The sequence below is a fragment of the Klebsiella quasivariicola genome (assembly GCF_002269255.1).
GTDB classification, from domain to species: Bacteria; Pseudomonadota; Gammaproteobacteria; order Enterobacterales; family Enterobacteriaceae; genus Klebsiella; species Klebsiella quasivariicola.
Genome location: NZ_CP022823.1, coordinates 2,626,980 through 2,741,069 on the forward strand (window position 1 = coordinate 2,626,980; position 114,090 = coordinate 2,741,069).

Below are 114,090 nucleotides of genomic sequence, written 5' to 3' on the forward strand. Positions count from 1 at the left end.
GCAGCTCCTGAGCGGTCAGTTTTTCATAGCGCCACTGGCTGGCATGGTTGTAGAAATAAGAGGTACTGTTCATCTGCCGCGGCGGACGAGTCCAGTCCAGCGCGAACGCCAGCGGCAGCCAGCCGGTCTGCGGGCGCAGTTTCTCCTGGCCGACATAGTGCGACCAGCCGCCGCCGCTCTGGCCAACGCAGCCGCAGAACACCAGCATGTTGATCATCCCGCGGTAGTTCATATCCATGTGGTACCAGTGGTTCACACCGGCGCCGAGGATAATCATCGAACGGCCATGGGTTTTATGCGCCGTATCGGCGAATTCGCGGGCGATTTGTTCGATATGTTGACGCGGTACGCCGGTGATCTGCTCGGCCCATGCCGGGGTATAGGCTTTGACATCCGCGAAGTCGCGCGCGGCATTGGCATCGTCAAGACCGCGATCCAGACCGTAGTTAGCCAGAATCAGGTCATAGACGCTGACCACCAGGCCGCGTTCACCGCTGGCCAGCGTCAGCTGTTTCGCCGGTAGCAGGTGAAGGGTCACCGGTGACTGCGCTACGCTGCGAAAATGCGGGTTTTCGTTGCCGCCAAAGTAAGGGAAGCCCACCGACACCACGCTGTCGCGAATATCCAGCAGCGACAGCTTTAGCTCGACATCGTTGCCGTCTGCCCGTTGTTCAAGATTCCATTTGCCTTTTTCGCCCCAGCGAAAGCCGATGGAGCCGTTCGGCGCCACCAGTTCGCCGTCAGCGTTAAAGGCGACGGTTTTCCATTCCGGGTTATTCCTTTCCCCGAGACCATCAAGCAGGTCGGAAGCACGCAGCATACGGCCCGGCGTATAGCTGCCGTCGTCGCGCGGCTCGAGCATCACCAGCATCGGCATGTCGGTGTAGGTCCGGCAGTAGTTAAGAAAGTAATCGCTCGGGTTATCGAGGTGGAAGGCTTTAAGGATCACGTGGCCCATGGCCATCGCCAGCGCGCTGTCGGTGCCTTGCTTCGGCGCCAGCCACTGGTCGCAGAGCTTGGCGACTTCCGAATAGTCCGGCGTGATGGCGATGGTTTTGGTGCCCTTGTAGCGTACTTCGGTAAAGAAGTGGGCGTCCGGGGTTCGGGTCTGCGGGACGTTGGAGCCCCAGGCAATAATGTAGCTGGAGTTGTACCAGTCGGCGGATTCCGGCACGTCGGTCTGTTCGCCCCAGGTCATCGGCGAGGCGGGGGGGAGATCGCAGTACCAGTCATAAAAGCTCAGGCAGGTGCCGCCGATCAACGATAAATAGCGGGTACCTGCGGCGTAAGAGACCATCGACATCGCCGGGATCGGCGAGAAGCCGGCGACGCGGTCCGGGCCGTAGTGTTTGATGGTCCAGACGTTGGCGGCGGCGATCAGTTGATTTAACTCTTTCCAGCTGGAGCGAACAAAGCCGCCTTTGCCGCGCACTGCTTTATAGCTGCGGGTTTTGGCCGGATCCTGCATGATGCTATCCCAGGCCAGCACCGGGTCGGGATGCTGTGCCAGGGCTGCGCGCCACAGCTCAATCAGCCGTTTACGCGCCAGCGGGTACTTCAGCCGGTTGGCGCTGTAGAGATACCAGGAGTAGCTGGCGCCGCGCGGGCAGCCGCGCGGTTCGTGATTGGGCAGATCTGGCCGGGTGCGCGGATAATCGGTCTGCTGGGTTTCCCAGGTCACCAGGCCGTTTTTGACGTAAATTTTCCAGCTGCAGGAGCCGGTGCAGTTCACACCGTGCGTGGAGCGGACAATTTTGTCGAACTGCCAGCGTTGCCGGTAGCTATCTTCCCAGTCACGGTTGTTGTTGTAGACCTGGCCGTGGCCGTTGGCAAAGGTGTCGCCTTTCTGCTTAAAGTAGCGAAAGCGATCCAGAAGTTTACTCATGACATTTCTCCTGCTCCGATGATGTCCGGCAACGTGCCACCCGGCCGGATGAGCGAACGAAGGCGTAGGCCGGATAAGGCGTAAGCCGCCATCCGGCAGATAAATCGTTATGGTTATGCGGGTTTACGGCGGCCGTAGACCAGCCAGGTCACCAGCACGCAAACCACATAGAAGACAAAAAAGACTTTCATCGCGCCAACCGGCGAGCCGGTCATTGCCAGCGAGGTGCCGAAGGCTTTTGGAATAAAGAAACCGCCGATGGCGCCGATCGCCGAGATAAAGCCCAGCGCGGCAGCGGTATCGGTCACCGCCTCGTGCTGCGCTTCTTCATCGCTGCCGCCGCGCTGCTTTACGCTGTCGATGGTGAGCTGGCGGAAGATGACGGCGATCATCTGGAAAGTGGAGCCGCTTCCCAGACCGGCGGTTAGAAAGAGCCCCATAAACACCACGTAGAAGGCGAGAAAGCTGCCGGATCCGCTGCCTGGCAGGGTCAGAAACAGCAGGCCGGTAAACAGCGCCATCAGGACGAAGTTGACCAGCGTCACCCGCACGCCGCCCAGACGGTCGGAGATGATCCCGCCGAACGACCGCGCCAGCGCGCCAATGAACGGCCCGAAAAAAGCGAGTTTGAGGATATCGACGGCGGGGAACTGGGTTTTCGCCAGCATGGCGAAGCCAGCGGAGAAGCCGATAAACGAGCCAAACGTCGCCAGATAGAGCAGGCTTAACAGCCACATATGCGGTCGCTTGAGTACGGGAAGCTGATCGCGAATCGAGGCCTTCGAACCGGCGATATCGTTCATGCCGAACCAGGCGGCGACGGTGGCGAGCAGCAGCAGCGGTACCCAGACGAGCGCCGCATTACTCAGGGTCATTGTCGAACCATCGGGCTGGGTGACGCCGTGCACGCCGAGGAAGGTGAAGAGCGGCAGGAAGATCACCGCCGGGGCGACCATCTGCATCACGCTAACGCCGAGATTGCCAAGGCCGCCATTGACCCCCAGCGCGCTGCCCTGTTTGGCTTTGGGAAAAAAGAAACTGATATTTCCCATGCTGGAAGCAAAATTCGCGCCGGCAAAACCGCACAGCAGCGCAATAATAATAAATACCCAGAACGGAGTAGTAATATTCTGGATCGCCACCCCTAACCAAATACAAGGCACCACCAGGATCACCGTACTTAATACGGTCCAGTAGCGCCCGCCAAAGAGGGGTACCATAAAGGAGTAGGGGACCCGTAATATCGCGCCGGAAAGTGAAGGCAGGGCGGTTAATAAAAACAGCTGGTCGGTGGTGAAATGAAAACCGACCTTATTGAGATTGACCGCCACGGCGCTGAATAACATCCACACGCAGAAAGCAAGCAGCAGGCAGGCCACTGATATCCATAGATTTCTTCGCGCGATGGCTTGACCTTTATTTTCCCAGAACGCCTTATTTTCAGGTCGCCAGTTTGTCAAAAGGTAATGATTATCTTTCTCATTCTGTACCGACATATTGCCCTCTATTTGCCTGGAAAGGAGTCAATAAATAAGGTCAACAGCTGATTGCAAGGGGATGGTGAATAACGTTTACACTGCGTTATCTATGAAGCGTAGATAAAAAAAACGTGCTCACAGAGAGCACGTGGTAAGCGTAGCGGAATTAATTGTTACTAAATGTAAGTCTTAGCTAAAATAACTCCAGCGTAATCATCTTATTTACGTATCGGCTAAACGCCGCCTCATCCAGGGCCTGTGCCTCCAGCGCATAAATCCCGTCGAGGCCGCACACCAGGGCGATAAAGCGCCAGGCGATATCCGCCGCAGGCTCCGCCGATCGAAATTCGCCGCTGGCGAGGCCCTGGTCGATGATGGCGACGGTCTCGGCATGCCACATATTCATCGTCAGCAGGTAGGCCGCTTTGATCTGCGGATCGCTGTCGGCCAGCACCTGGCCTTCGCGCCACAGGCGGATATAGGGTTCCAGCCGGCCATCCTCGCTGCCGATCATCGAGAACAACCGCTCGCGCCAGCTGGCGTCTTCGGGGACCAGCGGCATATCGAGCATCTCGCGGATCAGACGGATGAAGACCTGTGATTTCAGCTCGCCAATAGACGCGAAGTGGTGGTGTAGTTGCCCGGCGGCCACCTGCGCCTCGCGGGCGATCTGCCGCACGGTCATGGCGGCAAAGCCGCCGCTCAACGCCAGGCGCATGGCGGCCTGCATTATCCCTTCCCGTCGCGCATCTCGTTGTAAATAGTGCATAGAACCCCACTGTCATCTGGCTTTGGCCGAGTGTAACAAAAAGTTGGACATGCGTTCAACATTCCGGCAGGATCGCCATCCTGGACATGTGTCCAATTTTCAATATTGATTGAGGTACACGCTATGTCACGGCAATGGATGACGCTGATGGCGATTTTGCTGGTTTATATTCCGGTGGCGATTGACGCCACGGTGTTGCATGTGGCCGCGCCGACCCTCAGCGTGGCGCTGGGTAGCAGTGGCAATGAGCTGCTGTGGATCATTGATATCTACTCATTAGTGATGGCCGGCATGGTGCTGCCGATGGGCGCCCTCGGCGATAAGATCGGTTTTAAGCGCCTGCTACTGCTCGGCAGCGCCATTTTTGGCGTCGCGTCGCTGTGCGCTGCGCTGTCGCCGACGGCTCTGACGCTGATTGCTTCCCGTGCCCTGCTGGCGGTGGGGGCGGCGATGATCGTCCCGGCGACGCTGGCCGGGATCCGCAGCACTTTTGCCGAGGCCAGCCAGCGCAACATGGCGCTGGGGCTGTGGGCGGCGGTCGGCTCCGGCGGCGCGGCCTTTGGCCCGCTGGTGGGCGGGCTCCTGCTGGAGCATTTCTACTGGGGGTCGGTGTTCCTGATCAACGTACCGATCGTGCTGGTGGTCATTGCCATTAACGCGAAAGTGGTCCCGCGCCAGCCCGCGCGCCGCGAGCAGCCCCTGAACCTGCTGCAGGCGCTCGTTTTGATTGCCGCGATCCTGATGCTGGTGTTTAGCGCGAAATCGGCGCTGAAGGGCCAGCTGGCGCTGTGGCTCACCGCGCTGGTGGCGATCGGCGGGGCGGCGATGCTGAGCTGGTTTATCCGCAAGCAGCTGTCGGCGGCCCGTCCCATGGTGGATATGCGACTGTTTACCCATCGTATTATTTTAAGCGGGGTGATGATGGCGATGACGGCCCTGATTACCCTGGTGGGCTTTGAGCTACTGATGGCTCAGGAGCTGCAGTTCGTGCATCAGAAAACACCGTTCGAGGCGGGGATGTTTATGCTGCCGGTGATGGTGGCCAGCGGCTTCAGCGGACCGATTGCCGGACTGCTGGTCTCCCGGCTCGGGCTGCGCGAGGTGGCGACCGGCGGGATGTTGCTCAGCGCCTTCAGCTTTCTCGGCCTGGCGCTGACCGATTTCAGCACCCAGCAGTGGCTGGCCTGGGGGCTGATGACGCTGCTGGGCTTTAGCGTGGCCAGCGCGCTGCTGGCTTCCAGCGCCGCCATCATGGCGGCAGCGCCGAAGGAGAAAGCCGCCGCCGCCGGGGCGATTGAAACCATGGCCTATGAGCTGGGCGCCGGTCTTGGCATTGCGCTGTTCGGCCTGATCCTGACCCGTAGCTACAGCGCTTCTATTGTGCTGCCGTCTGGCCTGAGTGACGCCATGGCGCAGCAGGCGGCGTCATCGATTGGCGAGGCGGTGAGTCTCACCCAGGCGCTGCCCGCCGGGGTGTCGCAGGCGCTGATGGCAGCGGCAAAGACAGCATTTATTCAGGCTCACAGTCTGGTGCTGGCGACGGCGGGTGTATTGCTTCTGCTGCTGGCCGCCGGGATCTGGCGCAGCCTTGCCACTGTGGCGAAACCGCGGGCGGCGCTATAGCTGCAGCGACAGGTCCATTGCCGCGCGGCGCAGCGGGGCGAGGGCCTTCTCTTTTAACGCCGCGGCGCTGACCGTCGCGGCGGGCACCCCCACATTCAGCGCGGCCACCACCTGGCCATGACGTGACAGCACCGGTACCGCCAGCGAGCACAAGCCCACCTCGATCTGCCGATCGGCGAGGGCATAGCCCTGCATCCGCACCCGGGCGATCTCAGCACGTAATCCGGCCAAATCGCACAGGGTATGCGGTGTGTAGCGGATAAGCGCCGCACGTGACAATGTCACTTCGAGCTGTTCCTCCGGCAGCGCGCTCAGTAACACCCGCCCCATTGACGTGGCCCACGCCGGCAGGCGACTGCCGCGCCCCAGATCGATGCTCAGTAAATTATTGACCGCCGCGCGGGCGATATAGAGCACGTTATCCCCGTCGAGCGTGGCTGCCGAACAGGATTCGCCGAGCGCTTTGCCCAGACCATCCAGCGCCGTCTGCGCCACTTTCGCCAGCGGCGTGCCGGCCAGATAAGCGTGGCCGACCGCCAGCACCCGGGGCAGCAGCTCATAGTGGCGGCCATCGGGGCTGTGCACCATCCCCAGCGCGGCAAGGGTATACAAACAGCGGCGTACCGCCGCGCGGGAGATTTGCGTTTTCTGGCTGAGCTGGGAAATGGTTAGCCGCTGGCGTTGGGGGGTAAAGGCGTTCAGGACCGCCAGCCCGCGGGCCAGAGACAGCATAAAGTTGGGGTCGTGCTCGGCCTGCCTGGCGCTTAGCGTAGTGGGGATATTGTCGCTCATTGCATCCTTCTCCGTTGCAACGTAAGGCTCACGGGAGATCACTATACCGTGCGTGAAATGGGGCGCGCTGAATTGTGCCGGTTTTACCACCACGATCACATTATTAACTGCCTTTTAACAAACGTGCCGATAATCGCACAACATTTCGATTATCGCCGTTGACCATCCGCCAGGCTGAACCCTATTGTCAATGGCACAGACCTCCCCGTTATGGATGTGGGTACAAAAAGTTATATATCTCATCAGGAACAGAAAATGACTGTCACCGTAGAACAAATCGAGAGCTGGATTGTGGATGTCCCGACCATCCGGCCGCATAAATTGTCGATGACCACCATGGGCTGCCAGTCGCTGGTGATCGTGCGCCTTACCCGCTCCGATGGCATCTGCGGCATCGGCGAGGCCACCACCATCGGTGGGCTGAGCTATGGCGTTGAAAGTCCGGAGGCCATTTCGTCGGCGATCGCCCATTATCTGACGCCGCTGTTGAAAGGGCAGCCAGCCGATAACCTGAATGCGCTAACCGCCCGCATGAACAGCGCCATTAAAGGCAACACCTTTGCGAAGTCCGCCATCGAAACCGCGCTGCTCGACGCCCAGGGCAAAGCCTTAGGTCTGCCGGTGTCGGCGCTGCTCGGCGGCGCGCTGCACACGACGCTACCGGTACTGTGGACCTTAGCCAGCGGCGATACCGCGAAAGATATCGCCGAAGGGGAAAAACTGTTGGCCGAAGGCCGCCACCGGGCGTTCAAACTGAAGATCGGCGCGCGTGAACTCGCCACCGACCTGCGTCATACCCGCGCCATCGTGGAAGCGTTAGGCGACCGCGCCAGCATTCGCGTCGACGTCAACCAGGCCTGGGACGCCGCCACCGGCGCGAAAGGCTGTCGCGAGCTGGCGGCGATGGGTGTCGATCTCATCGAACAGCCGGTCAGCGCCCACGATAACGCCGCCCTGGTGCGCTTAAGCCAGCAAATCGAAACCGCGATCCTCGCGGATGAAGCCGTCGCGACTGCCTACGATGGTTATCAACTGGCGCAACAGGGCTTTACCGGCGCTTACGCGCTGAAAATCGCCAAGGCGGGCGGGCCGAACAGCGTGCTGGCGCTGGCCCGCGTCGCCCAGGCGGCGGGGATTGGCCTGTACGGCGGCACCATGCTGGAAGGGACCGTGGGGACCGTTGCTTCTCTGCACGCGTGGTCGACATTGCCGCTGCAGTGGGGTACCGAGATGTTCGGCCCGCTGTTGCTGAAGGACGATATCGTCAGCGTGCCGCTGACCTTTGCCGACGGTCAGGTGCTGTTACCGCAAATGCCGGGTCTTGGCGTCGAGCTGGATGAAGACAAACTGCGTTTTTATACCCGCCAGCCATAGCGGGGACAGGAGAAAAAAATGTTATTTAAAGTGGATATGACCGTCAATATTCCGCCTGGCTTTCCCGCCGCCGAGGCGGAGGAAATTAAACAACGCGAAAAAGCCTATTCGCAACAATTACAGCGGGAAGGCAAATGGCGACATATCTGGCGCGTCGCCGGCCTTTACGCCAATGTCAGTATTTTCGATGTTAAAGATGCCGAAGAGTTGCATCAAATATTAATGGGATTACCGCTCTATCCCTTTATGGCGATAAAAGTGGAAGCTCTGTGTCGTCATCCGTCATCAATTCGCGATGACGATCGCTAATAATAACAATATCTGACCTCACGCCGGTATTCCCGGCGTATACCCTGAAAAATATAAGAGAGAACCAGTATGAGTAATGTATTCGTACAACAGCCTGCTATTCAGAAATTATTACGCGACAGTGCCGGATTAGATGTTGCCGGCGGCGATGAACGTTTTAAGGCGATTGTTCATCGTCTGCTGGAAAATATTTGCACCCTCATTGACGACTATAACGTCACGGAAGAAGAGTTCTGGCACGCGGTAAACTATCTGCATGAGCTGGGGGGACGTCAGGAGGCGGCGCTGCTGGCGGCGGGCCTGGGCCTGGAACATTTCCTCGACCTTCGCCAGGACGCCATCGACGCGGCGGCGCATCGGGAAACCGGCACTCCGCGCACCATTGAAGGGCCGCTGTACGTGGCCAATGCGCCGCTGGCCGACGGCCACGCCCGCATGGATGACGGTGCCGACGCCGGGGAAGTGATGTGGCTGCACGGTCAGGTTAAAGATAACCAGGGCCAGCCGATAGCCAATGCCATTGTTGATATCTGGCACGCCAACACCCTCGGCAATTACTCGTTCTTCGATCAAAGCCAGAGCGAGTACAACCTGCGGCGGCGGATCCGCACCGGCGCCGATGGCCGCTACAGTGTGCGCAGCATCATGCCCTCCGGCTACGGCTGTCCGCCGGATGGCCCAACCCAGAAGCTACTGGACCAGTTAGGCCGCCACGGCAACCGTCCGGCGCACATTCACTTCTTCGTCTCCGCCCCGGGGCATAAGCATCTGACCAGCCAGATTAACCTCAATGGCGATAAATACCTGTGGGACGATTTTGCCTTTGCCACCCGCGACGGCCTGATTGCTGACCCGGTAAAAGTGACCGACCGCGAGATCATCGCGCAGCGCCATCTTGAGGGAGAGCACACCGAGGTCTGTTTTGATTTCACTCTGTGTAAAGCGCTGAGCGCCGACGAAGAGCAGCGCGGCACCCGCCTGCGCGCTAAAGAGTAAGCGGCATTATCGGTCCGGGCACGCGACTGCCCGGGCCCGACATCGCACTCGAAAACGAAAAATTCACCCTGTTTCTTTCATCCTGAATTCTGCAGGAGGGACTGACTCATGCAAAAAACGCTCTCGACGCTCAAAGACAAAATCAATAATGCCTTAATTGTCGACCGGGAAAATCATATTTACCGCTGCCATCGCTCTATATTTACCGACCCGCAGCTGTTTGAATTTGAAATGAAGCATATTTTCGAAGGTAACTGGGTATTTCTTGCCCATGAAAGCCAAATTCCCGAGCCGGGTGATTATTATACCCTGACGCTGGGCCGTCAGCCGGTCATTATTACCCGCGATAAAAAGAATGAGCTGCATGCGTTAATTAACAGCTGTGCTCACCGCGGTGCCATGTTATGTCGCCGCAAAACCGGCAATAAAAATTCGTTCACCTGTCCGTTCCACGGCTGGACCTTTAGCAATAATGGCAAATTATTAAAAGCCAAAGACGAGAGCACTGGCGGTTATCCGCCGAGCTTTAAACAGGACGGTTCCCACGACCTGCAAAAGCTGCCGCGTTTTCAGTCCTATCGTGGTTTCTTATTTGGCAGCCTCAATGCCGACGTGCAGCCGCTGGAGGCCTATCTCGGAGAAACCAGCAAAATCATCGATCTGATCGTCGACCAGGCGCCGGAGGGGCTGGAAGTCCTCAAGGGCTCGTCGAGCTATGTGTATGAGGGCAACTGGAAACTGGGCGCGGAAAACGGTGCCGATGGCTATCACGTCAGCGTGGTGCACTGGAACTACGCCTCGACCATGTCACGCCGCAACTATGAAGCGGAAGGGACGCACGCGGTGGATGCCAACGGCTGGTCTAAAAGCCTCGGCGGGGGCTACGGATTCGATAATGGCCATATGCTGCTGTGGACCCGGGCGCTCAACCCGGAAGTGCGCCCGGTCTATGCCCACCGCGAGCGCCTGCTGGCGGAATTCGGCGAACTACGCGCCGACCAGATGGTCAACGAAACCCGCAACCTGTGTCTGTACCCCAATGTCTACCTGATGGATCAGTTCTCGACCCAAATCCGCGTGATCCGTCCCATTGCGGTGGATAAAACCGAAGTCACCATCTGGTGCTTCGGGCCGAAAGGGGAATCCGACCAGGCGCGGGCCCTGCGTATCCGCCAGTACGAGGATTTCTTTAACGTCAGCGGCATGGGGACGCCGGACGACCTCGAAGAGTTCAGCGCCTGCCAGCGCGGCTATCTCGGCGAAAATCTTCCGTGGAGCGATCTCAGCCGCGGCGCGCTGCACTGGGTCGACGGCGCGGATGAGCATGCGCAACATGCCGGCTTTTCGCCGCGGTTAAGCGGGGTGAAATCGGAGGACGAAGCGCTGTACATCGCCCATCACCACCACTGGCAGACGCTGATGCTGGCGGCCATTGAACAGGAACAGCAGCGTTATGAACAGTCGATTACTCAGCGCGTGGAGGTGGCCTGATGCTTAACCTCGAACAGGTTCGCCAGTTTCTCTACTACGAAGCCCGTCTGCTGGACGATCGTCAGTGGGACGAATGGCTCAGCTGCTACAGCCCGCAGGTAGTCTACTGGATGCCGGCGTGGGGCGACGACGACCAGCTGACCCGCGACCCGCAAAAAGAGATTTCGCTTATCTACTATCCCAACCGCGAAGGGCTGGAGGATCGCGTCTACCGCATTAAAACCGAGCGCTCCGGGGCCAGCACGCCGGAGCCGCGGACCACCCACATTATCAGCAACGTTGAGCTACTGGGGGAAAATGACGAGGGGCTGGAGGTGCGTTACAGCTGGGTCACCTGGAGCTATCGCTATCAGCACACGGATGCTTATTTCGGCTCAACCTGCTGCACACTGACCGAGCAGGACGGCAGACCGCAGATCGTGCGCAAAACCGTGCGCCTGAACAACGACTATATCCGTCAGGTGATTGACGTTTACCACATTTAAGAGGCGCTTATGACCTTTTCTATTGCTCTTAATTTTGAGGACGGCGTAACCCGCTTTATTCAGTGCAACGCCGGAGAGAAAGTCCTGGATGCGGCCTATCGTCAGAAGGTGAATCTGCCGATGGACTGCTCGGACGGCGTGTGCGGCACCTGCAAATGCCACTGCGCCAGCGGGGAATATACCCTCGGCGAGGAGTATCTCGACGAGGCGTTAAACGACGAGGAAGCGCAGGCCCGCTAGGTGCTGACCTGTCAGATGGTGCCCACCAGCGACTGCGTGATTGATGTGCCGGTGGCCGCTGCCCAGTGCAAAACCGCCCTGGCGACGCTCGGGGCGCAGGTGCAGCAGGTCAATTTGCTGTCGGACTCCGCCATCGAGCTGGTGGTTGCTCTCGATGAGCCGCTGGCCTTCCTGCCGGGACAGTACGTCAATATCCAGGTGCCGGGTACGCCCCACGTCCGCGCCTATTCCTTTAGCTCGCTTGCCGGCGCGCGGGAGGGACGTTTTCTGATCCGCAATGTGCCCGGGGGGATGATGAGCCAGTGGCTGACGCAGCGGGCGCAGCCCGGCGATCGCCTGACCCTCAGCGGACCCATGGGCAGCTTCTATCTGCGCCACGGCGATCGTCCGCTGCTGATGCTGGCCGGCGGCACCGGCCTGGCGCCGTTGCTCTCCATGCTCCACACCCTGCAGACACAAGGTAGCCAGCGTCCGGTAACGTTACTGTACGGGGTAACCCGCGATGGCGATCTGGTGAAAACCGACGCGCTGGACACCTTTACTCAACAGCTGACGAGGTATCGCTGGCTGCCGGTGGTGGCGGATGAAAACAGCCCCTGTCCGCAGCGCGGCTTCGTCACCAACCATCTCGACGACGCGATGCTGAATAACGGCGACGTCGACATCTATCTTTGCGGCCCGCCGCCGATGGTCAATGCGGTCGCCACGGCGCTGCGCGACCGCGGCATCACCCCGGCGGGATTCTGGTATGAGAAATTTATCGCCAGCCAGAGCGCGGCGGCATAAGGAGGCAGTATGCGTTTTAGCGATAAAGTGGTCGCCATCACCGGCGCGGCCCAGGGCATTGGCCGCCAGACGGCGGAGCAGGCGGCCGCAGAAGGCGCGGCCCTGCTGCTCATCGATCGCTCGTCCTATGTCCATGAGCTGGCGGCGACGCTGGCGCAATCCGGCTGTCCGGTGCTGGCGCTGGAGGCGGATCTGGAAGCGTGGGAAAGTACCGAGCAGGCGTTTGCCGCGGGCGTCGCGCATTTTGGCCGCCTCGACGTGCTGATCAACAACGTTGGGGGCACCATCTGGGCGCGGCCCTTTGCCGAATACCAACCGGAGCAGATTGAGAAAGAGATCCGCCGCTCGCTGTTTCCTACCCTGTGGGGCTGCCGCGCGGCGCTGCCGTGGATGCTGAAGCAGGGCAAAGGCAGCATTGTCAATATCTCGTCGGTGGCGACGGCAGGGGTGAACCGGGTGCCTTACTCGGCGGCGAAAGGCGGCGTTAACGCGCTGACCCGGTCGATTGCCATGGAGTACAGCGGCAGCGGTATTCGGATTAACGCCGTGGCGCCGGGCGGGACCGAGGCGCCGCCGCGCCTGACGCCGCGTAACGAAGAGCAGCCGAGCGAGCAGGAGAAGGCGTGGTATCAACAGGTGGTCGATCAGACGGTGGCGAGCAGCCTGCAGCACCGCTACGGCACGCTGGCGGAACAGGCGAACGCGATCCTGTTTCTCGCCAGCGATGAGGCCAGCTATATCACCGGCGTCACGCTGCCGGTGGCCGGGGGCGATCTCGGCTAACGCCGGGTAGCATACCAGCAGAGCAGGGAGCCGAGACACACCATCCCGGCGCCCTGCCAGAATGACCACGACAGGGCCGCACTCAGCAGGATCGCCGCCAGCGCAGAGGAGAGTACCGGCGTAAAGTACGACGCCGCCGCCAGCAGGCTGACGTTGCCGTGCAGGATCCCCACGTTCCACGCCGCGTAGGCCAGGCCAAGGGCCACCGAAACGGTCAGCAGCTTGATGCTTACCGGCCAGCTAAAGATCATGGGTGGCTGCGGTGTGGCGAGAAACTTCAGCCACAGCGTCAGGGCGGTTAACAGGACGAACAGCGTAATGGCGTTTTTACCGCGGGCATATTTGGCCGTCACCGTGCAGTAGGCAGCCCAGATAAACGCCCCGACAAAGGCCAGCAGATAGCTGAGCGGGCTGGAGATGACGTTGCTGATAATCTCGTCCAACTGCAGGCCGTGCTCACCGCCCAACACCCAGCCCACGCCGAGCAGGGCGAGAAGCAGGCCGGGGATCACCAGCCAGCTGCTTTTCTGGCCGTTAAACAGGATGGCGAACAAAATCGTCAGGCTGGGCCACAGGTAATTGACCATCCCCACCTCAATGGCCTGCTGGCGGCTGGCGGCATAGCCCAGCGACAGCGCGAGGCAGATTTCATAGCTGACGAACAGCACGCTGCCGGCCAGCAGATAGCGCCGCGGGATCTGGCGCAGATTGGGAAAACCGACGGTAAAAATCAGCAGCAGGCCGCTGAGGCTATAAATCATCGCCGCGCCGCCAACCGGTCCCAGTCCTTCGCTGACGCCGCGGATCAACCCGACCATCGTGCTCCATAAGATAATGGCGGCGAAGCCGATCGTCGTGGCTCTCTTTTTCTCCATGCTTTTCCTGATGGTTACGCAAATGCAGCCGGCATATATATCATTTTTTTATCGGCGAGGGGTGAAATTTTCCGCCGTCGCTAACCCTTAGGGATTAACGAAAATGACCCTGGCTGGCGATTAAGGGGGCGTTGGTTTTCCTCCTTGATTTGACGCAAATTTTCCCGGCATTTTGCTGTTAGTTTCCTCCGCGCGATGAATCAACATCCTGCATGGAGGAATGCAATGGACGTCAGCCGCAGAAAATTCTTTAAGATCTGCGCAGGCGGTATGGCCGGAACCACAGCCGCCGCTCTGGGTTTTGCCCCCAAAATGGCGCTGGCTCAGGCACGCAACTATAAACTGCTGCGAGCGAAAGAGATCCGCAACACCTGCACCTACTGCTCCGTGGGCTGCGGGCTATTAATGTATAGCCTCGGCGACGGCGCGAAAAACGCCAAAGAAGCGATTTACCATATCGAAGGGGACCCGGACCATCCGGTGAGCCGGGGCGCACTGTGCCCGAAAGGCGCCGGCCTGCTGGACTATGTCCACAGCGAAAACCGTCTGCGTTATCCGCAATACCGCGCGCCGGGCTCGGATAAATGGCAGCGCATCTCCTGGGATGAAGCCTTTAGCCGTATCGCCCGACTGATGAAAGCCGACCGTGACGCTAACTTTATTGAAAAGAACGAGCAGGGCGTCACGGTTAACCGCTGGCTTTCCACCGGGATGCTGTGCGCCTCGGCGGCAAGCAATGAGACCGGCATGCTGACGCAAAAATTCGTGCGCTCGCTGGGTATGCTGGCGGTAGACAACCAGGCGCGCGTCTGACACGGACCAACGGTAGCAAGTCTTGCTCCAACATTTGGTCGCGGTGCGATGACCAACCACTGGGTTGATATCAAAAACGCCAACGTCGTGGTGGTGATGGGCGGTAACGCCGCCGAAGCCCATCCGGTGGGTTTCCGCTGGGCGATGGAAGCGAAAAATAATAACGATGCTACGCTTATCGTCGTTGACCCGCGCTTTACGCGCACGGCCTCGGTGGCCGATATCTATGCGCCGATTCGTTCCGGTACCGACATTACCTTCCTGTCGGGCGTGCTGCTGTACCTGATCGAAAATAATAAGATCAATGCCGAGTACGTGAAGCATTACACCAATGCCAGCCTGCTGGTGCGGGATGATTTTGCCTTCGAAGAGGGCCTGTTCAGCGGCTACGATGCGCAAAAACGCCAGTACGATAAATCGTCCTGGAACTACCAGTTCGATGAAAACGGCTACGCCAAACGCGATGAAACGCTCAGCCACCCGCGCTGCGTGTGGAATCTGCTCAGGCAGCATGTTTCCCGCTACACGCCGGAAGTGGTCGAAAACATCTGCGGTACGCCGAAAGCGGACTTCCTTAAAGTGTGTGAGGTGCTGGCGTCAACCAGCGCTGCAGACCGCACCACCACCTTCCTGTATGCCCTGGGCTGGACGCAGCACACCGTCGGCGCGCAGAACATCCGCACCATGGCGATGATTCAGCTGCTGCTCGGCAACATGGGCATGGCCGGCGGCGGCGTCAATGCCCTGCGCGGCCACTCCAACATTCAGGGGCTGACCGATTTGGGCCTGCTGTCGACCAGCCTGCCGGGCTATTTGACGCTGCCATCGGACAAACAGGCCGACCTGCAAAGCTACCTCAGCGCCAACACGCCAAAGGCGACGCTACCCGGGCAGGTGAACTACTGGAGCAATTACCCGAAATTTTTCGTCAGCCTGATGAAGTCGTTCTACGGTGAGGCGGCGCAGAAAGAGAACGACTGGGGCTTCAACTGGCTGCCGAAATGGGATCAGGCCTACGACGTTATCAAGTATTTCAATATGATGGATAACGGCAACGTCACCGGCTACATCTGCCAGGGCTTCAACCCGGTGGCGTCCTTCCCGGACAAAAACAAAGTGGTGCGTAGTCTCAGTAAGCTGAAATATATGGTGGTTATCGATCCGCTGGTGACCGAGACCTCCACCTTCTGGCAGAACCACGGCGAGTCTAATGATGTCGACCCGGCTGCGATTCAGACCGAAGTCTTCCGTCTGCCGTCGACCTGCTTTGCCGAAGAAGATGGTTCGATCGCCAACTCCGGCCGCTGGCTGCAGTGGCACTGGAAAGGCCAGGACGCGCCGGGGGAAGCGCGCAACGATGGCGAAATCCTGGCCGGGATCTATCACTGTTTGCGCGAGCTGTACCGTCGCGAAGGTGGCAAGGGCGCGGAACCGTTGCTGAAAATGAGCTGGAGTTATAAGCAGCCAGATCATCCGGAATCGGAAGAGGTTGCAAAAGAGAACAACGGCTACGCGCTGGCGGATCTCTACGATGGCAATGGGGTGCTGCTGGCGAAAAAAGGGCAACTGCTCAATAGCTTCGCGCTGCTGCGCGATGACGGCAGCACCGCGTCATCTTGCTGGATCTACACCGGCTGCTGGACCGAGCAGGGTAACCAGATGGCGAATCGCGATAACGCCGATCCTTCGGGCCTGGGCAATACGCTCGGCTGGGCCTGGGCGTGGCCGCTCAATCGCCGGGTGTTGTATAACCGCGCCTCAGCCGATATCAACGGCAAGCCGTGGGATGCGAAGCGGATGCTGATCCAGTGGAACGGCAGTAAGTGGGTCGGGAATGATATTCCGGACTTCAATACCGCGCCGCCGGGGAGCAACACCGGGCCGTTTATCATGCAGCAGGAGGGCCTGGGGCGCCTGTTTGCGCTCGATAAACTGGCGGAGGGGCCATTCCCGGAACACTACGAGCCGATGGAAACGCCGCTTGGCACCAACCCGCTGCACCCGAAGGTGGTCTCCAGCCCGGTGGTGCGGTTGTATGAAGAGGACGCCATTCGCTTAGGTAAGAAGGATACGTTCCCGTATGTCGGGACCACCTATCGCCTGACCGAACACTTCCATACCTGGACCAAGCATGCGCTGCTTAATGCGATTGCGCAGCCGGAACAGTTTGTCGAAATCAGCGAAGGGCTGGCGAAAAGCAAAGGTATCGCTAACGGCGACTGGGTGAAAGTCAGCAGCAAACGCGGCTTTATTCGCGCGGTTGCCGTGGTGACCCGCCGACTGCGCACGCTGAACGTCAACGGCCAGCCGGTGGAGACCGTCGGGATCCCGCTGCACTGGGGGTTTGAAGGTGTGGCCCGCAAAGGCTATATCGCCAACACCCTGACGCCTAACGTCGGCGATTCCAACTCGCAAACGCCGGAGTATAAGGCGTTTTTGGTCAACATCGAGAAAGCGTAAGGAGCGATTCAATGGCGATGGAAACACAAGACATTATTAAACGCTCCGCGACCAACCCGATCACCCCCGCGCCGCGCGCGCGGGACTATAAGGCGGAAGTCGCCAAGCTTATCGATGTCTCCTCCTGCGTGGGCTGTAAAGCCTGCCAGGTGGCCTGTTCCGAGTGGAATGATATCCGCGATGAAGTGGGGCACTGCGTCGGCGTGTACGACAACCCGGCGGATCTCAGCGCCAAATCCTGGACGGTAATGCGCTTTAGCGAGACCGAACAGAACGGCAAGCTGGAGTGGCTTATCCGCAAGGATGGCTGTATGCACTGCGAAGATCCGGGCTGCCTGAAGGCCTGTCCGTCCGCCGGGGCGATTATTCAGTACGCCAACGGCATCGTCGATTTCCAGCAGGAAAACTGCATCGGCTGCGGCTACTGCATTGCCGGGTGTCCGTTTAACGTCCCGCGTCTTAATAAAGAGGATAACCGGGTCTATAAATGCACCTTGTGCGTGGACAGGGTCAGCGTTGGTCAGGAGCCGGCCTGCGTGAAAACCTGTCCTACCGGCGCTATCCACTTTGGCACGAAAAAAGAGATGCTGGAGGTGGCGCAGGAGCGGGTGGATAAGCTTAAAAAACGCGGTTATGCCAACGCCGGGATTTACAACCCGCCGGGCGTCGGCGGCACCCACGTGATGTACGTCCTGCATCATGCCGACCAGCCGGAGCTGTATCACAAGCTGCCGAAGGAACCGCAGATCGATACCAGTATCAGTCTGTGGAAGGGGGCGCTTAAACCGCTGGCGGCCGCGGGCTTTATCGCCACCTTTGCCGGACTGATTTACCACTACATCGGTATCGGTCCGAACAAGGAAGTTGACGATGACGAGGAGGAGCATGATGAGTAAATCGAAGATGATTGTGCGCACAACGTTTATCGACCGCGCCTGTCACTGGACGGTAGTGATCGGTTTCTTCCTCGTGGCGCTGTCGGGAATTTCGTTCTTCTTCCCGACGCTGCAGTGGCTAACGGAAACCTTCGGCACGCCGCAGATGGGGCGTATCCTGCACCCGTTTTTCGGGGTGCTGATTTTTGTCGCGCTGATGTTTATGTTTGTGCGTTTTGTGCACCACAATATTCCGGATAAGCAGGATATTCCCTGGCTGAAGGGCATTGTGGAGGTGCTGAAAGGCAACGAACATAAGGTTGCGCGGGTCGGTAAATATAACGCCGGGCAGAAGATGATGTTCTGGACCATCATGAGCATGATTTTCGTGCTGCTGGTGACCGGAGTGATTATCTGGCGGCCGTATTTTGCGCCGTATTTTCCGATTCAGGTCATTCGTTACAGCCTGCTGATCCATGCCACCTCGGCGATTATCCTGATCCACGCCATCCTTATCCATATGTATATGGCATTCTGGGTCAAAGGGTCGATTAAGGGGATGATTGAGGGTAAGGTCAGCCGCCGCTGGGCGAAGAAACACCACCCGCGCTGGTATCGTGATGTCGAACGCCTGGAAGCGATGAAAGAGAGTCGCGAAGGGATGAAGTAAGCCTTCACGGCGCGAAACCCGCTCCGGAGATGTCGGAGCGGGTTACCGACAGTCAGGAGTTCGTGATAAGTGTATCGATTGAATCGATAACGCCCTGGCGCGCATGATTCAGATTGCAGACGAAATCCTGTGGCTGGATCCGTTTATTATTTAAGTTACTAATCATTGGCGTACAAAGTAAAAAGCTGTCAAATTCTATATTTATCCTTGGTACGACATGCTGATGCCAGCGTGGTAACTGTTGTGGTCGCATTAAAGGAATAATGACTCTCGTGGCCAGGTCTGCATAATAATCATTCTGCACGATCATATAATACGGCAGGGTTTTATTTGTCTGAGCAGAACAATTCCGATAAACATTGAATTGTTCAAGCATCATAGTACCCTGAAAAATTCATCATCAGTAAGAGTGCCTCCTTTTGCAATAAATTCATTCATTGCGGCAATGAATTCCTTGTGCTGTCGCTGTTTATCTGCTTCTCGTAAATCCTTACCTGGCTGTGCTGACGCCTTCTGGACGGGTACGTCAGTGGGTCTTTTACGTAGCGTATTACTTTTCATCATAGGCTCCTTGCGGTTGGTTCTGTGATTATTCACTTTACTCACTAAAAAATAAATCCCAGCAGGAACTTTAATATTTATTTTGCGAAGCAGCTTCCAGAGGAAAGTAACAGCCTGAAATAGTCATGGTTATTGTAATAAACCTGGCGCTGGTATTAACCAGCGCTGCAGGAAATAATCAAAACTTCTCTGGAATAAAGCGGAAGGGGAAATTGGTCTGTTTCATTTTGCCAATTTTGCGCTTCGGCAGCGTCACATGCTCCACCGGTAACGCTTCATACGGGATCTGCGACAGCAGATGGGTAATGATATTCAGACGCACGCGCTTTTTATCTTCTGAACGGGCGACGAACCACGGCGCCCAGGCGGTGTCGGTGGCGGCGAACATGGCGTCGCGGGCGGCGGTATATTCATCCCAGCGGTTGAAAGATTTGATGTCCATCGGCGAGAGCTTCCAGATTTTACGCCCGTCGTCGATGCGATCCCGCAGGCGGCGCTCCTGCTCCTGCGGCGAGACCTCCAGCCAGTACTTGAGCAGAATAATGCCCGATTCGACCATACCTCGCTCCACCATCGGCGCGCCGTCGAGAAACTTCTGTACCTCTTCCGGCGTACAAAAGCCCATCACCCGCTCAACGCCGGCGCGGTTGTACCAGCTGCGATCGAAAATCACGATCTCGCCGGCCGCCGGGAGATGCTTGATATAGCGCTGAAAATAGAGCTGGCTTTTTTCGCGCTCGGTGGGCGAGGGTAAGGCCACGACCCGGAAGATACGCGGGCTGACGCGCTCGGTGATCGCCTTAATGGTGCCGCCTTTCCCGGCGCCGTCCCGGCCTTCAAAGACAATGCATACTTTCAGTCCCTTATGCACCACCCAGCGCTGCAGTTTCACCAGCTCAACGTGGAGTTTGCGCAGCGCTTTCTCATACGCTTTGTTGTCGAGCGGCGCGATTTTTGCCGCCGTGTCGACCGGATTACCGCTTTTCTTGTTGCCCATCGCCATGCTCCGTGTTGCCGGGGTATCCCTTTGAAGTGTAATCCTCCTCCGGCGAGGCGATGGAAAATTATTCGCCGGGTTTTGCCGTCTGGATGACTTCCAGACCCACCCGCTGTCCCCACGACAGCTCCAGGGTGTTGCCGTCCGGGTCGGCAAAGAAGGCGAAATAACCCACCGGATCGCCCAGCTGCTCCGGTTCCCGGCGTAAAACACCTTCCCGCCGTGCGAGGGCTACTTTCTCATCGATCTCGGCCTGGGTAGCACAGGCGACGCCGAGATGGCCGAACGGTCCCAGCGGCGTATCGGCCGGATCGTCACTTTGCACCAGCACCAGGGCGAAAGGCCGGGTGCGGTCGCTGAGCCATGCCACTTTCCGCGCCGAGGGGAGATCGGGTTCGCGTTGGTGAATAACGGTCATCGCCGTATAGCGGGTATAAAAATCGATGCTGCTGGCCAGACAGCGGACGGTAAAGGCAACATGGGTAAAGCCGACATCAACAGTTTGCATGGATAATTCTCCCGAGATGAACGATGTTTTGACTTTACAACCTCAAGTTAACTTGTGATCAATTAGGCGTTTATCCCTTTGAGCCCACTGATTTTGATAGGGGATTGTCACTGCGAAACCACGCTGCCGGTATGCCACGCTGCTGGGGGGCATGAACGAATCAGGCCGTTGTATGGAGGAAACTGCCGTCGGGCGTTTTTAGCTGGTGTGTCGGGGCAGGATGGTCAATAATGCCGGCCGTCTCTCAATACCCCTAACAGATGTATGAAAAAAACGATTTTTTCATTGGCGCTGGGCACCTTCGGACTCGGCATGGCGGAATTTGGCATTATGGGCGTGCTGCCGGAGCTGGCGCACGATGTCGGGATATCTATCCCCGCCGCCGGCAATATGATTGCCTGGTACGCTTTCGGCGTGGTGATTGGCGCGCCGATCATGGCGCTGCTGTCCAGCCGGTATTCCCTGAAATCGGTGATGCTGTTTCTTGCCGCGCTGTGCCTTCTCGGTAACACCCTGTTTACCGTCTCCAGCAGCTACCCCATGCTGGCGCTTGGCCGGCTGGTTTCCGGTTTCCCTCATGGGGCGTTCTTTGGCGTGGGGGCGATTATCCTGTCGAAAATCGCGCCGCCGGGGAAAGTGACCGCCGCGGTGGCGGGGATGATTGGCGGCATGACGCTGGCTAACCTGGTGGGCGTGCCGGGTGGCACCTGGCTCGGGCATCACTTTAGCTGGCGCTATACCTTTGCGCTTATCGCGGTGTTTAACGTGGCGGTATTCCTGGCGATCTTCTGCTGGGTGCCCACGCTTTATGACCGGGCCTCCACCCGGTTGCGCGAGCAGTTTCGTTTTCTGGCGTCGCCGGCGCCGTGGCTGATTTTCGCCGCCACCATGTTCGGTAACGCCGGCGTGTTTGCCTGGTTCAGCTATATCAAACCCTTTATGATCCATGTCTCGGGCTTTGCCGAAAGCCGGATGATGCTGATTATGATGCTGGCGGGGCTGGGAATGGTGGTCGGCAATTTGCTCAGCGGCAAAATTTCCGGGCGCTACAGCCCGCTGCGTATCGCGGCGATAACCGACGGGGCGATTGCGGTGACGCTGCTGCTGATCTTTGCCTTCGGTGAGCACAAAGTCGCTTCGCTGGCGCTGGCGTTTCTCTGCTGTGCCGGGCTGTTTGCCCTGTCGGCGCCGCTGCAGATCCTGTTGCTGCAGAACGCCAAAGGCGGCGAGATGCTGGGGGCGGCAGGGGGACAGATCGCCTTTAACCTCGGCAGCGCTATCGGCGCCTTCTGCGGCGGGATGATGATCGCCCAGGGCTTCGGCTGGAACAGCGTGGCGCTCCCCGCCGCCGCGCTGTCGTTTCTGGCGATGAGCGCCTTGCTCATCTATGGCTGTCACCAGCGGCGGCAGGCCGTCTGACGCCGCTTACTCGCGCCAGGGCTCCCCAAGCGTCAGCATCAGGCGGTTGGCCCAGGCGAAAAAGGCCGCCGACTGTAGCAGATCCAGCTGGGCCAGGGTCTCTAAACCCTGCGCATCAAGCGCCGCCAGATGGCCGGCGTTTAACGCGGGTGGCGTCACCGACAGCGCGGCGGCGGCGTCGATCTCCGCCTGCCAGCGCGGCGACTGCCCGTCGCGCAGATTCTCTCCCGGCGTGACCGCCAGCAGCGTGTCCACGGCGGTCTCGTCCTTCGCCAGCTGCGCCGCTTTGCGGGCATGCACCGAGGCGCAATAGATACAACCGTTGATTTTGCTGGTCACCGTGGCCGCCAGCTCGCGCTCGGCGCGCGGCAATCCTCCCGGGGTATAGAAAATGCCTTTATCGGTCAGGGTCCGCTGCTCCAGCACCGGCTGATTGCGCGCCAGCAGGCGAAAGTAGGGGGAGTCGCTATGGCCATATTTGGCCAGAGTCGCCTGCTCTTCAGCGCTGAATTCCGCCAGCGGTTTATCGGCCAGCCAGGGTTCCCAGTGCAGCTCGTCGCGGGTGAAGCGAACCGGGGCCGCTTTGCCGCTCTGGGTATGCGGTGTGGTGTGCCAGTACCCGGCGACCACCGGCGAATCGGCGATGACGATCGGTTTATGGTTGAGCGCCCGCAGGCCCAGCAGCAGTCGGCTCTGGAAGCTGACAAAGGCCACCAGCTGCGCCAGGGTGACGATGCCGCGCAGGCTCCAGCCCGCGCTGGTCAAGGTGTGCAGCGCGCCGGGAGTCGCTTCGACAGGAGTGAAGGTCAACAGGCGGGCGAACGCCAGCGCCGGGACCAGACGATCGGTGGTCGGGTCGGCTAGGCCAAAGCCGGCATAGTGCGCCGCCAGCGCGTCTGCCTGGTGTAATTTCGCTACCTTCGCGGCCACCGCGAAGCGTTCATCAAGAGGAAAGTCAGCGTCCTGCTGGCTGAACAGCACTTCATAACTTCCCTGGGCGTGACGGGTAGCGGCGTCGCGTACTGCGCGCGCCTGGTCGAGCGGGGAACCGGCGGCGATCTCCGCCAGTTCGGCCAGAATATCCTGACTCAGCGTCATGGTGACTCCTTATCTGATGTGGGGGGCAATATGCTGAGCGATCAGCTCAATGGAACGCAGCGTATCCCGGTGCGAAGGCTCGACAGAGTGCACCTGAAACGAAATATCGGTGGCGCGGGCCAGCACGCTGTCCTTAGCGAGGGAGGCAATAACATGCTCAGGATCGCCGACGTGGGCATCCAGTTGTTGCAAAAAGTCAGTGACACTGTCACCTTCGATCGTATGACCCGCCGCCCGGTGCTGTGTCGCCTGTTTGCGCAGACCGGGCTCGGCCACCTGCAGGGCGTGGGCGTGACTGTCGGCGACGAAGGCGGTGCGCGAGGCGAGGATCCGCGGCGCAACGCCGTCCGGCAGCGCCGCCAGGTAGGCGTCGATGATCGGGTTCTGAATGGCGTCCAGCGGCAGCCGTGGTTCTCCGGACGGCCGTGGCTGAGTGCGCGACAGCATCAGCCCGTGCCCCGCCTGACCGGCGCGGATGGCGCCCTCCACCGAGAAGGTGGCGATCCAGATCCGCTCCGCCAGCTGCGGCGCCGGCGGGTAGAGATGGTTGTCCGGGTGGCTCAGCGTGTCGCCGCGCCAGGCGCTGTGGATCAGGTGAAGATGGTCGGCAAATACCGCCCCGCGCTGCTCGCTGGTCAGGCCGAAGGGCAGAAACGAGGTTGGCGTGCCGCCGGAGCCAAACCCCACCTCCAGTCGCCCGTCGGTGAGTAAATCCAGTACCGCCGCGTCTTCGGCGACGCGCAGCGGATTTTCCATTGGCAGAGTGATAATCGCCGTGCCGAGACGGATCCGGTCGGTCTGCGCCGCGACGTGGGCGAGAAACACCAGCGGCGAAGGCAGGCCGCCTTCCTGTTCATGAAAATGGTGCTGGGCAATCCAGGCGCTGTCGAAGCCCAAGCGCTCCGCGTGGCGGATCTGTTCGGCCGCCAGCCGGTAGCGCGTTTGCGCGGAGCCCTGATCGAGCAGACGGGTAAAAAAGCCGAGGCGTTTAGGCATTATGCATTCTCCGTGTGGGCCTGTACTAAGCGGGGGGAAACCTGGGGGATGGCGGCGATCAGCTCGCGGGTGTAGGCCTGCTGCGGGGTGGCGAACAGGCGGTCAACGTCGCCATGCTCCACCACCTGGCCGGCACGCAGCACCGTGACGCTGTCGGCGATGCGCCGGACCGTCGCCAGATCGTGGGTAATAAACAGGTAGCTCAGACCCAGCTGCTGCTGTAACTGTTGCAGCAGGGCGAGGATCTGTGCCTGAACGGTGACGTCGAGCGCCGAGGTCGCTTCGTCAAGCACCAGAATGGCCGGCTCGAGGATCAGCGCCCGGGCAATCGCCACCCGCTGCCGCTGGCCGCCGGAGAGCTCCCGCGGCGTACGCGACAGCAGCTCCGGAGCCAGCGCCACCCGCGCGGCGACGTTCTCCACGCGCAGGCGACGCGCCGGGGCGCTGAGGCGTTCGAAGTTTTTTAACGGCTCTTCGATAATCGCAAACAGCGTCTGACGCGGGTCGAGTGAGGCGAAGGGGTTCTGGTAGACAAACTGGATTTTGCGTCGCAGCTGCCGCTGCGCCTCGCGGCTGAGATGCCCGGCGTCGATACCGTCGATGGTCACCTGTCCGGCATCGGCGTGCTCAAAACCCAGCAGGATCCGCGCCAGGGTGGTTTTCCCGGAGCCGGATTCCCCCACCAGCGCGTGCGTGCTGCCGCGTTTGACCTCAAAGCTGACGCTGTCGAGCGCCTGCAGCGCCTGTTTGCCCAGCGAGAAGCGTTTGCTGATCCCCGCCACGCGAATGGCCGGTGTGGCCAGCGGCCGGTGACGCGCCGCTGTCAGTCTCAGCGGCGCATCCTGCAGATCGTGGAGCAGCTGGCGGGTATAAGGGTGCTGCGGACGCTGGACAATCACCTCGGTGGCACCCTGTTCCTGAATCTCTCCCTGACGAAATACCATGATCCGATCGGCGCGTTCGGCGGCCAGCGCCAGATCGTGGGTGACAAACAGCACGGCGGTCCCCGATTCGTGACGCAGGATATCAAGCAGATCGAGAATGCGCTTCTGCACCGTGACGTCGAGAGCGCTGGTGGGCTCGTCGGCAATAATGAGATCCGGCTGCAGGGCAATGGCGATGGCGATCAGCACTCGCTGTTTCATCCCGCCAGACAGCTGATGTGGGTACTGGTCAAGACGCTGTTCCGGGTGGCTGAGACCGACTTTAGTGAGCAGGTTAAGGACCTGCTGTCGGCGTTCAGCGGCGGAGAGGGACTGATGCAGGCGCAGGATCTCTTCCACCTGCTGACCAATGGTTTTTACCGGGTTGAGCGAATTGCCGGGGTCCTGCGGCACCAGGCTGATGCTCACTCCGCGCAGGCGGTTCAGGCGTTTTGCCGACCAGTCGCTAATCACTTCGCCATTGAGGACAATCCGCCCGGCGTCGCGGCGGGCGTTATCCGCCAGCAGGCCGATTATGGCCTGCGCGGTGGTGGTTTTCCCCGAGCCGGACTCTCCGACGAAGGCCAGCATTTCGCCTCGCTGGATGGAAAAACTGACGTTGTGCACCACTTCGCGCCATTCGCCCCGTGAGCGGTAGCTGATGCGCAGATCTTCAACGGACAGAACGGTCATGGGCGTACTCCACTCCACTGGCGGCTAAGACGATTGGCGGCAAGGACCACGGCGACCACGGCGAGGCCGGGGAAGGTGGTTAGCCACCAGGCGGTTGACAGGTAATTGCGGCCTTCGGCGATCAGTAATCCCCACTCCGGCACCGGCGGCGGGGTGCCGTAGCCGAGGAAGCTGAGGGTGGCCAGGGCCAGCATCGCCTGACCGAACTGCAGCGTCGCGAAAGCAAACACCGCGGTGAGCGAGTTGGGCAGAATATGGCGCCAGAAGACGGCGAGAAAGGTGCCCCCGCTGCCCTGGGCTGCTTCGACGTAATCGCTGTGGCGCACGCGCACCACCTCCGCCCGCGCCAGGCGCGCGAAGCTGGCGATAGCCGCCACGCCGACCGCCACCGCCGCATTCACCGTACCGAAACCGAGCAGAATAATCACCGTCAGCTGCAGCAGCAGGGAGGGGATGGCCAGCAGGACATCGACCAGGCGCATGATGGTGGATTCCACGCGACCGGCCAGCGCCCCGGCGAGGGTGCCAAGGGCGGTGCCGAACGCCAGGCCGATGGCGACGGCGATCAGCGCCGCCGAGAGAGAATGTACCGCGCCGTACACCACCCGCGTCCACAGATCGCGCCCCAGCTGGTCGGTACCCAGCCAGTAGTGCGCCTGCGGCGCCAGGCGCTGAGCGCCGGGGATCCCTTCCAGCGGGTTCGCGGCGGTAAACCACTGCGGGGCGAGGGCCATTAACAGCGCAGTGATCATCACCGCCCACGCCAGCCACAGGCCAGGCTGCAGGCGCACCCTGCGCCATTCCGGGCGGCGGCGAACCGCGATGGCATAATCGACCAGGCTCATTTCGCACCTCCGGTCTGTAAATGGAGCCGGGGATCCAGTCGCGGCATGACCAGGTCGACCAGCAGGTTGATCAGGACGAAACCGAGGGCGGAGATCATCACCACCGCCTGCAGCACGGCGATATCCTGGTTATTCACCGCCTGCTGGGTCAGCTGGCCGAGGCCGCTGCGGCCGAAGACGGTCTCGGTGATCAGCGCCCCGGCAATAAGCTCCCCGAGCAGCAGCCCGGCAATATTCAGCGCTGGCAGCAGGGCGTTACCCATGACATGGTGCCAGAGGACGCCAGTCTCGCTCATGCCCTTGGCGCGGGCGACCGCGACGAAGGGCTGAACCGCCACCTGATCCATGCTGCGCATCAGGATCTGCGCCAGCGGCGCGGAAATGGGCAGCGCGACGGCGATAACCGGTAAAATCAGTCCCTCCAGCGGACCAGGGTTAATTACCGGGATCCAGCGCAGCTGAAAGGAAAACAGCTGGATCAGGGCGATACCCAGCCAGAAGGTAGGCAGAGAGATAAACAGCACCGGTAGCGACTGCAGAAAATTGCTCAGCCAGCGCAGCCCCGGCAGCCGCGAGGCGAAAGCGAGGGCGAACGCCAGCGCCACCGCCAGCAGAAAGGCCGGCAGGGCGAGGCTTAAGGTATCCGGCAGGTTGCTGGCAATCAGACTACTGACCGCCAGACCCGCCTGCAGGGAATAGCCAAAGTCGCCGTGCAGCATCGCCAGCAACGTATGCAGATACTGGCGCCACAGCGGGCTGTCGGCGCCGTAGGCCAGCCGCATCTCGGCGATTTGCGCCGGGCTGAGGCCGAGGTCCGGGTTCTGAAACTTGATCAGCACCGCATCCCCCGGCAGCACCTGCAGCAGGAAAAAGGTGAGGGTAAATGCCGCCCACAGGACCAGCAGCCCCTGGCCGAACCGTCGCAGAAGATAAGCGCTCATATCCGGCCTCTTAGTGCTTGTCCAGCCACGCGCCGTAGAACGACGGGCGACCGACGGCCTCGAAGCTGACGCCTTTGACCCATGGCGCGCCGGCGAACACCTGCGGCTCTTCGAAAATAGGGATCACATAGGCGTTGTCGATCAGATAGCGCTGGGCGTCCCCGGTTAACTGCAGGCGTTGCTGCGGCTCTACCGCCGCGGAGATGCCGGTCAGCAGGTCATTTAGCTTATCATCGCGAAAGTGCTGGACTTTATCGCTGGAGCCGCCTTTCTGCAGCAGCGCATCGCGGTTGTTGGGGAAGAACATACTTTTCACCACATCCGGGTCGGCGCGGCCCACTTCTGAGACGGTGAGCGGGGTTTTCTGCGGGTCAAGATTGTCCAGCGTACGGCTACCGGCATCCCCGGCTTTGACGGTTAACGCCACACCCACCTGGCGCCACTGCTGGGCGATCAGCTGCAGCACTTCTTTATTCTGCGGCTGCGGCAGCGACTCATATACCGTTAGCGCCAGCCGCTGTCCGTCTTTGCTGCGAATACCGTCGGCGGCGGGCTTCCAGCCGGCCTCATCCAGCAACTGCCGGGCTTTGGCCTGGTCGAAGGTCAGCTTATCGCTCAGATTGACATAGCCGGCGGCAGAGCTGGCCAGTACGGAGGTGGCTTGCGGGTAGTTAGCGGAGAACAGCGTCTCCACCACCTGCCTGGCGTTGGTGGCATGGAGCAGGGCCTGACGCACCCGCAGGTCGGCGACCAGAGGGTTATCCGGGCGGAAGCTCAGGCTGTCATTGACCCCGCGGGTAGGGGCCGCGTAGACCTTAAACCCCTGATCGGTCGCCTGCTTCTCATCGTAGGCCTGCACCTGGCGAATAAAGCCCGCCTGGCCCGCCAGCAACGCGCCGATGCGCACGCTATCTTCCGGCGTCACAATATAGGTGATGCCGTCGAGGTTAGCCGGTCCCTGCTGGGCACTGTTTTTCGGCCCCCACTGATAATCCTTGCGCGCCACCAGCGTCAGCTCGCGGCCTGGCTTTTCATCCTGCACCACAAAGGGCCCGGAGCCGATAATATGCCGGGCATCGCCCAGCGCTTCAAAATTGCGCTGCAGGGTGCTGAGGGACACCAGACCGGAGCCGATGGTGGCGGTGCCCTGCAGGAAGCCCGGCGACGGTTTGTTGAAGTAAAATTTTACCGTCAGCGGGTCGATCACTTCGCTGCGCTGGTAGTTATTGATCACCTCCGAGACGGGCAGGCGATGGGCTTTATCTCCCAGACCATAGGTGTCGAAGTTTTTAGCCACGGCGGCGGCGTCCAGCGGGGTGCCGTCTGAGAAGGTGACGCCTTTGCGCAAGTGGAAGGTGTATTCGGTTTTATCGGCATTGCTGGTCCAGCTCTCGGCGATCCACGGCTCAATCTCCAGCGTTTTCGGGTTCTGCCAGGTAAGCTTATCGGTTATCTGATTGAGAATTCCGCCATTTGGATAAAAGCCGCCGGCGGGCGGATAGAGATTGGTGTGCGGTTGCTGCTCCAGATAAATCAAGGTGCCGCCTTTAACCGGCGTGTCGGCAGCCCAGACGGAAAAGGCGCCAGAGAGAAACAGCGCGGCCAGCGCGGGCAGGCGAAAATGACGATGCATGGTGAATTCCTTTGTTATCTATTGTGTTGCCATCATCGGGCGCGGCTAAAAACAAAGGAAGCAAGGAATTGCGCTAAGCATTTGCGGAAATTGCATTTACTTCCCGGGGCGGGAAGCGAGGGAAAAGCGCCTCTCCCGGACGGGAGAGGCGTCGGCGATTAGCTGCGCAGATCGATAACCATACGGCCGCGGATCTGACCCTGCTCCATCTCTTTAAAGATGGCGTTGATATCTTCCAGCGGGCGCAGGGTGACTTTTGGCACCACTTTACCTTCGGCGGCAAACTGGAAAGCTTCCACCAGATCCTGACGGGTGCCGACCAGCGAACCGACCACCTCGATGCCGTCGAGCACCAGACGTGGAATATCGAGGCTCATCGCCTCCGGCGGCAGGCCTACCGCGACCACGCGGCCACCGGCGCGAACGGCATCCACCGCCGAGTTAAAGGCCGCTTTAGCCACCGCGGTCACCACGGCAGCATGCGCGCCGCCGGTTTTTTCCTGAATCACTTTCGCTGCATCTTCATTACGGGAGTTGATGGTCAGGTCGGCGCCCATCGAAGCCGCCAGCTCCAGCTGCCCGTCGTTAACGTCGATAGCGATCACTTTGGCGTTAAAAACATTCTTCGCATACTGCAGCGCCAGGTTGCCCAGCCCGCCGAGGCCGTAGATAGCGATCCACTGACCCGGTTTGATGTGGGAAACTTTGACCGCTTTGTAGGTGGTGACGCCGGCGCAGGTGATGCTGCTGGCGGCGGCGGAGTCGAGGCCGTCCGGCACTTTTACCGCATAGTTAGCGGTGACGATACACTCTTCCGCCATGCCGCCATCGACGGTATAACCGGCGTTTTTCACCGAACGGCACAGCGTCTCGTTGCCGCTGTTACAGTAATCGCAGTGGCCACAGCCTTCGAAGAACCACGCTACGCTGGCACGATCGCCCGGTTTCAGGGACGTGACGCCCGGGCCGACTTTTTGTACCACCCCGATCCCTTCATGGCCGAGAATGACGCCGGTTTTATCGCCAAAATCGCCGTTTTTCACGTGCAGGTCTGTATGACACACGCCGCAGCATTCCATTTTTAACAGCGCTTCGCCGTATTCCAGCGGGCGCAGCGTTTTTTCCGTGACGTTAACCTGATGGTCGTGGGTAACAACAGCTGCCTTCATGCCTGTCTCCTTGTGGGGGATTGATTAATTTAATTAATGCAATAGCACCCAATAAGGATTAGACGCTGAGCGGGGAAATACAAGCTGCTTAGTACAGAATGTGGTTTTTTGCTACAGAGGTAGCACAAAATTCATACGATATCGCTATATTTGGTAGGTAATAATATTGACACCGAATGGTCATGTTTTTGTCATCACTCAAATCTATCGTTTTGCGCATCAATTTCTTATAACAACAGAGTGAATCGACAATGCATCTGGTAAAAATCGTCCTCACCGCCGGTCTGTTTATGTCCGCCGCCGCCCAGGCGCAGAATGTGCTGGAATTTCCCCAGCCGGAAAATAACCCGGAAGAGTTTTACGCCGTCACCGAGATCCCGGCAGGAGGCATCATTAAGTATGAAACCGACGCCAAAACGGGGTTTATCATCGCCGACCGCTTTCAGTCGATGCCGGTGGCTTACCCGGCGAACTACGGCTCGCTGACCCAGTCGCTGGCCGGGGATGGCGATCCGCTGGACGTGGTGTTTTATACCCGCGCGCCAATGGCGCCGGGCACGCTGATTAAGCTGCGGCCAATTGGAGTGCTGAAGATGATAGACGGCGGAGAAAAAGACGACAAAATCATCGCCGTGCCGGCCAGTAAAATTGACCCCACCTACGACGACATCAAGACCATCACCGATCTGCCAAAAATAGAGCAGCAGCGACTGGAGGCCTTCTTCCGGGTCTATAAAGCGCTGCCGGAGGGGCGTAAAAAGGTCGAGCTGGCCGGCTTTAATGACGCCGCCGCCGCGAAGCAGGAGATCAAATCGGCCTGGGAGGCCTGGAAGGCGAAGAACCCGCAATAATATTCATCGCGGGTGCTGTCCGACGCCCGCGGCATTCGCTCTCACGACCCCTGCGGCGGTGAAATCACACGTCACATGGCAACGCTTATCCCACCATATTGCATCTTGGCGCAGGATAAAGATAATGGTTGTATTATACAACTATTTCATTTTCTGGACCCGCCGCCATGCCTGATACCCCCTTAATCCAACAGATTCGTACCGCCTCGCGGTTAATGGTGCGCGAGCTGGGCTTTATGAGCACCACGCTGGCCGCCACCCATTATTCACCTTCGGCGGTGCACACCCTGCTTGAGGTCTCGATGAGAGGGGAGATGACGGCCGCGCAGCTGGTCACGTTGCTGGGACTGGAAAAATCAAGCGTCAGCCGGATGGTTTCTCGTCTGCTGGCGGCCGGTGAGCTGGAGGAGCGTCCTTGCGCGGAGGATGCGCGCGCGAAATCACTCGCCCTGACGGCAAAGGGGCACCATACGGTGGCGAAAATTAACGCCTGGGGTACCCGTCAGGTGGTGGAGGCGTTAGACCATCTGGATGAGACGCAGCAGCAAACTGTCGCCACTGGACTGGCGGCCTATGCCCGGGCGCTGGCGCAGTGTCGGGATAGCGCGCTCGCGAATACGGCTCCGCAAATTTCGCTGATGACCGGCTACCAGCCGGGGATGATCGGCCGGATAGCCCAGATGCACGGGGAGTATTACGCCCGTCATCATGACTTTGGCGCTTTTTTTGAAGGTAAGGTCGCCAGCGGTGTAGCGGAATTTGCCACCCGGCTTTCCTCCCCGGCCAACCAGATCTGGCTGGCGATCCGCGAAGGGAAAATCGTCGGCTCGCTGGCCATCGATGGCGAGGACCTCGGCCAGCAGGAGGCGCATTTGCGCTGGTTTATTCTCGATGACAGCTGCCGGGGAACCGGCATTGGCAGGCGCCTCCTCAGCGAGGCGATGGCTTTCTGCGATAGTCGCCAGTTTAGCGCGGTGCAGCTGTGGACTTTTAAAGGGCTGGACGCGGCCCGCAAACTGTATGAATCCTTTGGCTTCACGTTAACCCGCGAATGGCAGGGAGAGCAGTGGGGAAAGGTGATGACCGAGCAGCAGTTTACCCGGCCCGGAAACACCGGCTAAGGGCGTGGCGCCTTAGCCGGTGGGAGAGCATGAAGATTACGTCAGCTGGATAAGCAGGCGGGCAATTTCCTCCCGCCACTGCGCCTGAAGTGATGGCTTTTGATGCTTCGGCTTGCGGGCCATATCGTCAGCCAGCCACTGCTCCAGGTCAATCAGCCGCGCCAGCAGGACTTCCTCATCATCCACTCCGACGGGGGGATTTTGCAAAGCAGGCCGACTCTCCGGAGCGGGAGCTACGGCCTGCAGACGGTCATACACGGCCTCCAGGCTGTGCCATTCCGTTAACCCGTCATGGTCGATCAGCCAGAAGCGGTTACAGCTTTCGCTAATAAGCTCACGATCATGACTGACCAGCAGCACGCCGCCGGGGTAGTCGCGCAGCGTCTGCGCCAGCGCCGCTTTGCCCTCCATATCAAGATGGTTGGTGGGTTCATCCAGCAACAGCAGGCTGTAGCGCGCCAGCGACAGGCCAACGAACAGCAATCGTGACCGCTCGCCACCGCTGAGGCTGTTGACCTGCTGGCTATGTCGCGCCCAGCCAAACCCGGCGGCGATCAGCGCCCGTTTGCGCACCTCTGCCGACGGGGCGAACGGCGTCAGGGCGTCGAGCAGGCTGGCATCGTCCGGTAACTGCTCCAGCGTCTGGTCATAATAGCCGGGGTGCAGCCGGGGATGCAGGCGCAGCCCCGGGAGTGGCGATGTGTCGTTCATCTGCTGCCACAGCAGGCGCAGCAGGGACGATTTACCACCGCCGTTACGCCCCATGATGGCCACGCGATCGCCACTGCGCAGGCGCGCCACGCCGGTGGTGAAGAGGGATGGCAGGCCCGGCGCGGGCGCGACGGGCAGGGTGTCCATCTCCAGCAGGCGGTCAGCCGGCAGGGCGTCCCCCTGCAATGACAGACGCCACGGCGGGCCGACGCTGAGCTCGGTTTGCTCGTCTTTCAGGCGGGCGACTTGCTTCTCCATCTGTTTGGCTTTGCGGGCGAGGTCTTCGTTGTCATAGACCCGACCCCAGGTGGCCAACCGCCGGGCGCTGGCGCTGACCCGGTCGATCTCTTTCTGCTCGGCCTTATGCCGCAGCGCAGCGCTTTCATCCTGCTCCTGCAGTGCCTGACGGGCGGCGCTGCAGGGCAAGGCGAAGCTGTGCAGCGTCTGGTCACGGAGGATCCAGCTGGTATTAGTTACAGCATCCAGTAAGGTGTTGTCGTGTGACACCAGCACGAAGCTCCCCTGCCAGGTTTGCAGGAAGCTTTCCAGCCACAGCAGGGTGGGCAGATCGAGATGGTTGCCAGGCTCATCCAGCAGCAACAGGTCAGGCTGGCGGATCAGCGCCCGGGCCAGCAGCAGGCGCGTGTGCTGGCCGCCGCTCAGGGTTGAGGTCTGCTGCGCCGTCACCGCCGGGGTAAAGCCCATCTGCGCCAGCAGGCGTTCGGCCAGCCAGCGCTGTGCTTCCCGCGTATCGGCGGGTAACGGGGCCAGCACTGCCTGCAATAGCGACTGCGAACGCAGAGCCTCCGGCAGATGCTGTTCAACGCGGGCCATCAGACACTGACCGGCGAGTGAGACGCTGCCCGAGGTGGGCGCGATCGTCCCGTCCAGCACCTGCAGCAGGGTGCTTTTGCCGCAACCGTTATGGCCGATGAGACCGATACGGTCGCCTTTCTTCAGGGTGAAGGAGAGGGTGTTAAACAGCGGCCCAAAGGCCGTCTCCACGTGGAGCGCATGGGCAGTTAGTAATGTACTCATAGTCAACTTACTCAAGAGTTACAGGCATGCGAATGCCTCGTCAAAACTCGCTGACGATAACCCGGTAAGAAGGGATTGCGTGAAGGGTCTTCGCTCAAGCCGTAGTTATCGCAGCACGATACCGATAACGCTTGAGCTGGCGCAATTGCCTAAGGCATGTGAAACAATAAACATTTCACAATACAGCATGGGGGTCCTCCTTTTTTCGTCAGTAAGTGGATGGGTGATGGCAGTGTAGTGGGGAAAGGCAAGCGGCGCCAGTGACAAAACTGGCAGGGGCGCGCGCGCGGCGCCCCCTCAGAGTTTAGCGTACAAAGGGAAACCAATACGCTTTTGCCAGTACCGCTTCAGTCAGTGTATTAGCGTCAGTTATTTTTTGGCACTGGGCTTCGAGGACATCAGGTTTACCCTTCGGGAACCAGCGTTGAGAAATGTAAAGCGTCAGGAAAACAGTTTCACGTGTTTGCTCACAGTGATAGGCATTTTTAATGTTATCAATTCTTCGGAATCCATATGGGTCTCTGTATTCTATGTAAGTTTCATAGTGGGATCTGGATTCAAAATAATTATCTGGATCCATGCTTGCCCAGACAATACTGAGATAATGCTTATCATGAAGGAAGTAACGATAACGGGTTGTCTCTCCACCGGGAATAACGCCGGGGAACAATCCCAAAAAGATGAAAATCAGCAAAGAAAGCATAACGGGAATAACCGGATGACGCAGTTTACGATGCGTTGATTTTCTCGTTGATAACAGCCAAATCAACGGTATAACGAGTGAGCAGAGAATAGCGACAAACGGTTTATAGAAGGTGTACAGACTATGTTCGATAAGATCACCAGCAACGGCATCATATGAACTGATTTCAAAGGGGGAATGCAGTGTTTCACCACTCAGTGAACATAAGCCATAGACTAACCCTGTTATTCCTGTCAGTGCTAAATATAAAATGATCATCCTATTCGTCATATTTTTTGTCGCAACCTGGTGGGGCATATTAACGTTCCTTGTTTGTCTCAGTAGTGAGAATCATTGAAAGTATCATCAGTGATTTATTTAAAAAATAATGGGAAACCAGCGGGCGTGATCGCGGGTATATTCCGTCAGCGCCTGGGGATCCTTTATCGCCTGGCAGGGGGCCTCAAGAATATTCGCATACGCATCCGGATACCAACTCTCCTCGGTCGTTAAGGTAAAAAAGCGAGACTCCCGGTGGGTTTCACAGGTATAGGCGTTTTTAATATTGTCAGCTTTGCGATATCCCTTTGGATCGCGATATTCGATATACACGTTGTACTCAGAACGGGTATCCCGCCATGCGCCTGGCTCCGGTTTCTGCCAGCGTATCGTCTGGTAGTAGCGCTCCCGCTCGCCGTAGCGATAGACAGGGGTCTCCCCGCCGGGTATCACGTCGGGTCTCAGGAAGAAAAACACCAGTCCCGCCAGCAGGAGTAACACCGGTGAGAGAATGTGGGTCAGCAGCCGCGGCGCCCGACGGTTAACCAGCAGCAGCCACAGTAGCGGCGGGATCGTGCTGACGATAAAAGCAAAGAGGATTTTTGCCGGCGTATAGAGTTCATGCACCGAAACCTCGCCGGCTTTCGCCGCGTAAAACGCCTGCTTATCGCCGAAATACCAGTACTCACCGTGAAAGGCGCTGATGGCGCTCACCAACAGCAGTCCGCTAAACAGCCCCAGCCAGAGGCGTAATATCGGTTGCAGAACCCTTTTTTGCTGGCTCATTTACGGTGCCTCCACAGGGACGGTGGCGATCGGGCGGGCAATCATAATTGCCGTTTCACTGAGCGCGTTCAGATCGCTTACCTGAGTACACTGGCGGGCCATGACCTGCGGATCGCCGTTTGGAAACCAGCCCTCATTGAATGACAGGGTGTAAAACTGGCTATGCCGCTGCACTTCACAGCGCCAGGCGCGACGAAGATTGTTTCTGTCGATCGGCCAGCGGGGATCTTTCGCTTCAACAAAAACTTCATATTTAGAGGGTTGAGTAACCTGTCGATCTGAATTCGTTTTACTCCAGAAAATGGCAGTGTAATAAACGTTGTGTTTACCGTACTGAATACTGGCATCCCGCCCGGGGGTAACCTCCGGATGGAGGAAAATAAATATCCCGGCGGCAATCAGTACCATCAGTGGTAATACAGGATGCTGTATCGGCCGCCAGGGGATTTTACGTACCGCCAGCAGCCAGACCAAAGTCATGAATAATACGTAGAGCAGGGCGAAGAAAAATTTACTCGGCGTGTAGATGACGACATCCACCAGTTCGCCGGTGGCGGGCTGATACTGCTCAGCGCGCGGGGTGAGCATCCACATATCGCCGCTGAAGAGGCACATTCCAGTGATGATGGCGATACCGCCGATGAGAAACAAGACAATGCGGATCGGAATCGCATTCGCTTTATTCGCGCCAGAGGTTAATTTTTGCATTTCACATTCCGTTGTGAAGAGATGAGAGGCAACTATTTTGCACAGCAAGGAGCGCGGGGCAAACGCTATCTGTTTACTATTTTTACGGTGAATTAATACTGGCGAAAAGGACGTTTCTGAGGCGGGAGATATTATTCGGACGTTATTAATAACCGGGCCGATATCTCGGCCCGGTGAGAGCGCTTAAATCGAGGTGCGACGATAATTCCGGTATTCCGGCAGCCAGAAATTATCGCTGATGGCCTGCAACAGTGCTTCGGCGGAGGTTTTCACCGCCACGCCTTGCTCCTGCGCCACCTTGCCAACCGCGAAGGCAATCGCCCGTGAGACGGTCTGGATATCCTTCAGCTCCGGCAACACCGGACCTTCACCGTTGTTCACCAGCGGCGAGTGTTTCGCCAGGGTTTCGCTGGCGGCCATCAACATCTCGTCGGTGACCCGCGACGCGCCGGAGGCAATTACCCCCAGACCAATCCCCGGGAAGATATAGGAGTTATTGCATTGCGCGATGGGATACTGCTTGCCTTTCAGGGTGACCGGGGCAAACGGACTGCCGGTGGCGACCAGCGCCTCGCCGTCGGTCCAGCTCAGGATATTCTGCGGCGTGGCTTCCACCCGTGAGGTCGGGTTAGAGAGCGGCATCACAATCGGACGCGGGCAGTGCTTGTGCATCTCGCGAATAATCTCCTCCGTGAACAGCCCCGGCTGACCCGAGACGCCGATCAGGATGTTCGGCTTCACGTTACGCACCACGTCCAGCAGGGACAGTGCCTCGCTGGAGGTATCCCAGCCCTGCAGATGCTCACGCTTCTGCACCAGCTTGTTCTGGAACGGCAGCAGATTAGGCATACCGTCGGTGAGCAGACCGAAGCGGTCAACCATGAATACGCGCTGGCGGGCCTCTTCTTCGCTGAGTCCTTCGCGGACGATCTGGGCGATAATCTGCTCGGCGATACCGCAGCCAGCGGAGCCCGCGCCGAGGAAGACGATTTTTTGCTCGCTCAGCTGGCTACCGGCGCCGCGGCTGGCGGCGATCAGCGTCCCGACGGTCACCGCCGCGGTGCCCTGAATATCGTCATTAAAGGAGCAGATTTCATTGCGATAGCGGTTGAGCAGCGGCATGGCGTTCTTCTGCGCAAAGTCTTCAAACTGCAGCAGGACGTCCGGCCAGCGGGCCTTAATCGCCTGGATCACGTCGTCAACGAACTGATAGTACTCGTCGTCGGTAATGCGCGGATGGCGCCAGCCCATATACAGCGGATCGTCCAGCAGCTGCTGGTTGTTTGTCCCCACGTCCAGCACGACAGGCAGGGTGTAAGCCGGGCTGATACCGCCGCAGGTGGTGTACAGCGACAGCTTGCCGATCGGGATCCCCATCCCGCCGATCCCCTGATCGCCGAGGCCGAGAATACGCTCGCCATCGGTGACCACAATCACTTTCACGTTGTGGTTCGGGACGTTCTGCAGGATGTCGTCAAGGTTATGGCGATTCTGGTAGGAGATAAAGACGCCGCGGGCGCGACGGTAGATCTCGGAGAAACGTTCGCAGGCGGCACCCACCGTTGGGGTATAGATAACCGGCATCATCTCTTCGAGGTGGTTGCCGATCAGGCGATAGAACAGGGTTTCGTTGGTGTCCTGGATGTTACGCAGATAAATATGTTTGTCGATTTCAGTTTTGAATCCCTGATACTGGATCCAGGCGCGTTCAGCTTGCTCTTCGATAGTTTCAACCACTTCCGGCAGCAGGCCGAGCAGGTTGAAATTGCTGCGCTCTTCCATACTGAAGGCGCTGCCCTTGTTAAGCAGGGGGAATTCAAGCAGAACGGGACCCGCGTAGGGGATGTACAGGGAACGGTTTTTCTTATGGGTGAATTGCATCGCACTAACTCCTTGATCATGACCACAGTCCCGGCGCGGCGATAAGCGAAGGGCGGGTGGAAAGCAGCGGGCAGAGTATAGAGCAGAAGGCCTTCAAGCGGGTAAACAAGCAATCATTTGCCATAAAAAAACACCATCCTGGCAACAGGACGGTGTTATTTATCATCATTCAGACTGAAAATTAACCACCGCGGCGTTTGCGGCCGGTAGCATGGATGTGGTTGAGGGTGGTTTCTTCATCGCCTTCCAGCACCACTTTTTTCTGCCGGGAAAGCTTGTAGTTCAGACCGAGAAGATGACGTGCCTGATGGTTCGATTTCATTCTGACTCCTTTATCCTGTTCTGGTTTCAAGGGCAAACCCGGTGTGACCGGATGAAATGTAACCCAAAGTCGGCCGCACGTTTTGTGTGCGACCTCTGGTAGGGTGGTCCATTTTCGCGGCAATAGCAACCTTAGTGCGGCAGATTAAGAACAGTCTCCTCTCGCCACGGCAGGATCACCACTTCATTTCGCCGGTATTCACTTTGGCGCTTAACTCCAGCGAGCTGCTCTCCGCCAGCCCCGGCCACTGCGTCTCCATCGCCTTGATCACGCCGGCAGAATCCGGATGCGTCTTCAGCGCCTGCTCAAACTGCTGGAGATAGGTTTTTGTAAAGCGCACTGCGCTGTCTCCCTCCGGCGGCGTGCCGAGATAATGGCCCGGGATCACCCGCTGCGGGTGCAGGGCGATCATCTGGTCCAGCGTGTTGCGCCATTTTTGACGACTGGCCGGTGTCTGGGTGTCGGCGGTCCAGAGATGCATGCCCCACGCCACGCCGGTGCCGCCGAGGATCGTTTTGTTCGCCCGGATCCAGACGAACGCCGCGTAGTCATGCGGTTGCATTATCGTCACTTTCTCACCGTCGATGGTAAAGCTGTTGGCCTTCAGCGCCTGCGGGACGTAGACCTGCGTCGGCGCGCCATCTTTCATCTGCGGGCCCCAGTACGCCAGCTTGGCCGCTTTCGTCGCTTCGATATGCTTGACCACCTCCGCGGTGGCGACCACTTCCGCCTGCGGGAAGGCTTTCACCAGTGGCTCAAGACCAAAATAGAAATCAGGATCGCCGGAGGTGATCACAATCCGCGTGAGCGGCTTGCCGTTTTTCTTGATCATTTCCACCAGCTTTTCGCCGTCTTTCACACTAAATTGCGCGTCAAACAGCACCGCTTCATGGGGGCCGGAAACGAGGGTCGAGTTAACGGCAAAAAGGCCTTTTTCTTGCGGGTTATAGGTTTGCAGCGTTAGTGGCGCTGCAAAGACCGCGCTACTGAACAGGGCGGTGGCCATAGCAAGGGCAGATAATTTCATGATTCGTTCTCATTAACAGGTGAATGCGTTTCATTGTACGGATTTCGTTATTTGATAGAATTCCTGAAATAAGAGATGCTGAGTTTCATAAATCGTGCAGATGAAGGGGCCATAATGGACAGGGTGATTGCGGCGCAGGTGTACCTGCGCATCTGCGAGCTGGGGAGCCTCAGCGCGGCGGCGCGGGCGCTGGGGATGTCGCGCCCGATGGTGAGCCGCTATCTGGAGCAGATGGAAAGCTGGGCCGGCGCCCGGCTGATCCATCGTTCAACCCGCCGGCTCACGCTGACCCCGGCGGGAGAAAAGGTGTTGCTTAAGACCCGTGGTCTGACGCGGATTGCCGATGAGATCGCTGGCGAGCGCCAGCGGGCCGACCCCAGCGGCACGCTGCGCGTGGCCTGCGCGCACTTCACGGCAATGCAGTTGATCTCTCCGCTGCTGCCGGACTTCCTTGCCCGTTACCCGCTGCTGCGCCTGGAGCTGGATATCAATAACCATCCGGTCAGCCTGATCGGCGAACGCATCGATGTGGCCATTCGCATTACCGACAACCCGGAGGCCGGGGCGATCGCCCGCCGCCTCGGGCTGTGTCGTTCACTCCTCTGTGCTGCACCGCGCTGGCTTCGCCAGCATGGCCCACTGACGACGCTTGACGATCTGCAACACCATAACTGCCTGTTATACAGCCATTTTGCCGGCCAGCGCTGGCAGTTCAGCGATGCGCAGGGGCAGGAGGCCTCGGTGGCGGTTAAGGGTAATCTGAGCGCGGGGATCTCTTCTTTGCTGCTGGAGGCGGCGGTGGCCGGGTGCGGCATTGCGATGCTCCCCGAACTGGAAGCGCGAAGCGCAATCGCCAGCGGGGCGCTGGAGGTGGTGCTTCCTGACTGGACGCCGAAGGCGCTGAGCGTCTACGGCATCTACCTTTCCCGTGACTACCAACCCGACGGACTCCCGCTGTTTCTGGATGCGCTACAGCGGCGTCTGGGGGAGGCCGCCGCCGGGGCCTGAGTGCACTTCAGCCGCGCCGGTGGATGAGCTGCCAGGGTGCCTTACTCATTGCCCCATTGATTAAGGAAGTTGGCAATATCGTCAATACGGCGTTCATCAATGGCCGCTTCGCGGGCCATCTCCTGCTGCGCCTCTTCTTCGATCTCTTCGTTATTCATCAGTCGCTCAATCAGCAGCTGAAAATAGCGTGCCAGCGCATCGCGTTCCGTCTCCTTAACCGGCGAAGCCGCTTCGGTCTCGTATTCGTCCACGATGTCATAAAATTTCAGGGGGATCTCATTGCTCATCAGTTGTCCTCAGGTTTGGCGTCGCTCAGCGGCGGACGGACATCATAGCACGCGGCCGGTCGCCGCGGCTGCAGGAGAGAAAAAATCACCGCGCGGGGAAAGCGAAGCGAGAAGGCAAAATAGCGCCGCCTGGACAGGCGGCGCTGGGTGACGCACCGGTCTGGCGGAAGGCTTAAACTACGCCGTCCCCGCCGTCAGAGCACCAGACCTGCCCGGAGGTATATGAGCAGGCGTCGGATGCCAGCGTAACATACAGGGGGGCGATCTCTACCGGCTGCCCCGGGCGCCCCATAGGGGTGTCTTTCCCGAACTGTTTCACTTTCTCGTCCGGCTGGCCGCCGCTGGATTGCAGCACCGTCCAGTAAGGGCCGGGGGCCACGGCGTTCACGCGAATGCCTCGTTTGGCCACCTGTTTGGCCAGCGATTTGGTAAAGATCGCCAGACAAGCTTTGGTCTGAGCATAATCGAGCAGGATCGGACTGGGTTTATAGGCCTGCACCGAGGTGGTGTTGATGATCGCGCTTCCGGCCTGCAGATGAGGCAGTGCGGCGCGGGTGATCCAGAACGGCGCGTAGACGTTGGTTTTAAAGGTGGCGTCGAAATCTTCGGTGGTGAGCTCCTCGAGCGTCTCGCAGTATTGCTGGCGTCCGGCGTTATTGACCAGGATGCTCAGACCGCCCAGCTGTTCCACCGCCTCGGCGACCAGCAACTGACAGAACGACTCGGAGCGAATATCCCCCGGCAGGGCCACGGCGGTGCGGCCTTCGGCTTTGATCAGCGCGATGACTTCATCCGCATCCTCTTGCTCTTCCGGCAGATAATTGATTGCCACGTCGGCCCCTTCGCGGGCAAAGGCAATCGCCACTGCGCGGCCAATCCCGGAGTCGCCCCCGGTGATTAACGCTTTCTTACCGGCCAGTCGCCCGGTGCCGGTATAGCTGGTTTCCCCATGGTCCGGCGAAGGCTCCATCTCCGCATCCAGACCCGGTGGGGTTTGTTCTTGCTCCGGGAACTCCGGACGGGGAGCCGTCTCTTCTGGCAACATGGAGGTGGGTAATTTCTTCATTGGCGGTTTTTCATCTTGCATAGTCATCTCCTTCAGACAGAACGGGCCAGCCATAAGGATAGGCCAGCTTCACTCCCATTCAGGCCAATAGCGACAGACAGCAGGACGGTTTACGTCCTTTAAAAGCGGCGCGATTAATTCTTAACTGGCTGATCCTCGGCGTATTTCACGGTCTGGCGCTGCGTTATTATTACGAGTGGTAAATTAGGATTATTCCATCATTAATCACCGCGTGGCGCTATTTTTCCATCAGGTAGAGTTCTCGTTTTTAGCTTTTAAAGTCAGCCATATTGTCTGTGAAAATATATTTTTATTTATGCCAGGGAGTGAGCAACTACCCAAAGAGAGGTATTATTTTTGAAAGCAAATGTGTCTATCCGTGGGACAAAAAAAGAGGTTTGATGCTTTTCATTTATTTACAAAACCTTGCCTGGTAAAAAAAGCGCAGTGATAAATGACAACAACCCGAAGCGAATAAGTTAGTTACATGGTGATTATTTTTTATCGCCGCTGCGTTGTATATTTTTATTTTCCACATTGTCTTGCTTAAAGTCCGGTTTTAATTTGACCCCTGCGGGTATTCCTCTAGTGTTAGATAGCGAGGGCGATGATTTGTAACAGGGTCATTTTCCATTTACCAACCGATATTGATCAAACCCAAGGTGAAAATTATGGCAGAGCATAGAGGCGGTTCAGGTAATTTTGCAGAAGATCGTGAAAAAGCATCCGAAGCCGGGCGTAAAGGCGGACAGCACAGCGGCGGGAACTTCAAAAATGATCCTGAGCGGGCATCCGAAGCCGGGAAAAAGGGTGGTAAGAATAGTCATGGCGGCGGGCGTAAAGCCGGTGACAGTTAATGACTGAAGCCTGAGACGCCTCACAAAGGCGTCAGAACAAAAACCTGTGGGCCGCTGGTCCGCAGGTTTCTGTTTATTGGACCCTTTAATAATTAACAGGAGATGGCAAACCATAGGCATTTATCTGAGCAACAGCATAGATAAATGATTTGGCAATACGCTGATTAAGGGGCGAATATTTACATTACAGCAGGTAATAAAATGAAGTTGACGCCGGTTTTTATTAAACGCTGTCATCTTGTGGCCGCCGTGATGTGGGTAGGTCTGGCCATACCCTCGTTAATCTGGTGGAAAAACAGCGTCCTGTGGGTCATCCTTATCAGTATTTACGCAAATATTGTTGGGCACTTATCAGGATATAGCGCAGCGCGAGCTGACGAGGCGGCGGAAGAGAATGAAAATTCCGCGCCAAAATAACGTGTTTGCCCAAAGAGGCTTGTATGACTGATATTGAAAATTACCACAACTGGCTTCGCGATGCGCATGCAATGGAAAAACAAGCTGAAACGATGTTGATAGCGGTGAGTCGCAGGGTAGAAAACTATCCGCCATTACGCACCCGTCTTGAACAACATCTTTACGAAACCCGTCGGCAATTATCGGCGCTGCAGGATCTTATTGCCCGCAATCATATTTCCCGCTCCGCGTTGAAAGAGGCGATGAGCCGTGTGGCGGCGCTGGGCCAGACCATCGGCATGATGCTGCCCGGCGATGAGATCGTTAAAATCATTACCACTACCTATGTTTTTGCCCAATTCGAGGTCGCCTGCTATACCGCCTTATTAACGGCGGCTAAACGGGCAGGTGACCACCATGCCCTTCACGCCCTGGAAGCGATACTGGCGGAGGAGCGAGGTATGGCAGACTGGCTGCGTCATCATCAGTCGGCGCTGGTGGCGGAATTTCTTCATCGCGCTGAACGTCCTGGCGTAGAGGTCGGACATTAAGCAGTCGGAGATAAATTATGGTTAAACGCCACACTATCGCGCTCCCCGCCGCCGAGGGAGAGGTGCCTCTGCTGTTAACCGCCAGACAACAGGCTCTGGTTGACGCAGTCGCTAACAGACCCCTCCCGGCAACGCAGAATGAATCAGCGCCCGTTGACCCACCCTGCGAGAAAGAGGTTGGTGTGCGCAAACCGCGCTGAATCTCGGTGACTGACGGGCAGAACGCGAGGTGATAGGGATGCAACGTGAAGAGTGGTTTCACCGGGCCGTCATTTATCAGGTTGATAGTTCGCTGTTTTATGACGCCAACGGCGATGGCTACGGCGATCTCGCCGGTATTCGCCAAAAGCTCCACTACGTTCGCAGTCTTGGGGCGACGGTTCTCTGGCTGACCCCGTTTTATCTTACCCCTCTGCAGGATGATGGCTACGATATCAGCGATCATCTGCAGCCCGACCCACGATTCGGCACCATCGCCGACGTGATTGAGCTGATTGCCCGCGCCCGGGAGCTGGGGTTGCGGGTCATCGTTGAGCTGGTCATTCAGCACACCTCTGCGCAGCACCCGTGGTTTCAGGCGGCCCGGCAGGATCCTCATTCTCCCTGGCGGCCGTACTATCTGTGGGCCGATAAGCCACCGGAAAACGACGATCCCCCGATGTTTCCCGGCGTTGAGGAGAGCGTCTGGCGCTGGGATGAACAGGCCGGACAGTATTACCGGCACATGTTTTATCGTCATGAGCCCGATCTGAATCTTGCTCATCCGCCGGTGATCGCTGAAATCGAAAACATCATCACCTTCTGGCTGCAGGCGGGGGTATCAGGTTTTCGCCTTGATGCCGCATCGCATCTGGTCAAGCAGGCCGGGAAGGGCGACGAGGCGCGCGGCTACCCGCTTCTGACCCATCTCCGGCAGGTCGTTCAGCGTCACAATCCCGATGCGATACTGCTGGGGGAAGTGGATGTGGCGGTGGAGGACTACCGCCATTATTTCGGCCGCGGCGACCGGCTGCAGATGGTGCTTAATTTTTGGCTTAACAAATACCTCTACCTCAGCCTGGCGCAGCAGCGCGCCGCACCGGTGGTGAAGGCCCTGCAGGCGATGGTGTCACCCCCGGAGGGGTGCTGCTTCGTTAACTGGCTGCGTAACCATGATGAACTGGATCTCGAGGGGATTGGCGAACGCAATAAGCGCCAGGTTATCCGCACCTTTGCTCCTGATAAATCGATGTCCGTTTATCAGCGCGGGGTGCGCCGGCGGCTGGCGCCGATGCTGGATGGCGATACCCGGCGCATTGCGCTGGCCCATGCGATCCTGCTGGCGCTGCCCGGCGTGCCGGTGATGCGCTATGGCGACGAGATTGGCATGGGGGACGATCTGAGTTTACCGGAACGCTACGCGGTCAGAACACCGATGCAGTGGTCGGCTGCGCCCAACGGCGGCTTTTCCCGGGCGGCGCGGGACGACCTGCCGGTAAAACCGGTGGCCAGCGGACGGTGGCGCTACCTGCGGGTCAATGTCGAAGCGGCGCTGCGTCATCCCCGATCGCTGCTACACCGGGTGCGCAATATGGTACTGGCGCGGGCGGAATATACCGAGCCGGGCTCCCTTCCTTTCGCCATTCTCGCGGTGAAACCCGCTGCGGTGCTGGGCCTGAGCTATCGCAGCGAGTCGCGCGAGCTGCTGATGCTGGCCAACTGCAGCCCGCAGGCGCTGGAGGTCCAGCTCCCGCCGCTGGCCGAGGGCTACTGGAGCCCAATTCTGGAAGATAAGTTGTACCAGGACGCGCTGCACGGTGGGAAAGACGCGCGGCTGAAGCTGGGAGGATACGGTTACCGCTGGTTCAGCCGCAGCCTGTTTTAGCGCCGTTTCCCGGCACGACGAAACAGCGCCCGCAGGGCCATCGTCGCTACCGCCACGCCAACGCCGGCGGCCACTTTCCCCGGGAGATCGGCGCTGATCGTCACTGCTTTACGCCGCGCGCTATCGTTAAAGGGCCCGTGGCCGGGATGGTTGCCGCGCACCGGTGAAAACAAGTCGTCCTGGTGGTCAGCCGGTTTCGGCTGGCCGGTAAACTGTCCCTCCCAGGCTTTCTTCACCAGCAGCCGATCGAGCAGGCGCGGGAAGAAGACCTGCCCGAGGATCGACTGGATGGTGCTTTTCCCGACCCACAGCTCGTTGACCGGGCGCCGGACGACGCTATAGATAGCCTCGGCGGCGACTTCCGGCTGATAGACCGGCGGCACCGGTTGCATGGCCTGATCCATCTTGTTTCGCGCCCAGCCAAACTGGGCGGTGTTCATCCCCGGCAGCTGAACCATGGTTAACTGGATGTGGATCCCTTCGTGCATCAGTTCGGTACGCACGGCATCGGTAAAACCGCGGATCGCCGCTTTGGCTCCGCAGTAAGCCGATTGCAAAGGGATCGACCGCCAGGCGAGCGCCGAGCCCGCCTGAATAATCACCCCCCGATCCCGGGGCGTCATCACCTCCAGCGCCGCGCGGGTACCGTTCACGTATCCGAGGTAGGTCACCTCCGTCACCCGGCGAAACTCTTCGTCGCTCATCTGGCGAAAGGGCGCCAGCACGGTGGTCATGGCATTGTTGACCCACACATCTATCGCGCCGAGCGTGGTTTCCACCTCAGCGGCGGCGCGTTGCAGGGCGCTGGCATCGGCAACGTCGGCGCTAATTGCCAGCGTTTTTACCCCGAATCGTTCACAGCGTTGCTGTGTCTCCTGCAGACTGGTTTCGTCCCGAGCGATCAGCGCCACATGGTAGCCGGCGCGGGCAAAACGCAGCGCGGTGGCTTTGCCCGCGCCTGCCGTACCTCCGGTAATGACCATTACAGACATAGTGACCTCATTATTTTTAGCTAGCGCAATATTCACTGCACGGATCGGTTAATTATTTCTCACCGACGACATTCCAGAAGTGGGAAATATCCTGGAATGAACGCCGTGTGAATCAGACGACATATTCGGGTTACTTTGGACGGATCCTGCCTGGACCGGCGTAGGCGTTCTATAATCTGTAAGATCCCTGACAAACAGCGAGGAGGAAAAATGTTGCCAGTAGACGTTCTTAGCGTTGAAAAAGAAGAGGATGATGCCACTCGTGCCCCGGAGTCGGGCGATAAGCAACCGGAGCGCGATAAATAGCCAAACCGCTATTATTTCTGTTCAGGAATAATGGATATCTGGCCGTTACGCTCAAGAATGGCATATTTTATCGCGTGCAGCTCGTAAATCCCATGGTGCTGCCTGGCGGCCAGCAGGATATCATCGACAGATATATTAACGAGCCTGATCTTCTCGTCGATGACGGCACCATTTTCCACCACAATAACCGGAGAGCCATCGAGGAAATTTTCCGCCTGGGCAAAACGTTTCTTAATATAGCCGAATAAAATATCGATGCTGACCAGGGTGACGATGGTCAGCATCGAGCCGGTGACCGAATAATCGGTGCTGAGCATCGCCTGTTGGGTGGCTTCGCTAATAATCAGCAGCAATATCAGGTCGAAATTGGTAAGCTGCATCAGCGTTCTTCTGCCAGCAATCTTAAAAATAATCAAAAGGATAAGATAGATTGCCGCAGCTCTGAGGACCATTTCCATAGCGACTCCTACGGATAAATAAATTGAGTCCAGGTGACAGCGGGACGATCGTTTACTGCCGCCTTCAGCGTGATATTTCCCGCCGTTTTTGGGGTAATGGAAAGCCACACTGACATCGGCAAACGATGGGGCGTCTGCTGGTATACGAGATATAATTTCCCCCCGCTGCTGTACATTTTATCCGGTTGCGGACGGATATCGCCGATCTGGTAGCGGGATAATAGGGTGCTGGCGAAGCTTATCGTCGTCTCGTTTTTCTGATCGGGGTGTATCAGAATATTCAGTTCGGTCTCACTCATCAGCCTGGCATAACGCTGGTAATCGACGCTTAATTCACCAGTGGCACTATCCCGGTGCGCTTCGCTGAAATACCCGGAGGACCACAGGCCGCTTAGCGCGGTAAGGATGATGAGGCTCAGGATAATTATCCCGTAGCGCCGGAAACGATATTCGAAGCGTAGGGCTCGTTCATTCTCATCAATGCCGGGACAATGCTGTTGATTCTTAATCATTATTATTTTCCCCGCGTTTCGTTTCGGCAACAGCGTAACGATTAAGGACTTTCTTATATTAGACGATATCAGAACAATTGACTTTGTAAAAATGGCCAGCCTCAGCCAGGCTTTATTGTCATCATCAGCAAAAACATGGAGGCATGATGAAAAAATTAGCATGGGTCATGGCCGGTCTGTTCGCCGTGGGGATAGCGCAGGCGGAAGATAAGGGGGGTTTTAGCCAGGATGCCGCACCGCCGCCGCCACACAAACTGGATGATGGCTATCGCGGCGTCGAGGAGGGGCGGATCATGACCGTCGAACAGGCGAAAACCATGCACGATGGCGCGACCATCTCGCTGCGCGGTAATCTCCTCACCCGTGAAGGGGATGACCGTTACCAGTTTCGCGACAAAAGCGGCACCATCACCGTCATTGTTCCCACTGCCGCGTTTAACGAACAACATGTAGAGCCTGACGATCTGGTGAGTATCAACGGCAGTCTTGATCGCAAAATGACGCCGCCGGTGGTACGTATCGATCGCCTGCTCAAGCAGTCGCCCAAATAAGCGGAGCACGTCGATATGAGCACAACTTCTCATTCGCAAGGCGAAGAGCGTGGTAAACATCCCGCCCGGGAGGCGCCGGGCGAACAGGGCGAAGTTCCGCGTAAACGGGACGACAGCAAGGATGACAAATCCGATCCCTGGCATCCACGCGATGGCCGTTAGCGTCATCAACTCGTCATCAAAGACACAAAACGACACCAAAACGACGGGAATGCGGGTGCCGGAGGCGGTAAAAAGACGCAGCTCCGGCATCACGCACTATACTTTTGTTCGACATCATCACTGGAGGAATCATATGGCGATTCATAAGAAAGGGCTGGCCCACTGGGAAGGCGACCTGAAACATGGCAAAGGCACCGTGTCAACAGAGAGCGGGGCGCTGAACCAACAGCCCTATGGCTTTAACACCCGTTTTGAAGGGGTGAAGGGCACCAATCCCGAGGAGCTGATCGGCGCCGCGCATGCCGCCTGTTTCTCAATGGCCCTGTCGCTGATGCTCAGCGAAGAGGGGTATACCGCCACGTCCATCGACACGACGGCGGTGGTCACGCTCAATAAAACCGATGGCGGATTTGCGATTACCGATATCGCGCTGCAAAGCCAGATCGTCCTGCCGGACGTCTCACCCGCGGCGTTCGATGAGATCATCGAGAAAGCGAAGGCCGGATGCCCGGTATCGCAGGTGCTGAAAGCCAATATCACCCTCGATTACCAGCTGAATCCATAAGCTGCCGTGCCCGCGTTATGCGGGCACTCTGTCCGCAATATCTCTCCCTGCGCTGCCCAATAGTGGTATCTTTTGTCCTTTAGTGAACGTAAGGGACACCATCATGATCGGCATTCGCCGGATGATCGAGGCGCAGGTGCTCGGCCTGACGGGCATGGCGCTAAAAGAGATCGATTTTGAACAGCCCAAAGGCGAGCCGGGTCTGTTTGGTCCGCAGTCGGCCATCTGGCAGGTACATGGCGATTTTACCTCGATGCTCTGCGGCGGTATCAGTGCGCTGCTGCTGCAGATGCTGCATCCCCTGGCGCTGGCCGGGGTCTGGGATCACTCCCGTTTTCGCGAAGATATCTTTGGCCGCCTGCGCCGCACCAGCCAGTTTATTTCCGCCACCACGTTTGCCGCCACCCCCGACGCCGAACGGCTGATCGCCAAAGTGCAGGGGATCCATCAGCGGATTGGCGGGGTGGATAAGGACGGAACCCCTTATCGGGCCAGCGACCCGGCGCTGTTGACCTGGGTGCATGTCGCCGAGTGCAGCCGCTTTATGGCCTCTCACCTGCGCTACAAGCGGACGGTGGTCAGCGCCGGGCGTCAGGAGGATTACTTCCGTGAGTCGGCGGAAATCGCCCGTCGGCTGGGGGCTCAGGATATCCCTCAGACGCCGCAGGAGGTGGCGGACTATCTTGAGGCCATGCGCCCGCGGCTGCGCTGTGATGAACGCACCCGCGAGGTGGCCCAGGTGCTGCTCACCACTCGCCTGCCGGGGCGGCTGAGCCAGCCGGTCGGCCAGGTCATGATGCGTGCCGGAATTGACCTTTTGCCGCCGTGGGCGCAGGAGATGCTGGGGCTGTCGCTCACGCCGCTGCAGCGGCGCGCGACGCGTCTGATGGTCCATGGCATTGCCCGCGTGCTGCGCGCCTCGGTACGCAACGGCGCCTGGCATTGCGCCATGCGCCGGATGGACGTGGGGTGAAGATCATTGCGCATTGCCCAGCTGTTGGGCAATCAGCGCCTTCAGGCTGCCATCCGCCCGCCACTCGCTTAGCGCGTCGTTTACCGCGTTAAAACGAGCCACGTCCCCCCGGGCGACGCAGATGGCCTGCTGGATCTCGGTAAAATTATCCGCCAGTACCCGCACGCCAGCGTGCCGACGGGCTGTTGCCTCCAGCGGTTGTCGGATGCCGGCGACCATATCCCCCTCACCGGCGAGGAAGGCGTCGATGGCTTCCTGCGAGGAGGGAAGGCGATTCAGGCTGGCGTGCTGCAGATGACGGGTTAACCACAGATCGTAAGCGGCGTTTAGCCCGACGTTAATGGTGGTTGCCGGGCGATCCATGTCAGCCACCCGCTGACAGGCCGAACCGGCTCTGACCAGCGCGGTCCCCTGGATGGTGATATAGGGCGGCGTAAAACGCAGGGTCGCTTCCCGGGCCGGATCGATGGCCAGAAAGGCTATATCCCAGTGCTCGCCGCCGGCGTCAGCCACCACTTTACCGGCGGCAGGATAGGGCACAAACTCGGCGCTGACGCCCCAGCGCGTCGCCAGCCGATGGCTGAGCTCAACGGTGATGCCTGCTGGCGCTCCTGTCTCCCCGAGACGGGCCAGAACCGCGTTGCCCAGATTAATGGCAAAACGCAGCCGGGATGAGGTGATCTCTGACATCGCTGACTCCTGTAGTGGTTAAGAGAAAGTGGCCCGACCTGTGGCCTCTCTGCAAAAGATAGTTCATTACCACGCGGTTGTAGCGGTCCTGCCAGCCCTTCAGGAAAGATAAATTACCGCAGCAGCGATATCGTTAAACGGCAAGACAATGGTTTTTATATTGTTAAGCATAAACTCAGCTTGTCAGTTTATTCTTGCCGCTCATAAAGGGAGATAAATAATGACACAACATCATTTTGAAAATGATAATAAATATCATGAGCGTTCGGTGCAGGCACGAAAGAGTACCCTTGTTAGCGTGGTGGTTAATATTTTTCTTTCTGCCTTGCAGGTGGTCGTGGGAATATTCTCCGGCTCTCAGGGATTAATTGCCGACGGTATGCACTCTTTTTCCGATCTGGTCGCCGATGGCGTGGTACTGATGGCGAATAAAAAAAGCCGTCGACCGTCTGACCACGATCACCACTATGGCCACTGGCGCTACGAGAATGGCGCCTCGCTGATCCTCGGCGCGATCCTGGTACTGGTGGGGATTGGTATGCTGTGGTCCGCGGCGGACCACCTCGCCGGGCCGCAGACGATTCCGCCGGTGCACAGCGTGGCCCTGTGGATGGCGCTGGCAGCGCTGGTGGTCAAGGAGGGATTGTTTCGCTATATGCTGGCGGCCGCTACGCGGCTGAATTCGTCGCTGCTTATCGCCAACGCCTGGCATGCCCGCTCCGACGCCGCGTCATCTCTGGTGGTGGCGCTGGGGATTATCGGCAACCTGGCCGGGTTCGCCTGGTTCGATCCGCTTGCCGCGCTGGCCGTGGGCCTGCTCATCTCCCGCATGGGCTATCGTTTCGCCGCCACGGCGCTGCACGATTTAATGGACCGCGCGGTCGATGAAGAGACGCAGCGGGCGATCGCCGGCACGCTGCAGGCCACGCCGGGCGTGGCGGGCCTGCACGATTTGAAAACCCGTAAGGCGGGGGATCTGGTGCTGGTGGATGTCCATCTCGAGGTGGCCGGTGAGATGTCGGTAGCTGAAGGGCATCAGATTGCCCGGCAGGCGCGGGAGCGGGTCATGGCGCAGCATCCGGTGCTTAACGTGATGGTGCATGTCGATCCCTGCGAAGCGCCTGCGGTTGACGACAGCGGTCTGCTACACCCGGTAGCATAAGCGGAAAAATGAATTGGCTCAGCGGCAATTTTTTCTTCTGAGCCATTATTGCTGGCGCATTGATTGCCTGAAATATAAAAAAGGCCCATACTAAAAACGCCATTACCATCGCTAAATAATGGCGCAGATCTGCCCATCGCAGTTAACGATAAAATAAACCAATCGGTTCATAGATAATCTCTATTCTTTATTCCGGGATAATGACCAGAGCGGTAATTCAGGAAGTCAGACCATGATCATTCGGCCAGAACAACACTGGTTTCTTCGCTTATTTGACTGGCACGGCTCCGTGCTGTCAAAAATCACCTTTCGTCTGCTGCTTAATGTGCTGATGTCGATCATCGCCATTATCAGCTATCAGTGGTACGAACAGCTGGGGGTTCACTTAACCGTGGCGCCCTTCAGTTTGTTAGGGATCGCCATTGCGATTTTCCTCGGCTTTCGCAACAGCGCCAGCTACAGCCGCTTCGTCGAGGCGCGCAATCTGTGGGGGACGGTGTTGATCGCCGAACGCACGCTGGTACGCCAGTTGCGCAACATCCTGCCTGCCGAACACGACGCCCATCGCCACATCGTCAGCTATCTGGTGGCCTTTAGCTGGAGCCTGAAACACCAGCTGCGCAAAACCGACCCGACGGACGATCTGCGGCGGCTGCTGCCGGAGGATAAGGTGGGGGAGATCCTTGCCAGCTCGATGCCCACTAACCGGATCCTGCTGCTGGTTGGCAACGAAATAGGTCAGCTGCGGGAGGCGGGTAAGCTCAGCGACATCACCTACGGGCTGATGGACAACAAGCTCGATGAGCTGGCGCATGTGCTGGGCGGCTGTGAAAGGCTGGCCACCACTCCGGTGCCTTTCGCCTATACCCTGATCCTGCAGCGTACCGTCTACCTGTTCTGCGCGCTGCTGCCGTTCGCCCTGGTGGGCGATCTGCACTACATGACGCCGTTTGTCTCGGTCTTTATCTCTTACACCTTTTTGTCGTGGGATTCGCTGGCGGAAGAGCTGGAGGACCCGTTCGGTACGGCAGCCAATGACCTGCCGCTGAATGCGATGTGTAACACCATCGAGCGCAATCTGCTCGACATGACCGGCCAGCATCCGCTGCCGGAGACATTGCGTCCTGACCGTTACTTCAACCTGACCTGAGCCCGACGCGCCGGGCGGTTTCCGCTGCCCGGTCATCATGTTCTCATGCCCGTTTTGCCCGCCCCGGCGAGGGCGGCGATAGGCGCAGAAATTGCAAATAAGTTAAATTTAACACCTGATAGATAACATCAATTATACAGAATTGTGGCGTATGTTATTATTCAGTTAACAAACGCAGTATCTACGCTTTCCCATCGTACTATCCTTGAGAAACCGCATTTTTATCAGGTGACGCCGCGCTAATCACGCTTCGTCGCCGGGGTTGTCGTACGCCTTTTTCGGCTAGCGACAGCCAGAACAGAGCAGCAGGAGTAAAGAGATGACCAGTAAAAGACGCGCGGTTCCCGGTGTTCACCCCTACGACGGTCCGGCAGGCGGATGGGGCGCACTGAAGGCCACGGCCATCGCCGTGCGCACCCAGATGGATGCCTTCGAGGCGCCCGCCACGCTGCTGCGCACCAACCAGCCGGATGGGTTTGACTGCCCGGGCTGTGCCTGGCCGGACAAAGAGCATAAATCCACTTTCCAGTTTTGCGAAAATGGCGCCAAAGCCGTGACCTGGGAGGCGACCACCAAACGGGTGACGCCCGCATTTCTGGCGGCCAACACGGTGAGCTCCCTGCTGGCGAAAAGTGATTTTGAACTGGAAGGCTACGGCCGCTTAACCCATCCTTTAGTTTACGACCGCGCCAGTGATACCCTGCGGCCGGTGGAGTGGGAGCAGGCCTTCGCCCGCATCGGCGAGATCCTTCGCGGCCTGCAGCCAGATGAGGTCGAGTTCTATACCTCTGGCCGGGCGTCCAATGAGGCGGCGTGGCTGTTCCAGCTGTTTGCCCGCGAGTATGGCACCAACAACTTCCCTGACTGCTCCAACATGTGCCATGAATCCACCAGCGTGGGCCTGCCGCAGTCGATCGGTATTGGCAAAGGTACCGTGTCCCTCGATGACTTTGACCAGACCGAACTGGTGATTTCCATCGGTCACAACCCGGGAACCAACCACCCGCGGATGATGGGCACCCTGCATGAGCTTTCCCGTCGCGGCGTGCCGATTATCGTTTTTAACCCACTGCGTGAGCGGGCGCTGGAGCGTTTTGCCGACCCGCAGAACGTGATGGAGATGGCGACCCGGCGCTCGACGCCGATCGCCTCGACCTACTACCAGGTGCGGGCCGGCGGCGATGCGGCGGCGCTGAAAGGGATCGCCAAAGCGCTGCTGCAGCTGGAAGAGGAGCAGGGCAATGTCCTCGACCACGCGTTCATTGCCCAGCATACCCAGGGGTTCAGCGCCTTCGCCGAGGATCTGCATGCCACCCGCTGGCAGGATATTGAACAGGAGTCCGGCCTGACGCGCGAATCGCTGACCCAGGTCGCCGTGGCCTACGCCAAATCCAGGGCCACCATCGTTACCTACGGCATGGGCGTCACCCAGCATAACAAAGGCACCTCTAACGTGCGTCTGATTGCCGACCTGCTGCTGATGCGCGGCAACATCGGCAAGCCGGGAGCCGGCATCTGTCCGCTGCGCGGCCACTCTAATGTGCAGGGAAACCGCACCGTTGGGATCAGTGAAAAACCCTCCTCGGCCTTCCTCGACAGCCTGCAGCGGGTGATGGGGATTACGCCGCCGCGGCATCATGGCCACGATGCGGTAAAGGCCCTGGAAGCGATGATCGCCGGCGACGCCAAAGCGCTGATCTGCCTCGGGGGTAACTTCGCCGTGGCGATGCCGGACCACGAACGCGCCTTCCCGGCGATGCGCGGGCTTGAACTCAGCGTTCACGTCGGCACCAAGCTCAATCGCTCGCATCTTCTGACGGCGAAAGAGACCTTTATTCTGCCGTGTCTGGGGCGCACCGAACTCGATCTGCAGGCCAGCGGCCGGCAGTCGATTACCGTCGAGGATTCAATGTCGATGGTGCATGCCTCGTCGGGCAAGCTCAAGCCCGCTTCGCCGACGCTGCGTTCGGAACCGGCGATTGTCGCCGGTCTGGCGAAAGCGACCTTGTCGGCCAGTAAAGTGGACTGGCTGTACCTGGTGGAAGATTACGACCGCATTCGCGATCTGATTGAACAGACTATTCCGGGATTCGAGAATTATAATCAGCGCATTCGCCACCCGGGTGGCTTTCGCATGCCGCTGCCGCCGACCGAGCGTATCTGGCCGACCGCCACCGGCAAGGCGATGTTCTCGGTGTTTAAAGGGGTGCATGAGAACGTGGTGGTGGAGGGCGAGGATGTGATGCGCTTAGTGACGCTGCGCAGCCACGATCAGTACAACACCACGATTTATGCGATGGATGACCGCTATCGCGGCGTTTTTGGCCGCCGTGACGTGCTGTTTATGAACGAGCAGGACATGGCCGCCCAGGGGCTGGAACATGGCGATCGGGTAGATATTCATACCGCGCTGCCGGGCAGTGAGCTGACGCTGGAAGATATCACGGTGGTGGCCTACGGCATCGCGCCCGGTACCGTCGGCGCCTATTATCCGGAAGCTAACGTGCTGGTGCCGCTGAACTATCTGGATGAAGAGAGCGGCACCCCCTCGTATAAGTCGGTCCCGGTCCGTCTGACGCTGCGCTCGAAAGAGATCCGCCCGCTGGCCGGCGTGCGCTAAAAGGTAGTGTGCAGGGCGGCATCGCGCCGTCCTGCGCCCCCCCGCGCCTTGTATATCCTCGCTTGAATTTATCGCTAGTGAAACTAACATTCTGGTAACCTGTGCGCGGCCCCGGGGGTGAACGGCGGGGTTCAAACGGGAAAGAGAATGGATATTAAGCAACTCAAGTATTTAATCGCGCTCGATCAGACGCGCCATTTTGGCCAGGCGGCCGCGGCCTGCCATATTACCCAGCCAACGCTCTCCATGCGGATTCGCAATCTGGAAGAGGAGCTTAACCTCACGCTGATCCAGCGCGGCCAGCGCTTCGAAGGTTTTACCCCGGAAGGGGAGCGGATCCTGGCCTGGGCACGGGCGGTGCTCGCCGCCCATGACGGGCTGGCGGCAGAAGCGGCGATCTGTCGCGGACAGATGGTCGGCCAGCTGCGGGTGGGCATGGTGCCGCTGGCGAGCCTCAATCCGATGCAGTTGATTACCCCCCTGGCGGAGAAATATCCGGCGCTGCAGTTCAGCCTGCTGTCGATGACCTCGGAGCAGATTATCGACGGCGTCAGCCGTAATCAGCTGGATCTGGGGATCTGCTATCTGCAGCACCTGGACGAGCGTCAGTTCAAGATTGCCCGCTTGCCGCAAACCCGGATGGGGCTCCTGCACGATAAACGCCATTACGACTTCAGCGCCGGGACGCCGGGCTGGGAGGCGCTGGCGACGTTGCCCCTTGGCTTTCTGACCAAGGGGATGTACTACCGGGAGTCCATTGAAATCAGCTTTAAGGCCAAAGGGCTAACGCCGAGGTATGTCTTTGAGAGTGATTCGACCTTTCAGATTATCCAGGCGGTGCAGGCGGGGATCTGCTGCGCCATTATGCCGCTTAACAACGGCCTCGAAGCGCTAAGCGACAATCTTGAAATTCTGCCGATTGCCGAAAGCCAGGTCGATTCACAGCTGGCGCTGATTATGCGCCAGCAGGAGCCGGTCTCGACCCTGGCGGAGAAATGCTTCGCTGAGGCGCAGGGGATATTTGGCTGAGGCCTGGCCGCCGACCTGGCGGCTTGTCACTAAAATGTCTAAACGACCCTCTGATGGGAGAGTGCCAATATAGCCCCGGTGGTGCAGGACCGTTGGTAAAAGTGGTATTGCGGTGCCGCTTAATGTTGTCCAGAAGATACAAGCTTTAATGACAATTTTTTATCCCTCCTGCAGTACACATCACAAATATTAACTACGGCAACAGCCGTCATTTAAGTTAACAACAACCGATATGTATTACTCCATAATGATATATTAGGCTGACTTCCTGGTTAGATTATGATGCATTAATGTCATGCCGGCATATGAATTGTTAAATGAATATGTCTGAAAACTAATAACATCACGGACTGTTTACATGTCATCTCATACCAACATTGTACAAGAAAAGGCTTTGCAACTGATGCAAAGCATTGGTCAAAATACCTACCTTAAGTCAATTATGAGCGGTATGATGCTCATATTGCCAGTAACGATTATGAGCTCTGTGGCGACTTTGCTTAAAGTGTTTCCATTTGCTCCATACCAGGATTTTTTGTTACGACACAACTTAACTCGCTTCTTTGATATCCCGATTACCTTCACGAATAATTTTTTAGCCGTGATTGTCGCTTTCTCCGTTGCCTATACGCTAGCGAAAAATTTCGATGTTGATGGCTTCATGTCAGGTCTGATTTCAATGATCTCTTTCTTTATTTTAACGCCGTATGATCTCGGTGAAATAGGGCCATTAGGGCAATCATTTTCAATTCCTGGCCAATGGCTGGGGCCTATGGGGCTATTTACCGCCATTCTGGTGGCGATAATTTCAACACGAATATTCGTGGCGATAACCCGTAAGGGATTGATTATCAAAATGCCAGAAAACGTTCCGGAATTTATCTCCAAATCGTTCTCTTCATTGGTTCCAGGAATCGCCATCCTGACGCTATTTACAATTATCTCCGCAGGTATTACCAGTGTTGGTTATGGTAGCATTCACGAAATTATTTATAAATTAATCCAGGTTCCGCTAACTTCACTTGGATCCGGAATCTGGTCACTCATCTTTGTTGCTGTTGTTGCGCAATTGCTATGGTTTTTTGGGCTGCATGGCCACGCTATCACCCTCGGTATCGTAGCGCCGATCTGGTTTGCCATGGATGCCCAGCAGCTTGCTGCGTATGCTGCAGGCGTCGACTTACCCAACATCACAGGCTTTGCGTTCTTTATGACTTATGGCGCTGCTGGAGATCTATTGCCGCTGGCTATTATGCTCGCTTTTTTCGCGAAGAGCGCACGCTATAAAACGCTCGGTAAGATCGCCTTGCCGCCAGCTATCTTCACCATTGGCGAACCGATGGCTTATGGCGTGCCGCTGGTAATGAATTTTACTCTGGCGATTCCTTATATTTTTATCAATGGCATCATGCTCGGCATTGCATGGTATCTAACGGTCATTGGCGTATTGCCTCGCGTCGCTGGGGTGAGTACCCCGGCCGGCATGCCGATCATTATTTCTGGTTTTATGCAGGGGAGCTGGAAAATTGCCGCTTTCCAATTTATAGGACTTTTTGCGCGATTTGCAGGATGGTATTTCTTCTTCAAGACTGCCGATCTTGTCGCTTGCCGGGAAGAAAATCAGACAGATACCATTTGAATGCTCCATAAAAATATGCCAGCAACGCCAATTTAGCCATGGTGGGAAAGATGTTAAGTATCAATTACCAAACGGAAAACATTATTGTCGATCATCTGCCAATTATGGTGTGCTGGTCTACCAATTATCCTCAAAAGTCATTTTCGATAAAAGTGTATAAAGGTGCCGAACTGGTATCTCTTATCGCAAGAGAGGGTAATAATACCATTATCACTCTCGATGCAATATCGTTACAACGCTTTACTTCTTATATCATAGAAGTCCTTACCCACGGTGACAATGGTGAGAACAACGTTTTTAGAAACAGTTTTACAACCAGTAACCTTGGCCATTTTTCTGGCCGCTGGGTGAGCGGTGGGCATCACTTCACTAATGATATTCATTACTATCGCGGTAAACGTAATGTGGTGATGAGAAAAACAATTCATCTCGACGAAGACCTCCTTGATGCCTATATCAGCATTGTTGGTCTTGGTTTTTATAAATTGTATATCAACGGTAAAGAGGTCACCCGCGGTGAGCTTAATACTGACTGGACAAATTATGCTAAAATTATTTATTATGATACTTACAGTATAAAGCCGTTTATTAATCAGCCGAAAAATGAAGTCATTGTTGAGCTAGCCGATGGCTGGTTTAATCCAGCGCCGCTTAAATTATTTGGTAAATATAACCTGAGAGAGACCTTAACCATCGGTGAACCACAGGTCATCGCTGACATTTATATGAAGTTTGCAGATCGCGAAATAATCATCGGTAGTGATGCCGACTGGCAATATTGCGAAGGCGCTTATACCTTCAATAATATCTATTTGGGCGAGCGCCTGGATATGAAAGTGTTTCGCGGAGACAACACCACCGATTTGCTGATGCCTGACTGGAAAAACGTGGTGCTGAGCAACGGGCCTGAAGGCCGTCTGGTCTCGAGTTTTATTCCGAAAATTAACCATACGTTGTCCCTCGGGGCAGAGCATATCCACGTCGTAGACGAAGAGACATTCATTATTGATTTCGGTGCCATCATCACCGGATTTATCGATTTATCCATTACCGCGTCTGAGAATCAACGTGTGGAACTGCTCTATAGCGAAGACGTTGATGAAAACTATGAACTAAACACTGACTCCACCCTTGCAGGATTTGTCGGCAAACAGGTTACTGAAGGTGTGGTTATTGACGGCGGAATTGGAGCACCGGCGAGGGCGGAGCAGAAGGATGCCTTTGAATGCCGCAGTGGGAAGAATCATTTTATCAATGCCTTTACCTGTCATTCGTTTCGCTATGTGCAGTTAAGCGGTATTAATATTGAACAATTAAACAATGTTCAGGCGCTTTCAGTACATACTGTACTAAGGGAAAACGGGGGCTTTTACTGCTCAGATCCTTACATAAATAAGCTCTTTGAGGTTGCTAAAAGAACTAAACTCAATAACATTCATTCGGTCTTCGGGGATTGTGCCCGCGAACGTTTCGCCTATGGCGGAGACATTGTCGCGTTGGCCCGGTCGCAAGTGTATCAGTTTGACTCTGCCGCTATTTATAAGAAAACTATCTTTGATTTTATCAATGATATTCGTCCCTGTGGTGGTGTGACCGAAACTGCGCCATTTATGGGAATTAAAACTAATGGCGTCGGCGGGGAAACGGGACCCCTGGGTTGGCAACTGGTATTACCTTATTTGATAGCCATTCACTATCGACATTATGGCAACGTCAATCTGTTGGCCGAAAGCTTGCCATTTCTTGAGAAGCAAATCCTCTCCCTGGAAATGCGTGACTTTGATGACCTGGTAACCTGCTGCCTGGGTGACTGGGGAAGCCGCGATCATGATATGCGTAATTACAAAAATGGCTCGCCAGCTCTCCATTTCACCAGTGCTTGTTTCTATTATTACCATTTGTTAATTATCGCAAAAATATGTGATGATCTTGGCTTAAAAGAAAAATGGCTAAAATATATTAGCAAGGCCAATAAAATTAGAGAGAAAATTTTAACACTCTATAAGAATACGGATGGCAGCTTCGCCGATCGCAGTCAGACCAGCTTTGTTTTTGCAATCTACTTCGATTTGTGTGATGATATCGACAGTTCATTGAATGCATTGATCGATCTCATCAAAAAAGAGCAAAATGTTATCACCTGTGGGATTTTTGGCCAAAGTTTTGCCTATGAAATATTTCATCGCTATGGTCATAATGAATTAATCCTTGAATGGTTAAGAGTCGAAGCCGGATTCAAGAAAATGCTTAAAAATGATGCCAGCACATTGAAGGAATTTTTCGGTGATAACCTGAATGGTTCAAATAATCACGCGATGTTCAGTTCTTATACCAGCTGGCTGTTTCAGGCTTTGGGCGGCATTACCGTCGCTGAGGAGGCGGTTGGTGCTGATGTTATTTTAATCAGTCCATCCTTTACTGAGACGATTAACTTTGTGGATTGCTGGCATCAAACAATCAGAGGGCGTATTGAGTGTCGCTGGCGGCGCTATAAAAAAGGCATTGAATTAGTCATCAAAGTGCCCTTTAACCTCAAAAAATGCACCCTTAAATTACCAAAAGTGTATCAACTTAATAAACAATTACCTGCGCCGATAGACTGTGATAGCTATCATCAGTTTTATGACATTACCGATGCAGGTGAGATAAAAGTACTATTATAATGATAGTGCATACCCAACCGTTCGCTCCAGTTAGGTACTTTTATGTTACACCATGATATTCATGAAAAGCTACTGGCTTATACCGATAGAGAACTCGAACTGCTTCGCGCTAACTATCAACTGTGTCATAAATTTAAAAGCCATATGGAGCGAAGGTTTTTCAAAGACAACTACATTCATATTGAAAAGCAGACCCGATTTACTAAAATTCCGTTGCATTCTCATGGCTTTATCGAGCTTATTTATATATATCAGGGTAAAATGCATCAGAAGATTAATGAAGAAAGTCTCACTCTGGGTAAGGGTGAGATACTGCTTATCAACCAGTTTGCCAGACACGAAATTGAAGCCGCTGGGCAGAATGATATTATCATCAATTTTATTATTAAGACCGAATTTTTCGGTCGACTCATGTCCCTTTTTGACGAAAATAACATCATTTCCCGTTTTATCCTTTCAGCAATTAATGGCAGAAAAAAGCATGGAGAGCATATTCACTTTAAAGTGGGGGAAATCGACGCCATTCAAAGCATTATGCATGTCATCATCAGCGAGATCTACAGTAATAACCACTTAAAAGAGATACGCGTCAATTTCCTGGTGGGACTGTTGATGACCGAACTGCTCTCGAATGTGCAAGCCAGCGATTACCATATCAACGGCAGTTACAATGAATCACTTGCCATGGCCGTGTTGAGATATATTGATACAGATTATAAAACTGCCAGCCTGAAAGAGATCTCCTGTCGTTTAAATCAGCCTAATTATAAAGTGAGTAAACTGATAAAAGACTTCACCGGTAAGAACTTTAGTGATTTGTTGGTTGAAAAACGCCTGGATGTGTTGATCCATCTCCTCAAGCATACTAATCACTCTATTATTGATGTTATTAATATGACGGGTTATGAAAACGCCTCGCATTGTTATAAAGTATTTAAAGAGAAATATAATATGAGTATTAAGGAGTATCGTGATCTGAACTCCTGAATAGTAAATTGGCGCACAGCGTTCATGCTATTGCATGTTTTTGTAATAAGTAAAATCGGCAACAACCGATATATAAAAAGGCAAGCTGGGTTATAACACGAGTGGCATTCTTTAAATAAAATCAGATAAGCAATAAAAATAATAATTTTATTTATTTTATATCTCTTACCCGATGGAGTCTGAAGAATGAACCCCAGAATTATTATTCCAGGTGTTATCTCATGTTTTCTGCCTGCGACCCTATGCCATGCGGCCAATCTAAGCGACGACGGCAGCTTCCAGCTAAATGGATATGGCATGGTGGCTGGAGATTTTCAGAGCGAACTAAACCGTCCCAAAAACATGTCATTGCATACCGACCCCACCGGACCTAATCAGGATCCTCGTGGCAAAATGGGCGATTTGGGAAACAGTTTCTGGCACGATTACTGGACATCGCTGGCTATCACTAAAAAATGGCAGGGTCTGGCTTCTCCTGAGCAATGGGCTGATTACACCTATGAAATGGTGGGTTACGGCGATAAAACGGTAGAAACGGCACAGAATTATGGGCGCTTTGGTGGGCTCTCTTTTCTTCCCGAGGGCGCAAACATTTGGGCTGGGCGTCGTTACCTCGATCAACGTATTAATATCTTCGCTTACAATACCAAAGAAGTGCATATTGATTCCGGCCTCGGTTATAACAGTAAGAATTTTGATTTGAACGTTGGTACCGACCAGATCGACTGGTCCAGCGATACCGCGCCGCAGGCGATAGAAGGCTCGCGGCGCATCGTTGATATGGCTTATCGTATCGATCAGACAGAACTGGGTATGACCTATGTTAAAGAAATTGATGATCCATTGGGCACTGGCAAGCAGAAAGCAATTAGTTTTTCCGCGAAATACAGCATGCCGTCTTTTTGGGGAGTGGCAAAGGGACAATCGACAGTCAAATTACAGTATGGTAAAGGGGTTATTGCTCCTTATCTGAACACCAGTCGTATTACCGTCCTTAGCGAAGAGGGCGATTCTTCAATGCGTTTTTCCACCGACGGAAACTTGACGTTGTTTGATGATTTTGCCGTCTCGCCGGCTTTCATCTATGAATATACCAGGCGTGAAAAAACTGCTGACCGAACCACCTTTATACCTGATACAGGTTATTCAGGGGGGGACATGACCTATGGTTCCGCGAATGAAACCGGGATCTTTACCGGCGTAAACGTTAAGCAAAATATTCATCACCAAAATCTTTCCATGTTGTATGAAGTCATGGTGAATAACACTATCAACAAAAATGGCGTCGAAGGTGCCAGCGGCGTCGGCTACAAAATTGCCGCCGGCCCGGCCCTACAGCTGGATGTTTTACCGTATGTCGCGCCGATTCTCAGTTTGACGGTTACCTACGCAGGCGGGGACAAAGAGGTCACGTTATTGCCGGAAGACTCGGAGTGGCGAGTCGGGTATCGAATGGAAGTCTGGTTCTGAATCATTACTACATCACTACAGGATATTACCCTATGAACAAACACGTCGCTGCTCTGCTGACGATGCTTATTATTCCGTCTGCTTTTGCGCAAACACCTTTAACAGACAGCAAAACTATCGTTATTAAACCAAGCGCTCTGGCCGTCGAGATGGTGCCTGATATTGCCTATTCATTTACGCAAAATATCATGGGACGACCGCTCCAGTTAACGATGGATTTGCTCAAGCCTTATGCTGATAAACCGTTACCCGCAGTAGTATTTATTACCGGCGGCGGCTTTCTCGATGCGCCCAAATCAAAATTTATCGGTCAGCGGGTCGATATTGCCCGGGCTGGTTATGTGGTCGCCAGCATTACCTATCGGGTCGTACCCAATGTGACTTTCCCGGGCATGGTTGAAGATGCGAAAACGGCGGTCAGATTTTTACGCGCCAATGCTGAAAAATTAGGCATCGATCCCAACCATATCGCTGTGATGGGCGAGTCGGCGGGTGGGTATTTAGCCGCTATGGTGGGTACCACCAGCGGTCATAAGGAATTCGACCAGGGAGAGTATTCAAATCAAAGCAGCGATGTGCAGGCGGTGGTTGATCTCTATGGCCTGTCCGATCTGACGAAAGTCGGCGCTGACTTTTCCGCGGACATTCAAAAAGCGCATCAGTCACCGGCCATACCAGAGGCGATGCTGGTTAATGGTATTCCCTGGCAAGGCGGTGGCGCTATCTCCGCCTATCCCGAAAAGGCGAAACGGGCTAATCCCATCACCTGGATTTCGAATAAAACGCCGCCTTTTCTGCTAATGAACGGCGATGCCGACAATGTGGTTTCACCCAGCCAGTCAACGCTTTTACACGAGGCGCTGCTAGCGAAAAAAATACCGTCCACCCATTACGTGGTGAAAGGGGCGGATCACGCAGGTTTGATGTGGTATCAGCCTGAAGTATCAAAAATTATTATTAATTTTTTAGACCAAAATCTCAAAGATAAGCATCAATAATACGTTACAGGAACAGGTAAATAAGATGAAAAAAATATTTTTGTGCTGCGCTGCCGGCATGTCAACGAGCATGGTGATGAATAAAATGAAGCAAGCGGCCGCAGCGAAAGGCATTGCTGTCGATATTATTGCTGTTTCAATGGATGATTTTGACCGCACGTTACCAAATTACGATTGCTGTCTTTTAGGGCCGCAGATTAAATATAAATTCGAAGAATTTAACAAAAAGGCCGCTGCGGTGGGTAAGAGAGTCGCCGTTATCGATAGCATGGATTACGGCATGATGCGTGGCGATAAAATTCTTGATGCGGCGCTGGCGCTGCTGGATGAATGTTCACTCAACAAGTAGGGCACCCGTATGGATATGGAAGCAACCGTCATGGAACTCATCATTAACGCCGGTGAGTCCCGCAGTCTGGCGATGCAGGCGCTGCAAGCCGCCAGAAAAGGAGTGTGGCAGGACGTTGATAGGCTGATGCAGGACGCCGCAGATGCCGCAAAACGCGCGCATGATGTACAAACCATGCTTATTGGTATGGATGAGGGCTGTGGCAAAGTACCGGTTAATCTTATTCTGGTACATGCCCAGGATCATATAATGACCTCTATGCTCGCGCGGGAATTGATCGCGGAGCTTATTGAGGTTCAGCGCCAGTTGCAACATCGCACCTGATAAAATATGTCGCCGCCGGCACCTTCGGCGGCGACCGCCATCAGATATTCTCCAGACGAATGCCCCGCGTTCTCGGGCCGAAAATCCCCACCGACAGCATCACCATCAGCATACTGACGACGATAAAGCTAATCACTCCCGGCGTGCCGGCGTATTGCAGAATAATGCCGATCAGGATGCTGGTCACCGCGGTGGAGAGCCGGCTGAACGAGTAGCAGAAGCCGACGGCGCGGGCGCGAATGTGGGTCGGGAAGACCTCGGCCTGGTAGGCGTGGTAACTGATGGTCAGCCAGGCGTTGGACCAGGTGATCATAAACCCGCAGATCACCAGCAGAATCGGACTGTTTTGCAGGGCAAACAGGGTGCCGAAGATGACGGTCATCAGCGCGGAAAGGACGATCTGCCACTTGTTTTCAAAGCGATGCACGAAGCGGGTGCAGAACAGGCAGCCCAGGGGATAGGCGAGGGTGATAAAGAAGGCGTACAGCAGGCTGTGGGTGATACTGGCCCCCTGACCGGAGAGCAGCGCCGGCAGCCAGTTGCCAAAGCCGAAGAAGCCGATCGCCTGGAAGAAGTTCATCACCATCAGCATCAGGGTGCGCTGCCGATACTGCGGCGCCCAGATCTCGCGGAAGGTGCCGCGTTTGACGACGCTCTGCGCCGCATGCGCATGCTTCGGCGACGGCGTCAGGCCGCAGCGGGTTTCCATCTCACTCATCACCGCATGCGCCTCATCATGCCGCCCTTTGCTTTCCAGCCAGCGGGCTGACTCCGGCAGCTTTTTGCGGATAAACCAGATCGCCAGCGAGAACAGCGCGCCGAAGATGATCACCCAGCGCCAGCCACTGAGGCCGAACAGGGTGGTCGGCACCAGCATCCAGGACATCAGCGCCACCGCCGGCACCGAGAGGAACTGGATGAAGAAGGCAAAGGCGAAAGCTTTATTGCGCAGATGGGTTGGCACCCATTCGCTGAGGTAGGTGTCAATGGTCACCAGCTCAATGCCGAGGCCGATCCCCACCAGAAAACGGAAAAAGATCACCCCTTCCGCGCTGCTCTGTGTCGCCATCAGCAGTGAAAAAACGCCGTACCAGGCGAGTGCCACCATAAAGGTCAGGCGGCGCCCCAGCTTGTCTGCCAGCGGCGCCAGCAGACTGGCGCCAATAAACAGCCCCATAAAGGTGGCGGAGGCAAAGGCCGCCTGGTCGGCAATGCCAAAGATGCCCGCCTGTCCGGTGTGGAAAATCCCCTCCGCCAGCAGGCCGGCGCTGATGTAGCCGGTCTGGAACAGATCGTAGAGCTCAAAGAAACCGCCGAGTGAGAGCAGGGTGATAAACGACCATAACCCGAAGGAGGCGGGCAGCGCATCAATGCGTCCGGTTAAGCTGGCGTGCGGTTGTCCTGGCGAAGTATAGGGCGTTTCGCCGAGAACCTGGGTGGTAGACATGGTGTTGTGTTCCTCAGGAAGAATGGTTTGCCTGCTAATGTTAATTGATTGTTAACAGTTTTAAATTTTTAATCCTAAGCCTTAAGGACATTCTTTAGCGCAAGATCGCGCTGCGGAGGCATAAAGATGAGTTTCATGCTGGTTTTCGCCGCGCCTCAGCGACGGAATTGAAGTAAATCACCGCTGACGGCATTTCCGGTTGTGCGAGTCGCCAACCTGTGGGAAAGCGGCTAGAATGGCCCCTTCGCAGGAGGTTATAAAAATGTTAAAAGATGGATGTGCGCCGTCGGGGTCTGGCTCGTCCGAGGCGACGGCCGATTTTTATTTTAGCCACGTGATGGCCGAGCAGGCGGCGCGGGCGCGCCTGACGCTGGACGACGATCAGCTGTCGCTTATCGCCCGGCTTGACGCCCTGGGCCAGCAGCTGATGTCCGCGTCCGGCACACCGCAGGGGCTGTACGTCTGGGGACGGACCGGACGCGGCAAAAGTTTTATCCTCGACCACTTTTTTGCCAGCCTGCCGCTCGCTGCCCGGCGGAGGGTCCATTTTCATCACTTCTTCCGCGAACTGCACCAGCGGCTGAATGCCCCCGGCGCGCCCGATCTGCAGGCGGTGATGAGGCAGATGACCTCCGGTTGCCGTCTGCTGTGCTTTGACGAATTTCATCTGCACGACCCCGGCGACGCCATGCTGATCAAGGTGTTGCTGGAACACCTCTTTCAACGGGGCATCGTGCTGCTGGCGACGTCAAACTACCCACCGGAGTTGTTGCTGCCTAATCCGCTGTATCACGAACGCTTTTTACCGTCGATCGCGCTGATCCGCGCCCATCTGGCGGTTGTCGCGCTTAACGGCGAAGAGGATTATCGCGAACGGCATCTGAGCCAGGATAACGCCTTCTGCAGCGGGCGGAGGTGGGTTACCCCAAGCGCGCAACAGCGTCAGCTGTACGATCTGCCATCGCTGCCTGGCGAACCCGTCTCGCTGGAGGTCGGTTACCGCACCCTCCAGGCGGTCGTGGCGTCACCTGACTTGCTGCACTTCACCTTTGCCCAGCTCTGTCAGTCCGCCACGGCGGTGATGGACTATCTCACGCTCAGCGAAAGCTATGCCGTCTGGTTACTGGACGAGGTGCCGCCGCTGGCGACGGTGGGGCCGGCGGCCCAGCAGCGCTTTATCAACGTGATTGATGTGCTGTATGAAAAGCAGATCCGCCTGCTGCTGGTAACCTGTTGCGATCTGCAGACGCTGGTGGCCGGGGTGGAACTGGAGGATATTCAACGAACGTGGAGTCGCCTGCAACAGCTGCCGCGGGCGGTATAAGCAAAACGCCCCGGCGGGAGCCGGGGCGGAGAGATTACAGGTCGAAGCGGTCGAGATTCATCACCTTGGTCCAGGCGGCGACGAAGTCATGCACCAGCTTCTGCTGCCCGTCGGCGCAGGCGTAAACTTCCGCCAGGGCGCGCAGTACCGAGTTGGAGCCAAACACCAGATCCACGCGGGTGGCGCTGTACTTCGCTTCGCCGGTTTTACGGTCGCTGCCGGTAAACAGCTCCGCGTTATCATCGGCCGCTTTCCAGACGGTGGCCATATCCAGCAGATTGACGAAGAAGTCATTGCTGAGCACGCCGACGCGGTCGGTAAATACCCCGTGTTTGCTGCCGTCGTAGTTCGCGCCCAGAACGCGCAAGCCACCGACCAGCACGGTCATTTCCGGGGCGGTTAACGTCAGCTGCTGGGCTTTATCGATCAGCAGAGTTTCCGTTGACACCCCGCCTTCGATACGGCGGTAGTTGCGAAAGCCATCCGCCAGCGGCTGCAGCAGGTCAAACGACTCGACGTCGGTTTGCTCAGGCAGGGCGTCGACGCGGCCTGGGGTAAACGGCACGTTGACGCTGACGCCGGCGGCAGCGGCAGCCTGCTCAACGCCGACCACACCGGCCAGCACGATAATATCGGCCAGCGACGCTTTGCCGGAGGCGCGCTGGATCGCCTGCAGGGTCGGCAGTACCCGGCTGGCGATGGCGTTGACCGGCCAGTCTTTCTGCGGGGCCAGCGCCAGACGTGCGCCGTTGGCGCCACCGCGCTTATCGCCGCCGCGGAAGGTGGAGGCGGACGCCCAGGCGACCGATACCAGCTCACTAACTGACAGGCCGGCACCGGCGATGGCGGTTTTCAGGCTGGCGATATCTTCCGCGCTCGGCTGATGAGTCGCGGCCGGCAGCGGATCCTGCCAAATCAGATCTTCTTTTGGCACTTCCGGACCGAGGTAACGGGATTTTGGCCCCATATCGCGGTGGGTCAGCTTGAACCACGCCCGGGCAAACGCCTCGTTAAAGGCCTGCGGATCGTTGAGGAAGCGGCGGGAAATCTTCTCAAACTCAGGGTCGAAGCGCAGGGTCAGGTCAGTGACCAGCATGGTCGGTTTGCGCTTTTTCTCCGGGTTAAACGGATCCGGAATAATTTCCGGCGCGTCTTTGGCTTCGAACTGGATTGCGCCCGCCGGGCTGCGGGTCTGCACCCATTCGTATTTGAACAGGTTCTCGAAAAAGTAGTTGCTCCACTGGGTGGGCGTCTGCGTCCAGACCACTTCCAGACCGGAGGTAATGGCGTCCGCACCTGCGCCGCTGCCGTAGCTGGAGTGCCAGCCCAGACCCTGCGCTTCCAGCGGCGCGGCTTCCGGTTCGGCGCCGACGTGGCTGGTTTCGGCAGCACCGTGGGTTTTACCCAGCGTGTGGCCGCCGGCGATCAGGGCGACAATCTCTTCATCGTCCATCGCCATATTGCCGAAGGTGGCGCGAATGGCCGCCGCAGCGGACAACGGTTCGCCGCTGGCGTTTGGTCCTTCCGGGTTGACGTAAATCAGACCCATCTCGGTGGCGCCGATAGCCTGTTTCGCCAGACTTTCCGGATGACGGTGGGCCAGCCACTCTTTCTCATCGCCCCAGTCGACGTCGAGATCCGGCTCCCAGACATCTTCACGACCGGCGCCAAAACCAAAGGTGCGGAAGCCCGCGTTTTCCAGGGCGACGTTACCCGCCAGCATGTAAAGGTCGGCCCAGGAGATTTTCTGGCCATATTTCTGTTTCACTGGCCACAGCAGACGGCGGGCTTTATCGAGGCTGACGTTGTCAGGCCAGGAGTTCAGCGGTGCAAAACGCTGCTGTCCACGACCTGCGCCGCCGCGACCGTCAACGGTGCGGTAGGTGCCAGCGCCGTGCCAGGCCATACGAATAAACAAGCCGATGTAGCTCCCCCAGTCTGCCGGCCACCACTCTTGCGAATCGGTCAGCAGCGCTCTGAGGTCAGCCTTCAGCGCGGAGTAATCGAGCTTTTTAAACTCTTCCCTGTAGTTAAAATCCTCACCCAACGGGTTGGAACGACTGGAGTGCTGGTTCAGCAGATCGACACGTAGCTGGTTTGGCCACCAGTCGCGGTTGGCGGTGCCGCTGCCGGCGCTCTGTTTTGGCGTCTCGGCGTGGAAAGGGCACTTCCCGGCGGATGCGTTGTTGGATGGGTCGTTAGACGTGCTCATATCAGGCTCCGTTTGCTTTTGTGAATGCCGTTACGATATACACTGCTACCAATAAGCGATATTTGAATGAGTCTACGGATTTAATAGCTAATTCCGTTCAACCAGGGTTAAGCAACCCCCTGATGGGACCACTTCGGTCCGGAGATTGAGATTAACCTCATTAGTAACCATAGCCGTAACGAGACGGCAAAGGAAACGATCTTGAAGGATCCTGTTGATGGAACGCTAATTCTTTGAGATATGACAATTTTTACTACGCCATACGCATTAGTGTTGCCAGTAGGGCGGTGAACCATACACCCCGGCAAAATAGTCAATGACCGTCCGCACGTTCAGAGAAGGATGTCGGGTATAAGGATAGATTGCCGCAATGTACGATGGCGTGTGGCTGATGGCCGCCGAGAAGCGATCCATCAGCGTGACTAATGTCCCGTTTCGCAGCGCTTCGCTGACCATCCAGTCGGGAAACAACACCACCCCCATGCCGCCAATGGCCGAAGTGAGCAGGGCATCGGCATTGTTCGAGGTCATGAGCGGCGTTTGCGGATAGTGCACCCATGCCTCTTCACCCTGGCGAAACAGCCAGCGGTTGGCCCCCTGCGAGCCGCCGTACACCAGCGTGCGATGTTGACGCAACGCCTCCGGCGAGGCCGGGTTGCCAAAGCGGGAGACATACCCGGGGGAGGCGGTCAGGTAATAGCGCTGGCTGCCAAACACTCTGGCGTGGTAGCCCGCGTCCGGCAGGTTGCTGATGCGAAACAGGATATCCGTCGCGTCGCGATGCGGATCGATAAAATCGTCGGTCAGCGTCAGGTCAAACTGCAGTTTGGGATGCCGGGCCGCCAGCTCCGGAAGCCAGGGGGCGATATGCCGCTGACCAAAATAGACCGGCGCATTGATCCGCACCAGCCCGCCGGGGACCTGCGCCCGATCCTGTAACGCCCGCTGCGCGTCGGCGTACTGTCCCAGCAGCTCGCGGGCGGAGGCTGCAAAAAGGCGACCTGCTTCGGTTGGTACCACGGCACGGGTGTTGCGGTAGAAAAGCTGCTGTCCGAGGGCATCTTCCAGCTGCTGGATGGTCCGCGAGATCAGCGAGGGAGAGACCCCTTCGCGGCGGGCCACCACGGAAAAACTCTGGTTATCGTAAACCGCGATAAAAAGCTGAAGGGCGCGAAAATCGACGCTGCTGGCATCGGCCATCTGTGCAATTCCTGCAAAAGTGTTTCCTTCATTATACCGTTTATCACATCACCACGCTGCTTTATGCTCAGCCGCCTGTTGTTCAGAGGAGGCGCAGTAATGCCCTTATTATTCATTTTATTGGTGATTGCCGGCGGCATGGGGCTGTCGGTGGAAGCGGGACTGCTGGGGCCGCTGGCGAGCCAGGTCGGAGATCTGTGGGCGACCATGAGCATCTTTGGGATTGGCGCGGTGTTAACCTTTTTTCTGATGCTGTTTTTCAGCCCGCGCAGCAGCCCGTCGTTCTTTTCTCTGCCCGGCTGGCAACTCACCGGCGGCCTGCTGGGCGCGGGGTATGTGGTGATCTTGACCGTGGCGACGCCGGTGATTGGTATTGCCATGACCATGATCGGCATTCTGGCGGGTCAGGTGGCGAAAAGCCTGGCGATCGACCATTTCGGGCTGTTCGGCAGCCCACGGCGCAAAATCGATCCGCGACGCGCCGTGGCGCTGGGGTTGATTATGGCGGCGTTACTGCTGGTGGCCCTGGGTTAAGGAGTAAAAATGAGTACGCTGATAATTATTCTGGCGCTGTGCGGCGGCGCATTGCTTAGCATTCAGGCGGCGATAAACGGGCGTCTTGGCAGCCAGGTGGGGGTGTTTCGCAGCGCCTTTTTAACCTTTGCCACCGGCGCGCTGGTGACCGGATTACTGATCCTGTTTTTTGCTCCGGCGACCTCGGTAACCCTGCTTCAGGTGCCCAAATGGCAGCTGCTGGGCGCTTTTTGCGGTGTGCCCTACATCGTCATTATGGTGCTGGCGGTGCAGCGGATAGGCACCGCGACGGCCACCGTGGCGGTGATCTTTGGCCAGCTGACGATGAGCTTGCTAATCGACAACTTTGGCTGGCTGGGCAACAGCACGATGGCGTTCTCGCCTGCGCGACTGGCGGCGGTGATATGCCTGGCCCTGGCGCTGTACTTAATCTATACCTCAGGGAAGTCGGCTGCCTCCGACAAGGCGGCCCGCGCAGAACAGTGAGCCGCGCCGACGCGTCGGGCAACGTGAATACAGTCTGACGCGTCACGGGCGAGGGTAAGGATAACGAATCCTCTAACATGCTGAAACATTTCTGCCAGATCATTAGCAACCTTTCAGTAGGGCTGACGCTGCGATAAGGCTATGCTTCCCGGCCGTTACGCCGTTGGCTTTTCCAGTGATTCAGGTGATGTACCGCTAATGCCCCTTTTGAGAGATGAAATTCGCGACCACTCCGCGGAAGAGATGCTGTTTATCCGCCGGGCCGCAATTGCCTTTCTGCTGGTGGTGGTCTGCTTTGGCGTGCTGATCGTTAACCTCTACCATCTGCAGGTGGAGCAGCATGATTTCTACCAGACCCGGTCAAACCAGAACGACATCAAAATGTTGCCCATCGCCCCCAGCCGCGGGCTGATATTCGATCGCAACGGCATTCCGCTGGTGCAGAACATTACCCTGTATCGCCTGCAGGTGATCCCGAGCAAAATTCCCGACATGAACGCACTGCTGCAAAGCCTGACGCCGATTGTCGACCTGACGCCGGATGACATCGCCAGCTTCCGCGACGATATGCATCACAACAGTCGTTATAAAGCGGTGACGCTGAAGTCGGACCTCAGCGATGTGGAGGTGGCCCGTTTTGCGGTCAACGAATTCCGTTTCCCCGGCGTGACGGTGGAGAGTTACCAGCAACGGGAATATCCCTATGGCGCTGAACTGGCGCACGTGGTGGGCTATGTGTCGAAAATTAACGACAGCGATCTGCAGCGGCTGGCGAAAGATGGCGAAGAAGAGAATTACGCCGCCGACCACAATATCGGTAAGCAGGGGATCGAAGGCTATTACGAAAAAGCGCTGCACGGCACCACCGGCTATCAGGAAGTGGAGGTGGATAACCACGGGCGGGTGGTGCGTCTGCTGAAAGAGGTACCGCCAGTGGCCGGGAAAAACCTCTATCTGACTCTCGACCTGCACCTGCAGCAGTATATTGAGTCGGTGCTGAAAGGGCAGCGGGCGGCAGTGGTGGTGGTCGACCCGCGGGATGGCGGTGTGCTGGCAATGGTCTCCAGTCCCAGTTACGATCCTAATCCGTTCGTCAAAGGTATCGGCTATCAGGCTTACAAATCGCTGCTGGATAACCCGGACCGGCCGCTGATCAACCGCGTCACCCAGGGGCTGTATCCCCCGGCCTCGACGGTAAAACCCTATATGGCGCTATCGGCGCTGTCTGCAGGCGTGATCACCCCGAACACTACCTTCTTCGGGGCGCCGACGTGGACGCTGCCGGGCACGCAACGCCGCTACCGTGACTGGCTGAAAACCGGCCACGGGATGCTCAACGTGACCAAAGCCATTGAAGAGTCGGCTGACACCTTTTTCTACCAGGTTGCCTTCGAGATGGGCATTGACCGGATCCATGAGTGGCTGAGCAAATTCGGCTACGGTCAGTCCACCGGCATCGACCTTAATGAGGAGTACGCCGGGGTGCTGCCGAGCCGGGAGTGGAAACAGCGGGTGCATAAAAAGCCATGGTATCAGGGGGACACCATCTCGGTCGGCATCGGCCAGGGGTACTGGATCGCGACCCCGATCCAGATGGTGAAGGCGCTTACCACCCTGCTGAACAACGGTAAGGTGCAGGATCCGCATCTACTCTATTCGATGAAGCAGGGCAACCATGTGGAACGCTATCAGCAGCCGGCGGACCTGCCGCAGGTGGGTGATCCGAAATCCCCGTACTGGGGCATTGTACGCAACGGCATGTACGGCATGGCGAATCTGCCCAACGGCACCGGCTATAAGCTGTTCCATACCGCGCCGTACCAGATTGCGGCAAAGTCCGGGACCTCGCAGGTCTTCAGCCTGAAGCAAAACCAGACCTATAACGCCAAAATGATCCCGGTACGCCTGCGCGACCATATCTTCTACACCCTGTTTGCCCCTTACCAGCATCCGAAGGTGGCGATGGCGCTGATTCTGGAGAACGGCGGCGGGGATGGGGTGGTGGCCGGACCGACGGCGCGCGCCATTCTGGACCATATTTTCGTCCCGCAGCAGGCCCCGTCGACGGCGGCCGACGTGCCGCAGCTTGACAGCGCCGACGCCCGGTAAGAGCCGGGTCTTATTCCGCAGGCGCATCGGCCATAAAAATTGGTTATTTGTCCCGTCGTTTTCCCGGCGGCATAGTGATCGCAGAGAACATGACCCGGAGTGAGGGGGAAGGGTGACACGTAACCGATTACTGCTGGTTCAGACCGGCACGCCGCCGACGGCCATCCGCCAGGCGCATGGCGATCTGCCGCACTGGTTTCGCACGCTGCTGGCGCCGTGGCAGGCGCAGCTGACCGCGGTGCGGGTGTTTGAAGATGAACCGCTGCCGGCGCCGGATAACCAGACCGTGGCGATACTGACCGGTTCGTGGGCGATGGTCACCGATCGGCTGGCGTGGAGCGAACGGACCGCCGACTGGATCCGTCAGGCGGTGGCTATCGATATGCCGCTGTTCGGCGTTTGCTATGGTCATCAGCTGATGGCCCACGCGCTGGGCGGCGAGGTGGCGTATCATCCGGGCGGGCGGGAAAGCGGCAGCCAAACCATTTCTTTGTCGCCATGGGGTGTCGACGACCCGCTGCTGAGCGGTCTGCCGGCCTCGTTTCCCGCGCATTTGAGCCATTTGCAAACCGTGACCCGTTTGCCGGAGGGGGCTACCGTGCTGGCCGCATCCTCCCACGACCGCCACCAGATTGTGCGCTACGGACCGCACGCCGTCTCCACGCAGTTTCACCCGGAATTCACCGCGCCTGTTGCCCGCTCACTGATCCGCTACCGGGAGGCGGTGCTGCAGGCGGAGGGCATCGACCCGCAACGGTTACACGACGAGGTGCAGGAGAGCCCGCAGGCCGCGGCGATCCTTACGCGTTTTGTCAGCGCCTTTCTCACCCCGGATGCCCCCGGCCATTAATTTCCACTGGTGAACAGCACCCGCCAGCGGCGACGGCGGCGAGTCATTTCGCGCCACAGGGCGGCCACCTCTGCAACGCGCAGCGCGTCAGCCGCCTGCGGCGTCACCACCGGTAAACCATATCTCTGGCGCAGGGCGTCCAGCGCCTGCTCCTCGGGGGCGATTCGGGCGCGGGCCTGGGCGGCCAGGCGCTGCTGTAGCGGTCTGAAGGTCGCCTCATCCATGGGGGCCAGCTGGCGCAGAAAGTCTTTACCACAGCGCAGCAATTCCCCGGCGCGGCGATCCGGGGACTGGAGCGCCATCAGCAGCCCGTCGCGATCGGCGACCCGCTGATAGCGGCAGCTCACCACATAGCCAATCTGCTGCTCCACCCGCAGGCGCTGGAAAAATAGCGGCTCACAATGCTGCGCCAGCAGCCGCAGGGCCGCCAGCGAGGCGCCATCCGGCAGCGGAATAAAGACCAGCAGCGCCGTATCGCCTCCCGGATAAACCAGACGTTCGACGCCGCGGCGGCAGGGGGCCGGAGCGGGCATCGGCGGATTAACCGGGGCGGTAATCAGGCTCAGCTGACGCGCTACCCACTGCGCATCTTCCGCGCTGCCGCCCACCAGGGCCGCCAGCCACCCTTCCTGGTGCGCTGACGTATCCAGCCGTTCGGGGAGCTGGGCCATGAGATGACGGATCGCAATACTCTCCGGCGGCGGGGTCAGCGGGGCAACCGGGAGCGCGAGCTGCCGTACGATGGCCTGCAGGATCGCCGCCGGGCGCTGGCCGGCAGCTGGCAGCTGCAGGATCAGCTGCCAGCTGCCGTCGAACAGATGCCACTCGCCGTGTCCCCCGGTGTGGCGCAGGGCGGCAAGCAGTGGGCGCAGCTGTTCCCCGCGCGCCAGCCCTTTGGCCGGCGTGGGCGAGCAGTAGAAGGGCGGTCGCAACACGAGCGTCGGCGGCTCTCCCGGTGACAGGAGGTGACACAGTGGCGCGGCTTCCGCCGGGCTTTCGGCCACGAGCTCGCCAGCGGCCTGCGGATAAAAAGCGAATGCCAGCGCCGGGTCAGTGACCGGACGTGGCGACCAGCGGCTGAGCGGCAGGCTAAAGCCCTGGGTGGCAACAGGCTCCCCCGGGGAAACGGTCTGGCAGGTCAGGCTGACCGCGGGGGCGGCCAGCAGGGCGGCGCAAAAATCGGCGAACCCGGTGGGCGGCGCCCCGGGGGCAAAGCCGAATGCCCGCTGGCGCAGCTGATCGAAGGGCGACAGCGCCTGAAAACGGCGCCGGGACAGCTGATAGTAGTGTTGCTGCTGCTCAGGCGTCGTTTGCTGTAGCGCCTGCAGCCAGTGGGTTATCTGCCGGTCGACCTCTTCCGGCCGGTCGCTGGCGAAGACCAGCGCCAGCCAGCCGAGGTGCCGATCCTGATACAGCCAGTTCAGCGCCACATCCCCGGCCAGCCGGCGCTGGCGCAGGCCGGCCATCAGGCTGCCGGGGGCTTCATCCAGCAAAAACTCGCGCAGTAACGTGACGTTGTCACTTAAAGCGATCAGCGGGCAACGCCACAGCGCGGGCTGGCTGGAGACCGCCAGCTGCAGTGCAGTGAACTCGCCCAGGCGCAGCGGCGGCGCCGGCGGCGGAGCCTCGCCCGCGGCAAGCCCGGCGGCGAAACGGGCCGCCAGCTCGCCGAGCGCCTCCAGCGACTGCGGCCCCTGCAGCCAGAACTGCATTCGTCGGGCGACGTAATGGGTGCGGTGAAAATCGCGTAAGGCTGCCTGCAACGCAGGGAGATCGCCCGCCAGCGCGTCAGCGCTGCCTACCTGAAAGCGACGAAACGCCGCGGGCGCGATGACGGCGTGGCGCACGGCGGCCTCCCGGCGCGACGGCTCATGCTGCTGGATCAGGCGGTATTCGGCATCAATCACCGCCACTTCGCGCTGAATATCGTCCCTGAGCAGCCGCGGGGCCTGCAGCATCTCTCCCAGACGTGCCATGCCCTCCGCCAGGTCCCCGGCGGCGACCTCGAAGAAGAACGCGCTGCGGCGGGCCAGGGTGGTAGCGTTGACGCTCCCGCCCTGGCGCGGTACCCAGCCCATCAGTCGGTCATCATCCTGGTAGCGCTCACCGCCGTAAAACAGCAGGTGTTCCAGCAGGTGCGCCAGACCGGGAAAGTGCGACGGCTCGTGGTGGCTGCCGGCGGCGACCCGCGCCAGAGCCGCCGCGCGCACGGCCTGCGGCTGATGCACCAGGGTGGCCTGCAGGCCGCCCGGCAGGGTGATGGTGCGGGTCGCCAGGGTCATTACAGGTTCCGGGTTTTGTAGATCAGCTGTGAGCGGGCCCGGTTGCGGAACTGCAGCTGGCTGACTTTGATGTCGCTGCAGGCCGCTTCGCGTCGGGCCTCAAGGATTTTGTGATGATGCGGGGATTTGCTGCACACCGGATCGGCGTTATCGGCGCTGCCGGTCAGCATAAAGGCCTGACAGCGGCAGCCGCCGAAGTCTTTCTCTTTTTCATCACAGGAGCGGCACGGCTCCGGCATCCAGTCATACCCGCGATAACGGTTGAAGCCGAACGAGTCATACCAGATCGATTCCAGACTCTGCTCCAGCACCGACGGGAACGCCACCGGCAGCTGGCGCGCGCTGTGGCACGGCAGGGCGGTGCCTTCCGGGGTGACGCTGAGAAAAATCGATCCCCAGCCGCCCATGCAGCCTTTCGGCCGCTCCTCGTAATAGTCCGGGGTGACGAACAGCAGGTTGGTGAGGTTGCCGCTGGCGGCCATTTTCTGCCGGTAATCGGCGACCACCCGCTCGGCGCGGGCGATCTGTTCCCGGGTCGGCAGTAACCCCTCGCGATTAAGAAACGCCCAGCCGTAGAACTGGCAGGTGGCCAGCTCGACGTCATCGGCCTCCAGCTCAATGCACAGCTCGATAATTTTATCGAGCTGGTCGATGTTATGCCGGTGGAGGACGAAGTTGAGCACCATTGGGTAGTCGCGCGCTTTCACCGCTCTGGCCATCGCCAGCTTCTGCTGGAAGGCTTTCTTGTTGCCGGCAAGAGCGGCGTTGAGCACCTCATCGCTGGCCTGGAAGCTAATCTGGATATGGTCCAGCCCGGCCTCGCTGAAGGCGTCGAGCTTGCTCTCGGTTAACCCAATTCCCGAGGTGATCAGGTTGGTATAGAACCCGAGGTCGCGCGCGGCGCGGATCAGCTCCGGCAGATCTTTACGGGTCAGCGGCTCGCCGCCGGAAAAGCCCAGCTGTACGCTGCCCATCGCCCGCGCCTGGCGAAAGACCTCGATCCATTGTTCGGTGGTCAGCTCCTTATCCTGCCGGGCGAAGTCCAGCGGATTGGAACAGTAGGGACACTGCAGCGGGCAGCGGTAGGTCAGCTCCGCCAGCAGCCACAGCGGCGGATTGACGGCGGGTTTATTCTGGCTCACGGCAGGTGATCCACTTCTGTTGACAGGCGATCTGCAGGAACTCGACGACGTCGTCATCGACGCCGCCGGCTTCCGGGAAACGTTCGTTAAGCATGGCGATAATCGCCGCGACGTCGCGCCGGCCATCGACCAGCTCGAGGATCGCCGCGGCGGTCTCATTGAGTTTGGCCATTCCCTCCGGATAGAGGATCACATGGCTCTCCTGGGCAGCTTCCCACTGCAGGCGGTAGCCGCGACGAAAGGCGACGATGGAGGTTTTTTGCATGGTTACACCAGTCGGGTCGTGTGCCAGGCCGCCTTGTCGGTGACCGTATGATAGGGCGGGCGCTGCAGAGCGTAGGCCATGGTCATGGCATCGAGCATCGACCACAGAATGTCGAGCTTAAACTGCAGGATCTCCAGCATCCGGTTCTGTTTTTCCGCGCTGTCGCAGTAGGTCTTCGCCAGCGCCAGACCATGCTCAACGTCGCGGTTGGCCTGGCTCAGACGACTGCGGAAGTAAAAATAGCCTTCCTCTTTGATCCACGGATAGTGCTGCGGCCAGCTGTCGAGGCGCGACTGATGGATCTGCGGGGCGAACAGCTCGGTCAGGGAGCTGCAGGCCGCCTCCTGCCAGCAGGCGCGACGGGCGAAGTTAAGATAGGCATCCACCGCGAAGCGCACGCCGGGCAGCACGTGGCGCTCGCTGAGCAGATCGTCGCGGCTCAGCCCGACCGCTTCCCCCAGCCGCAGCCAGGCTTCAATCCCGCCATCCTCGCCGTGGCTGCCATCGTGGTCGAGGATCCGCTGCACCCATTTACGCCGGGTCTGTGCATCCGGGCAGTTGGCCATAATCGCCGCGTCTTTCAGCGGGATGGTGGTCTGGTAATAAAACCGGTTCGCCACCCAGCCCTGAATTTGCTCGCGGGTCGCGTCGCCGTTGTGCATGGCGATGTGGTACGGGTGGTGAATATGGTAGAAGGCGCCTTTGGCCCGCAGGGCCTCTTCAAAGGCCTGCGGCGACAGCGTGTCGGTGATCAGCATGCGGTATCCTGAAGGGTGATTGCCATCCCGTCCCAGCTCACTTCAATCCCCTGTTGCGTCAGCGCCTGGCGCTGGGGAGACTGCTCGTTAAGGATCGGGTTGGTGTTATTAATATGAATGAGAATTTTGCGTTTTGCCGGCAGGGAGGCCAGCAGGGCCATCATCCCGTGCTCATCGCCGAGCGCCAGGTGGCCCATATCGCGGCCGGTATTGCGCCCGACGCCGGCGGCCTGCAGTTCGTCATCCTGCCAGACGGTGCCATCGATCAGCAGACAGTCCGCTTTTTGCAGCCACGGCAGAAGGGCTTCATCCGGCTCACCCAGCCCCGGCGCATAGAACAGCGTCTGGCCGTTGCGGCGGTTTTCGATAAACAGCGCTACGTTATGGCCCGGCAGCGGCCGGTCGCGATACGGCGAATAGGGCGGCGCGTTGCTGGCGATAGGCACCGCGGTAAACTGCAAATCAGGACAGGCGTCAACGGTAAAAGGCTGCTGCGGGGCGATGGGGTGATGCACCAGGCCGCCGTTCCAGTGTCGCAGCATGGTAAACACCGGGAAGCCAGTGGAGAGATCCTCATGAACTTCCGGCGTGCACCACACCTGGTGCGGGCAGCCCTCGCGCAGGCTCAGCAATCCGGTGGTGTGGTCGATCTGGCTGTCGGTGAGAATAATGCCGCCGATATGCGTCCCGCGCAGCACGCCGGGGTTATTTAACTCGGGGGTATGAGCAATCTGCTGGCTGATATCCGGCGAGGCGTTGCACAGTACCCACTCTTTGCCGTTATCGCTGACGATGATCGACGACTGGGTGCGGGCGGTGGCCTGAATGGTGCCGTTGCGCAGGCCCTGACAGTTGGCGCAGTTGCAGTTCCATTGTGGGAAACCGCCGCCAGCGGCGGAGCCGAGGACTTTAATGAACATGAAGACGGACCGGGTAATGAATGAAGGTGCCCGCGCGAACGGCGGGCGGGGCGATTAGCGGTTAGAAATGTACAGCGTCACTTCCAGACCGAGACGTAAATCGATAAAAGCAGGTTTCTTCCACATGTTTTGTTCCTCCTAAAAATGAGACAGGCCTCACGAATCATAGTCGATCTGTGACGGCCGCCGCATATTGCGCTTCACCGGGAGAGAGATCAACCCGGAATATGTAAGGAATTAACTTTATGTTTACAATATAACCTATTGTTACCAAACATTTTTTAATACCCGCAGCCAGTTGCTCCACCGCAGCTTATCCAGCACCAATTGATCATAGCCATTGTCCCGCAAGGCATTGATAAGCCGCGGTAAGCCGGCCACATCGCCCAGCTCGTCCGGCAGGGTGATGCCGTCGAAATCCGAGCCGAGAGCCACATGATCCTCACCCATTATGTTAATAAGATAGTCGATATGCCGGACAATGGTGGTTAAGGGTGTGTCGCTGTCGCGCCGGCCGTCGGCGCGCAGGAAGGCATTGCCGAAATTGACGCCCACCACGCCGCCGCTGTCGCGGATCGCCCGCAGTTGCCGGTCGGTAAGATTGCGCGGCTGCGGGCACAGGGCGTGGGCATTGGAGTGGGTGGCCACCAGCGGGGCGGTGGAGTGGCGGGCGGTATCCCAAAAAGCCTGCTCGTTCATATGCGAAACATCGATCTGCATCTTCAGGGCGTTGGCCTGAGTGATGAGCGCAATGCCCTCGCGGGTAAGACCCGGGCCGCTGTCCGGGCTGCCGGGAAAGGCGCCGGTGACCCCGCAGCCGAAGCGATTGGCGATGTTCCAGAACGGACCGATGCTGCGCACCCCGGCGCGATAAAAGGCCTGCAGATCGTCGCCTTGCGCGTCGAACCCGCCAGCGCCTTCGATGTGCGCCACCATCGCCAGCGCGTTATCCTGCCGACAGCGTTCAATATCCGCCGCGCTCAGGCACAGCCGCGCGCGGTCGGTATCGTGGGCGCAAATCGCCTTGAGAATAGCCAGCTGCTGCCAGAGGATCGCCAGCGGTTCCCACGCCTGACTGGCGTACTGTGGCGCCACGCGGGCAATATACTCCTGCGGCGGCACAAAGAGGGCGAACAGGCCGCCGGCCAGCCCGCCCTGGCGGATACGCGGAAAGTCGAGATGGCCGTTTTCTATCCCGGTAAAGAAGGCGCTCACCGGATCCTCACGATGGTGAAGCCAGAGATTCAGCAGCAGGTCATTGTGACCATCAAAAATCGCCATAGCGGGTTCCTGCGTTCTTAAGTGGTGAAAAATGCCTGCCACGGTAACGGATTTATCTCCCGGGGCAAGCATAAATTCACATGCCCGCAACAATTGCCAACCTCGACTTTGTATCACACTGTATCTCGCGGCGCAGCGCTGACATTAAGAGATAAAAATGGCCCCGGTCGGGCACATGGCGGATACAAATTTCCGTTTTACTGGTCACGTACTCTCTTGATGACGATAAAAGGTGAGAAAACGATGAACAGATTATCCCTGATCCGGTTTACCAGCGCCGCGGCGCTGGGGTTATCCACCCTGTGGTCCGCCGCCGTTTGCGCCGCTGAAGATGCGGGGGCGTTCGACAAGATCCACCAGATCCGCGCCGGCGACCTGAATATGGGCTATGTGGATATCGGCCCGCGCGACGGCCAGCCGGTGATCCTGCTGCACGGCTGGCCCTACGATATTCAGAGCTATGCCCAGGTGGCGCCGGCTTTAGCGCAGAAGGGTTACCGGGTCATTGTTCCGTATCTGCGCGGCTACGGCACGACCCGTTTCCTCTCCGCCAGCACGCCGCGTAACGGTCAGCCGTCGGCGATGGCGGCCGATATTGTCCATCTGATGGACGCCCTGAACATCAGGCAGGCGGATCTGGCCGGCTTTGACTGGGGCGCGCGCACGGCGGATATCGTCGCCGCGCTGTGGCCGCAGCGGGTGAAATCCCTGGTCTCGGTGAGCGGGTATCTGATCAGCAGTCAGCAGATTGGCGAAAAACCGCTGCCGCCGCAGGCGGAGCTGTCGTGGTGGTATCAGTTCTATTTTGCCACCCCGCGCGGCGAAGCCGGTTACCGGCAGAACACCCACGACTTTGCGAAATTTATCTGGCATCAGGCGTCGCCGCAGTGGCAATTCAGCGATGCGACCTTTGCCAAAACCGCCCGGGCGCTGGATAACCCGGACCACGTGGCGATCACCATCAGCAACTACCGCTGGCGCCTGGGGCTGGAGAAGGGGGAAGCGAAGTATGCCGGCTATGAACAACGGCTGGCGGCGCTGCCGCCGATAACCGTGCCCACCATCACCCTTGAAGGGGCGAATAACGGCGCGCCGCATCCGGCTCCCGCCAGCTATCGGGCTAAATTTACCGGGAAATACGAACACCGGGATCTGCAGGGGGCGGTGGGCCATAATCCGCCGCAGGAGGACCCGGCAGACTTTGTCCAGGCGGTGGTGGACGCCGACCGTTTGTAATCCGCGCCTTGCCGGCGGCGCGACGTTGCGCTTCCGGCAACACGGCTTATGCTTGTGAAGAGTTAATTTTGCCGCAGGAGCAGCCTTTGGCGCGTATTGACCACATCCTGGTCGTCGATGACGACCGCGATATTCGGGAACTGATTGTCGACTATCTGGAAAAATCGGGATATCGCGCCAGCGGCGCGGCGAACGGCAAAGCCATGTGGTCGGTGCTCAAAAATCATCAAATTGACCTGATTGTGCTGGATATCATGATGCCGGGCGAGGACGGCTTAACGCTCTGCCGCCAGCTGCGCGCCAACCCGCAGCAGGATATTCCGGTGCTGATGCTCACCGCCCGCACCGACGACAGTGACCGGATCCTCGGCCTGGAAATGGGGGCTGACGATTATCTGATTAAACCCTTTGTGGCCCGCGAACTGCTGGCGCGCATCAAAGCCATTTTACGCCGCACCCGGGCGCTGCCGCCCAATCTGCAGATCACCGAGGCGGGCAGACTGATCGCCTTTGGCGACTGGCTGCTCGACACTGCCGCCCGCCACCTGCTGGATGACAGCGGCGCCATCGTCGCCCTCAGCGGGGCGGAGTATCGGCTGCTGCGGGTGTTTCTCGACCACCCCCAGCGGGTGCTGAACCGCGATCAGCTGCTGAATCTGACCCAGGGACGCGACGCGGAACTGTTTGAACGGTCGATTGACCTGCTGGTGAGCCGACTGCGTCAGCGCCTGCGGGAGGATGCCCGCGAGCCGGCCTACATTAAGACGGTGCGTAGCGAAGGCTATGTGCTGTCGGTGCCGGTCTCCATCCGCGAGAGGCATGAATGAGGTTCTGGCCCGCCTCGCTGCAGTCGCGGCTGATGGCGCTGCTGTTTCTGGCGCTGCTGCTGGCGAATACCTTAACCCTGTCGCTGCTGTTTTATGAGCGTATGAGCAGCGCCCGCAGCGTGATGCTGGGCAACCTGGCTTCCGATGTCGCCACCAGCGTGGCGATCCTCGACCGTCTGCCGGCCGCTGAGCGCCCGCAATGGCTGCCAAAGCTGGCGCGCGGCAACTACCGCTACCAGCTGGACGCCGGCGAACGCGGCGATTACCCGGACAGCTGGCGCGCCCGGGACGCGGCCCGCTCCCTGCAGGAGGCGCTGAGCGCGCAGTATCCGGTCAGTATTGTGGCGATCCCCGGCCCGCGGCAGCATATTCAGGCCCATATTACCCTCCACGACGGCGCCCCGTTGACGCTCGATCTGTGGCCGAAGCTACCGGCCATCGCCCGCTGGCTGCCGGTGGTGCTGATCGCTCAGTTTGTCCTCCTGCTGGCCTGCGCCTGGTATGCCGTTCGTCAGGTGTTGCTGCCCATCACCCGCTTTACCCGCGCAGTGGATGCCCTTGAACCGGCCAGCGACACGGTGGGAACCATGGCCGAGCAGGGGCCGGAAGAGGTCCGCCGTGCCGCCCGCGCGTTTAACGCGATGCAGGCGCGCATCCATGATCATCTGCAGGAGCGGGCGCGGATCCTCGCCGCCATCTCCCACGATCTGCAAACCCCGATCACCCGAATGAAGCTGCGGGTGGAGATGGCCGACCAGCCGGAACTGCGCGATAAGCTGCTGCAGGATCTCGACAATATGACCCGTCTGGTGCGGGAGGGCATCGCCTTCGCCCGCACGTCGCAGCCGCTGGCGGAGGCGCGCCAGCGGCTGAACCTCGACGCCTTTCTCGACACCATCGTCTGCGATTATGCCGATGTCGGCCGGCCGGTGCGTTTTTGTCCCGAAGAGACCGCCGGGGTGGTGTGGATCCCGCCGCAGGCCCTGCGCCGGGTGATGACCAATCTTATCGATAATGGGCTGAAATTCGGCACCACGGTCACCATAACCCTGACCCGCGACGTCGGCGGGGATGTCACCCTCCATGTGCTGGATGAGGGGCCGGGGATCCCGGAGGCCTCGCTACAGGCGGTGCTGCAGCCGTTTTATCGCCTGGAGGACTCGCGCAATCGCGACACCGGCGGCACCGGTCTGGGGCTGGCGATTGCTGCGCAGCTGGTCAGCCAGATGAACGGCACGCTGCGTCTGGCCAACCGCCCGCAGGGCGGCCTGGACGCCAGCGTTCGCCTTGCCGCGGCGGGATTGTATCCTGCTGTATCTCCGGGGAAGAAGGATAACTAAGCCGACAATTCTCCCGCTTTCCCGACACATTCGCCATACACGCCCTTGCTGTAATGTCGTGGCTGTCACTCTCGGCAGCGACGGCATAATGAGGAGAAGGCGATGTCGATATTCATTGCATTTTTGGGCGGAATGTTAACCCTGCTGAGCCCCTGTACGCTGCCGGTGATCCCGCTGCTGTTCGCCAGCGTCCGGGGCCGCCGGGGGCAACTGGCGATTATGCTGGCTGGAATGGCGCTGATGTTCGGCGCGGTTTCCTGGCTGGTGACGGTCGCCAGCGGCTGGGTGGTGAATCTGACCCTCGCAGGCCGCGGCCTGGCGCTGGCGTTCTTCGCCCTGGTCGGGCTGAGCCTGCTTTCGCAGCGCGTCGCGCAGCGGCTGACCTCCCCCCTGGTGGCGTTGGGGAATCAGCTTAACGACGCCAGCTCACGCCAGCGCGGCTGGATCGGTTCTCTGCTGGCCGGGCTGGCGGTGGGCCTGCTGTGGGCCCCGTGCGCCGGGCCGGTATTGGGGGCGATACTCAGCCTGGGCTTTGTTCATCCGGGCCAGGCGACCACTGGCGGGTTACTGCTGGCCTACGGCAGCGGCGGGGCGCTGATGTTATTCCTGCTGGGGTGGTGTGGTGCAGCATTGATCGCCCGACTGCGTCGCGGGCTGGCGTTCGGCGAACGGCTGCGCCGGCTGGCGGGGCTGGCGATGCTGGCCTCGGTGGCGCTGATCGCCAGCGGTGGCGACCGCTATCTGCAAAGTGCGGGAGGACTGAGCCAGGCGCTGGAGCAACGGCTGGCCGCCCGTCTGCCGCAGCCGGAGCAAAAGACCATCCTCCAGCCCATCGCTGCGCCGCAGCCCACCAGCGCGATGCCCTCCCTGGCGGGAGGCAGCGCATGGCTCAACAGCCCGGCGTTAACCCCGGAGCGTCTGAAGGGCAAAGTGGTGCTGGTGGATTTCTGGACCCGGGAGTGTATCAACTGTCAGCATACCCTGCCTTACGTGCGCGCCTGGGCGAACAAATACCGCGCGGCGGGCCTGGTGGTGATTGGCGTTCATACCCCGGAATATCCCTGGGAGCGTTCGCTGCCTCTGCTGCGCCAGGCGGTGAAGGACTGGCGGATAACCTACCCGGTGGTGGCGGATAATGAGTACGCCATCTGGAACGCCTTCGGCAATCAGTACTGGCCGGCGCATTACATTTTCGACGCTCGCGGACAACTGCGCTATACCGCCTTCGGCGAAGGGGATTATGCCCGCCAGGAGCAGGTGATCCAGCGACTGCTGCAGGAGAGCAAAGCCTGACCCGCGGCGCAGGCGTCTGGCGGACGGATCCCTCCAGCCCTTGAGCCCAATGCCGGGCGGCGCTGCGCTTGCCCGGCCTACAGGAGCGCGCAGGGAGAATGTCGGCCCGGTAAGGCGCAGCCGCCACCGGGCATTGAAGCGGGAACGGCGCAGAGTGCCCATCGCCGGTGACTGCCGGACGGTTCCCTCTCCCTGCAGGGAGAGGGTTAGGGTGAGGGTGAATGGAAGTGGCGTGACACTGTCACCTGTCGAGCCACCCCTGCAGGGCCTCGGTCATCAGTTCGCCGAGCAGCGCCACGGCGGCGGAATGGTGCTCCTCACGCGGGGTTTGTCGCAGGCTGACGGCCAGGCTACCTGGCGCTGGCAGCAGACCTCCTGCGGTGCGCAGATTGCCGGGCATACCGATATGGGTACGTATCGTCAGGCCCAGCCCGGCCTGCACCGCCGCCCAGATGCCGCTCAGGCTGTGGCTGACAAACACCACCTGCCAGGGGATCTCCGCGGCATCGAGACAGGCGATAGCGCGGGATCGCATCAGGCACGGGCTGTCGAACATCACCAGCGGCAGCGGCTCGCCGGAGGCCAGCAGAGCGCGAATATCCAGGTCAGGATGCGCAATCCACGCCAGCGGGCAGAGGCCCAGCCCGGGACCCTGATCTTCGGTTTGCCACAGCAGCGCCAGATCCAGCGCCTCTTCCGCCAGCGCCTGACGCAGCGGACCATTGCGATCCACCCTGGCAACTATCCGCACCTGCGGATGGTGGCGAGTAAACTGCCCGAGGATCCCCGGCATCAGCGACTCACCGAAATCTTCCTGCATGCCCAGATGAATCTCGCCGGTGAGCCGCTCGCCCTGCAGCGCACGCAGGGTTTCATCGTTGAGCGCCAGCAGGCGTCTGGCGTAGCTCATCAGCTTTTCGCCTTCAGCCGTCAGCGCAAGATGTCGGCCTTGCTTAACCACCAGCGCCGCACCGCACTGGCTCTCCAGCTTTTTAAGCTGGGCGCTGACCGCGGAGGTGGAACGCGACAGGCGCAGCGCTGCCTGGGCGAAGCTACCGCACTCTATGCCGGTCACAAAGCTGCGCAGAGCGTCGAGATCCAGCCCTGGTAAGCGTTTCTCCATCATCATCCTTATTTTCAGGATATTTATCCTGAACATTGTTATTTTCGGGATAGTACTGTGGCATCGCGAGAGGCAGGGGTCAACGGGCCTTGCGAAGTGAGCGTCTGTGGCGCGAAAAGTAATAAAAAAAGCCGATAAGGATATTATCGGCTTGTTGCAGGCATAGCTGGCAGCAGGGCGGCAGGCGCCGCCTCGCTAAGGCAGATTATTGCGCCAGCAGCTCCTGAGCGGTGCGATCCACCAGGTTCAGCAGAACCTTCACGTCATCCAGGGTTACCACTGGGTTCAGCAGGGTCAGCTTCAGGCAGGTGACACCGTTGTGCTCGGTCACGCCAACGTTAGCGCGACCGGACGCCAGCAGGGCGTCGCCAACGCGCTGGTTGAGCAGGGCGATAGCCGCCGCGTCGCTCCCGGCCATCTGTGCCGGACGGGAACGGAACAGCACGCTCGCCAGCTGCGGCTGCATGACCAGCTCCAGCATCGGCTGCGACTTCACGTACTCCGCCACGTTTTTCGCCATCGTGACGCCGTGGTCGATGATCGCCGCATACTGTTTCTGGCCCAGCGCTTCGAGGCCCATCCACAGCTTCAGCGCATCGAAGCGGCGGGTGGTCTGCAGCGACTTAGACACCAGGTTCGGTACGCCATGCTCTTCATCGAACTCGGAGTTGAGATAGGCCGCCTGATAACGCATCAGCTCGTAATGGCGCGCGTCCTTCAGCAGGAAGGCGCCGCAGCTGATGGTCTGGAAGAACTGCTTGTGGAAGTCCAGGGTAACGGAATCCACCAGCTCCAGACCGTCAAGGTAGTCGCGATACTGCTCAGACAGCAGCAGGGCGCCGCCCCAGGCTGCGTCAACGTGCAGCCAGATCTGATGTTCCGCAGCGATACCGGCGATGTCGCGCAGCGGGTCGATAGCCCCCGCGTCGGTGGTCCCGGCGGTGGCGACGATCGCCATGATCTGCTCGCCGTTAGCCTGCGCTTGCGCAATCTTCGCTTTCAGATCGGTCACGTCCATCCGCGCGAATTCGTCGGTTTTCACCAGCGTTACCGAGCGGTAGCCGAGGCCCATCAGCGCCATGTTCTTCTGCACCGAGAAGTGGGCGTTTTCCGAGCACAACACTTTGTACTTGCGGATATCTCCCGGCAGCCCATCCTGCTGGATGGAGTGTCCCTGACGGGCGAAGAAGGCGTCGCGCGCCAGCATCAGGCCCATCAGGTTGCTCTGGGTGCCGCCGCTGGTGAAGACGCCGGCGTCGCCAGCCGGATAACCGACCCGGGCGCGCAGCCATTCGATCAGCTTCATCTCAATGATGGTTGCCGACGGGCTCTGGTCCCAGGAGTCCATGCTCTGGTTGGTGGCGTTGATCAACACTTCCGCCGCCTGGCTAATCACCAGGCTCGGACAGTGCAGGTGCGCCACGCACTGCGGGTGATGCACCGACAGGCTGTCTTTCAGGAAGTACTCAATCGCACGGTCAATCGCCGCCTGGTTACCCAGACCCTGTTCGTTAAATTCAAGGGAGATACGTTCACGCAGTTCGTCAACGCTTTTCCCCTGATACATCTCAGGTTGCTTCAGCCACTGCACAACGGCCTGACTGGTCTGGTCGATAACCTGCTGATAGGCCTCAATGCTCTGCGCCGAACCAGCAAGAATCGGATTCAATGTGGACATGGTGGTCACTTACTCCACTCAGACCGGTTTTACGCCGGCGGCCAGCAGGGCCTGTTCAAATTTGTCGAGGAACACGTCCAGTTCCGCGTTGCTGATCAGCAGGGACGGCAGCAGGCGCAGCACGCAGCCGTGACGACCACCGCGCTCAAGGATCAGGCCAGCTTCGAAGCATTTCTTCTGCAGCAGGGCAGAAAGTTCGCCATCAGCCGGGTAGCAGCCCATGTGATCCTGCGCTTCGTTCGGCTTGACGATTTCGATACCGATCATCAGACCAAGACCGCGAACGTGGCCAATCACCGGGTAGCGCTTCTGTAGCTCAGCCAGTTTGCCTTTCAGCCACTCGCCCTGGGAGGCGACTTTGTCGGCGATCTTGTTGTCGCGCAGGTGACGCAGGGTGGTCAGGCCGGTAGCCATCGCCAGCTGGTTGCCGCGGAAGGTGCCGGTGTGGTGACCCGGTTCCCAGGCGTCGAACTGCTTTTTAATGCCCAGCACGGCCATCGGCAGACCGCCGCCAACCGCTTTCGACATCACGATGATGTCCGGCTGGATCCCGGCGTGTTCGAAGGCGAAGAATTTACCGGTACGGGCAAAGCCGGCCTGCACTTCATCGACGATCAGCAGAATGCCATGCTCTTCGGTCACTTTGCGGATGCGCTGCAGCCACTCAACCGGCGCCGGGTTCACGCCGCCTTCACCCTGAACGGCTTCAAGGATCACCGCCGCCGGTTTACGCACGCCGCTTTCCACGTCGTTGATCAGGTTTTCGAAGTAGTAGGTCAGGGCTTTCACGCCGGCTTCGCCGCCGATGCCCAGCGGGCAGCGGTACAGGTGCGGGTAAGGCATGAACTGGACTTCCGGCATCATGCCGTTAACCGCCGCTTTCGGCGACAGGTTGCCAGTCACGGACAGCGCGCCATGGGTCATCCCGTGATAGCCGCCGGAGAAGCTGATCACCGCCGTACGGCCAGTGTATTTTTTTGCCAGTTTCAGCGCGGCTTCCACGGCGTCAGCGCCGGAAGGACCGGTGAACTGCAGGCAATACTCTTTCCCTTCGCCCGGCAGGCAAGAGAGCAGGTATTCGGAGAAACGATCTTTTAACGGGGTAGTCAGATCGAGGGTATGTAACGGCAAGCCGCTGGTAATGACACTTTGGATGCTCTGCAATACATCAGGGTGGTTGTGGCCCAGAGCGAGAGTACCGGCGCCCGCGAGGCAGTCGAGGTACTGTTTGTTATCCGCATCCGTCAGCCACACGCCTTCAGCTTTAGTGATAGCCAGCGGTAACTTACGCGGGTAACTCCTGACATTCGATTCGAATTCGGCCTGACGGGCCAAAAAGGTTTCGTTGTTTGCGTCTAATAAATCGGCACGTAAAGTATCAATACGGACTTTATCCGTCATCATATCACTCCCACAACCAGCATTGCGGTTGAATGCTGGTTGAATAATTGGTCTAAGGAATTGAATTGGCATTCATAAAGCGCGCACAATATATGGCTTTTTAAATCCGCATTCAACGTTTTATTGATTACGTTATTTTGACGTTATTCTTATGGGGGTAAAAATTAACGTAACTCACTGAATTATAATAGAACACTTCCGCGTCATGATAACCCTTAAAAGTGTAATTATTAGTGAGAAAGTCTCTATATTTTTATTGCCGTTGGGTTAACGCGCTGACGGAATGCGTTCCGTCAGCGATAGCAAGTCTCAATGCAGTTCCACCGCATAATTTGTTAAAGGTGTAACTTTTTTCACCAACTTATTGTTATATAAAAACTGTTCGTAAGCGTCGTAGCGCGCTTTATCCAGCGCCGCCGGAGCGGTGGCGAACAGCGGCACGGTTTGCAGCCACGCCTGGTGGTTAAGCTCGGTCTTCAGCTCCGGGTGGGCGGCGGCAAACGCCTCCCAGCTTTCCTGCGGATGGGCGCGCAGATAGCTCACCCCGGCCTGCAGGGCAGTGAGGAATTTACGGATCTTCGCCTCATGGATAGCGTCGCGATTCGCGACAATCACCAGTTCGTCATAGGCCGGCACGCCGTAATCTTCGACGTTCATCACTACCGGCGTTTTGCCCTGCAGCTTCAGCTCCTGCGCTTCTATATTACGGTAGCCGCCAATGACCGCATCCACCTGGCCCGCCAGCAGGGCGCTGGTCAGCTGGAAATTGACGTTAACCAGTTTGATACTGGCCGGATCGATACCGGCATGTTGCGCCATGGTCGCCAGGGTGGCCTGCTCAATGCCGCTGACCGAGTAGCCCACTTTTTTGCCTTGCAGATCTGCCGGGGTTTTGATCTGCTTATTGAGAGCGATCACCGTGTTCAGCGGCGAGTTGATCAGCGTGCCCACACGCACCAGCGGTAACCCTTCGTCGGCGAAGAAGTGGACCTGTGGCTGGTAGGTAATAGCCAGGTCCGCCTGGCGGGCGGCCACCAGGCGCGGAGGCAGCGCCGGGTCTGAAGGGGGAACAATCTTGACGTCCAGCCCCTGGGCCTTAAAGGCGCCGATCTGCTCGGCCACCATAATCGGCGCATGGTCGGGGTTAATGTACCAGTCCAGCACCAGCGTCAGCGGTTCATTGGCCAGCACGTGAGCGCTGAACAGGGCCGTCAGGGTTGCCCCGGCGAAAAGCGACTTTTTCATCTGTTTTCCTTTATTACTTCATTTTTATTCCGGCGACCAGTCGATCAGCCGGTGCAGCAGGGTGTCCACCGCCAGCCATAGCAGAATGGTCAGCAGCACTAAAATAAACAGCGCGGCAAAGCAGACATCGGTTTGCAGCCGGGCGTTGGCATTGAGCATCACGTAGCCCAGCCCTTCGGCAGAGCCGACCCATTCGCCGATAATCGCGCCGATGGGCGCCACCGCCGCCGCCATGCGCAGGCCGGAGCCCAGCGCTGGCAGGGCGGCCATCAGCCGGACATGGCGCAGCTGAGCGCCGAAGGAAGCGTTCATGCTGCGCGCCAGATCGAGATACTCGTGGTTGACCCGCCGCAGGCCGTCAAAGAAAGCGGAAGTCACCGGAAAGAAAATTACCAGCACCGCCATCGCCACTTTGGCGCTCATACCAAACCCCAGCCACAGCACCAGCAGCGGGGCGAGGGCAAAGACCGGGATCGCCTGACTGGTGAGCACCAGCGGCATCAGCCAGCGCTGCAGGCGCGGAGAGAGGATCATGCCCAGCGCCAGCGTGACGCCGAGCGCAACCCCCAACACCAGTCCGCACAGGATCTCACTGAGGGTGATAAGCGTGTGCCAGCCAAGATAGGCGCGATTAACCCAAAGCGCCTCGGCGACTGCCGTCGGGGAGGGTAAAAGAAAGTGAGGGATGCCGCTGCGGCTGGCCAGCCCCCAGAGGATCATCAGCCCGCAGAACACCATGCCCCCGCGCCAGAGACGTCCGTTCATGGATGCGCCCTCATCAGCTGCTGCAGCAATGCCGCCTGGGCGACCAACAGGTCGGGGGCATCCGGTGCGCGCGGAGGCGTGCCGGCGAGGTGATGGCTGTCATCGATGTCGCCGTCTGCCGTCGACAGCACCAGCAGGCGGTGGCTTAGCCGGCAGGCTTCCAGCGGATCGTGGGTGATCAGCACCACCGTGCGCCCCGTCAGCAGAGTGGCCGCCAGGGTCTGAATGCGCGTGCGGGTGAGGGTGTCCAGCGCCGAGAAAGGCTCATCCATCAGCACGATGGGGCGATCCTCATACAGGGTGCGGGCCAGCGCGGCGCGCTGACGCATACCGCCGGAGAGGGTTGCCGGCCGGGCGTCGGCGCAGGGGGTGAGTTCCACCTGCTCAAGCAGGGTGGCGACCCGGTTGTGGTCCACTTTTTCCCCCCGCAGCCGTGCGCCGAGGGCGACATTCTCCCGGACGCTCAGCCAGGGATAGAGCAGATCTTTCTGCCCCATCCACGCCAGACGGCCCTGAATCGGCTGCCCATCGCTGGCGACCACTTCTCCGCCGGTGGCGGGCGCCAGACCGGCAATTATCCGCAGCAGGCTGGTTTTGCCGGCCCCGCTGGCGCCGAGCAGCGACACCCACTGGCCCCCGGGAAGCGTCAACGACAGGTTATCGAACAGCTGCCGATCGCCGAAGCGCAGGCTCAGGCCGCGGATCTCGATACCCGGCGCCGTCACGCCCGGGCCTCCGCCGCCGCGTTCAGGCCCATCTGCCAGAACTGTGCTTCAAGCCGGGTCGCGGTGGTGAAGATCTCGCTCAGCTCAGTGAGACGGGCCTCGCTCCCGCGCTGCTGCCACACGGTTTCCAGCAGCGCCAGCGCGGCGCTAACGCCCTGCAGATAATCTTCATCACCATAGTTGCGGATCCATGAGGCGTAGGGGTTATCGGTTAACCGGGTGGTAGGGTGACGCAGCAGGCCGAGGCCGATTTCCGCATAGCCCGCCACGCAGGGCATCAGGGCGACCAGCAGATCCAGGGCGTCGCCTGAATGGCCAACGTCCAGCACGTAGCGGGTGTAGTTGACGGTTTCCGGCGCTTCAGGCTGGGCAGCCATCTCCTGCTCGCTGATGCCCCACTGGGCGCAGTAGCCGACGTGCAGCGGCAGTTCATTGAGGATGGCGTTCATTGAGGCGGCCGCGGCCCGCATCTCCGGCAGCGTGCGCAGTTTACTCACCAGCAGCGCGTAGCTGCGGGCAAAGTGGATCAGAAACAGATAATCCTGAGTCAGATAGCGACGAAACGCGCTCTCCGCCAGAGTGCCGTCAGCAAGCTGCTGGACGAAAGGATGCGCCACATAGTGCTGCCAGTCAGCGGCGGCAAGCTGGCGTAAACGGCCATACAGGCCATGGCTAAACGCGGGAACAATCACAGGACCTCCAGTCATTCAGGGGAGATCCGGGCGTGCAGGGGTGTGAACAGGCAATGGCGGTAATGCTGGCAAAATTGCCGACCCGTCCCTTCGCTGGCATGACCCAGATCAGGTTCAAAGGGTTCGGCTTACGCCATCTCAGCCCTCACGGGACACCCCTCGGTAGCGCTATGTTATACGACATTCACCTTCTGAATACAATCACCGCGCCGGGCGGCAAAGCAAACGCGGTTTTCTGTGATGGCCAGCACTTTTTCGTTTAAAAATAGCTGAAAAACAGGCAGCTACGCGTTGGTGGGTTTTATCTGCTTACGTTATATTTTCATTATCCTGTTGCGTTAATCCTGTTCGCCACGCATGTCGTGCGCGCCCCACAGCCCCGGAGTGAGCATGAAATTCCCGCTGTCCCCGCTGGCGCTGATTTTCCTGCTCTGTGCGCCTGGGATGTCGCCGATCGCTTCGATGCGCAAGATGGCATGTTCGATATCCCCATCTGATGCCGATGGCCTGTCCCTGTCTCGCGCTATCGCTATCAGAGGGACTGCGCGGCCACGGCGCAAACCTCGCGCTGAGTCCTGCAGGAATTTGTGGGGGCGAAGACGACGGATACACAATGGGAGCAGCCAGCGGTGGCGCAGGCGGTCTGTTTCAATATCGGCTCGGGTTTCTAACGATAGATGAGAATAACAATGAGAGCATCCGGAGCGGTGTTGACGCTGCTGTTGGCGACCTGTGGCGCGTCGGCCGCGGAACCCGACGAGAACGACAGCTATTTTCCGATCTGGGGCGATGAGGCGCGCGCCAGGGGGTACTCGATTCCGTTACCCTACGGCGTCAACCTCAGCTATATGAATATCCGTCAGGATATCATGGTCGACAGTATTACCTTTTCCGGGCTTAAGCTCGGTAACCATCCTATCCCCAGCGATATGTTCGCCATCGATGCTGGACATACCCGTGAGAAGAGCAAAACGGAAAACCTGCGTCTCGACATGTGGGTCTTTCCGTTTCTCAACGTTTACGGGCTGGTGGGGCATACCCGCGGATCGTCCGTCTCTCAGGTCTCTGTGGATTCGGATCCCTCGCAGTTTCGTGGCCTGGACCGGGCGATCGCCGGCGCGGTTCATCAGCTTTATCAGAGTGGAAAACTGCAGAATATTGATTTTACGCTTGATTTCAAAGGAACCACCTGGGGAACCGGCTTTACGCTCGCCGGGGGATACGGCAACTGGTTCGGGTTAGTAGACACTAACTACACCCGTACCGATTTCGATATTCTCGACGGCAGCATCTCGGCGGTCACCGTCTCGCCGCGCGTCGGCTACCGCTTCAGTTTTCAGGGGATCGACGGGCCGTCCCACCTCAGCCTGTGGGTCGGGAGCATGTATCAGGACGTGCAGCAGGAGTTTAAAGGCGATCTGGCCGACCTGCATATGCCGCCAGAGCTTCAGCCCCTGATTGCCGCAGTCAACAAAGACGGCGAGGGGAAATTCGACGTCAAGCAGAAGCTAACCTCACCCTGGAATATGCTGATTGGCGCCCAGTATGAAGTCACCAAAAACTTTAACGTGCTGACTGAATTTGGTTTTAACGAGCGCAATAGCTTCTTTGTCTCCGGTGAATACCGTTTTTAACTAAAACTGCTGGCGCCATCTGCCGGTAAGATGCGCGCTCTTTTGTTGTTGTGGAGAGGCTGTTGATGCGTAAAGCCTTATGGCTGTTGTTTGCACTGTCGCTGCCGGCGCTGGCGCAGGATCCGGTGCTGCCCGCTGTGACGGCGATCCATCCGGTGCCCACCCTGGGTGAGCTGCCGCCGCCGGAGTCGCTGCGACCGTGCTGCGCTTTTGGTTACGACCTGCACGTGCGCGCGGTGGGCATCCCGATCCCGGTATACCAGATTGGCAATGTGCTGACCCTGGATACGCTGGGCAAGCACCATTACAACGACAGCGCGTTCGGGGCGGTGAAAAACCTGCTCGGGCTCAGCGAGGAGCAGAACGGGCTCATCTATACCCGTCGCGGCGGGTTTATTGATATCGCCCATGTGCGCGATACGGCGGACTACACCTTCTATCTGTTCAATCGTATTGCGCCGACGCTGGGCCAGGCGGGGCGGATCTTCTACAGTGAAGAGCTGGGCGTACGCCGCGTTCAGCTGAATGCCTTTACGCCGCCGGCGGGCGTCAGGCAGCGCTATCAGCTGGCGGCCTGGCTGGCCGGGCATCTGGCCTTTGAAATTGCGCAATGGCACGAAATCGCCCAGTGGTATGGTTTCCAGTCGGTTCCCGGGTTCTCTGAGGAGATCTCCGCTTTTTCGCCGGAAGATCTCTACTCCAATTTACTCGGCGCCCGGCTGGCGATAAACGTGATCCTTAGCGGCCACGGTGGTTCAGTGGAAGCGTATAACCAGGCCATGGATGTGGCGCTGAAACAGGCGCTGACCCGGCTGCTGGTGGCTACGCTAGGGGAGACAGAAGCGATGTTCCAGCGGATCGATGGCGACTGGTGGAACAGTCACCGGCGGGTGCCGGATAAGTTCCTGGTGCTGAAACGTAACTACGATCTGCAGGAAAACCGGCTACCGACGCCGATCCCGTTCGAAACCCTGCCGCCGTATCGCCTGACCATGCCGGCGCAGGTGGGGGGATTCCGCTTACGCGATCTCGGCGAACTGCAGATCTACCCCGGGCACGATATGCAGGCGCTGCCGGTTCCCGCGCCCTATTATGGCGCCGCAGCGTTTCAGGGGCTGGCGGATCGCGCCCGGGAGGCGGATAAGACCCAGCTGGCGCGCATTGAAAAATAGCGTCAAAGGCTCAGGGCGAGCGCCCTGAGCCAGCGAGTTAGCGAAAGTCGACCCAGCAGGCGCCGTTGTCGGCAGAGCGGACGCAGTTTTCTACCCAGCGGACGCCGAACGCCCCGGCGCGGGCGTCCGGATACCAGAAGTCGGCCAGCAGCGCTTCGTCGCGACGGTCGGCGGCATCCATGGCGATGGCGAAGCGGCGATAGAGATTCGACCAGGCTTCAAACAGCCCCTCCGGATGACCGCCGCCGATGCGGTCATCCTGCCGTGCCAGCGGATCAAGGTAGTCCATGCCGCGCTCCAGAATGCGCACCGGTTCGCCCTGAACCTCGTAGCGCAGCTGGTTGGGCTGCTCATCCCACCATTCGAGACTGGCTTTTTCCCCGACGATACGCACCTTTTGCCCGTGCATAGAGCCGCAGTTGACAGCGGAACTCCACAGCGAGCCGACGGCCCCGTTGTCATACTCCATCAGCACATGGGCATTATCTTCCAGCGGAGCGCGGCTTTTAACGAAGCTTTGTCTGGCGCACATCAGCCGGGTAATGTTCAGCTGCGGAGCCATGGTTTCGACCAAAAACAGCGGGTGGGTAGCCAGGTCGCCCAGCACATAGCTGGGGCCGACGAAGCGGGGATCGACCCGCCAGCGGGTGCTGGCGTTTTCCAGCTCCACCGGCTGGGCGTGAAAACCGTGGGCAAACTGCATATTGACGATGCGAATATCCCCCAGCAGCCCGTCGGCGATCATCTGCCGGGCCTGCAGGATCAGCTGGTGGCCGGCATAGCCGTAGGTCACACCGATGATCTTGTGCTGCCGCTGGCTGAGGGCCACCAGCTCGTCTGCCTCTTCGCTACTAAAGCACAGCGGCTTTTCGCACACCACGTGCAGGCCAGCCTCCAGCGCTGCCCGGCAAATGGCATAATGGGTATTGTTCGGGGTGGCAATCGACACTGCCTGAATGCCGTCAGGCCGGGCGGCTTCGCCGCGGAACAGGCTCTGGTAGTCGGCGTAACAGCGGTCGGGATCCACCCCCAACTGTTGGCCAAACTGGCGTCCGCGCTCGGCATCAATATCAAACGCGCCAGCCAGCAGCGCAAATGTGTTGTCACGCAGGGCCGCTGAGCGGTGAATATAGCCGATCTGGCTGCTGCCGCCGCCGCCAACCATGCCCCAGCGCAGGGTGCGGTCGAGAGGTTTTAAACCGTTAATCATCTCGTGTCTCCTGTCAGAATCCAACGCCGCGCAGATAGCGCAGGCTCTCCGTGACCGCCTGCAGACTGCCTGCGGCATGGCGCGGGTCACGCTCTTGTTCAATGGTTATCCAGCCCTGATAGCCCCGGCGGGCAAGAAAGTCTTTAATGGTCGGGTAATCAATGGCGCCGCTGCCGAGCGGGCACATTACCCCTTCGGCACAGGCAGTGAAGAAGTCGATGCCCTCATGGAGAGCGCGCTGATAAACCTGTGGGTCGACATCCTTAAAGTGCAGATAGTCCAGGCGGTCGTAATACCGATCCAGCCAGTTGAGCGGATCCATCCCGGCGTAATAGAGATGCCCGGTGTCCAGACACAACCCGGCGACATCGTGCGGGATATCGTTGGCCAGCCGCTCGATCTCATCGGCAAACTCAATGCAGCCCCCGGCGTGGGGATGGATAACCGCGCGCACACCGTACTCCTGCCAGGCCAGAGTACTGAGGGCGGTAATGTGCTTCATCATGCGCTGCCAGTCGCTATCATCGAGGCGCGGAGCCAGCGCGCCGCGCCCGGCGAAACGTGCCCGCTCAGGGTTGCCGAAATCGATAATCACCAGATACGGCGGCTGGAAAGGGTGCCCCGGGATCGGTTCGGCGGAGGGAACCTGCGACAGGTTACGGCAGATTTGATGGGTCAGCGCCACCAGCGTGGGGAAATGAGCCTCGCTCACCAGATCGTCAAAGAGCGTCCCGGCGACCAGCGACAACTGCTGCTGCTCCAGGGCCGCGCGCAGGCTGGCCGGATCGGTGGGGAGATAGCCCCACGGGCCCAGTTCAATGCTGCGATAGCCTGCCTGCGCCGCCTCCTTCAGCACGGTGCGCCAGGCGGGCAGGTCAGGGTTTTTCGGGTCATCGACGCCCCAGCTGCAGGGGGCATTGGCGATAGGATGTGTCATGTCGGCTTCCTTTTTCTCACAAGGGATGCCGCTGAGTATTGAATGAAAATTTCATTATCAACAACGATGGAATGTTAATTTTATGATAATCGTCATGGTTTTGTTTGATGGCTTTTTTGATAGTTTTTTATCAAAACAAGCAGGCGCGCGGCCCGGACGCCAACAGGCCCCCTCGGCCACGGGGCGGGGATTCACATATTTTCTTTGGTGATGATATCGAAAGGCTGAGGCAGAGAAATCACTTCACTGCGCGGACGCGCAACGGCCTCGGTCATCGCGCGTAGCGTAGCCGCGGCAAACCCATCCAGCCGGTGGTTGAGAATGATATCAATGGTGCCGTCGATCAGAGCCAGCTCACTGTCGCTGAGCGGGCCGTGACAGACGAGGGTGACTTCCTGCTGACGGCCGCTGTCCCGCAGCGCGTCGACGATGCCTTCGACGCCGCCGCAGGGGGCGTAGATCGCCTGCAGGGTCGGGTATTGACTCAGCATCTGTTCTGTCACGGTCCTGGCGATATCCGCCCGTTCATGGCTGCGAACCGGCTCAAGGATTTGCTGCCCCATGCCTTGTTCTCGCAGGCAGGAACGGAAGCTGATCTCACAGCTTTCCTGACAGCTAAAACGATTATCGCCAATGATAATGCCAATTTCGCCATCCCCGCGGCATAAGCGCTCGATAAACCAGGCGGCGGTGCGCCCGGCTTTTTGATTATCGAGGCCGATATACCCGCTGCGCTGGGGGACTGCCAGATCGGAAAGCAGGGTGAACACGCGAACGCCGCGGGCGGCGGCCCGGGCCACGGCGTGGCGAATCAGCGGATGATCCAGCGCCACCAGGCCTAATACTTCCACCTCGTCGCTGAGCCGGTGAATAGCCTGGGCCATCGCTTCCACCGCATCAATGGCAAAATGCAGTATCACCGGGGTATGGTCAGCGGGCAGCCACGGCGCGGCTTCCCGCGTCAGTGCCCGGGCCAGCGGCAGATAGAAGGAGTGGCTCTCCTGCAGCAGAATAAAGCCCATTCTGATGGTGACCGGCGCTTTGCCGGCAGCCAGACGATAGTGGGGCTGCTCGAGGGTAAACCCCAGCCGTTGGGCGGCTTCCCGCACGCGGTATGCTGTGGATTCCTTCACCGCCGCGCGCTTGTTGAGCACCCGGTCGACGGTGGCAATACCGACATTGGCTTCACGAGCGATGTCGGCAAGGGTGATTTTGCTGGCAGTTTTTTTCACCGTGATGGCCATTGAGAATGAGAGGTATGATAGAAACTATCACGATTGTTCTGCCTGCAAAAGGGCAGCCACTGCGGCAGCGATAAAACGCATGCGCAGCCAGCCTGCAATATGACGGGATCACAGTCTGTGATCAAAAGCGACTACCAGTTCTGGCATTGCAGCTATGCTGTTGAAATAAAATTAATAATAAAGGAATTATCGTACCCGGGTGGCTAAAGCGTGTGCAAAGTCACCCTCACGGGTCTCCGCTGGGCGTATAACCGACTATACTTGCCGCGCACGCGCGTAATGAAGGTTATTCGATTTCGTTTTGTTTTCACTTTATGCCAGCGTCAGGGGGAGCACCGGAAATGTGTTGTTCCGGCGGGGGATTGGTCGGTTTGGGGCCTGTATGTTATTCAAAGAGCTGGCTGTTTTTGATGTATTAAGTACCCCGATATGGGTAGTCCATCCTTTTAATGAAAGCGTGGTCTATGCCAATCAGGCTTCCCGGACCTTGAGCGGCGAGATGTCGCTCAATGAGATGCGTAACGGTATCTATTCCACCTGCCCGGAAACACAGCTGCAGCATTATCTTCGTTATCTCGACACCATGACCGAGGTATTTGAAGTCTGGACGCTACCCACCGCCAATGGATTGCAGTCGGTATATTGCAAAACCACCCTGATTGATACCGAGGACTGCGGTTGCTTGCTGCTGTTTGAGGCGGTGAAGCTTCTTGCGCAAAATCAGTCTATTCATACCGGCTCTCGCCGCTACCAGCGGCGCAATAATGGCTTTTTTGCCCGATTTTTTATGACCAACACCGCGCCGATGCTGTTAATCGACCCACATAAAGATGGCCGGATTGTGGATGCTAATATTGCGGCGCTGCGTTTTTATCATTATTCCGATGAGGAAATGCGCAACAAACATACCTGGCAAATTAATACCCTTGGCCGGGACGTGATCCCCATTATGAATAATATTGCCAATATGCCCGGCGGGCATAAGCCGCTTAATTTTACTCATATTCTGGCGGACGGCTCACTGCGCCATGTCCAGACCTATGCCGGGCCGGTGGTGCTGTATAATATTCGTCTGATGTTATGCATCATTCACGATATCACCGAAGAAGTGCATCTGAAAAAAGAGCTGGAATTCTCGGCCGCCCACGATCCGCTAACCGGGTTACTTAATCGCCGCGAATTTTATCGCCTGGTCGAGGCGCCCACATTTATTGCGCGGGGATTTTGTCTGCTGTTGATCGATATCGATCATTTCAAGAGCATTAATGATATTCACGGGCATCAAAAAGGGGATGAAGTCTTACTGGTTATCTCCCGCATTCTGGAAACATCGGTCGACCGCGAAGATAAAATTTATCGCTGGGGCGGGGAGGAGTTTCTGCTCTTTTTACCCCATTCGCCGATCGCCCGCGCGCTGATACTGGCGGAGGGGATCCGCCAGGCGGTTAGCGAGTACCAGACCCTGTCGGTGACCGTCAGCATCGGCGTGGCTGAACATCATGAGGGTGAAGCGGTCGATCAGCTGTTTTCCCGCGTCGATAAAGCGCTGTATGCGGCAAAGAATGACGGGCGCAACCGGGTGACGCGGTTACCCTTGGAAAGCGTGGCAGTGCCTGTCGGGCGATCAGAATAAGGGCAGGAGTATGTTTTTCGCCTGATGCTCAGGCAGACTCGCAACTATACTAAGGGAGTCCAGCCTGCCGGTTTGGGCGGTCATCGCGTAAGCCTGGGCTAAGGTGGCAAACGACTTATGGTGCGTGTTCTGGTTCTCCTGTCGGTAGTTTCTCTCTCTGCGCCGGCAATACTGGCGGCGGACGGTCACGCCATCAAACAGCGTGCTGACGCGGTATTGACGCTGATGAGCTATACCGTGGTCCCCGACGTAACGGCCAGCGATCTCAACATCGGTTCCGGGAGCAATGACAAACATAACCTGACCATGACCCAGTTTGGTGGCGGGGCAACGCTGAGCGATGCTTTTCCACTGTATCTCGAAGGCACCCTGGGCTACAGTCGTTACGACCCGCGCTTTGTGGTCAGCAATGGCGAACAGACGCGGAATGTGCCGACCAAATGGAACAGTCTGACCACCACCGGCGGCGTCGGCTGGGATTTTTCGCTGCACCGGGACAGCCTCGGCGGTAACCTGGTGCTGCGGCCGATTGTCAATGTGATGCTTGGCACCCTGGCCAGCGATGCGCGTATCGGTAGCTGGGCCATTGAGCGAAAGACCGACGCCGAGCTGCAATTTCTTGACGGCGGACGGTTCAACGCCTGGGGGCTGGGCGGGGCGCTGATGCTGGATTACGAACGCTTCTCCGCCACCCAGGATATTGATGCCGAACTGCGTTACTCCTATATGCATCTGCAAAGCTTCAACAGCAGCGCCGAGGTGGTGCAGGGGGAGGCCAGCGCGGAGAATCTTGGCCTGTATCTGCGCCGCCGCGCGCCAATTGCCGACTGGACGCTGCTGGGTAACCCGCTGCGTTACGTCCTGGAGGGGGCGCATACCGAATTTCTCGGCGATCAGCGAGGGGCGCTGGGCTTTACCGGTTTGACCTCGCTGGGAATTGGCCTCGAGCTGGACAGCAGTAAATACCCGGTCTTTATCACCCGCACCCGGCTGGTGGCGCGCTACATGTTCGGCAATAACACCACAGGCTACGGCGTTGGCCTGGCAATGAGTTTTTGATGACCCAAATTCTGGTGCCAGGCAATTCACAGGCCCCCCGGGAGAGGACCTGGAGGCGTGCCAGCGTCGCAACGATGACCGGATGGTTCCCTCTCCCTTTGGGAGAGGGCCAGGGTGAGGGTCAATCCTGACACCACACCCGCTCGCCATTCACCCACGTCTCGCTGATATTGCGTTCATCTCCCAGGGTCATCAGCACGAACAGCTGCTCATAAATGTCATGGCAGCGGCCCATGCGCAGGCGCTGTAGCGGAGTGACCGCCGGGTCAATCACCACAAAATCCGCCTCTTTGCCCGGCTGAAAATTGCCAATTTTCTCCTCCAGCCGCAGGGCGCGCGCCCCGCCAAGGGTGGCGTGATAGAAGGCCTCGCTGGCGCGCAGGCGATAGCTCTGCAGTTGTCCTACCTTGTAGGCCTCGCCCAGCGTCCGCAGCATGCTGAAGGTGGTCCCGGCTCCGACGTCGCTGCCGATGCCCATCCGCACCTGGTGCTGCCAGCAGGCGGGCAGGCGGAACAGCCCGCTGCCGAGAAACAGATTCGACGTCGGGCAGAAGGCGACTGCGGACCCGGTGTCATGCAGGCACTGCCACTCGGCATCATCGAGATGGATCCCGTGAGCGAAGACGCTGCGTTCGCCGGTGAGCTGATAGTGATGATAGACATCCAGATAGCGCGCATGCTCAGGCCACAGCTGTTTAACCCAGGCGATCTCCTCCCGGTTTTCACTGAGATGCGTCTGCAGCCAGGTGTCGGGAAACTCGGCCCGCAGGCGCTGCACCGCCTCCAGCAACCCCGGGGTCGAGGTGGGGGCAAAGCGCGGGGTGATGGCATAGCCCAGCCTGCCGCGCTGATGCCAGCGGCGGATCAACGCCCGGGTCTGCTCGTAGCTCTCCCCGGCGGTTTCGCACAGGTAGTCGGGCACTTGGCGATCCATCATCACTTTCCCGGCGATCAGGCGCATATTGAGGCGCAGCGCTTCGCTGAATAACGCCTCCACCGATGCCGGATGCAGGGTACAAAACACCAGCGCGGTGGTGGTGCCATGGCTTATCAGCTGATTTACAAAAAACTGCGCTATCTCCTGGGCATACTCCGCATCGGCAAACTGGCTCTCCACCGGGAAGGTGTAGGTGGTGAGCCACTCCAGCAGCTGTTCGCCAAAGGCGCCGATCATCTCGGTCTGCGGATAGTGAACGTGGGCATCAACGAACCCCGGCAGCAGCAGCTTACCCCTCAGATCGACATAGCCCTTCAGGGGATGCAGAAAGGCTTCCCCCTCCTGCCATGGCAGCAGGGCGATAATTTTCCCCTCCTGCAGGAACAACAGGCCATCATCGAGATAGCGGGCCTGGGCGGCCACCTCATCCGGTGTCTCCGCCACGCCGGCGATATCAAAAAATGCACCGCGCACTGCGGTCTGGTAATCCATCATCGAACCTGCCTTCTCTTAACGCTCTGGGAATAGTGATAAACAGCAAGATTGGTGCCAGTTTGCAGCCTGCCGCGGCCAGACGCCGCGGCAGAAGGGGAAGGTTACTCTTTTTGCGCCACCGCGCCGGAGCGGAAGGCAGCTTTCGCCTGCACTTCGCGCTCGTCGCGAGCCAGCCAGCGGTAGGTGGTGGCGCCGAGGAAGACGCCGATAAACCAGCTGAAGTTCGCCACTTCATGCAGGGCCGGAATAAAGCTGATAATCAGCCCCAGGCCCACCGACGGCAGCAGGGCGGCAATCGCTTTCGGGTTAAAGCCGTTGCGGTACCAATATTTACCCTGCGGCGTATCGTCAAACAGATCGTCCACTGACACCCGGCCGCGTTTGATCAGGTAGAAGTCGGCGATCAGGATGCCAAACAGCGGGCCAATAAAGGCGCCCAGCACGTCGAGGGTATAGTGGATCAGCTCCGGCGAGTTAAACAGGTTCCACGGCGTCAGGAGTATCGAGCCCACCGCGGCAATCATCCCGCCGGTACGGAAGCTGATTTTCTGCGGGGCGCAGTTGGAAAAATCGAAGGCCGGCGAGACGAAGTTAGCCACGATATTAATGCCGATGGTGGCGGTGATCATGGTCAGCAGGCCGATGGCCACCGCCAGATCGTTACCCACGCGGCTGACGGTTTCGATCGGGTCGGTGATCATTTTGCCAAACAGCGACTGGGTGCCGGAGACAATCACCACGGTAACCACCGAGAATAGCAGAAAGTTAAACGGCAGTCCCCAGCGGTTACCGCGGCGGATCTCGCCCATGCTTTTGCCGTAGCGGGAAAAGTCACCGAAGTTAAGCAGCGGCCCGGAGAAGTAGGAGACCACCAGCGCCGTGGCGGTGATCATCTGCCAGGTCTGCTCGCCGGCGCTCAGGGATTTGCTGGCGAGGGTAAAGGAGATACCGTCCAGACCAGTCTTGTATACAATCCAGCCGGCCAGCGCCAGCATCACCACATAAACCGCCGGACCGGCGATATCGATAAAGCGTTTGATGGCGTTCATGCCATGCCAGAACACCATCGCCTGCAGCAGCCACATAGTGGCGAAGCACAGCCAGCCGAGGGGCGACAGCCCGAGAAAGCTGCTGCTGGTCAGCGAGGCAAGGGAGGGCCAGAACTTGAGCAGGACCAGCATCAGGGCATTCGCCGCCAGATAGGTCTGAATGCCGTACCAGGCAAAGGCGATCAGCCCGCGGATCACCGCCGGGATATTGGCGCCGAAAACGCCAAACGCCTGACGACAAATCACCGCGTAAGGCACCCCGGCCATCTGGCTCGGCTTCGCCACCAGGTTGGCGCACAGCTGGACAATACAGATGCCCACCAGCAGGCAGAGCAGAACCTGCCAGCTGGCCAGCCCAAGCGTAAAGAAGCTCGCCGCCACGACGTAGCCGCCCATGCTGTGCACGTCCGACATCCAGAATGAAAAGATATTGTACCAGCTCCAGTTCTGGTCGCGGGTCGGCGCCAGATCGTCATTACATAGCCGCGGACTGTAGCTGGCGGCCGCCTCGTGAGTCTTCGTCTGCTGCGTGTGGGATGAATGTGGCATGAAACCTGCTCCTCTGAATGAAAACCCTGTGAAATGGATTGCTGAGGCTATTGCAGGATCCAGGCCAGAATGATGAATCTTGTATACAAAAAATAAATTTTATGTATACGATCTGCTATCGATAAGTGAAACCGGAGTGGGTTAATGAATAATGAACATCGTCTCCAGGCCGCGCCAGCGCTGCAGGACAAGGACGAAAGCATTTACCAGGCGCTGATGACGGCCATCGTCGAACATCAGTTGCCGCCGGGCAGCAAACTGCCGGAAGAGGCGCTGGCGGAGGTGTTCGCCGTGAGTCGCACCGGCATCAGAAAGGTGCTGCAACGACTCGCCGCTGTGCAACTGGTCACCTTAACGCCCAAACGTGGTGCACACGTCACCAGCCCCAGCGTGGAAGAGTCCCAGGCGATCTTTCGTACCCGGGCGCTGCTTGAGGTCGCTAATCTGCCGGATGTGATCGCGCGCTGCCAGCCGCCGCATCTGGCGGCGCTGGAGAACATTATTCAGCGTGAACAGCAGGCCCATGAGGCGAACGACGGCCCGGCGGCGATCCGCCACTCCGCTGACTTTCATATTCAGCTGCAGGCTATCTCCGGCAACCCGGTGCTCGCCGAGATGGTGACCCGCCTCAGCCAGCGCTCCTCTTTAGTGATTGCCGCCTGGGGCGCTCCCTGGCGACAGGGCTGCCGTTGCGACGATCACCAGCAGCTGGTGGGTTTGCTACGGGATAAAGCCCTGCAGCCGCTCAGCGAGGCGCTGATGCACCATTTTGATCATATTGTCGCCAGCCTGTGCTTCGAGCGCGGTGGCGTCAGCCTGCCCGATTTTTCCCGGCTGTTCGCCGGCCACAAGGAGTCGTGATGTCTTCCGTTCGTATACAAGTGATTAACCCCAACACCAGCCTGGCGATGACCGAAACGATAGGCGCCGCCGCGCGTGTGGTCGCTGCGCCGGGCACCGAGATCCTTGCGGTCTGTCCCCGCGCCGGGGTGCCGTCAATTGAGGGCCACTTTGACGAAGCCATCGCGGCGGTCGGCGTGCTGGAGCAGATCAGGGCCGGACGCGAGCAGGGGGTGGATGGGCATGTGATCGCCTGCTTCGGCGACCCGGGGCTGCTGGCGGCGCGGGAGCTGGCCCAGGGGCCGGTGATCGGTATCGCGGAGGCGGCAATGCATATGGCGACGATGGTCGCCACCCGTTTCTCCATTGTGACCACGCTGCCGCGCACGCTGATCATCGCCCGTCATTTGCTGCACCAGTACGGATTTCATCAACACTGCGCGGCGCTGCACGCCATTGACTTGCCGGTGCTGGCGCTGGAAGACGGCAGCGGCCTGGCGCAGGAGAAAGTGCGTGAGCGCTGCATTCGTGCGCTGAAAGAGGACGGCAGCGGGGCGATTGTCCTTGGCTGCGGCGGGATGGCGACCCTGGCGCAGGAGCTGACCCGCGAGCTGCGGGTGCCGGTGATCGATGGCGTCAGCGCGGCGGTGAAGATGGTGGAATCGCTGGTCGCGCTGGGGCTGGCGACCAGCAAGCACGGAGACTTAGCGTTTCCGGAGAAAAAAGCGTTAAGCGGACAGTTTCAGTCGTTAAATCCATTTTAAAAGGGGCAGGAGATGGGAGAGAACCAGGAACACTATCCTCGCGATCTGCGAGGTTATGCAGGGCAGCCACCGCACGCGCGCTGGCCGGGCGGGGCGCGGATCGCGGTACAGTTCGTCCTCAACTATGAGGAAGGCGCCGAGAATCACGTCCTGCATGGCGATGCGGGGTCGGAACAGTTCCTGTCCGATATTATCGGCGCCGCCAGCTACCCGGCGCGCCATATGTCGATGGATTCACTCTATGAGTACGGCAGCCGGGCAGGGTTCTGGCGCATCCATCGCGAGTTCAGCCAGCGCGGGCTGCCGCTGACCGTTTTCGGGGTGGCGATGGCGCTGGCGCGGCATCCGGAGATTGTGGCGGCGATCAAGGCCGCGGATTACGATGTGGTCAGCCACGGCTGGCGCTGGATCCACTATCAGCACATGGATATTGCCGAGGAGCGCGCGCATCTGCAAAAAGCGGTTCAGGTGTTAACCGACCTGTTCGGCAAACCGCCCACCGGCTGGTATACCGGCCGCGACAGCCCCAACACCCGCCAGCTGGTGGTGGAGCACGGCGGCTTTGAGTACGACAGCGATTATTACGGTGATGATTTACCTTTCTGGAGCGAAGTGGCCTGCAGCGACGGCAGCCAGCGACCGCACCTGATCGTGCCTTATACCCTCGACGCCAACGACATGCGCTTTGCCACCGCCCAGGGGTTCAACACCGCGGAGCAGTTTTATACCTATCTGAAAGACAGTTTTGACGTGCTGTACGCCGAGGGTGAAACCGCGCCGAAGATGATGTCCGTGGGGATGCACTGCCGGCTGCTGGGGCGCCCGGGGCGTTTCCGCGCGCTGCAGCGTTTTCTTGACTATATCCAGCAGCACGACAAGGTGTGGGTCTGCACCCGGCAGCAAATTGCCGACCACTGGCGCGAGGTCCATCCGTATCGCGGGTAGCTTGCTGCCCTTTATCATGGTCCTCTCCGCAGGGAGAGGGCACCGTCCGGTCAGGTCTCTCGCACCGGTTCACCGCGATGTATCGTGATTACTGGATGAGCATGGCGAGGAGCACCAGGCACAATAGCAGCACATAGATGCGTGCATACCATACATCAGATACCGCAGGGATTGCCCGGCGGCTAAACACTATCCCGGCCCAGCCGGTCAGGACGAGCAGGCCTAAAATTTTCAGGCTGATAAACCCAATAAACCCGCCCAGCGGAATGCTGTGCCAGCCAATGATGGCATAGGTCACAGCCCCGCATAGCGCCACAGGCAGAGAAAGTGGGTTGGAAGCGCTAACGCACTCCTGCATCTCATACCCGTGTCGCCGTAGCAGGGGCACCGTCATGACGCTGCCACCCACGCCCAGCAATGCGGCAATCATACCGATAACCATACCGCCGCCGGTGACCACTGGCAGGGACAGCCGACGCCGAGCGCTGCCCCTGAAGAAACCTTTGCGCAACAAACAATCGCTGATGGTGGCCAGCATATAGAGAATAAACAGCGCGCGAACGATCTTCTCGCTCAATATCCCCGCCAGACAGGAACCCACCACCGCCCCGATAGCAATAAACCACAACAACGGAAACAACGTCTGTACGGCAAGCTTGCCCGCCCGCCAGTTTCGATAGCTGACCCAGCCGGCGTTAAATATCATCACCGCCGTTGAGGTGGCCACTGCGACATGCATGGCGTTGCCCGTGAGTTCCGGCTGACGGAGCATCAGGTGATAGACAAAGGGGACCACCACAAAGCCGCCCCCGAAGCCGAACAGTACCGTGGTAATGCCGGTCGTAAAGCCTGCCAGCGCAATAATAACGATATCATTCAAGAGAATATCCCCGCCCTGAAAATGAGCGAGCAGCTTATACCGGTCGCGTACGGCTTCCCATTTGCGTAGCGCTCAATTACCTTTGTAAATCGGTCAGAGGGGGGCAGGTGTGCGCAACGTAAAAATTGACGAGGTCGATCGGCTCGATCGCGAAGTGGTGGCGTTAGGCAATGACTATGCGCAAGGGTATATACTGCCACCGCACCAGCATCGTCGTGCACAGCTGCTGTATGGCGCGACCGGACTGATGCATGTCACTACGCAGGACGGAGAATGGGTGGTTCCGCCGCAACACGCGGTCTGGATCCCCCCTGAAACCGTGCACGCCGTCAGATTTGCGGGGGTGACCACGCGTAGCTTATATATAGAGCCAGATGGCGTGGCCACGTTGATTAAACACCGTCGTTGCGAAGTGATCAGCGTCTCGCCGCTGTTGCGCCAGCTACTGCTTGAGGCTGTGGATTTACCGCCGTTGTACGACAGCCCACGCGATCGCATGCTGATCCAGTTGATGTTGCTGGAGCTGGCCGCCATGCCGGTCCGCGAATTTGATATTCCGTTGCCGCAGCATCCGGCGCTGCTGGCGCTTTGTCAGGCTTTTTTGCTTAATCCTTCTATTCATGATCCTGCCGCGCGCTGGGCCAGGGCGCTGTTTATGAGCGAGAGCACCTTTCGCCGCCATTTCCTGAAGCAGCTGGGCCTGTCATTTTCCGCCTGGCGTCAGCGAGCCTGCGTGGTGAGCGCCCTGGCATGGTTGATAGCGGGTAAACCGGTGAATGACGTGGCATTATCCCTTGGATACGACAATGCGTCCTCTTTCGCCACCATGTTTCGCCGCGTAACCGGGCAGCCGCCGTCGTTTTATCATCCAGCCTGATGCTTCGGGGAAGGGGACTGCGGCAGCATGTGTCGGAAATGAATGTCGCTTTTTATGGCGTTGCTTTGCGTTAACGCAGTCATAAGACAGACAATCCCGGAATGCCTGGCTTGCGTTTTCAGGTCCCCCTACATTTAGTGGTGGCTACCTCAAGGCGGTTTATCTATTCTGCCTGTAACCGTGAGAAGACTGGAGTCTCTCTTTGTGAACCATCTTATCGTTGAAAAAATTATCATCATCTTTCTTCTCGTCCTGTGGGGATTCGATACGTTCAGGACCAGGAAAAGAAAACGTTCCGAGCCCGCCATTGAAGCGGCTGATGCCAGAGAACGTTATCAATGGCGCTATCTGAGATGGGGGTTCCGGGTCATACAGGTGATAGCGGGAGTGTATATCGTCGTGCAACTGATACAGGTATTACTGAGATAGAGGCATGGGCAGAGTTGCTTTTCGCGTCGACAAGGGGAAGCGTTCGCTCTGTGCCAGAGCAGACGTTAACGTCGATAACTGCGTCACTTCTGAAGCTGAACATAACCATTATCAGCTACACTTGTTCCTGTTTTTCGTCGAGAGCTGAGAACTTGCCTGCATATCAAAGGGGGGTTTTTAGTTGATAACATTTCAAATAACGGCTTATGTGACCCTGCAATGATGCAAGTGATACTGGTTCGACACGCGGAAACAGAATGGAATGTAAAAGGTATTATTCAGGGACACAGTGATAGCGCATTGACGCTTCGTGGGGAGCGTCAAACATCAGCTTTATTGGCAGCGTTTGCAGAGAGTGATTACCGGGTAGAATGTGTTTACGCGTCTCCACTTGGCCGGGCCTGGCAAATGGGACAGCGCCTGGCTGAGCGTTTTTATTGTTCACTGATAGCTGAACCGGCTCTGAAAGAACAGGCTTTTGGTCAGTTTGAAGGCATGACAACCGTAGCGCTGCTGCAAAATAATCCGGACGCCGCAGAAGCATTATTCACCCTGGATGCAGAGTATTGTCCGCCAGGGGGTGAGTCTCTCTCAGATGCTTCGCAGCGAATGATACATTTTTTATCCAGTCTGGAAAAAAAACATCATCATCGAACAATATGTATTGTGTCTCATGGGCAGGTCATTCAGGGCGTGCTTGCGACGTTAAAAAGTGGATCTGTGGATGATTTTCACCGCTATGCACAACCCAATGCGAGTTACGCCGTTTTCGAGCTGATTAATGGAAGCTGTACCGTTCTAAGCTGGGGGATCGCGACACATTTACGCCACCTGGATTAGCCATTACCTTGCTGTCATTCAAATCGATGATGATTGAAGTACAACGTCCGCTTCTTGCCCGCATCGAACGGAGGTAACGTAGCGGAAATATGTTTTCGGGCTCTACCAGGATGCCTTCCATCGAAACGTTTATGACTTTCCTTCTCGCACTGACGCTTCTGGAGATTTCTCCTGGGCCAGACATGATGCTGACTATCGCCACCAGGAGCGGACGTTCAGATGACTGGGGATCCCCGGTTATATCCTCCCGTATTTTGACGTCAGAAATTCATAGTTTTATGCCCAGGCTTTTGATATTACAGAGGAACTGGTAACAAAAGCATGTTGAGGTAGCACTTTTTCAAGTAAAAATATATTGGTGTCAGGGTCTGGATCTGCGCAACAATCATTCACAACGATAAGGCGGTAATCCAGATCAAAAGCTTGCCCGACTGTGTAAAGCACCACACCACTGGTAGTCACACCCGTAAGGATCAGGTTTTCGATGCCTTGAGCACGAAGGATCATCTCAAGTTCAGTAAACGAGAAAGCTCCAACTCTGCGTTTGACGATGACGACTTCATTTTCTGCCGGAGCAACATCAGGATGAATTGCCGTGCTCTCGTTATCAGCCATAAAAATTCCATTCTCCTTAATCGAAGCGAAGATAGTGTTGTTCTTGCTGACCTCTGGATACCCCTTGCGGAATCCGACGCTGACATAAATGACCGGTACGCCTGCCGTGCGCGCAGCGGCAATCAGCGATGCGGTATTGCGGATAACGTTTCCAGCGCTTTCGTGCGGGAGGAAATTGTTAAGGATGATCGTCTGAAAATCCATAACCAACAGCGCGCTGTTTTTACTGATGTTACTGAGTTGATTTGGCATAAAATTTCCCAAATTTGCAGATGAAAAGTAATGAAGTCAGTCAGCGTGTTGCTGACTGGCGATGTATTTTAAAGTTCCAGGCAGCGCCGGCTAGCAGGATGCCGCTGGTTGCCAGGAAGACGGCTCGCATACCGATATGCCCTCCGACAAAGCCGCCCATCAGTGGCCCGATGAACTGGCCAGCGAACTGCGCTGCGACGGAATAGCCAAGAATGCTGCCCACCATCCCTTCTGGTACACGATGACGTATCACTGCTGCAATACAAGGCAATAAGCCGCCGAGCGCCAGTCCCATAAGGAAACGCAGGGCAATCAGTTGCCACCCGGAAGTGACAAATGCCTGAGGGATCAGCAGCAAACCGGCCGCAGTCAGCGCCAGCGTGATAATGCGTAAATGTCCTATCCTGTCCGCCAGTTTTCCAAGCCATGAGGCGGAAATAATGCTGCCCAGCGCCGCTGCTGCCATCACATATCCCGCCACTTTCGTTATCTGAGAAGCCTCGCTGACGAGAGTGCGCACATAGACTGTGATAATGGGCTCTATCGACATATTGGCCAGCATCAGTAGCAGACCGGTGCAAAGCATGCAGATAATTACAGTACGGGCAGGCAACTGCGACCAGCTCACTCCTGCTTTTGCCACTGTATCCGCAGGCTTTTGCACTTCTTCGCGAATGAGAGTAAGGGTCATGATAAATGACAGAAATATCAGTACGCCTGCACAGAAAAATGTGGTTCGAATACCGATCAAACCAGGGAGCCATCCTCCGGCAAGTGGACCGACAAGATTGCCAGCCATTACACCCGATGAAACAATCCCCAGCGCCCAGGCTGCACGCTCTCTGGGAGCCTGAACTGCGATAAGAATTGTCGCGCCGGATGAGTATCCTCCCGCCAGGCCAACTAACAACCTGAGTCCGACCAGCTGCCATATATTTGTCACCAGCCCCATAAGCGAAACAGTAACCGCCATGCCAAGGCTGGCTCTCACGAGCATCGATTTGCGTCCATATCTGTCACCGAGTTTTCCCCAGACTGGGGCGATCAAACCGGCAGTGATAAACGTTGCGCT

106 protein-coding genes, 5 pseudogenes and 1 riboswitch (2 of these 112 running past the window's edge) are annotated in these 114,090 nt (G+C 58.3%); of the genes and pseudogenes, 57 read left to right on the forward strand and 54 right to left on the reverse strand.

Annotation, left to right across the window (positions count from 1 at the left end; translation table 11 throughout):
• The 3 genes from B8P98_RS13115 to B8P98_RS13125 form a co-directional block, all read right to left on the reverse strand.
• Positions 1-1,885 carry the 5' portion of a nitrate reductase subunit alpha gene (locus B8P98_RS13115; RefSeq protein WP_095033112.1) on the reverse strand. 1,856 nt of this gene lie to the left of the window's left edge, so the window shows 1,885 of its 3,741 coding nt (coding positions 1-1,885); the start codon lies at positions 1,883-1,885; its stop codon lies beyond the left edge, outside the window.
• A gap of 113 nt (positions 1,886-1,998) precedes the next feature.
• The gene (locus B8P98_RS13120) at positions 1,999-3,381 is read right to left on the reverse strand and encodes a NarK family nitrate/nitrite MFS transporter (protein ID WP_025712694.1); all 1,383 of its coding nucleotides are present in this window, start codon (positions 3,379-3,381) and stop codon (positions 1,999-2,001) included.
• 175 nt (positions 3,382-3,556) lie between these two features.
• Complete coding sequence (locus tag B8P98_RS13125) at positions 3,557-4,132, reverse strand: TetR family transcriptional regulator (RefSeq protein ID WP_025712695.1); 576 nt, start codon at positions 4,130-4,132, stop codon at positions 3,557-3,559.
• Positions 4,133-4,255: 123 nt separating this feature from the next.
• Between B8P98_RS13125 and kmrA the strand changes: the two genes are divergently transcribed.
• Positions 4,256-5,755: an efflux MFS transporter KmrA gene (gene kmrA / locus B8P98_RS13130; protein WP_095033113.1), complete on the forward strand. Its 1,500-nt coding sequence runs from the start codon at positions 4,256-4,258 to the stop codon at positions 5,753-5,755.
• Here the strand turns inward: kmrA and B8P98_RS13135 are convergent.
• Positions 5,750-6,640: an IclR family transcriptional regulator domain-containing protein gene (locus tag B8P98_RS13135; RefSeq protein WP_167382696.1), complete on the reverse strand. Its 891-nt coding sequence runs from the start codon at positions 6,638-6,640 to the stop codon at positions 5,750-5,752. The two genes, kmrA and B8P98_RS13135, sit on opposite strands and share 6 nt — an antisense overlap.
• Positions 6,641-6,757: 117 nt before the next feature.
• Here B8P98_RS13135 and B8P98_RS13140 point away from each other — a divergent pair, with 117 nt between their 5' ends.
• The 7 genes and pseudogenes from B8P98_RS13140 (at position 6,758) to B8P98_RS13170 (ending at position 13,011) form a co-directional block, all read left to right on the forward strand.
• Positions 6,758-7,921: a muconate cycloisomerase family protein gene (locus tag B8P98_RS13140; protein ID WP_167382664.1), complete on the forward strand. Its 1,164-nt coding sequence runs from the start codon at positions 6,758-6,760 to the stop codon at positions 7,919-7,921.
• A gap of 18 nt (positions 7,922-7,939) precedes the next feature.
• Entirely contained in the window at positions 7,940-8,230 is a 291-nt protein-coding gene (gene catC, locus B8P98_RS13145; RefSeq protein ID WP_009307770.1) for a muconolactone Delta-isomerase, read from the forward strand.
• Between the two features lie 69 nt (positions 8,231-8,299).
• Positions 8,300-9,226, forward strand: a complete 927-nt coding sequence (gene catA, locus B8P98_RS13150) for a catechol 1,2-dioxygenase (protein WP_025712698.1) — start codon at positions 8,300-8,302, stop codon at positions 9,224-9,226.
• A gap of 108 nt (positions 9,227-9,334) precedes the next feature.
• Positions 9,335-10,717: a Rieske 2Fe-2S domain-containing protein gene (locus B8P98_RS13155; RefSeq protein ID WP_080924097.1), complete on the forward strand. Its 1,383-nt coding sequence runs from the start codon at positions 9,335-9,337 to the stop codon at positions 10,715-10,717.
• Positions 10,717-11,202 carry a benzoate 1,2-dioxygenase small subunit gene (gene benB, locus B8P98_RS13160; protein WP_009307773.1) on the forward strand — a complete coding sequence of 162 codons (486 nt, stop codon included), beginning with the start codon at positions 10,717-10,719 and terminating at the stop codon, positions 11,200-11,202. The genes B8P98_RS13155 and benB overlap by 1 nt, the downstream gene beginning before the upstream one ends.
• 9 nt (positions 11,203-11,211) lie before the next feature.
• A pseudogene (gene benC, locus B8P98_RS13165) lies at positions 11,212-12,228 on the forward strand (benzoate 1,2-dioxygenase electron transfer component BenC).
• 9 nt (positions 12,229-12,237) lie between these two features.
• Positions 12,238-13,011, forward strand: a complete 774-nt coding sequence (locus B8P98_RS13170; protein ID WP_025711573.1) for a 1,6-dihydroxycyclohexa-2,4-diene-1-carboxylate dehydrogenase — start codon at positions 12,238-12,240, stop codon at positions 13,009-13,011.
• Here the strand turns inward: B8P98_RS13170 and yddG are convergent.
• Positions 13,008-13,886 carry an aromatic amino acid DMT transporter YddG gene (yddG, locus tag B8P98_RS13175; RefSeq protein ID WP_009307776.1) on the reverse strand — a complete coding sequence of 293 codons (879 nt, stop codon included), beginning with the start codon at positions 13,884-13,886 and terminating at the stop codon, positions 13,008-13,010. The two genes, B8P98_RS13170 and yddG, sit on opposite strands and share 4 nt — an antisense overlap.
• A 225-nt stretch (positions 13,887-14,111) precedes the next feature.
• Between yddG and fdnG the strand changes: the two genes are divergently transcribed.
• Genes fdnG through fdnI form a run of 3 tightly spaced genes read left to right on the forward strand, consistent with a single transcriptional unit; the run spans position 14,112 to position 18,704 of the window.
• A complete protein-coding gene (fdnG, locus tag B8P98_RS13185) occupies positions 14,112-17,159 on the forward strand; it encodes a formate dehydrogenase-N subunit alpha (RefSeq protein WP_136025942.1) in 3,048 nt (1,015 codons plus the stop codon).
• Positions 17,160-17,170: 11 nt separating this feature from the next.
• Positions 17,171-18,055, forward strand: a complete 885-nt coding sequence (gene fdxH / locus B8P98_RS13190; protein ID WP_025711570.1) for a formate dehydrogenase subunit beta — start codon at positions 17,171-17,173, stop codon at positions 18,053-18,055.
• A complete protein-coding gene (fdnI, locus tag B8P98_RS13195; RefSeq protein ID WP_025711569.1) occupies positions 18,048-18,704 on the forward strand; it encodes a formate dehydrogenase-N subunit gamma in 657 nt (218 codons plus the stop codon). Before fdxH ends, fdnI begins: the two co-directional genes overlap by 8 nt.
• A 52-nt stretch (positions 18,705-18,756) precedes the next feature.
• Here fdnI and B8P98_RS13200 read toward each other — a convergent pair whose 3' ends face one another.
• From B8P98_RS13200 to B8P98_RS13215, 4 genes are all read right to left on the reverse strand, one after another.
• Positions 18,757-19,083, reverse strand: coding sequence for a CcdB family protein (locus B8P98_RS13200; RefSeq protein WP_042929129.1), 327 nt, complete (start codon positions 19,081-19,083; stop codon positions 18,757-18,759).
• Positions 19,080-19,265: a hypothetical protein gene (locus B8P98_RS13205; protein ID WP_025711567.1), complete on the reverse strand. Its 186-nt coding sequence runs from the start codon at positions 19,263-19,265 to the stop codon at positions 19,080-19,082. Before B8P98_RS13205 ends, B8P98_RS13200 begins: the two co-directional genes overlap by 4 nt.
• Before the next feature lie 178 nt (positions 19,266-19,443).
• Entirely contained in the window at positions 19,444-20,262 is an 819-nt protein-coding gene (gene ppk2 / locus B8P98_RS13210) for a polyphosphate kinase 2 (RefSeq protein ID WP_025711566.1), read from the reverse strand.
• 67 nt (positions 20,263-20,329) lie between these two features.
• Entirely contained in the window at positions 20,330-20,770 is a 441-nt protein-coding gene (locus B8P98_RS13215; protein WP_025711565.1) for a VOC family protein, read from the reverse strand.
• 264 nt (positions 20,771-21,034) lie between these two features.
• Here B8P98_RS13215 and araJ point away from each other — a divergent pair, with 264 nt between their 5' ends.
• A complete protein-coding gene (gene araJ, locus B8P98_RS13220; protein WP_095033114.1) occupies positions 21,035-22,189 on the forward strand; it encodes an MFS transporter AraJ in 1,155 nt (384 codons plus the stop codon).
• A gap of 6 nt (positions 22,190-22,195) precedes the next feature.
• Here araJ and B8P98_RS13225 read toward each other — a convergent pair whose 3' ends face one another.
• The 7 genes from B8P98_RS13225 to adhP form a co-directional block, all read right to left on the reverse strand.
• Positions 22,196-23,287, reverse strand: a complete 1,092-nt coding sequence (locus B8P98_RS13225; protein ID WP_095033115.1) for an alkylhydroperoxidase domain protein — start codon at positions 23,285-23,287, stop codon at positions 22,196-22,198.
• Between the two features lie 9 nt (positions 23,288-23,296).
• Positions 23,297-24,283 carry a putative FMN-dependent luciferase-like monooxygenase gene (locus B8P98_RS13230; RefSeq protein ID WP_167382665.1) on the reverse strand — a complete coding sequence of 329 codons (987 nt, stop codon included), beginning with the start codon at positions 24,281-24,283 and terminating at the stop codon, positions 23,297-23,299.
• A complete protein-coding gene (locus B8P98_RS13235) occupies positions 24,283-25,899 on the reverse strand; it encodes a dipeptide ABC transporter ATP-binding protein (protein WP_095033117.1) in 1,617 nt (538 codons plus the stop codon). The genes B8P98_RS13230 and B8P98_RS13235 overlap by 1 nt, the downstream gene beginning before the upstream one ends.
• The gene (locus B8P98_RS13240; protein WP_095033118.1) at positions 25,896-26,744 is read right to left on the reverse strand and encodes an ABC transporter permease; all 849 of its coding nucleotides are present in this window, start codon (positions 26,742-26,744) and stop codon (positions 25,896-25,898) included. Before B8P98_RS13240 ends, B8P98_RS13235 begins: the two co-directional genes overlap by 4 nt.
• Entirely contained in the window at positions 26,741-27,685 is a 945-nt protein-coding gene (locus B8P98_RS13245) for an ABC transporter permease (RefSeq protein ID WP_025711559.1), read from the reverse strand. The genes B8P98_RS13240 and B8P98_RS13245 overlap by 4 nt, the downstream gene beginning before the upstream one ends.
• A 10-nt stretch (positions 27,686-27,695) precedes the next feature.
• A complete protein-coding gene (locus B8P98_RS13250) occupies positions 27,696-29,318 on the reverse strand; it encodes a TIGR04028 family ABC transporter substrate-binding protein (protein ID WP_095033119.1) in 1,623 nt (540 codons plus the stop codon).
• Between the two features lie 158 nt (positions 29,319-29,476).
• Positions 29,477-30,487 carry an alcohol dehydrogenase AdhP gene (adhP, locus tag B8P98_RS13255; protein WP_002906221.1) on the reverse strand — a complete coding sequence of 337 codons (1,011 nt, stop codon included), beginning with the start codon at positions 30,485-30,487 and terminating at the stop codon, positions 29,477-29,479.
• Positions 30,488-30,738: 251 nt separating this feature from the next.
• Between adhP and B8P98_RS13260 the strand changes: the two genes are divergently transcribed.
• Both B8P98_RS13260 and B8P98_RS32015 read left to right on the forward strand, forming a co-directional pair.
• Complete coding sequence (locus B8P98_RS13260) at positions 30,739-31,338, forward strand: inorganic diphosphatase (RefSeq protein ID WP_025711556.1); 600 nt, start codon at positions 30,739-30,741, stop codon at positions 31,336-31,338.
• A 167-nt stretch (positions 31,339-31,505) separates the two neighbouring features.
• Positions 31,506-32,459: a bifunctional helix-turn-helix transcriptional regulator/GNAT family N-acetyltransferase gene (locus B8P98_RS32015; protein WP_025711555.1), complete on the forward strand. Its 954-nt coding sequence runs from the start codon at positions 31,506-31,508 to the stop codon at positions 32,457-32,459.
• A gap of 36 nt (positions 32,460-32,495) precedes the next feature.
• On the opposite strand, the gene B8P98_RS13270 is transcribed toward B8P98_RS32015, so the two are convergent.
• The 5 genes from B8P98_RS13270 to B8P98_RS13290 form a co-directional block, all read right to left on the reverse strand.
• Positions 32,496-34,208: an ABC-F family ATP-binding cassette domain-containing protein gene (locus B8P98_RS13270; protein ID WP_042929127.1), complete on the reverse strand. Its 1,713-nt coding sequence runs from the start codon at positions 34,206-34,208 to the stop codon at positions 32,496-32,498.
• Positions 34,209-34,512: 304 nt separating this feature from the next.
• Positions 34,513-35,208 carry an ABC transporter permease family protein gene (locus tag B8P98_RS13275; RefSeq protein WP_025711553.1) on the reverse strand — a complete coding sequence of 232 codons (696 nt, stop codon included), beginning with the start codon at positions 35,206-35,208 and terminating at the stop codon, positions 34,513-34,515.
• A gap of 60 nt (positions 35,209-35,268) precedes the next feature.
• On the reverse strand, positions 35,269-35,955 hold the full coding sequence (locus B8P98_RS13280; protein ID WP_080924093.1) for a hypothetical protein: 687 nt from the start codon (positions 35,953-35,955) through the stop codon (positions 35,269-35,271).
• A complete protein-coding gene (locus B8P98_RS13285; RefSeq protein ID WP_080924092.1) occupies positions 35,956-36,663 on the reverse strand; it encodes a glycosyl transferase in 708 nt (235 codons plus the stop codon).
• Positions 36,664-36,846: 183 nt separating this feature from the next.
• Complete coding sequence (locus tag B8P98_RS13290) at positions 36,847-38,544, reverse strand: NAD-dependent malic enzyme (RefSeq protein ID WP_025711549.1); 1,698 nt, start codon at positions 38,542-38,544, stop codon at positions 36,847-36,849.
• A gap of 56 nt (positions 38,545-38,600) precedes the next feature.
• Between B8P98_RS13290 and B8P98_RS30930 the strand changes: the two genes are divergently transcribed.
• The gene (locus tag B8P98_RS30930; protein ID WP_042929126.1) at positions 38,601-38,729 is read left to right on the forward strand and encodes a hypothetical protein; all 129 of its coding nucleotides are present in this window, start codon (positions 38,601-38,603) and stop codon (positions 38,727-38,729) included.
• Here B8P98_RS30930 and sra read toward each other — a convergent pair.
• Complete coding sequence (gene sra, locus B8P98_RS13295) at positions 38,726-38,866, reverse strand: stationary-phase-induced ribosome-associated protein (protein WP_025711548.1); 141 nt, start codon at positions 38,864-38,866, stop codon at positions 38,726-38,728. The genes B8P98_RS30930 and sra overlap by 4 nt on opposite strands.
• Positions 38,867-39,041: 175 nt before the next feature.
• Positions 39,042-39,893 carry a Vmh family MBL fold metallo-hydrolase gene (locus B8P98_RS13300; RefSeq protein WP_025711547.1) on the reverse strand — a complete coding sequence of 284 codons (852 nt, stop codon included), beginning with the start codon at positions 39,891-39,893 and terminating at the stop codon, positions 39,042-39,044.
• A 114-nt stretch (positions 39,894-40,007) separates the two neighbouring features.
• Between B8P98_RS13300 and B8P98_RS13305 the strand changes: the two genes are divergently transcribed.
• Positions 40,008-40,901 carry a LysR family transcriptional regulator gene (locus tag B8P98_RS13305; RefSeq protein ID WP_025711546.1) on the forward strand — a complete coding sequence of 298 codons (894 nt, stop codon included), beginning with the start codon at positions 40,008-40,010 and terminating at the stop codon, positions 40,899-40,901.
• A 41-nt stretch (positions 40,902-40,942) separates the two neighbouring features.
• Here the strand turns inward: B8P98_RS13305 and B8P98_RS13310 are convergent, their stop codons facing one another.
• Both B8P98_RS13310 and B8P98_RS13315 read right to left on the reverse strand, forming a co-directional pair.
• Positions 40,943-41,188, reverse strand: coding sequence for a DUF2543 family protein (locus tag B8P98_RS13310; RefSeq protein WP_025711544.1), 246 nt, complete (start codon positions 41,186-41,188; stop codon positions 40,943-40,945).
• 172 nt (positions 41,189-41,360) lie between these two features.
• A complete protein-coding gene (locus tag B8P98_RS13315) occupies positions 41,361-42,275 on the reverse strand; it encodes an SDR family oxidoreductase (RefSeq protein ID WP_080924091.1) in 915 nt (304 codons plus the stop codon).
• A gap of 650 nt (positions 42,276-42,925) precedes the next feature.
• On the opposite strand from B8P98_RS13315, the gene B8P98_RS13320 reads away from it, so the two are divergent.
• The 5 genes from B8P98_RS13320 to B8P98_RS13340 all read left to right on the forward strand — a co-directional run bounded on the left by B8P98_RS13320 (position 42,926) and on the right by B8P98_RS13340 (position 45,922).
• Positions 42,926-43,111, forward strand: coding sequence for a con-10 family general stress protein (locus tag B8P98_RS13320; RefSeq protein ID WP_008804757.1), 186 nt, complete (start codon positions 42,926-42,928; stop codon positions 43,109-43,111).
• A gap of 201 nt (positions 43,112-43,312) precedes the next feature.
• Positions 43,313-43,528, forward strand: coding sequence for a hypothetical protein (locus B8P98_RS13325; protein ID WP_025711542.1), 216 nt, complete (start codon positions 43,313-43,315; stop codon positions 43,526-43,528).
• 23 nt (positions 43,529-43,551) lie between these two features.
• A complete protein-coding gene (locus B8P98_RS13330; protein WP_080924090.1) occupies positions 43,552-44,058 on the forward strand; it encodes a ferritin-like domain-containing protein in 507 nt (168 codons plus the stop codon).
• Between the two features lie 17 nt (positions 44,059-44,075).
• Positions 44,076-44,258 carry a hypothetical protein gene (locus B8P98_RS30935; RefSeq protein ID WP_051459232.1) on the forward strand — a complete coding sequence of 61 codons (183 nt, stop codon included), beginning with the start codon at positions 44,076-44,078 and terminating at the stop codon, positions 44,256-44,258.
• A 38-nt stretch (positions 44,259-44,296) separates the two neighbouring features.
• Positions 44,297-45,922 carry an alpha-amylase family protein gene (locus B8P98_RS13340; RefSeq protein WP_080924089.1) on the forward strand — a complete coding sequence of 542 codons (1,626 nt, stop codon included), beginning with the start codon at positions 44,297-44,299 and terminating at the stop codon, positions 45,920-45,922.
• On the opposite strand, the gene B8P98_RS13345 is transcribed toward B8P98_RS13340, so the two are convergent.
• The 3 genes from B8P98_RS13345 to B8P98_RS13355 form a co-directional block, all read right to left on the reverse strand.
• Entirely contained in the window at positions 45,919-46,914 is a 996-nt protein-coding gene (locus tag B8P98_RS13345; RefSeq protein ID WP_080897775.1) for an SDR family oxidoreductase, read from the reverse strand. The two genes, B8P98_RS13340 and B8P98_RS13345, sit on opposite strands and share 4 nt — an antisense overlap.
• A gap of 317 nt (positions 46,915-47,231) precedes the next feature.
• Positions 47,232-47,678 carry a DUF421 domain-containing protein gene (locus B8P98_RS13350; protein WP_025711538.1) on the reverse strand — a complete coding sequence of 149 codons (447 nt, stop codon included), beginning with the start codon at positions 47,676-47,678 and terminating at the stop codon, positions 47,232-47,234.
• Between the two features lie 8 nt (positions 47,679-47,686).
• Entirely contained in the window at positions 47,687-48,190 is a 504-nt protein-coding gene (locus tag B8P98_RS13355; RefSeq protein ID WP_080897821.1) for a hypothetical protein, read from the reverse strand.
• A 146-nt stretch (positions 48,191-48,336) separates the two neighbouring features.
• Between B8P98_RS13355 and B8P98_RS13360 the strand changes: the two genes are divergently transcribed.
• The 4 genes from B8P98_RS13360 (at position 48,337) to B8P98_RS13375 (ending at position 50,441) form a co-directional block, all read left to right on the forward strand.
• Positions 48,337-48,741, forward strand: a complete 405-nt coding sequence (locus B8P98_RS13360) for a YdeI family stress tolerance OB fold protein (RefSeq protein ID WP_080897776.1) — start codon at positions 48,337-48,339, stop codon at positions 48,739-48,741.
• Positions 48,742-48,756: 15 nt separating this feature from the next.
• Positions 48,757-48,903 carry a hypothetical protein gene (locus B8P98_RS30940; protein ID WP_042929124.1) on the forward strand — a complete coding sequence of 49 codons (147 nt, stop codon included), beginning with the start codon at positions 48,757-48,759 and terminating at the stop codon, positions 48,901-48,903.
• Positions 48,904-49,036: 133 nt separating this feature from the next.
• The gene (locus B8P98_RS13370) at positions 49,037-49,468 is read left to right on the forward strand and encodes an OsmC family protein (protein ID WP_080924088.1); all 432 of its coding nucleotides are present in this window, start codon (positions 49,037-49,039) and stop codon (positions 49,466-49,468) included.
• A 103-nt stretch (positions 49,469-49,571) separates the two neighbouring features.
• Positions 49,572-50,441 carry an oxygenase MpaB family protein gene (locus B8P98_RS13375; protein ID WP_080897778.1) on the forward strand — a complete coding sequence of 290 codons (870 nt, stop codon included), beginning with the start codon at positions 49,572-49,574 and terminating at the stop codon, positions 50,439-50,441.
• 3 nt (positions 50,442-50,444) lie between these two features.
• Here the strand turns inward: B8P98_RS13375 and B8P98_RS13380 are convergent, their stop codons facing one another.
• Complete coding sequence (locus tag B8P98_RS13380; RefSeq protein WP_095033120.1) at positions 50,445-51,131, reverse strand: ABC transporter substrate-binding protein; 687 nt, start codon at positions 51,129-51,131, stop codon at positions 50,445-50,447.
• Positions 51,132-51,351: 220 nt separating this feature from the next.
• On the opposite strand from B8P98_RS13380, the gene B8P98_RS13390 reads away from it, so the two are divergent.
• From B8P98_RS13390 to B8P98_RS13440, 11 genes and pseudogenes are all read left to right on the forward strand, one after another.
• Positions 51,352-52,293, forward strand: a complete 942-nt coding sequence (locus B8P98_RS13390) for a cation diffusion facilitator family transporter (RefSeq protein ID WP_080897780.1) — start codon at positions 51,352-51,354, stop codon at positions 52,291-52,293.
• Between the two features lie 232 nt (positions 52,294-52,525).
• A complete protein-coding gene (locus tag B8P98_RS13395) occupies positions 52,526-53,443 on the forward strand; it encodes a bestrophin family protein (RefSeq protein ID WP_025711530.1) in 918 nt (305 codons plus the stop codon).
• Between the two features lie 319 nt (positions 53,444-53,762).
• Positions 53,763-56,063: an FdhF/YdeP family oxidoreductase gene (locus B8P98_RS13400; RefSeq protein ID WP_025711529.1), complete on the forward strand. Its 2,301-nt coding sequence runs from the start codon at positions 53,763-53,765 to the stop codon at positions 56,061-56,063.
• Positions 56,064-56,210: 147 nt separating this feature from the next.
• Positions 56,211-57,092 (forward strand): LysR family transcriptional regulator, encoded by an 882-nt coding sequence (locus tag B8P98_RS13405; protein WP_080924084.1) that lies wholly within the window; start codon positions 56,211-56,213, stop codon positions 57,090-57,092.
• Between the two features lie 403 nt (positions 57,093-57,495).
• On the forward strand, positions 57,496-58,731 hold the full coding sequence (locus B8P98_RS13410; RefSeq protein WP_165931868.1) for a PTS sugar transporter subunit IIC: 1,236 nt from the start codon (positions 57,496-57,498) through the stop codon (positions 58,729-58,731).
• 50 nt (positions 58,732-58,781) lie between these two features.
• The gene (locus B8P98_RS13415; protein WP_025711526.1) at positions 58,782-61,394 is read left to right on the forward strand and encodes a family 78 glycoside hydrolase catalytic domain; all 2,613 of its coding nucleotides are present in this window, start codon (positions 58,782-58,784) and stop codon (positions 61,392-61,394) included.
• 42 nt (positions 61,395-61,436) lie between these two features.
• A complete protein-coding gene (locus B8P98_RS13420; protein ID WP_025711525.1) occupies positions 61,437-62,381 on the forward strand; it encodes an AraC family transcriptional regulator in 945 nt (314 codons plus the stop codon).
• 186 nt (positions 62,382-62,567) lie between these two features.
• The gene (locus B8P98_RS13425) at positions 62,568-63,851 is read left to right on the forward strand and encodes a carbohydrate porin (protein ID WP_025711523.1); all 1,284 of its coding nucleotides are present in this window, start codon (positions 62,568-62,570) and stop codon (positions 63,849-63,851) included.
• Between the two features lie 32 nt (positions 63,852-63,883).
• A pseudogene (locus B8P98_RS13430) lies at positions 63,884-64,839 on the forward strand (alpha/beta hydrolase fold domain-containing protein).
• Between the two features lie 35 nt (positions 64,840-64,874).
• Complete coding sequence (locus B8P98_RS13435; RefSeq protein ID WP_025711521.1) at positions 64,875-65,198, forward strand: PTS sugar transporter subunit IIB; 324 nt, start codon at positions 64,875-64,877, stop codon at positions 65,196-65,198.
• Positions 65,199-65,207: 9 nt separating this feature from the next.
• Complete coding sequence (locus B8P98_RS13440; RefSeq protein WP_025711520.1) at positions 65,208-65,522, forward strand: PTS lactose/cellobiose transporter subunit IIA; 315 nt, start codon at positions 65,208-65,210, stop codon at positions 65,520-65,522.
• Between the two features lie 40 nt (positions 65,523-65,562).
• Here B8P98_RS13440 and B8P98_RS13445 read toward each other — a convergent pair whose 3' ends face one another.
• Complete coding sequence (locus B8P98_RS13445; protein ID WP_080897782.1) at positions 65,563-66,969, reverse strand: MFS transporter; 1,407 nt, start codon at positions 66,967-66,969, stop codon at positions 65,563-65,565.
• Between the two features lie 262 nt (positions 66,970-67,231).
• Between B8P98_RS13445 and zapE the strand changes: the two genes are divergently transcribed.
• The gene (zapE, locus tag B8P98_RS13450; protein WP_095033121.1) at positions 67,232-68,293 is read left to right on the forward strand and encodes a cell division protein ZapE; all 1,062 of its coding nucleotides are present in this window, start codon (positions 67,232-67,234) and stop codon (positions 68,291-68,293) included.
• A gap of 34 nt (positions 68,294-68,327) precedes the next feature.
• Here the strand turns inward: zapE and katG are convergent, their stop codons facing one another.
• Positions 68,328-70,505 (reverse strand): catalase/peroxidase HPI, encoded by a 2,178-nt coding sequence (gene katG / locus B8P98_RS13455; RefSeq protein ID WP_025711516.1) that lies wholly within the window; start codon positions 70,503-70,505, stop codon positions 68,328-68,330.
• A 267-nt stretch (positions 70,506-70,772) separates the two neighbouring features.
• On the reverse strand, positions 70,773-71,705 hold the full coding sequence (locus tag B8P98_RS13460) for a LysR family transcriptional regulator (protein ID WP_095033122.1): 933 nt from the start codon (positions 71,703-71,705) through the stop codon (positions 70,773-70,775).
• 99 nt (positions 71,706-71,804) lie between these two features.
• Here B8P98_RS13460 and B8P98_RS13465 point away from each other — a divergent pair, with 99 nt between their 5' ends.
• The 4 genes from B8P98_RS13465 to B8P98_RS13480 all read left to right on the forward strand — a co-directional run bounded on the left by B8P98_RS13465 (position 71,805) and on the right by B8P98_RS13480 (position 75,684).
• Positions 71,805-72,239 (forward strand): DMT family transporter, encoded by a 435-nt coding sequence (locus B8P98_RS13465; protein ID WP_042929122.1) that lies wholly within the window; start codon positions 71,805-71,807, stop codon positions 72,237-72,239.
• A gap of 9 nt (positions 72,240-72,248) precedes the next feature.
• A complete protein-coding gene (locus B8P98_RS13470; RefSeq protein ID WP_025711512.1) occupies positions 72,249-72,725 on the forward strand; it encodes a DMT family transporter in 477 nt (158 codons plus the stop codon).
• A gap of 198 nt (positions 72,726-72,923) precedes the next feature.
• Positions 72,924-74,834, forward strand: coding sequence for a penicillin-binding protein 2 (mrdA, locus tag B8P98_RS13475; protein WP_025711511.1), 1,911 nt, complete (start codon positions 72,924-72,926; stop codon positions 74,832-74,834).
• A gap of 112 nt (positions 74,835-74,946) precedes the next feature.
• Complete coding sequence (locus tag B8P98_RS13480) at positions 74,947-75,684, forward strand: glutamine amidotransferase (protein ID WP_080897784.1); 738 nt, start codon at positions 74,947-74,949, stop codon at positions 75,682-75,684.
• On the opposite strand, the gene pqqF is transcribed toward B8P98_RS13480, so the two are convergent.
• The 7 genes from pqqF to B8P98_RS13515 form a co-directional block, all read right to left on the reverse strand.
• Complete coding sequence (pqqF, locus tag B8P98_RS13485; protein ID WP_095033124.1) at positions 75,681-77,966, reverse strand: pyrroloquinoline quinone biosynthesis protein PqqF; 2,286 nt, start codon at positions 77,964-77,966, stop codon at positions 75,681-75,683. The two genes, B8P98_RS13480 and pqqF, sit on opposite strands and share 4 nt — an antisense overlap.
• Positions 77,966-79,108 carry a pyrroloquinoline quinone biosynthesis protein PqqE gene (pqqE, locus tag B8P98_RS13490; protein WP_080897786.1) on the reverse strand — a complete coding sequence of 381 codons (1,143 nt, stop codon included), beginning with the start codon at positions 79,106-79,108 and terminating at the stop codon, positions 77,966-77,968. The genes pqqF and pqqE overlap by 1 nt, the downstream gene beginning before the upstream one ends.
• On the reverse strand, positions 79,095-79,373 hold the full coding sequence (gene pqqD / locus B8P98_RS13495; RefSeq protein ID WP_008804779.1) for a pyrroloquinoline quinone biosynthesis peptide chaperone PqqD: 279 nt from the start codon (positions 79,371-79,373) through the stop codon (positions 79,095-79,097). Before pqqD ends, pqqE begins: the two co-directional genes overlap by 14 nt.
• A 2-nt stretch (positions 79,374-79,375) precedes the next feature.
• Complete coding sequence (gene pqqC / locus B8P98_RS13500; RefSeq protein WP_025712400.1) at positions 79,376-80,131, reverse strand: pyrroloquinoline-quinone synthase PqqC; 756 nt, start codon at positions 80,129-80,131, stop codon at positions 79,376-79,378.
• Positions 80,125-81,051: a pyrroloquinoline quinone biosynthesis protein PqqB gene (gene pqqB, locus B8P98_RS13505; RefSeq protein ID WP_025712401.1), complete on the reverse strand. Its 927-nt coding sequence runs from the start codon at positions 81,049-81,051 to the stop codon at positions 80,125-80,127. The genes pqqC and pqqB overlap by 7 nt, the downstream gene beginning before the upstream one ends.
• A gap of 54 nt (positions 81,052-81,105) precedes the next feature.
• Positions 81,106-81,177, reverse strand: coding sequence for a pyrroloquinoline quinone precursor peptide PqqA (gene pqqA, locus B8P98_RS13510; protein WP_002905689.1), 72 nt, complete (start codon positions 81,175-81,177; stop codon positions 81,106-81,108).
• Between the two features lie 141 nt (positions 81,178-81,318).
• Positions 81,319-82,332 (reverse strand): dipeptidase, encoded by a 1,014-nt coding sequence (locus B8P98_RS13515; RefSeq protein ID WP_087806219.1) that lies wholly within the window; start codon positions 82,330-82,332, stop codon positions 81,319-81,321.
• A 243-nt stretch (positions 82,333-82,575) separates the two neighbouring features.
• Here B8P98_RS13515 and B8P98_RS13520 point away from each other — a divergent pair, with 243 nt between their 5' ends.
• From B8P98_RS13520 to B8P98_RS13535, 4 genes are all read left to right on the forward strand, one after another.
• A complete protein-coding gene (locus B8P98_RS13520; protein ID WP_095033125.1) occupies positions 82,576-83,568 on the forward strand; it encodes an alpha/beta fold hydrolase in 993 nt (330 codons plus the stop codon).
• 86 nt (positions 83,569-83,654) lie between these two features.
• On the forward strand, positions 83,655-84,395 hold the full coding sequence (locus B8P98_RS13525; protein ID WP_025712404.1) for a response regulator: 741 nt from the start codon (positions 83,655-83,657) through the stop codon (positions 84,393-84,395).
• Complete coding sequence (locus tag B8P98_RS13530; protein ID WP_025712405.1) at positions 84,392-85,735, forward strand: sensor histidine kinase; 1,344 nt, start codon at positions 84,392-84,394, stop codon at positions 85,733-85,735. Before B8P98_RS13525 ends, B8P98_RS13530 begins: the two co-directional genes overlap by 4 nt.
• Before the next feature lie 102 nt (positions 85,736-85,837).
• Complete coding sequence (locus B8P98_RS13535; protein WP_080924076.1) at positions 85,838-87,028, forward strand: cytochrome c biogenesis protein/redoxin; 1,191 nt, start codon at positions 85,838-85,840, stop codon at positions 87,026-87,028.
• A 241-nt stretch (positions 87,029-87,269) separates the two neighbouring features.
• On the opposite strand, the gene B8P98_RS13540 is transcribed toward B8P98_RS13535, so the two are convergent.
• The 7 genes from B8P98_RS13540 to tenA all read right to left on the reverse strand — a co-directional run bounded on the left by B8P98_RS13540 (position 87,270) and on the right by tenA (position 94,657).
• On the reverse strand, positions 87,270-88,163 hold the full coding sequence (locus tag B8P98_RS13540; protein ID WP_025712407.1) for a LysR substrate-binding domain-containing protein: 894 nt from the start codon (positions 88,161-88,163) through the stop codon (positions 87,270-87,272).
• Positions 88,164-88,356: 193 nt separating this feature from the next.
• The gene (locus B8P98_RS13545; protein ID WP_165931797.1) at positions 88,357-89,838 is read right to left on the reverse strand and encodes a pyridoxal phosphate-dependent decarboxylase family protein; all 1,482 of its coding nucleotides are present in this window, start codon (positions 89,836-89,838) and stop codon (positions 88,357-88,359) included.
• A 9-nt stretch (positions 89,839-89,847) separates the two neighbouring features.
• Positions 89,848-91,233 (reverse strand): diaminobutyrate--2-oxoglutarate transaminase, encoded by a 1,386-nt coding sequence (locus B8P98_RS13550; RefSeq protein ID WP_025712409.1) that lies wholly within the window; start codon positions 91,231-91,233, stop codon positions 89,848-89,850.
• Between the two features lie 306 nt (positions 91,234-91,539).
• On the reverse strand, positions 91,540-92,475 hold the full coding sequence (locus B8P98_RS13555; protein WP_095033126.1) for an ABC transporter substrate-binding protein: 936 nt from the start codon (positions 92,473-92,475) through the stop codon (positions 91,540-91,542).
• Between the two features lie 24 nt (positions 92,476-92,499).
• Positions 92,500-93,240: an ABC transporter permease gene (locus B8P98_RS13560; RefSeq protein WP_042929341.1), complete on the reverse strand. Its 741-nt coding sequence runs from the start codon at positions 93,238-93,240 to the stop codon at positions 92,500-92,502.
• Complete coding sequence (locus B8P98_RS13565) at positions 93,237-93,965, reverse strand: ABC transporter ATP-binding protein (protein ID WP_025712412.1); 729 nt, start codon at positions 93,963-93,965, stop codon at positions 93,237-93,239. Before B8P98_RS13565 ends, B8P98_RS13560 begins: the two co-directional genes overlap by 4 nt.
• Complete coding sequence (gene tenA / locus B8P98_RS13570) at positions 93,962-94,657, reverse strand: thiaminase II (protein WP_025712413.1); 696 nt, start codon at positions 94,655-94,657, stop codon at positions 93,962-93,964. Before tenA ends, B8P98_RS13565 begins: the two co-directional genes overlap by 4 nt.
• Positions 94,658-94,725: 68 nt before the next feature.
• A riboswitch (TPP riboswitch) is annotated at positions 94,726-94,827 on the reverse strand.
• Between the two features lie 519 nt (positions 94,828-95,346).
• Here tenA and B8P98_RS13580 point away from each other — a divergent pair.
• A complete protein-coding gene (locus B8P98_RS13580) occupies positions 95,347-96,291 on the forward strand; it encodes a porin family protein (RefSeq protein WP_025712416.1) in 945 nt (314 codons plus the stop codon).
• Positions 96,292-96,356: 65 nt separating this feature from the next.
• Positions 96,357-97,463, forward strand: coding sequence for a DUF4056 domain-containing protein (locus B8P98_RS13585; protein WP_095033127.1), 1,107 nt, complete (start codon positions 96,357-96,359; stop codon positions 97,461-97,463).
• Positions 97,464-97,500: 37 nt separating this feature from the next.
• On the opposite strand, the gene B8P98_RS13590 is transcribed toward B8P98_RS13585, so the two are convergent.
• The 3 genes from B8P98_RS13590 to B8P98_RS13600 form a co-directional block, all read right to left on the reverse strand.
• The gene (locus tag B8P98_RS13590) at positions 97,501-98,673 is read right to left on the reverse strand and encodes a Gfo/Idh/MocA family protein (protein ID WP_080924072.1); all 1,173 of its coding nucleotides are present in this window, start codon (positions 98,671-98,673) and stop codon (positions 97,501-97,503) included.
• A 13-nt stretch (positions 98,674-98,686) separates the two neighbouring features.
• The gene (locus B8P98_RS13595; protein WP_080924071.1) at positions 98,687-99,610 is read right to left on the reverse strand and encodes a TIM barrel protein; all 924 of its coding nucleotides are present in this window, start codon (positions 99,608-99,610) and stop codon (positions 98,687-98,689) included.
• A 191-nt stretch (positions 99,611-99,801) separates the two neighbouring features.
• Positions 99,802-100,842 carry a LacI family DNA-binding transcriptional regulator gene (locus B8P98_RS13600; protein WP_080897822.1) on the reverse strand — a complete coding sequence of 347 codons (1,041 nt, stop codon included), beginning with the start codon at positions 100,840-100,842 and terminating at the stop codon, positions 99,802-99,804.
• Between the two features lie 394 nt (positions 100,843-101,236).
• Here B8P98_RS13600 and B8P98_RS13605 point away from each other — a divergent pair, with 394 nt between their 5' ends.
• Together B8P98_RS13605 and B8P98_RS13610 are read left to right on the forward strand one after the other, a co-directional pair.
• Positions 101,237-102,487: a sensor domain-containing diguanylate cyclase gene (locus B8P98_RS13605; protein WP_080897795.1), complete on the forward strand. Its 1,251-nt coding sequence runs from the start codon at positions 101,237-101,239 to the stop codon at positions 102,485-102,487.
• Between the two features lie 117 nt (positions 102,488-102,604).
• Positions 102,605-103,546 (forward strand): hypothetical protein, encoded by a 942-nt coding sequence (locus tag B8P98_RS13610; RefSeq protein ID WP_080897796.1) that lies wholly within the window; start codon positions 102,605-102,607, stop codon positions 103,544-103,546.
• Positions 103,547-103,667: 121 nt separating this feature from the next.
• Here B8P98_RS13610 and guaD read toward each other — a convergent pair whose 3' ends face one another.
• On the reverse strand, positions 103,668-104,978 hold the full coding sequence (gene guaD, locus B8P98_RS13615; RefSeq protein ID WP_095033128.1) for a guanine deaminase: 1,311 nt from the start codon (positions 104,976-104,978) through the stop codon (positions 103,668-103,670).
• Positions 104,979-105,079: 101 nt separating this feature from the next.
• On the reverse strand, positions 105,080-106,576 hold the full coding sequence (locus B8P98_RS13620) for an NCS1 family nucleobase:cation symporter-1 (protein ID WP_025712423.1): 1,497 nt from the start codon (positions 106,574-106,576) through the stop codon (positions 105,080-105,082).
• 144 nt (positions 106,577-106,720) lie between these two features.
• Between B8P98_RS13620 and B8P98_RS13625 the strand changes: the two genes are divergently transcribed.
• The 3 genes and pseudogenes from B8P98_RS13625 (at position 106,721) to puuE (ending at position 109,125) form a co-directional block, all read left to right on the forward strand.
• Complete coding sequence (locus B8P98_RS13625) at positions 106,721-107,437, forward strand: GntR family transcriptional regulator (protein ID WP_095033129.1); 717 nt, start codon at positions 106,721-106,723, stop codon at positions 107,435-107,437.
• Positions 107,437-108,308: pseudogene (gene hpxA / locus B8P98_RS13630) on the forward strand (allantoin racemase). The gene B8P98_RS13625 and the pseudogene hpxA overlap by 1 nt, the downstream one beginning before the upstream one ends.
• Positions 108,193-109,125, forward strand: coding sequence for an allantoinase PuuE (puuE, locus tag B8P98_RS13635; protein ID WP_025712426.1), 933 nt, complete (start codon positions 108,193-108,195; stop codon positions 109,123-109,125). The pseudogene hpxA and the gene puuE overlap by 116 nt, the downstream one beginning before the upstream one ends.
• A gap of 88 nt (positions 109,126-109,213) precedes the next feature.
• Here the strand turns inward: puuE and B8P98_RS13640 are convergent, their stop codons facing one another.
• A complete protein-coding gene (locus tag B8P98_RS13640) occupies positions 109,214-110,005 on the reverse strand; it encodes a sulfite exporter TauE/SafE family protein (protein ID WP_025712427.1) in 792 nt (263 codons plus the stop codon).
• A 109-nt stretch (positions 110,006-110,114) separates the two neighbouring features.
• On the opposite strand from B8P98_RS13640, the gene B8P98_RS13645 reads away from it, so the two are divergent.
• The 5 genes and pseudogenes from B8P98_RS13645 to B8P98_RS31655 form a co-directional block, all read left to right on the forward strand.
• The gene (locus B8P98_RS13645; protein WP_095033130.1) at positions 110,115-110,882 is read left to right on the forward strand and encodes an AraC family transcriptional regulator; all 768 of its coding nucleotides are present in this window, start codon (positions 110,115-110,117) and stop codon (positions 110,880-110,882) included.
• A gap of 204 nt (positions 110,883-111,086) precedes the next feature.
• On the forward strand, positions 111,087-111,311 hold the full coding sequence (locus B8P98_RS13650; protein WP_004212106.1) for a hypothetical protein: 225 nt from the start codon (positions 111,087-111,089) through the stop codon (positions 111,309-111,311).
• 4 nt (positions 111,312-111,315) lie between these two features.
• A complete protein-coding gene (locus B8P98_RS30945; RefSeq protein ID WP_042929342.1) occupies positions 111,316-111,459 on the forward strand; it encodes a hypothetical protein in 144 nt (47 codons plus the stop codon).
• Positions 111,460-111,530: 71 nt separating this feature from the next.
• Positions 111,531-112,151 (forward strand): histidine phosphatase family protein, encoded by a 621-nt coding sequence (locus tag B8P98_RS13655; RefSeq protein ID WP_071993263.1) that lies wholly within the window; start codon positions 111,531-111,533, stop codon positions 112,149-112,151.
• A 110-nt stretch (positions 112,152-112,261) separates the two neighbouring features.
• Positions 112,262-112,366: pseudogene (locus B8P98_RS31655) on the forward strand (LysE family translocator); the annotation flags it as partial.
• A 45-nt stretch (positions 112,367-112,411) separates the two neighbouring features.
• Here B8P98_RS31655 and B8P98_RS13665 read toward each other — a convergent pair.
• Together B8P98_RS13665 and B8P98_RS13670 are read right to left on the reverse strand one after the other, a co-directional pair.
• Positions 112,412-113,018 (reverse strand): annotated as a pseudogene (locus B8P98_RS13665) (cysteine hydrolase family protein).
• Positions 113,019-113,058: 40 nt separating this feature from the next.
• Positions 113,059-114,090 carry the 3' portion of an MFS transporter gene (locus B8P98_RS13670; RefSeq protein WP_025712430.1) on the reverse strand. The gene runs 171 nt beyond the window's last position, so 1,032 of the gene's 1,203 nt are visible here — the last part of the coding sequence; its start codon lies beyond the right edge, outside the window; its stop codon occupies positions 113,059-113,061.

What these genes read in the sequence shown, in the direction of transcription:
- B8P98_RS13315 (WP_080924091.1), bottom strand. Translation starts at nt 42,275, where the DNA reads ATGCAAGATGAAAAACCGCCAATGAAGAAATTACCCACCTCCATGTTG.
- B8P98_RS13405 (WP_080924084.1), top strand. Translation starts at nt 56,211, where the DNA reads ATGGATATTAAGCAACTCAAGTATTTAATCGCGCTCGATCAGACGCGC.
- kmrA (WP_095033113.1), top strand. Translation starts at nt 4,256, where the DNA reads ATGTCACGGCAATGGATGACGCTGATGGCGATTTTGCTGGTTTATATT.
- guaD (WP_095033128.1), bottom strand. Translation starts at nt 104,978, where the DNA reads ATGATGGATTACCAGACCGCAGTGCGCGGTGCATTTTTTGATATCGCC.
- B8P98_RS13340 (WP_080924089.1), top strand. Translation starts at nt 44,297, where the DNA reads ATGCAACGTGAAGAGTGGTTTCACCGGGCCGTCATTTATCAGGTTGAT.
- B8P98_RS13170 (WP_025711573.1), top strand. Translation starts at nt 12,238, where the DNA reads ATGCGTTTTAGCGATAAAGTGGTCGCCATCACCGGCGCGGCCCAGGGC.
- sra (WP_025711548.1), bottom strand. Translation starts at nt 38,866, where the DNA reads ATGAAATCGAACCATCAGGCACGTCATCTTCTCGGTCTGAACTACAAG.
- fdxH (WP_025711570.1), top strand. Translation starts at nt 17,171, where the DNA reads ATGGCGATGGAAACACAAGACATTATTAAACGCTCCGCGACCAACCCG.
- B8P98_RS13420 (WP_025711525.1), top strand. Translation starts at nt 61,437, where the DNA reads ATGTTACACCATGATATTCATGAAAAGCTACTGGCTTATACCGATAGA.
- B8P98_RS13390 (WP_080897780.1), top strand. Translation starts at nt 51,352, where the DNA reads ATGACACAACATCATTTTGAAAATGATAATAAATATCATGAGCGTTCG.
- B8P98_RS30935 (WP_051459232.1), top strand. Translation starts at nt 44,076, where the DNA reads ATGGTTAAACGCCACACTATCGCGCTCCCCGCCGCCGAGGGAGAGGTG.
- B8P98_RS13125 (WP_025712695.1), bottom strand. Translation starts at nt 4,132, where the DNA reads ATGCACTATTTACAACGAGATGCGCGACGGGAAGGGATAATGCAGGCC.
- B8P98_RS13460 (WP_095033122.1), bottom strand. Translation starts at nt 71,705, where the DNA reads ATGGCCGATGCCAGCAGCGTCGATTTTCGCGCCCTTCAGCTTTTTATC.
- B8P98_RS13440 (WP_025711520.1), top strand. Translation starts at nt 65,208, where the DNA reads ATGGATATGGAAGCAACCGTCATGGAACTCATCATTAACGCCGGTGAG.
- B8P98_RS13535 (WP_080924076.1), top strand. Translation starts at nt 85,838, where the DNA reads ATGTCGATATTCATTGCATTTTTGGGCGGAATGTTAACCCTGCTGAGC.
- B8P98_RS13400 (WP_025711529.1), top strand. Translation starts at nt 53,763, where the DNA reads ATGACCAGTAAAAGACGCGCGGTTCCCGGTGTTCACCCCTACGACGGT.
- mrdA (WP_025711511.1), top strand. Translation starts at nt 72,924, where the DNA reads ATGCCCCTTTTGAGAGATGAAATTCGCGACCACTCCGCGGAAGAGATG.
- B8P98_RS13245 (WP_025711559.1), bottom strand. Translation starts at nt 27,685, where the DNA reads ATGAGCGCTTATCTTCTGCGACGGTTCGGCCAGGGGCTGCTGGTCCTG.
- B8P98_RS13550 (WP_025712409.1), bottom strand. Translation starts at nt 91,233, where the DNA reads ATGATGACGGATAAAGTCCGTATTGATACTTTACGTGCCGATTTATTA.
- B8P98_RS13330 (WP_080924090.1), top strand. Translation starts at nt 43,552, where the DNA reads ATGACTGATATTGAAAATTACCACAACTGGCTTCGCGATGCGCATGCA.
- B8P98_RS30940 (WP_042929124.1), top strand. Translation starts at nt 48,757, where the DNA reads ATGAGCACAACTTCTCATTCGCAAGGCGAAGAGCGTGGTAAACATCCC.
- pqqF (WP_095033124.1), bottom strand. Translation starts at nt 77,966, where the DNA reads ATGACCCTGGCGACCCGCACCATCACCCTGCCGGGCGGCCTGCAGGCC.
- B8P98_RS13515 (WP_087806219.1), bottom strand. Translation starts at nt 82,332, where the DNA reads ATGGCGATTTTTGATGGTCACAATGACCTGCTGCTGAATCTCTGGCTT.
- B8P98_RS13270 (WP_042929127.1), bottom strand. Translation starts at nt 34,208, where the DNA reads ATGAGTACATTACTAACTGCCCATGCGCTCCACGTGGAGACGGCCTTT.
- B8P98_RS13215 (WP_025711565.1), bottom strand. Translation starts at nt 20,770, where the DNA reads ATGCAAACTGTTGATGTCGGCTTTACCCATGTTGCCTTTACCGTCCGC.
- pqqB (WP_025712401.1), bottom strand. Translation starts at nt 81,051, where the DNA reads ATGTTCATTAAAGTCCTCGGCTCCGCCGCTGGCGGCGGTTTCCCACAA.
- B8P98_RS13560 (WP_042929341.1), bottom strand. Translation starts at nt 93,240, where the DNA reads ATGAACGGACGTCTCTGGCGCGGGGGCATGGTGTTCTGCGGGCTGATG.
- B8P98_RS13275 (WP_025711553.1), bottom strand. Translation starts at nt 35,208, where the DNA reads ATGCCCCACCAGGTTGCGACAAAAAATATGACGAATAGGATGATCATT.
- pqqC (WP_025712400.1), bottom strand. Translation starts at nt 80,131, where the DNA reads ATGCTGATCACCGACACGCTGTCGCCGCAGGCCTTTGAAGAGGCCCTG.
- B8P98_RS13465 (WP_042929122.1), top strand. Translation starts at nt 71,805, where the DNA reads ATGCCCTTATTATTCATTTTATTGGTGATTGCCGGCGGCATGGGGCTG.
- B8P98_RS13250 (WP_095033119.1), bottom strand. Translation starts at nt 29,318, where the DNA reads ATGCATCGTCATTTTCGCCTGCCCGCGCTGGCCGCGCTGTTTCTCTCT.
- pqqD (WP_008804779.1), bottom strand. Translation starts at nt 79,373, where the DNA reads ATGCAAAAAACCTCCATCGTCGCCTTTCGTCGCGGCTACCGCCTGCAG.
- B8P98_RS13415 (WP_025711526.1), top strand. Translation starts at nt 58,782, where the DNA reads ATGTTAAGTATCAATTACCAAACGGAAAACATTATTGTCGATCATCTG.
- B8P98_RS13370 (WP_080924088.1), top strand. Translation starts at nt 49,037, where the DNA reads ATGGCGATTCATAAGAAAGGGCTGGCCCACTGGGAAGGCGACCTGAAA.
- B8P98_RS13290 (WP_025711549.1), bottom strand. Translation starts at nt 38,544, where the DNA reads ATGCAATTCACCCATAAGAAAAACCGTTCCCTGTACATCCCCTACGCG.
- B8P98_RS13230 (WP_167382665.1), bottom strand. Translation starts at nt 24,283, where the DNA reads ATGCCTAAACGCCTCGGCTTTTTTACCCGTCTGCTCGATCAGGGCTCC.
- B8P98_RS13120 (WP_025712694.1), bottom strand. Translation starts at nt 3,381, where the DNA reads ATGTCGGTACAGAATGAGAAAGATAATCATTACCTTTTGACAAACTGG.
- B8P98_RS13625 (WP_095033129.1), top strand. Translation starts at nt 106,721, where the DNA reads ATGAATAATGAACATCGTCTCCAGGCCGCGCCAGCGCTGCAGGACAAG.
- B8P98_RS13200 (WP_042929129.1), bottom strand. Translation starts at nt 19,083, where the DNA reads ATGATGCTTGAACAATTCAATGTTTATCGGAATTGTTCTGCTCAGACA.
- katG (WP_025711516.1), bottom strand. Translation starts at nt 70,505, where the DNA reads ATGAGCACGTCTAACGACCCATCCAACAACGCATCCGCCGGGAAGTGC.
- fdnI (WP_025711569.1), top strand. Translation starts at nt 18,048, where the DNA reads ATGAGTAAATCGAAGATGATTGTGCGCACAACGTTTATCGACCGCGCC.
- B8P98_RS13280 (WP_080924093.1), bottom strand. Translation starts at nt 35,955, where the DNA reads ATGAGCCAGCAAAAAAGGGTTCTGCAACCGATATTACGCCTCTGGCTG.
- B8P98_RS13355 (WP_080897821.1), bottom strand. Translation starts at nt 48,190, where the DNA reads ATGATTAAGAATCAACAGCATTGTCCCGGCATTGATGAGAATGAACGA.
- B8P98_RS13620 (WP_025712423.1), bottom strand. Translation starts at nt 106,576, where the DNA reads ATGCCACATTCATCCCACACGCAGCAGACGAAGACTCACGAGGCGGCC.
- B8P98_RS13580 (WP_025712416.1), top strand. Translation starts at nt 95,347, where the DNA reads ATGAGAGCATCCGGAGCGGTGTTGACGCTGCTGTTGGCGACCTGTGGC.
- yddG (WP_009307776.1), bottom strand. Translation starts at nt 13,886, where the DNA reads ATGGAGAAAAAGAGAGCCACGACGATCGGCTTCGCCGCCATTATCTTA.
- ppk2 (WP_025711566.1), bottom strand. Translation starts at nt 20,262, where the DNA reads ATGGGCAACAAGAAAAGCGGTAATCCGGTCGACACGGCGGCAAAAATC.
- B8P98_RS13435 (WP_025711521.1), top strand. Translation starts at nt 64,875, where the DNA reads ATGAAAAAAATATTTTTGTGCTGCGCTGCCGGCATGTCAACGAGCATG.
- B8P98_RS13610 (WP_080897796.1), top strand. Translation starts at nt 102,605, where the DNA reads ATGGTGCGTGTTCTGGTTCTCCTGTCGGTAGTTTCTCTCTCTGCGCCG.
- B8P98_RS30945 (WP_042929342.1), top strand. Translation starts at nt 111,316, where the DNA reads ATGGGCAGAGTTGCTTTTCGCGTCGACAAGGGGAAGCGTTCGCTCTGT.
- B8P98_RS13360 (WP_080897776.1), top strand. Translation starts at nt 48,337, where the DNA reads ATGAAAAAATTAGCATGGGTCATGGCCGGTCTGTTCGCCGTGGGGATA.
- catA (WP_025712698.1), top strand. Translation starts at nt 8,300, where the DNA reads ATGAGTAATGTATTCGTACAACAGCCTGCTATTCAGAAATTATTACGC.
- B8P98_RS13235 (WP_095033117.1), bottom strand. Translation starts at nt 25,899, where the DNA reads ATGACCGTTCTGTCCGTTGAAGATCTGCGCATCAGCTACCGCTCACGG.
- B8P98_RS13555 (WP_095033126.1), bottom strand. Translation starts at nt 92,475, where the DNA reads ATGAAAAAGTCGCTTTTCGCCGGGGCAACCCTGACGGCCCTGTTCAGC.
- araJ (WP_095033114.1), top strand. Translation starts at nt 21,035, where the DNA reads ATGAAAAAAACGATTTTTTCATTGGCGCTGGGCACCTTCGGACTCGGC.
- B8P98_RS13605 (WP_080897795.1), top strand. Translation starts at nt 101,237, where the DNA reads ATGTTATTCAAAGAGCTGGCTGTTTTTGATGTATTAAGTACCCCGATA.
- B8P98_RS13205 (WP_025711567.1), bottom strand. Translation starts at nt 19,265, where the DNA reads ATGAAAAGTAATACGCTACGTAAAAGACCCACTGACGTACCCGTCCAG.
- B8P98_RS13285 (WP_080924092.1), bottom strand. Translation starts at nt 36,663, where the DNA reads ATGCAAAAATTAACCTCTGGCGCGAATAAAGCGAATGCGATTCCGATC.
- B8P98_RS13375 (WP_080897778.1), top strand. Translation starts at nt 49,572, where the DNA reads ATGATCGGCATTCGCCGGATGATCGAGGCGCAGGTGCTCGGCCTGACG.
- B8P98_RS13325 (WP_025711542.1), top strand. Translation starts at nt 43,313, where the DNA reads ATGAAGTTGACGCCGGTTTTTATTAAACGCTGTCATCTTGTGGCCGCC.
- benB (WP_009307773.1), top strand. Translation starts at nt 10,717, where the DNA reads ATGCTTAACCTCGAACAGGTTCGCCAGTTTCTCTACTACGAAGCCCGT.
- B8P98_RS13305 (WP_025711546.1), top strand. Translation starts at nt 40,008, where the DNA reads ATGGACAGGGTGATTGCGGCGCAGGTGTACCTGCGCATCTGCGAGCTG.
- B8P98_RS13395 (WP_025711530.1), top strand. Translation starts at nt 52,526, where the DNA reads ATGATCATTCGGCCAGAACAACACTGGTTTCTTCGCTTATTTGACTGG.
- B8P98_RS13445 (WP_080897782.1), bottom strand. Translation starts at nt 66,969, where the DNA reads ATGTCTACCACCCAGGTTCTCGGCGAAACGCCCTATACTTCGCCAGGA.
- B8P98_RS13470 (WP_025711512.1), top strand. Translation starts at nt 72,249, where the DNA reads ATGAGTACGCTGATAATTATTCTGGCGCTGTGCGGCGGCGCATTGCTT.
- B8P98_RS13345 (WP_080897775.1), bottom strand. Translation starts at nt 46,914, where the DNA reads ATGTCTGTAATGGTCATTACCGGAGGTACGGCAGGCGCGGGCAAAGCC.
- B8P98_RS13530 (WP_025712405.1), top strand. Translation starts at nt 84,392, where the DNA reads ATGAGGTTCTGGCCCGCCTCGCTGCAGTCGCGGCTGATGGCGCTGCTG.
- B8P98_RS13300 (WP_025711547.1), bottom strand. Translation starts at nt 39,893, where the DNA reads ATGAAATTATCTGCCCTTGCTATGGCCACCGCCCTGTTCAGTAGCGCG.
- B8P98_RS13140 (WP_167382664.1), top strand. Translation starts at nt 6,758, where the DNA reads ATGGATGTGGGTACAAAAAGTTATATATCTCATCAGGAACAGAAAATG.
- B8P98_RS13520 (WP_095033125.1), top strand. Translation starts at nt 82,576, where the DNA reads ATGAACAGATTATCCCTGATCCGGTTTACCAGCGCCGCGGCGCTGGGG.
- B8P98_RS13585 (WP_095033127.1), top strand. Translation starts at nt 96,357, where the DNA reads ATGCGTAAAGCCTTATGGCTGTTGTTTGCACTGTCGCTGCCGGCGCTG.
- B8P98_RS13240 (WP_095033118.1), bottom strand. Translation starts at nt 26,744, where the DNA reads ATGAGCCTGGTCGATTATGCCATCGCGGTTCGCCGCCGCCCGGAATGG.
- puuE (WP_025712426.1), top strand. Translation starts at nt 108,193, where the DNA reads ATGGGAGAGAACCAGGAACACTATCCTCGCGATCTGCGAGGTTATGCA.
- catC (WP_009307770.1), top strand. Translation starts at nt 7,940, where the DNA reads ATGTTATTTAAAGTGGATATGACCGTCAATATTCCGCCTGGCTTTCCC.
- B8P98_RS13260 (WP_025711556.1), top strand. Translation starts at nt 30,739, where the DNA reads ATGCATCTGGTAAAAATCGTCCTCACCGCCGGTCTGTTTATGTCCGCC.
- B8P98_RS13380 (WP_095033120.1), bottom strand. Translation starts at nt 51,131, where the DNA reads ATGTCAGAGATCACCTCATCCCGGCTGCGTTTTGCCATTAATCTGGGC.
- B8P98_RS13310 (WP_025711544.1), bottom strand. Translation starts at nt 41,188, where the DNA reads ATGAGCAATGAGATCCCCCTGAAATTTTATGACATCGTGGACGAATAC.
- B8P98_RS13225 (WP_095033115.1), bottom strand. Translation starts at nt 23,287, where the DNA reads ATGACGCTGAGTCAGGATATTCTGGCCGAACTGGCGGAGATCGCCGCC.
- B8P98_RS13155 (WP_080924097.1), top strand. Translation starts at nt 9,335, where the DNA reads ATGCAAAAAACGCTCTCGACGCTCAAAGACAAAATCAATAATGCCTTA.
- B8P98_RS13320 (WP_008804757.1), top strand. Translation starts at nt 42,926, where the DNA reads ATGGCAGAGCATAGAGGCGGTTCAGGTAATTTTGCAGAAGATCGTGAA.
- B8P98_RS32015 (WP_025711555.1), top strand. Translation starts at nt 31,506, where the DNA reads ATGCCTGATACCCCCTTAATCCAACAGATTCGTACCGCCTCGCGGTTA.
- B8P98_RS13350 (WP_025711538.1), bottom strand. Translation starts at nt 47,678, where the DNA reads ATGGAAATGGTCCTCAGAGCTGCGGCAATCTATCTTATCCTTTTGATT.
- zapE (WP_095033121.1), top strand. Translation starts at nt 67,232, where the DNA reads ATGTTAAAAGATGGATGTGCGCCGTCGGGGTCTGGCTCGTCCGAGGCG.
- B8P98_RS13425 (WP_025711523.1), top strand. Translation starts at nt 62,568, where the DNA reads ATGAACCCCAGAATTATTATTCCAGGTGTTATCTCATGTTTTCTGCCT.
- B8P98_RS13590 (WP_080924072.1), bottom strand. Translation starts at nt 98,673, where the DNA reads ATGATTAACGGTTTAAAACCTCTCGACCGCACCCTGCGCTGGGGCATG.
- B8P98_RS13410 (WP_165931868.1), top strand. Translation starts at nt 57,496, where the DNA reads ATGCAAAGCATTGGTCAAAATACCTACCTTAAGTCAATTATGAGCGGT.
- adhP (WP_002906221.1), bottom strand. Translation starts at nt 30,487, where the DNA reads ATGAAGGCAGCTGTTGTTACCCACGACCATCAGGTTAACGTCACGGAA.
- B8P98_RS13655 (WP_071993263.1), top strand. Translation starts at nt 111,531, where the DNA reads ATGATGCAAGTGATACTGGTTCGACACGCGGAAACAGAATGGAATGTA.
- B8P98_RS13595 (WP_080924071.1), bottom strand. Translation starts at nt 99,610, where the DNA reads ATGACACATCCTATCGCCAATGCCCCCTGCAGCTGGGGCGTCGATGAC.